The organism is Aneurinibacillus sp. REN35 (assembly GCF_041379945.2).
Lineage (GTDB): Bacteria > Bacillota > Bacilli > Aneurinibacillales > Aneurinibacillaceae > Aneurinibacillus.
The window spans coordinates 57672-169918 of record NZ_JBFTXJ020000009.1; the positions used below are offsets into that span (position 1 = coordinate 57672).

Here is a 112247-nt window from a genome sequence, read left to right on the forward strand (position 1 = left end):
GAAAACAGCCGATAAATAATGCGTCCCTATACGATATTCTCTCAAGCGATTTTTCCCCTCGGTTTTTCCAACCATCCGCCAGCCACAATACTACACCTGTCACTAAAAATTCATAGCCGACTGTGATACCTGTCCGAGAAATTCCTTCAAAGAAGTCCTCAAAGATAAGCCCTACCGCAACCGCAGGTAATGTACCGACAATAAGCAGGCCTGTAAGCTTATTGAATGGTCTTTTGATAATCTCGATAACATCGTCGCCATAAACGGCCAGCACAGCGAACAGCGTACCGATATGCAGCATCGTATCAAGGAATAAACCCGCCTCGTCCAATCCGAAAAGGTGGCGGCCTATATACAGATGCCCTGTACTGCTGACGGGAAGAAACTCGGTCAGCCCCTGAATGATGCCAAGTACAATAGCCTGAAGCTCGTTCATAGTTTTTCTCCTTTTTCTATCCACTATATGAACAAGCAACGGCAAGTATGGCTTATCAACAAATCTTGCATAAAAAAAGAAGAGCAAAGGAACTAAGTCCCCTCTCTTCTTCACATATACTACCCTACTATGAACGTGATTTATTCCCTGGCTTCTTAGCCGCTTCAAAAGCAAGCGAATCAAGGAACTCCTGATTGGTCTTCGAATCTCCCAATCTTTTAATAAACGCTTCCGTAAATTCATTACTATCATGAATGGATTTGCGCAGCGCCCAGATCTTCTCCAGATCTTCCTTCGCAAAGAGCAGTTCTTCTCTTCGCGTACCGGAACGGCGGATATCAATCGCCGGATAGACGCGGCGCTCGGCAAGCTTACGGTCTAGATGCAGCTCCATGTTGCCCGTACCTTTGAACTCTTCATAAATCACATCATCCATCCGCGACCCCGTCTCGATCAGCGCCGTAGCCAGAATGGTCAGACTGCCGCCTTCTTCCACGTTGCGCGCAGCCCCAAAGAAGCGCTTCGGACGATGGAACGCCGCAGGATCAATACCACCAGAAAGCGTCCGTCCGCTTGCCGGCACGGTAACGTTGTAGGCACGTGCCAGACGGGTAATGCTATCAAGCAGAATAATGACATCCTTTTTGTGCTCAACAAGACGCAGCGCACGCTCAAGCACTAATTCCGCTACTTTGATATGATTCTCTGGCAACTCATCAAATGTAGAGCTTACGACTTCCCCTTTCACAGAACGCTGCATATCCGTTACTTCTTCCGGTCTTTCATCAATTAAAAGAACGATTAGCTCAGCATCAGGATGATTAGTTGCAATACTGTTGGCAATCTCTTTTAACAGCATGGTTTTTCCTGCTTTTGGCGGAGCGACAATCAAGCCGCGCTGGCCAAAACCGACAGGTGCGATCAAATCAATAATACGGGAAGACACTCTGGTAGGCGATGTCTCAAGTACCATTTTTTTCTGAGGATAAAGAGGCGTAAGCGCCGGGAAGTGGAGACGCTCTGGAGAACTCTCAGGAGGCTCACCATTGACTGCATCAACGTGCAGTAGCCCGAAATACCGTTCATTTTCTTTTGGCGGCCGTACCTTACCTGACACTCTGTCTCCGGTTCGCAAGTCAAAGCGACGGATTTGTGAAGCAGAGATATAAATATCCTCCGCACTTGGCAAATAATTGACAGGGCGCAGAAAGCCGAATCCATCCGGATGCGTATCAAGCACACCCTCCATAAACATATGCCCCTGTTTCTCCGCCTGGGCTTGTAGAATCGCAAAGATTAATTCGCGTTTCTTAAATGTGCCGTAATAAGGAATCTGATATTCTTTTGCCAGCTTATACAGCTCCGTTAACTTCTTTTCTTCCAATTGTGCTAAATTCATTTCCATATGCCGTTCGAACACCACACTTTTCTTAATTAATGACCAGTCTAACCGTTTCTTCGCCCTACTAGTCTTTTACGACAAACTGAGGCTTACGCTCAAGGCGGTGCTGGCCATCAATAAAGCGGACCGTACCGGACTTGGCTCGCATAACAATGGATTGTGTAAATGCACTGGTACCTTCAAAGCGTACGCCTTTTAACAACTCACCATCCGTTACACCCGTCGCTGCAAAAATACAATCGTCACCCTTTACAAGGTCTTCCATGAGCAGTACTTGATGCGGATCAGCAAGCCCCATCTTTTTGCAGCGCTCGATTTCCGCTTCGTTATAAGGAACTAGACGACCTTGGAATTCACCACCTAGACATTTGAGTGCCACAGCGGCAATTACTCCTTCAGGCGCACCACCAATACCGAACAGGATGTCTACACCCGTATGTTCGAACGCGGTATTGATTGCACCGGCCACATCACCGTCAGAGATCAACTTAATACGTGCACCCGCTTCACGGATTTCTTCGATGATTTTCTCGTGGCGGTCACGGTCCATCACACAAGCAACCAGGTCACTGATATCTTTTCCTTTGGCCTGAGCGACCGCTCTTAGGTTATCAATAATCGGTGCGGTAATATCTACCTTGCCTGCCGCTTCCGGACCTACCGCCAGCTTGTCCATGTACATATCCGGCGCATGCAGCAGGTTTCCCCGGTCCGCTACAGCCAATACAGTTAGTGCATTCCATGTTCCTTTTGCCACGATATTGGTGCCTTCAAGCGGATCAACAGCAACATCCACCTCTGGACCTACTCCTTGACCCAGTTCTTCCCCAATATACAGCATAGGCGCTTCATCCATCTCACCTTCACCAATCACGACTGTCCCCTGCATCGGTACGGTATCAAATACAGCTCGCATCGCAGTGGTTGCGGCATCATCTGCTTCTTCCTTTTTGCCTCGTCCCATCCAACGAGCGGATGAAAGTGCTGCTGCTTCCGTTACACGAACTAATTCCATTGTTAAACTGCGTTCCATTACTCTGTCATCTCCTGTTCCGTTAGTAAACTTTCTCAATCGGTTTTTCTCGCCACATGACAGCGCCCAAACTCTTAAGCTTGTCTTCTAACTCGGCATAGCCTCGGTCAATGTGATGGACACCCGTAACTTCTGTTATGCCATCCGCCATCAATCCGGCAATCACAAGCGCGGCACCTGCGCGCAAATCCGTTGCAACGACCTTTCCCCCAATAAGCGGGGTCGGGCCTTCGATAACGGCTGAGCGCCCTTCGACCTTAATTTTTGCTCCCATGTTCAATAAATGCTCTACATGCTTAAAACGAGCATGATAAATATTGTCGGTGACAATACTTGTACCGGTAGCACACGTTAATAGAGAGGTAATAGGCTGTTGAAGGTCGGTGGGAAATCCGGGGTAAGGGAGCGTTTTAATATCGATTGCTTCATATGCATCTCCGCCCATGACATGAACGGCATCATCATCTTCATCCACCCGTACATTCATCTCTCTAAGCTTCGCTGTGAGAGATTCAAGGTGGCGGGGAATCACATTGTCAATCACCACATCTCCACGAGTTGCCGCAGCAGCAATCATATACGTACCCGCTTCAATTCGATCCGGAATGATCGAGTGCCTGCAATTACGCATCTTCTCTGTTCCTTCAATCCGAATGACATCCGTTCCTGCTCCTTTAATGCTGGCACCCATGGCATTCAGCAGCGTGGCCACATCGATAATCTCCGGTTCTTTGGCTGCATTCTCAATCACAGTTTTTCCTTTGGCCCGGCAAGCCGCCAGCATAATATTAATGGTAGCACCAACACTGACCACATCAAGGTATAATTTATTACCAATAAGTTCATTTGCTTGAATATGTAAAGAGCCATGCTCATGCGAAAGTGTGGCACCCAATGCTTCAAAACCTTTTATATGCTGGTCGATGGGTCTTGGCCCTAAATTACAGCCGCCCGGCAGACCGATAATCGCTTCCCCGAATCGTCCTAACATCGCGCCCATCAAATAATAGGAGGCTCTTAACTCTTTGATCTTACCGTTTGGCATGGGCTTGGGTTCCATGTTGGTAGAATCGATGCGCAGCGTATCGTTGTCACGTTCTACAACCGCACCTAAATCCTGCAGAATCTCACTATAAATATGGACATCGCTAATATCGGGCACATTCTCAAGTACAACTTCAGCGCCCGCAAGAATCGCAGCAGGAATTAGTGCTACTGCACTGTTTTTAGCCCCGCTAATCTGAATTCTTCCCTGCAGCTTCTGCCCGCCTTTGATAAATAGTTTCTCCACAGCTCGATTCTCCTTACTCAATGGGAAAAAGCACCTTTTCCTTATATCTTTTGAAAAGGTGCTTCTCTCCTCTATTATTTTTGCTGCGCTTCCTGCCAATCCGCAAGAAAACGTTCGATGCCTGAATCGGTCAGCGGATGCTTGACCATCTGACTGAAGATTTTATACGGGATGGTCGCAATGTCTGCGCCCATCTTTGCGCACTCTACTACATGCAGTGGATGGCGTACGCTTGCCGAGATAATTTCCGTCTCGATATCATGCACATCAAAAATCTGAGCAATATCAGAGATCAATTGAAGACCATCCTGAGAGATATCATCTAATCGTCCTAAGAACGGGGACACGTACGTTGCTCCAGCACGAGCCGCAAGCAGAGCCTGTGTTGCCGAGAACACAAGCGTTACGTTCGTTTTGATTTTTTTCTTTGTAAAGTATTTAACGGCTTTTAGACCTTCCACCGTCATCGGCACTTTAATCACGATGTTTTTGGAGAGAGAAGCGAGCTTCTCGCCTTCTTCAATCATGCCTTCCGCTTCGAGGCTGATGACTTCGGCGCTGATCGGTCCATCGATAATGTCGATGATCTCTTTTAGCGTCTCTTCAAAGTCCCGACCTTCTTTTGCGACTAGGGACGGGTTGGTCGTAACACCGGCTAAGACGCCCCACTCGTGTACTTCGCGAATTTCATTTACATTTGCTGTATCAATAAAAAATCTCATGGTCCACTCCTTCTGTCGTTATGCTGACAAAATGGTGTTACGCTTGGTTGCTGCTTCCAAACTCGCGCATCTTTCCTTTAACCGTTTCTTTAATGGTGTCACGTGCTGGTCCTAAATATTTGCGCGGATCATACAGTTCCGGTTTTTCTTCTAGCACTTTGCGAACCGTTTTGGCCGACTCGATCTGATTCTCTGTATTCACGTTGATTTTGGCTGTGCCAAGAGAAATCGCACGCTGAATATCTTTTGTCGGGATACCCGTACCCCCGTGCAGTACAAGCGGAACCCCCGTCAAATTCATAACCTCTTCCATTCTATCAAAACCCAGGTTCGGCTCGCCTTTGTACGGTCCATGTACAGAACCAAGGGCTGGAGCAAAGCAATCTACGCCAGTCTCGCGTACAAGCTTATCACACTCTTCAGGGACCGCATACATCGCTTCCGCATCCGCAACCACCAGGTCATCTTCCTGACCGCCGATCCGTCCAAGCTCTGCTTCTACAGACACACCAAGCGCATGCGCTACGTCTACCACGCGCTTCGTCAAGGCGATATTCTCTTCGAGCGGGTAATGCGAACCATCAATCATAACGGATGTGAATCCTGCATGAATAGCTTCCACGCACTTCTCAAAAGATGAGCCATGATCTAAGTGAATCGCCACCGGTACGGTAACTTTATATTCTTCCATCAGCGCTTCTACCATCGCTACAACCAATTTGAAACCGCCCATGTAACGAGCTGCACCTTCACTTACTCCAAGGATGACAGGAGATTTTTCTTCTTCCGCAGCCTGCAGAATGGCCTGCGTGAATTCAAGGTTGTTCAGGTTAAACTGACCGACTGCATACTTTCCCTCTACGGCTTTGTTTAACATGTCTGTCATCGATACTAATGGCATATGTAAGATCCTCCTTGTTTTGTGCATACTCTTACTCAAACATTGCTTATTATACCACAATGGAAGTTTAGCATGCGAGTTGCTTATTTACCGCTGTTCGCAGTTCATCAATGTCAAATGGCTTAGTAAAATGCGTCAATGCACCGAGTTCCGTCGCCTCTTTAATCATATCCAATTCACCATAGGCTGTCATCATAATGACCTTTGTATCTGGGGCGATTTTTTTAATTTCTTTTAAAATCTCAAGCCCATCCATCCCTGGGATTTTCATATCCAGAATCACAAGATCCGGCGAATCACCTACAACAATCTCTAATGCCTGCTTTCCGTTTGCTGCCTGAAAGGTTTGGTATCCTTCTTTTCCAAATACCTCAAAAAGCAAGACGCGAATCCCGTATTGGTCATCAACAATCAATACTTTCTTATCCTTCATGTTGTGTCCCCCTTCGACTCTTAACCCATACAGTATGTATTGCTTGTTCCCACATTTATATATTGTAAGATTCGCTATATACTAAAAAATTCCTGCCATTTCGCATGAGGCCTACAGAAAAAAAGGCAAGCCAATTCGGCCTGCCTTTTACACATTTTTCTTTATTTTTTAAGCTGGAGTGCAGCGCCAACAAAATCGCGGAAGAGCGGCTGTGGACGATTCGGACGGGATGCGAATTCCGGATGGAATTGGCTTGCCACAAACCAAGGATGCTCTGGAATTTCAACGATTTCTACCAGACGACCGTCAGGCGATGTGCCGCTGAACTGCATACCAGCTTCCTTCAGCGCTTCACGGTATTGGTTATTGAATTCGTAACGGTGGCGGTGACGCTCATATACGAGGTCTTCACTGTAAGAAGCGTGTGCCAGCGTGTCTTTTTCCATTTTGCACGGATATAGACCAAGACGCATCGTACCACCAAGATTTTCGATGTCCTTCTGATCCGGAAGTAAATCAATCACCGGATACTGGGTAGAAGGGTTGATTTCTGAACTGTTCGCGTCTTTGAGGCCGACAACGTGACGGGCAAATTCAATCACGGCCACCTGCATACCTAGGCAGATGCCGAGGAACGGAATCTTGTTCTCACGTGCATATTTAGTAGCAATAATTTTACCTTCTACACCGCGGTCGCCAAAGCCGCCTGGAACGAGAATACCGTCCACATGCCCTAAAAGCTCGGCTACATTATTCTCATACACTTCTTCTGCATCTACCCACTCAATACTTACATCCGCATCGTTTGCATAGCCCGCATGGTACAGTGCTTCAGCGACGCTCAAATACGCATCATGCAGCGCTACATATTTACCAACGATTGCAATGGTTGTTTTGTGGGAGAGATTTTTGATCTTGTGAAGCATTTGCTTCCATTCTGTCATGTCCGCTTCCGGGCAAGTGAGGTTCAGATGGTTGCATACATAGTCATCCATGCCCTGTGCTTTAAGTTCCAACGGCACTTCATACAGAGATTCAGCATCTGCCGCTTCAATAACGGCTTTTGGATCGATGTCGCAGAAGAGGGCGATTTTGTCTTTCATATCTTGAGACATCGGATGCTCAGTACGGCATACAATTACATTTGGCTGAATACCCAGGCTGCGCAGCTCTTTTACACTATGCTGGGTTGGCTTCGTCTTCATCTCGCCGGCAGCCGCCAGATACGGCACCAGTGTACAGTGAATGTACATCACATTATCGCGGCCTACATCACTCTTGATCTGACGGATTGCTTCAAGGAAAGGCAAACTCTCGATATCCCCTACCGTACCGCCGATTTCCGTAATGACTACATCAGCATTCGTCTCGCGGCCAGCGCGGAAAACGCGTTCTTTAATTTCGTTTGTAATATGGGGAATCACTTGCACAGTTCCACCCAAATAGTCGCCACGACGCTCTTTGGTAATAACCGATGAGTAGATTTTACCTGTCGTAACATTGCTGTTCGAGTTCAGGTTAATGTCAATGAAGCGCTCATAGTGTCCTAAATCGAGATCTGTCTCCGCCCCGTCTTGTGTAACAAACACTTCGCCATGCTGATACGGACTCATTGTACCTGGATCCACATTGATGTACGGATCAAATTTTTGAATCGTTACCTGTAAGCCACGGTTTTTCAATAAACGTCCTAGAGAAGCGGCAGTAATTCCTTTACCCAGAGAAGATACCACACCGCCGGTTACAAATATATACTTTGCCATACAAATAAACCCCTCTTTCTTTGCCCATTCAATACTTTTCCACAAAACAATTTGCTATATGAACCTAGAAAATAAAAAAAACAAAAGCGCGACCCAACCGAGTTCTCGGAGGGGCACTTTTGTTTTTGTTGATTAACAGGAATCAAAAAACTTTTAAAGCCCAAAAAGTATTTTATCTTCCCTTGTATTACATGTCAAGTTCTTCGTCTTCGTCATCGCTGTCTAATTCTTCTTCCTCTTCTTCTAGATCGGATTCGAATTCTTCTTCAGCCTCTTCTTCATCATCGAAGTCGTCATCAACTGTTTCATCTTCTTCATCGTCATCATCTACATCGTTCACATTGTCATTATCAATCTCATCATATTCTTCTTCGAGATCATCATCGAAGTCATCGTCATCATCATCAAGTGCAAATTTCGCACGGAAGCCACCTTCCGCCGATTCTTCTTGCGTCTCTACAAGATACCAGCGCTTTAAGCCCCATAGGTTATCACCGAGGCAGATGAAACGACCATCAAGATTAATCTCCGTATAAACTTGTGCGATCATATCCATCGCTTCAGATTCTGACATATCTTTCATCTGGGTCAGTTCTTTGTACAAATCACGGTAATACGCCGGTTTTTTTGATTGGTTCAACATTTGATAAGCGAGATCTACCATCGCCATTTCGTTGATTTTTTCCGCTTCCAGGTTCAAAGCATTGCTCAACCTCGGCACTTCCCTTCTTTACAGGTATTCAGCAACGAGACGCGGCTTTTGCACGCCCCGGACATACTATCCCTATTATTCAGCATTCCTTATTTTATACAATTTCAGACCTAAATTGCAAGGGCATAGTGCAAGACATAAAAAACAAGCCGCTTCACTCGCAAGAAAAGCGGCTCATTCCCTACTATAAATGTGAAGAAAAAAGCCGCCAGCGGCGATACTTTTTTACTCATTGAGAAAAAGACGAGAAAAAATGATCTCGCCTTTTTCTTTCAACCTAACGAAGTTTCCTGACCGAGCCAGCAAGGGCCGGCACATAGAAAAAAGCAGTAGAAGGTGATGCATTTTTCTTTTCCACTCCAGTGAGGCCAATTAAACAAACCAATAAAGCCCTGCCACTGTCTCCCTCTTCGAGCGGCCCAGATGTTTGGCAGGGCGGTTTGTTTATTGGATAGAGCGTACGACTTGCTTCTGCGTAGAAAAGAAAACTAGCAAGCCGTGGACTGCTTTTTTCTGTTACATATTACGGCGATACTGGCCGCCTACTTCATAAAGCGCACCTGTAATCTGACCAAGACTTGCAACTTTCACCGTTTCCATTAGTTCCGCAAAAATATTTCCATTTGCACGAGCCACTTCTTTGAGGCGCTGCAGGGCAGCGGAAGCCGCGTCTTGATTACGCTCCTGGAATGCACGCAGATTATTGATCTGCTGCACCTTCTCCTCTTCCGTAGAACGGGCGAGTTCAATCTCGTAATCATCTTCAGAAGAATTCGGATTGAGGAACGTATTCACCCCAATAATCGGCAATTCACCATTATGCTTCAGCGTCTCATAGTAGAGTGACTCCTCTTGGATCTTGCTGCGCTGATATTGTGTCTCCATCGCACCTAGCACACCACCACGATCACTGATACGCTGGAACTCGGCCAATACGGCTTCTTCTACGAGATCAGTCAGCTCTTCAATAATGAATGAACCCTGCAGTGAGTTCTCATTCTTAGCAAGACCAAGCTCTTTAGTAATAATCATCTGGATTGCCATTGCACGGCGCACAGAGTTCTCTGTAGGCGTCGTAATCGCCTCATCATACGCATTCGTATGCAGTGAGTTGCAATTGTCGTAGATGGCCATAAGCGCCTGCAGCGTCGTTCGAATATCATTAAAGTCCATCTCTTGTGCATGCAGCGAACGACCGGATGTCTGAATATGGTACTTCAGCTTCTGACTGCGCTCATTGCCGCTATATTTATTCTTAATGACAGTAGACCAAATACGGCGAGCTACGCGTCCAAGCACGGTATACTCCGGATCTAGGCCGTTGCTGAAGAAGAACGACAGATTCGGTGCAAAGTCATCGATATTCATGCCGCGGCTTAAGTAGTATTCTACATACGTAAATCCATTAGCCAGCGTGAAGGCCAATTGAGAAATCGGATTGGCTCCCGCTTCAGCAATATGGTAGCCGGAAATACTTACCGAATAATAGTTGCGGACATAGTTTTGAATAAAGTATTCTTGGATGTCCCCCATCATCTTCAAAGCAAACTCAGTCGAGAAGATGCACGTATTCTGTCCCTGATCTTCCTTCAAGATATCCGCTTGAACGGTACCACGTACATTCTTGAGGGTATATTCTCTTACCTGCTTCATCTCTTCCGCATTCGGCTCGCGTCCGTTCTCTTCCTTAAACATATCAATCTGCTGCTGGATTGCAGTATTCATATACATCGCAAGAATAATCGGTGCAGGCCCGTTAATCGTCATCGATACGGATGTGGACGGGTGGCATAGGTTGAAGCCCGCATACAGCTTCTTCATATCATCCAATGTACAAATATTAACGCCGCTCGTACCGATTTTACCGTAGATATCCGGGCGGTAATCCGGATCTTCTCCATACAGAGTTACACTGTCGAAAGCCGTGCTTAGGCGCTTCGCCGTATCGTCTTTAGACAGGTAGTGGAAGCGGCGGTTCGTGCGCTCCGGCGTACCTTCGCCCGCAAATTGACGTTTCGGATCTTCCCCATCACGTTTGAACGGGAACACGCCTGCCGTATATGGGAAGTAACCCGGAAGATTCTCGCTCATAGACCAGCGAAGAATCTCGCCAAAGTCTTCAAACTTCGGCATGGACACTTTTGGAATACGCGTACCGGAAAGTGATGTCGTGTATAACTTTGTCACGATTTCTTTGTCGCGTACTTTTGTAACGAACTCATCCTGCTGGTACGCTTCCTTGAGCGATTTCCAGTTATCGAGGATTTTCTTGCTTTCCGGATGCAGCTGCTCCTCATAATGCGCGATGAGCTTCTCCAGTTCTTGCAGCAGTTCAGACGCAATCTCCCCATCTTTACCTGCGAACTCTTCTCTTGCGCCCTTCAATTGGAATAGCTTACGCGCAACTTGTACCTGCTGCTCCGTATACTTTTTGTATTGGTGTACTGTACTTGCGATTTCCGCTAAATAATGAACGCGGTCAGATGGAATAATATATTTTTTCTTGGATTTCTGATCGCCGGTAATATCAATTGTTGTCTTCCATTCCATGCCCAGCTTCTCAGAGATTACTTTCATCAAGTTAACGAACAGAACATTCGTACCCGGATCATTGAACTGGCTTGCAATCGTACCGTATACCGGAATATCTTCATCTTTCATATCAAAAATAGCACGGCTTCGCGTCCACTGCTTCTTCACATCTCGCAGCGCATCCTCGGAACCGCGGCGCTCAAATTTATTGATGGCAATAATATCGGCATAGTCGATCATGTCAATTTTCTCAAGCTGTGTCGGCGCACCGAATTCGCTTGTCATGACATACATGGCAACATCACACACTTGTGTAATATTAGCATCGCCTTGGCCAATACCTGATGTCTCTACAATAATGAAATCATAGCCCGCTGCTTTTACAATAGTAATCGCATCCCCGATTGCTTTACTCAGCTCGCTATGCGATGTACGGGTAGCGAGTGAGCGCATATAGACGCGCGGAGAGTGAATGGAGTTCATGCGAATACGGTCGCCTAATAATGCACCACCCGTTTTTTGTTTGGATGGGTCTACAGATAGAATCGCAATTGTCTTTTCTGGATATTGTTCGAGGAAACGGCGTACCAATTCGTCTGTCAGCGAGCTTTTGCCTGCGCCGCCCGTACCGGTAATACCAAGGACAGGAACTGTTTCCACCATGGCATGGACTTTTTCCAATGTAGCTGCTACTTCTTGATCCTGCTTCTCAACATTTTCTTCCGCCAGTGTAATCATACGGCTGATCGCATTCCAACTACGGTTCTTCAACTCGCTGATCTCTTTTTCAACTTCTTTCGGGGTCGGATAATCGGTCTGCTCAATCATATAATTAATCATACCCTGCAGACCGTTCGAACGTCCGTCATCTGGTGAGAAGATTTTGCTGACCCCGTATTCATGCAGCTCACGGATTTCAGCAGGCACGATTACACCACCGCCACCGCCAAACACTTTAATATGGGAGGCTCCCTTTTCCTTTAACAGATCGACAATGTACTTGAAATACTCTACATGACCGCCCTGATAAGAGCTAATGGCAATCCCCTGTGCGTCTTCTTGAATGGCGGCATTCACTACTTCTTCTACAGAGCGGTTATGCCCAAGGTGAATGACTTCCACACCGGACGCCTGCAGAATGCGGCGCATAATATTAATGGATGCATCATGGCCGTCGAACAGACTAGCAGCAGTAACAAAGCGAACATTATGCTTCGGACGATAAATTGTCGTTTCCATCTTACATTTCCTCCTTCAAGGTCGCGATTCTGACCTTACATAATCATCATAGGCACTAACACGGGCAAAGAGCATCTCTTTCTCCTCGCCTGACTACTGGACATTATTCTCCTGTTAATTCACGTAAGATCAAGGAGGTCTGCATCTCTATATATTCTTCTAGGGTGTAGTGCTTGCGCAGACTCCAGCGGCGGAACGTCCACATCTCACCAAGTACTACAATATTGTGGGCCATCAGCTTTATAGAATGCTCGTCAATTCGCAGCGAGCCATCCAGCCTGCCCCGATCAAGAATTTCTTCAAAAAAGCTGGTAATCTCCTCTTCCTTAGCCAATACGTACTTCATCGTATCGTGTGGAAGCGACTTGATCTCCTGATAAATGAGAAGCACGCGATCCTGCATCTGGTCCATAACACGTAGGAAGCCCTCAATCGCAGCCTTCAGCATCACGGCACCATTCACTCCATTTACCAGCACTTCCTGTAATCCTTTTTCCACCCCAGCATGAATTGCATCACATACTAGATAGAGAACATCTTCTTTGGATTCGATATATTCATACAACGTACCGATACTAAACCCTGAAGCACGGGAAATTTCTCGTGTCGTCGTCTTATGAAATCCTTTAGAAACAAAAAGCTCAACGGCGGCTTCAATAATCTGCTCGCGTCGTTTTTCGATAAGTTTTGGGTCTTTTACCATTGAAGGAATTGATTTTCGCTGTTCCATCGTCTATTACTCCTTTCCTCATGCCGACTGAGCGATTGCTCAGAGTGGAGGGAAAAAGAAGAGGCCTTTCGCCTCCTCTTTCTTATATTCTATTATACGCAGGAAGAAAACGGATTCGCAACACTTTTCAGAATACTATTTCTCCTTAATTAATTGCTGAAGAAGTTGTCCTGCTACTTCATACGGATCAATATCACGGCGGGAGACTTTCTCCATCATATCGCTATATTCTTCACTGCGCAATTGTTTGACGACGAGCTGGTGTATCTCATGCTCCACAATCTCGGCAACCTCCTCCTTCAGATGCGAGGCACGTCGCTTATCCCAATCACCGCTTGCCGTAAGGAATGACTTATGGTCAAGAAACGCTTGCCATGTCTCATCAATCCCCTTGTTCTGCGGGGTAATGGTCTTAACGATCGGTGGGCGCCACGGGGCATCATGCTTCACCAGGTCCAGCATTTGTTCGACTTCCCGGAACAGCTTATCTGTACCAGCCAGATCGGCTTTATTCAGAATGAATAAGTCAGCGATCTCCATAATCCCAGCTTTAAAAGCTTGTACGGTATCACCACCGCCTGGATTCAGTACTACCGCTGTCGAATCAGCGATATTCATAATATCGAGTTCCGATTGGCCAACTCCGACCGTTTCAATAATGATGATATCCTTTCCATAAGCATCAAGCACACGCACAGCTTCTTTCGTAGCGCGTGCCAGACCGCCTAAGCTTCCACGTGTTCCCATACTGCGAATGAACACACCCTCATCAAGAAAGTGGTCCTGCATTCGAATACGGTCACCGAGGATCGCACCACCAGTAAATGGACTGGTCGGATCTACCGCTACAATCCCAACCGTCAATTCCTGCTTACGTAAATACCCAATAAGCTTATCAACAAATGAGCTCTTACCCGCACCCGGTGAGCCGGTGATGCCGACAAGGAATGCTTTTCCCGTATGTGGGAAAAGATCCTGCAGCACCTCCGTCTTCTCCGGATGATTATCTTCTATATAGGAGATCGCACGTGCAGCCGCACGACGGTCTCCTGCAAGAATCCGTTCTACCAATGTATGCAATACGTTCACATCCTTAGTCTTTCAGCAGGTAGTTCGAGATGACAAGACGCTGGATTTCGTTGGTTCCTTCGTATATTTGTGTGATTTTCGCATCACGCATGAAGCGTTCTACCGGATACTCGCGCGTATAGCCGTAGCCGCCGAATACCTGTACCGCATCAGTCGTTACTTCCATTGCGATATCACCTGCAAACAGCTTCGCCATCGCAGATGCCTTGCCGTACGATAATCCTTTATCTTCAAGTACAGCCGCTTGGTATGTGAGAAGACGGGCAGCTTCTACCTTGGTCGCCATATCCGCCAGCTTGAATGCGATGCCCTGCTGTGCAGAAATCGGCTTGCCAAACTGCTGGCGTTCCTTAGAATAGGCAATGGCATGCGTCAATGCTCCGTCCGCAATACCAACCGCCTGTGCAGCGATTCCGTTCCGGCCGCCATCAAGCGTCATCATTGCCACTTTGAAGCCTTGGCCTTCAGCACCCAGCACGTTCTCGGCGGGAACACGGCAATCTTCAAAAATGATTTCCGTTGTGGCAGACGAACGGATACCAAGCTTCTTCTCTTTTTTACCTACTTTGAAGCCAGGCATGTCGCTTGTTACGATAAATGCAGTCTGACCTTTATGCTTAAGCTCAGGCTCTGTTGCTGCAAATACGATGTAGATGTCAGCCAGTCCGCCATTCGTAATGAAGATCTTGCTTCCATTCAGAATGTAGTCGTCGCCGTCTTTTTTGGCCGTTGTCTTCATCCCTGCTGCATCCGAACCAGACCCCGGCTCAGTCAAGCAGTATGCGCCCATGCTTTTACCTTCTGCCAACGGACGGAGGAATTTCTGCTTCTGCTCCTCCGTACCAAATTTGTAAATCGGCCAGCTGGCAAGTGATGTATGCGCAGACAGCGTAACACCGACGGAGGAATCGACGCGGGACAGCTCTTCTACTGCGATTACATAGCTTAAGAAGTCAAAGCCTGCGCCACCGTATTTTTCATCCCACGGAATACCGGTCAGGCCAAGCTCAGCCATCTTGTGGAACACTTCCATATCAAAGCGTTCTTCTTCATCCCGTTCTCCAGCCTTGTCGGCCAATTCATTCTCCGCGAATTCACGCACCATTTGACGCAGCATTTTATGTTCTTCAGACAATTGGAAATCCATGTTCTCCCCACTCCTTTTATTATTTGTTTAATAGATGCTTGGAAATCACAACACGCTGAATCTGGTTGGTGCCTTCATAAATCTGGGTTACTTTGGCATCACGGAAATAGCGCTCCACCGGATATTCACGTGTATAGCCGTAGCCGCCGAATATCTGCACAGCTTCCGTCGCAACATTCATCGCTGTATCTGTCGCAAAGCGCTTCGCCATGGACGCTTCCATGCCGCATTTAATTCCTTTGTTGCGCAGTGCTGCGGCACGATATACCAGCATACGGGAGGCTTCAATCTGTGTCGCCATATCGGCCAGCTTGAATCCGATGCCCTGATTAGCAGCAATCGGCTTACCGAACTGCTGGCGTTCCTTGGCATAGGCAATGGCGTGCTCAAGCGCCCCTTCTGCAATTCCAAGGCCCTGAGAGGCGATACCGATACGTCCTACATCCAGGTTCGCCATCGCGATCGTAAAGCCCATTCCTTCTTCGCCAAGCAGATTCTCCGCTGGAACTTCTGCGTTATCAAAAATCAGCTCACACGTGCTCGAACCATGAAGGCCCATTTTCTTTTCCTTTTTGCCGACAGTAAACCCTGGTGTATCTTTTTCTACAATGAATGCGGAGATTCCTTTTGATCCTTTTGACGGATCGGTGACAGCAAACGTGATGTACGTATCGGCAGCTCCTGCATTCGTAATAAAAATTTTGGAGCCATTCAGAATGTACTTGTCACCTTTTTTTACTGCTGAGGTGCGCATGCTTCCAGCATCAGAGCCTGCGTTTGGCTCGGTTAAAGCAAATGCGCCAATGTACTCGCCTGAAGCTAACTTCGGCACGTATTTCTTTTTCTGTTCTTCATTGCCGAAATATAAAATTGGGTTTGTGCCTACTGATGTGTGTACAGACAAAATAACACCAACAGTTGGACTTACCTTAGAGATTTCATTGATTGCGAGAATATAGGAGATAAAGTCGGCTTCAGCGCCGCCCCATTTCTCTTCGATTGGAATGCCCATTAGACCGTATTCACCCATCTTGCGAACAATCTCAAGCGGGAATTCATCCGTCTCTTCCATCTTCTCTACCTGTGGGGCGATCTCTTCGCGGGCAAAGTCCCGCACCATACGACGCATCATTTCTTGTTCTTCTGTAAATTGTAAATGCATGGTTTCTCCTCCTAGCTCCTGTTGCTTTTCTCTTTACCTACTCATATACGTAGAATCCGCGACCTGATTTGCGTCCTAGCCATCCTGCTTTTACATACTTGCGCAGCAGCGGGCATGGACGATACTTCGAATCACCGAAGCCTTCATGCAGCACTTCCATAATGGATAGGCACGTATCAAGACCGATAAAGTCAGCCAGTGTTAGCGGCCCCATCGGATGATTCATACCAAGCTTCATGATTTCATCAATCGCTTCCGGTGTCGCTACGCCTTCGTATACGCAGTAGATGGCCTCATTAATCATCGGCATCAGTACGCGATTGGAGATAAAGGCTGGGAAGTCGTTAACTTCTACGCCTACTTTGTTCATCTTCTCGGATAGCTCAGCGACAATGCGGTATGTCTCATCCGATGTAGCCAATCCGCGAATAACCTCAATCAACTTCATTACCGGAACCGGATTCATGAAGTGCATACCGATGACTTTCTCCGGACGATTGGTTACCGCCGCAATCTCCGTGATCGGAAGTGAGGACGTATTGCTTGCAAGAATCGCATGCGCTGGTGCGATTTCATCTAATTGCTTAAAGATCTCTGATTTAATCGCCATGTTTTCTACAGCCGCTTCCACTACAAAGTCAATATCTTTGGCATTATTAATGTCTGTAGATGGAGTGATGCGGCTTATGATCGCTTGTTTCTCTTCTTCTGTTTTGCGTCCCTTTTCCACATCACGGGTCAGATTTTTCGTGATCACGCCAAGACCGCGCTGTACGAACTCTTCTTTTACATCGTGCAGTATAACGTCAAGACCCGCTTGCGCTGCTACCTGAGCGATGCCGCTTCCCATCTGGCCTGCGCCAATGACCATGAATTTTTTTACTTCCATTGTCTCCACTCCTTATATGTGAGATTAAAGTAAAGAAAATTATAAAGAGAGTAACAAGAAAAAGTGAGCTGCTAAGAGAGGAGCCGGATGCCTTTCTCTCTTTTCTATACACAAGCTGGCCTATGTTCTCCTTCTCTATCACATTCTCTTGTTACTTCGTCTTTGCCTGTTATTCTGCTGCTGGCACCTCTACCAAGATGGCATCGCCCTGGGCCGCTCCGGAGCAGATCGCTGCGATCCCTAAGCCGCCTCCACGACGACGCAATTCGTAAATCAATGTCATAAGAATACGCGCACCGCTTGCACCGATCGGATGACCGAATGCGATAGCGCCACCATTCACATTTACTTTCTCTGGGTCCCATCCTGCGATCTTCTCACTGGTCAATGTAACAGCTGCAAATGCCTCGTTAACTTCAAATAAATCAATCTGATCAATTGTATAGCCTGTCTTCTTGAGCAGCTTGTTAATGGCAAGGCCCGGCGTTGTCGCAATATAAGGTGCTTCCTGTCCAACTGCCGCGTGACCAAGAATCGTTGCCAGCGGCTTTGCGCCAAGCTCCTTTGCCTTCTCATCGGACATTACTACCATAGCACCTGCACCATCATTAACACCTGGTGCATTCCCTGCGGTGATGCTTCCGTCTTTTGTAAACACCGGAGGCAGCTTCTGAAGCTGTTCAAGCGTGGTCTCACGCGGTGCCTCATCCGTATCTACGATGACAGGATCGCCTTTACGCTGCGGCACGGATACTGGCACGATCTCATCGTTGAATTTGCCTGCTTTCATTGCCTCAGCCGCCCGCTGCTGGCTGCGCAGCGCCCAGTTATCCTGCGCCTCACGAGAAATCTCATACTCAGCCGCTACATTGCTGCCATGAACAGCCATATGCTGTCCGTCATACGCATCCGTTAAGCCGTCGTTGAGCATCAAATCTACGATCTTGCCATCGCCCATTCGCATGCCCCAGCGTGCATTCGGCACAATATACGGCGCATTGCTCATGCTCTCCATGCCGCCCGCTACAATAACGTCTGCATCCCCAGCACGAATGATCTGGTCTGCCAACGTTACACTGCGTAGTCCTGAAGCACATACTTTGTTAATTGTCTCTGTCTGTACTTCCCACGGCAGGCCCGCTTTGCGTGCTGCTTGTCGAGAAGGAATCTGCTTTGCACCACCCTGCAGCACCATCCCCATGATGACCTCATCCACTGCATCCGGAGCGATACCAGCGCGTTCTACCGCTTCTTTAATGACAATACCACCCAGATCTACGGCTGAAAGTGATGAGAGCTTCCCTCCAAACTTACCAAATGGTGTACGGGCTGCGCTTACGATTACTGATTTTTTCATTCTTGCGCCTCCTTAAAATTTATAATGGATACGATATACATAATCGAACGATTGCTCAGTCAGTTAATTCTCGGAAAGAGACCCGGCAGTAAAAACTGCCGGGTTACAGTTCCTTCCTCTTCCATTGTATCAATGTTCGAACAAATGCAAAAGAGTATTCTATAAAGATTTTTCTAAAATCTCAACCATATCGAGCGTTTGTACTTTATCTTCTACTTCTTTCGCTTTCGTTCCGTCCGAAAGCATGGTCAGGCAATATGGACAGGAGCTTCCGATCGTGGTCGGATTCACGGCCAAAGCCTGCTCCGTTCGTGCAATATTAACTCGCGTACCCTGGTGCTCTTCCTGCCACATCATGCCACCGCCTGCACCGCAGCACATGCTATCACAGCCTGAGCGCTCCATCTCTACAATCTCCACACCTGGAATAGCGGACAAAATGTCGCGCGGAGCACCAAAGATGTCATTATAGCGACCTAAGTAACAGGAATCATGGAATGTAACACGATCCTTCACTTCGTTCACCGGCTTGAGGCGACCTTCCTTAATCCATTGCGCCAACAGTTCAGTATGGTGGTACACTTCCACATCTTCTAGACCGAATTCTGGATATTCATTCTTGAACGTATTGTACGCATGCGGATCCATCGTTACAATTTTCTTTACTTCATACTTCTGGAAGTTGCCGATGTTCTCCATCGCCAGCTCCTGGAACAGCAGCTCATTTCCGAGGCGGCGAGCCGTATCGCCTGAGTTCTTCTCTTCATTGCCAAGAATGGCAAAGGAAATGCCTGCCTTGTTCATGACACGAACAAAGGATTGCGTGAGCTTGATGCTTCGATTATCGAACGAGCCCATGGAACCGACAAAGAACAGATACTCAAATGATTCCGCTTCTTTTACGGTCGGCACCAGATCTTCCATGCCTTCGCGCCATTTGATCCGGTCTTTCCGGTTAATGCCCCACGGGTTGCTTTGCCGCTCAATGTTGCTTAGCGCACGCTGCGCATCCGATGGCATTTGACCTTCCGTCATGACCAGATAACGACGCATATCAATAATATGACCCACATGCTCATTGGCAACCGGACACTGGTCTTCACAGTTGCGGCACGTCGTACAGGCCCACAGTTCTTCCTCGGTAATGACGTCACCAATCAGGTTTACATCATATTCGATTTTCAATGCGGAGGAGCCCTCTGTAGCCGCAGCCACTTCTTCCCCTGCCTGGCCTACCCCTGCCGCACGCGCTTGTGCAGCGAGCACATTGCCATTCGATTCTTTGAATACAGCGGCAGGCATCCATGGCGTACGACCGGTGATTGCCGCCCCTTTCTCTGTTAAATGATCGCGCATCTTTACGATCAGATCCATCGGAGAGAGCGTCTTGCCTGTGCCTGCTGCCGGACACATGCTTGTACAGCGTCCGCATTCTACACACGCATACAGGTCAATCAGTTGGTTTTGTGTAAAATTCTCAATCCGACCAACACCGAATTCTTCCGCTCCTTCTTCTTCAAGCTTCTCAAAGTCGATGGTGCTCAGCTTGCCCGGCGAACGGGTTTTATCCTTCATTAACCAGTTATACGGGGCGAACAGCAGATGCGCATGCTTGCCCTGCGGAATATAGACCAAGAAGAACAGCAGCGTAAGCAGATGCACCCACCAGAATACGTAAAACAGAACGCCTGCCGCAGTTGATCCCAGACCGGAAAGCGCAATGGCTAAACTTGAAGCAATCGGCTGTGTCGAACGGAAACCCACTTCCTCCGGATGCAGCCAGATGATCTCCAATCCTTCAGATAACAGCGTGCTGACCATCAGAATCGTAATCAGCCACACGACCAGATTGGCTTTCCAGCCGCGTTTTAAGCGCTTTAATTTTTCTACATTTCGACGATACCACGCGTAGAAAATCGCAAGTAAAATCGATACGACCACGACTTCCTGAAACAGCAAGAAGTATGGATACGCCGAACCAAACGGCAGGTGAGAACCCGGTTTCAAGCCTTTCCAGATTAAGTCGATCGCACCGAATTGAACAAGTAAAAAGCCGTAGAAAAGCACAATATGCATGACACCGCTTTTGGAATCTTTTAGTAGTTTCTTTTGTCCAAAAACGTTGACCCAGAACGCATTGAGGCTTCGGGTCGCATCGTCCTTCAAATTGGCCGCTTGTCCCAACTTGATGTACGTTATACGGCTGTAGACAAGATGCGCAAATAAATACAGCGCATAGCCAACGACCGCAAAAAACGCTATGAGGTTAATTAGCGGCAAAAAATTCATTTGTTTCTCATCTCCTTCTCCACGAAATAATCTGACTAGATTGAAAAATAGCTACCTTTATCATATCATGTAATGCCCTGGTTGTGAATGACCATTCAGTCAGATGTATCTCGCAAAAAATAAATACCACTCCTAATATTGAATATTCTATCTGTTTTTTCATTTTCCTGCTAGATGTAAAAAGTTAGATTTGCGCTTTTTACATAACTTTCTTTTATTTTGTTCTCTTTTTCGTTACAAAAACGGAAATAAAAATACCTGTCTTCTACATAAATAGGAGACAGGTAACTTATCCATTCAATAATGTGATTACATTCTTTCTGGAGCAGAAACGCCAATCAGACGCAGCGCATTGACAATTGTAGTCTGCACGGCTTTCATCAGCGCAAGACGTGCATGTGTCAATCCTTCATCGTCTGTGATTACGCGCTCCGCATTATAGAAGCTATGGAACAGCGATGCCAAATCATGCACATAGCGTACAATACGATGAGGTGCCAATACCTCTGCAGCACCCGCAATCTCCTGCGGAAACTCACCCAGATGCTTCAGCAGGTCAATTTCCTTCTCACTTTCCATGCGGCTGAAATCCGCTTTGCCCATATCAAATGCAATACCCTGCTCATCAGCCTGACGGAAAATACTGCAGATGCGCGCATGGGCATACTGTACATAGAAGACTGGATTCTCATTCGACTTCGATACCGCCAGATCCATGTCAAAATCTAAGTGCGCATCTTGGCTGCGCATTGCAAAGAAGTAGCGAGTCGCATCGGTTCCTACTTCTTCCATTAGATCACGCATCGTCACCGCTTTGCCGGTACGCTTCGACATCTTCACTTTTTCGCCACCTTGATACAGACTGACCATCTGATTAATCAGAACAACCAGTTGGTCCGCATCATGACCAAGACACTGCATCGCAGCCTTCATCCGCGGAATATATCCGTGATGGTCAGCGCCCCAAATATTAATCAATTGATTAAATCCACGGCTGAATTTATTCTCATGATATGCAATATCTGGCGTTAGATACGTATACGTACCATCCTGCTTAATTAATACACGGTCCTTGTCATCCCCGAAATCGGTAGAACGGAGCCATGTCGCACCATCCTTATCATACACATAGCCTTTCTCACGCAGCACGCCGACAATCTCCTCCACTGCGTTTGTTTCGTACAAGGATGTTTCACTGAACCATTCATCGAATTTCACACGGAAATCGGCAAGGTCCGTCTTGATTTTCTCAAGTTCCTTATCACGGCCCCAGTTACGGAAGAAGACAAAACGCTCTTGCGGCTCCATCTTGGCATATTTGTCGCCATCTTTTGCGGCCAGCTCTTTTCCGAAATCGATAATATCCTGACCATAGTAGCCATCCTCTGGCATCTCGGCATCCTGACCGAGCGCTTGGAAATAACGTGCTTCAAGAGAACGCGCCAGATTTACTATCTGATTTCCTGCATCGTTAATATAATACTCTCGCGATACGTCATAGCCCGCCATATCGAGCACATTGCACAGCGCATCCCCAAATGCAGCACCACGCGCATGACCTAAGTGCAGGCTGCCTGTTGGATTGGCGCTAACGAATTCTACCTGTACTTTTGTTCCTCTGCCTGCATCGGTACGTCCATAAGCGTCACCCGCATCGATAACCTGACCAATTACACCGGTCAGATAGCTGTTATCCATATAAAAGTTAATAAAGCCCGGGCCTGCAATCTCAACTTTAGAAATGCTGGCGGCCTGCTTGTTAAAATGAGCAACAATCTCTTCAGCAATCTGACGCGGGTTTTTACGTGCAATACGCGTTAGCTGCATTGCGACATTCGTCGCATAATCCCCATGCTGCTTATCCTTTGGCAGCTCCAGTACAAAGTCCGGGATTTGTTCCGCTTCGACAATTCCCGCTGCTATGACAGCTTGTTTAATTTGTTCAATAATTTTACCTTTGGTTTGTTCTACTACACTCACGGTAATCCTCCTCAATCTATATGGCATTATGCACGCGTAAGCCGACACTGCACTGTATATCGTCCAATGTTCTGCTCATTCAGATACAAGTCATACACCCAGACCGCCGTGCGGAGATATCCGTCCGCATCATAGCGAAGCGCAATGTCTCTTGTATCGGTATCCATCTGCATCACGCCTGCTGCACTATGATACAATCCGCCTGTTTTTACTCCGGGGCGATATGACTGTCGCATCGATACCACCCCGTTGCGAATGACGACAATTTCATCCTCTTTTACCTTGACGGTTGCGTTCGTCTCTCCAGCCTCATCCTGCTCTACATACTTTATGTACCAAGTTCCATTCATAAAATAAAGCTGTCCGGTATAGGCAATTCGATTCGTCTCCGCCGGAGCCATCGTCAGAGAGAATTCGCTAATTACTTCAATGCTGACTTCTTGTACGGGAAATGTACCCAATTGTATCACCTAATAAGCTCAATCTTTGTTATTTCTATATTCTACGAGATATGGATAAGAAGAAGCAAGATATAAGGAAAAGTGCGGTCCGTAAATAGACCGCACTCTCTCTATCATTTCCCTATTTAACCATTGTTAAAATCACTTCACGAATCATTTTGGAGGCGAGAATTTGCGTTCTTTCTGACTGGTCAAGCACTGGCGCCACTTCTACAAGGTCAAAGCCTACGACGTTAAGCTCCGACAGCAGATAAATCGATTCAATCGCTTCCGCAGAAGAAATGCCGCCCGGCTCAGCTGTCCCTGTTCCCGGTGCATAGGCTGGATCTACGGCGTCAATATCGAACGTAACATAGACAGGGCGTCCCTTTAATTCTTCGAGGCATTCTTTTAACGGCTCAATCACTTTGAATTTGCTCAAGTGCATGTGATCCCGCGCGAACTCGAATTCTTCCTTCAAGCCGGAACGGATGCCGAACTGGTATACGTTCTCCGGTTTCACATAATCAAGCGCGCGGCGAATAATGGCGGAGTGGGATAGTGCTTCCCCTTCCATCTCTTCGCGCAGATCAGTATGGGCATCAATATGCACAACAACTAAGTCCGGATATTTCTCAGCCATAACTTTAATCGGAGCCAGGCTTACAAGGTGCTCGCCACCCAGACCAATCGGGAATTTATTGTCCGCGACGATTTTGCGTACGTATTCTTCAATCGCATCCAGACTGCGCTGAGCACTGCCAAACGGAAGCGGAATATCCCCCGCATCAAAATAAGCAACTTCACTAAGTTCACGATCTGCATACGGGCTGTAGTCTTCTAGGTTAATCGACACTTCGCGAATACGGGTCGGACCGAAGCGGGAGCCAGGGCGAAAACTGGTTGTCCAATCCATCGGCATGCCATAGATGACAGCCTGTGCGTCTTCATATGTGCTCTGTGCTTCAAAGAATGCATGCCCGCTGTAAGATGGGTTAAAAAAATGCACGGCAACTCCTCCTTATTTCACCAGATCTTCTACAAACTTCGGTAGCACAAACGCTGCGTGGTGCAAGCGCGGTGTATAGTACTTTGTCTCGCGTTCTGGAATGCTTTGTACATCTACCGCTTCCGGATCGTACTTTTTCGAGCCGATTTGGAATACCCACATGCCGCTTGGATATGTTGGGATGTTCGCTATATATGCTTTCGCAATCGGGAAGATCTCTTTGATATCTTTATTTACTTTACGAATCAGGTCAGCTTTGAACCACGGGTTGTCCGTCTGTGCAACAAACATGCCGTCTTCTTTCAGGGCTTCATAGATACCTTGATAGAAACCGCGCTCAAACAACGGAGCTGCCGGGCCAACCGGTTCTGTAGAATCTACCATAATTACATCATAGAGGTTTTTGCTTTTAACAATATGCATAAAGCCATCGTCAACCTGTACATCTACACGCGGATTATCAAGTTCACAGGCGATTTCCGGAAGGTATTTCTTGGAATACTCAATAACCTTGCCGTCAATATCTACTAACGTCGCTTTTTTAACCTTCTCGTGTTTCATAATTTCACGGATGACACCGCCGTCACCGCCGCCAACAACAAGCACATTCTCCGGATTTGGATGCGTATTAAGAACCGGATGCGCTACCATTTCATGGTAGACGAACTCATCTTTTTGTGAAGTCATCACCATGCCGTCAAGGAACAACATGTTACCGAACTCTTCCGTCTCCACCATATCAAGCTTTTGGAATTCGGTCTGTTCTGTATGTAAAGTTTTATTAACTTTAATCGTAATACCAAAGTTTTCGGTTTGCTTTTCTGTGAACCAGAATCCACCCATCTTTTCCAGTCTCCTTTCGCATTTTCACAGATGTGAAAAGCGGTATATTTTGCAATGATCCTTAGCGAGAATCCTCTAAAACAAGTAAATTATATAGGACTCACTCCAAAAATCAAGCACTCATTTTTTATCTTACCCCATCTGCCTGCCACTTCCCAGAAAACTGAATTAAAAATCATCAAACTTTTACATTTTTTCTCCGTATAACCTTATGTATCCATTTCATTTTCTAAAGGAGGAAGCCGCTTGTGAAATCAATAAAGAAAAAAATGCTGGCAGCATCATTAACTGTCGCCATTAGTATCCCTTCCTTTGCATCAGCCGCCACCTTGGCGCCGGATGCGCCTGTTTCTCTACGAACACTGGGGGAAGAAGCCGGAGCCGTGGTCACATGGGATCAGACAACGCATACAGCAACATTACGATTGGATGATCTTACTGTACTCATCACAAAAGACAGCGATCACATGATCGTCAACGGGAAGAGCATTGCACTTCCAGGAAAAGCGAAAATTGTAGACGGTCGAATTATGGTTCACGCTTCTGCTCTGCATACGTATCTAGCCGATAAAAAAGAGGTAAAAGACCAGCTCAAAACAGCAACCAACTTTATCGAGGCGATGCAAAAAGAGCAATTCGACAAAGCAGTGCGCGATTTCTCCCCAGCTCTACTCAAGGTTCGAAGCGAAAAGCAAATGAAAGGCTACTGGGAAGCCCTTCCCAAAGAACTCAATGCTGGACAGCTTAAGGAAGTCGGCAAAGCGGTCTGGAAAAACAAAAACGCGGTGCATACAAGTATCGAAATCCCCCTCGTCTTTGAGAAAGCAACGGTGCCAATCAGCATCAACCTAAATAAACAAGGACAGATCAATGATTTTATGATCTCCCTCATGCCTGCCGCACCGAAAATAGCGAATGACCCTACATACAGCAAGAAAGACACCTTCACAGAAAAAGAAGTCACCGTTGGAGAAGGAACCTTTGCTCTCTCCGGTACAATCACGATGCCAAAAGGCGATGGACCCTTCCCGGCAGTAGTACTTGTCCAAGGCTCCGGAGCGCTTGATCAGGATGAAACAGCATTCGCACTTAAACCGTTCCGCGACTTGGCCCACGGGCTCGCTTCCCAAAATATCGCGGTGCTGCGCTACAATAAGCGAACCTTTGAACATCCAGCCAAGACAATGTTTGATCGTAATCATACCGTAGATAAAGAGACGACGGACGATGCTCTGCTTGCTGCTGATCTGCTTGCAAACACAGCCAATATTGATAAGAATCGAATCTATGTGATCGGCCACAGCCAAGGCGGCCTGATGCTTCCGCGCATCTTAGAAAAAGGCGCAGATAAGATAGCAGGAGGCATCTCTCTTGCCGGTCCTGCACGCACGTTGCCGGATATTATGCTTGATCAATTCGATTATCTCGCCTCTGTTGGGCAGTTGCCTAAAGATCAGCTTGAACCAATGAAAAAACAGATCGAATATTTAAAAGACCCTAGCTTCTCTGGAGAAAACCCGCCTGAAGATTTCAATTTGGGTCTGCCTATGTTCTGGGATTCAATCCGCAGCATTAAGGCAGCAGATGACGCCAAAAACCAGACCACACCGCTTCTTATCCTGCAAGGAGAGCGCGATTATCAGGTAATGGCTGATCCTGAATTCAAAACATGGAAAGAAACGTTAGCACATCGCAGCGATGTGACATACAAGCTCTATCCAAAGCTCAATCACTTCTTTACAGAGGGAGAAGGGGCAATGAGCAAACCAGATGAGTACTTTATGCCAGCCAACATCCCATCCTATGTGATCGACGACATTACGAATTGGATCACCAAGACGAAGAAATAAAATAAAAACCATTGCCTGCATGTTGTACTGCGGGCAATGGTTTCACTTTTCTGCAAAGGTAACTGATCAGTTGCCGGTTTCTAGCTTACCGCCCATCCGGCCTACGACCAGTACCACAATGACACAAAGCACTGGGATCACAAGCTCTGCAAACGTATTTCCCTGCAGCATGCCATGCACGAAAGCGTCAGAGGTAAACATCTCGCCCGCCGTCCATCCAAGCACAGCGGCCCCGAGCATAATGAACCATGAGTAGCGGTTCATTAATGACATGATAAAGGTGCTGCCCCATACGATAATCGGAATGCTGAGCACAAGGCCCGCCATCAGAAGATAAAAATTCCCTCCGGCCGCTCCGGCTACGCCAAGCACATTATCTAGTCCCATGACAAAGTCCGCCACAATGATCGTTTTTACCGCTGCCCAAAAGCTTGTTCCCTGCTTAATCTCCGTCTCTTCATCTTCTTCTCTCAGAAGCTTAATGGCAATCCACAGCAGGAGCAGACTTCCGATGACCTCGATAAACGGAATCTCCAGAAGATAGGCAGCGATTAATGTTAGAATGATCCGCAGCACAATCGCTCCTACCGTCCCGATCAGTATCGCTTTCTTCTTATGCTCCTCCGGCAGCTTGCGGCAGGCCAGCGCTATCACCACCGCATTATCTCCGCTTAGCACGAGATTAATTAAGATGATTTGTAGGAGAATAATCATCCAATCCATGTATGTTCCTCCCATTACGTTTACAGGTAGCATAACCAAAAAATAATAGATTACGCTTCTTCGTTAATAACCACGCTCTTGCCACGCATCTTCAGCACGATCGGAATCGCAAGCCACAGCATCGATAGCACGATAAAGACAAGAGACAGCGGCTTCTCCAGAAAAATTGTAAAGTCGCCGTTGGAGATCGTCAGCGCACGCCGCATGTTATTTTCAATCATTGGCCCTAATACCAAGCCAAGCACAAGCGGCGCAAGCGGAAAATCGTTTTTGGCAAAGAAATAACCAAGCACACCGCAAAGAAGCAGAAGCATAAGGTCAAAAATACTGATCTGCACCGCATAAACACCAAAGACTGAGATTGCGATAATAATCGGAATCAGATATTTGGGCGGCGTCTCAATAATCTTAGCAAAGACTTTGACCAACGGTAGATTCAAAATCAAGAGCATAAGGTTACCGATGAACATACTGGCAATCAATCCCCAGGCAACCGTCGGATGATCGCTGAACAGAAGCGGACCTGGCTGTACGTTGTACATAATCAGCGCGCCCATCAGAATCGCGGTTGTACCCGAACCAGGGATACCAAGCGTCAGAAGCGGAATCATTGCGCCGCCGGAAGCTGCATTATTAGCGGACTCCGGTGCAGCCACGCCTTCAATCGCTCCCTTTCCGAATTTATCCTTGTTTTTGCTAACCTTCTTCTCAAGAATATAGGAGAAGAAAGAGGCAAGCGTCGCTCCGGCTCCCGGGAGAATACCAATAAAAAAGCCCAGCAGCGAACCGCGTGTAATGGGGCCGGCGCTATCACGCAGATCTTCTTTTGTCGGCAGAATACGGCCGACCTTCGCTACCTCACCCTCTAAGTGTTCGCGTTCAAGAATGGTCTTAAACACTTCACCAAGTGCAAACAGCCCTACTGCAATCGTCAGAAACTCAAACCCTTGATACAATTGGGGTACATCATACGTAAAACGTGCTACACCAGAGACATTATCGATCCCCACCGTAGCAAGAAGCAATCCCAATACGGTCATAATCAGCGCTTTGGTCATCGACTTCCCGGCCAAGCCGCTGACTGCACATAGCCCAAGAATCATTAAAGAGAAATAATCGGCCGGACCAAACTTTAATGCGACAGCAGACAATGGCTGCGCAAGTAAAATCAAGCCAACAAGAGAGACAATACCTGCTACAAAAGAGCCGATAGCGGCGATGCTCAGGGCAGATCCTGCACGTCCCTTCCTTGCCATCTGATATCCGTCAAGCGTGGTCACAACCGAGGACGACTCCCCCGGTGTGTTCAATAGAATGGATGTGGTTGAACCACCGTACATCGCTCCGTAATATACACCTGCTAGAAGAATAATCGAGCTGGCTGCCGCATCTTCCGGTGCAGCTCCGCTCGTTAATGTCGCCGTTACAGGAATCAGCAGAGCCACCCCGCTCATCGGACCGATGCCCGGAAGCACGCCCACCGCTGTTCCAATTAATACACCCACAAAGGCATACACAAGGTTTTGCCACTGCATCGCAACAGCAAATCCATGTCCAAGAAATTGAAGAACGTCCATTCAATCCACCTCCTACCCGCTAGAAACCCATCCATTCCGGAAATCCAGGAAGGGAGCCTTGCAGCACATGCACAAATAAGTAATACACTCCGAATGAAAATAAGGTCGAGATTACAATCGAGAGGATCAATTTCGTTCTCTCCATCGTCTGAAATCCGATCAAAAGGAAAATAAAAGTGCCAATCACATAGCCAATCTCTTCAAGAAAATAACAATAAAGTCCAGCAGTCACAAAAATAATTAAAAATCGCTTATAATCAAGCTTTGCAGAAGAATCATCTGCCTTTGTATAATAAAATGTTTCATACAATAATCGTAAGCTCAGCAGTATAAGCACAATACCTAATACCAGCGGAAAAATATTAGACCCAACCGTACTTCCGTATGCACTTACCGCAATTTTTCTGCTCTCTAGTGCAAATAAAAGCCCCATCAGAAGAAACAACAGCCCGGCAGTCCGATCAAATGTCTTGCTCATCGTCTCCCCCCATTCTCATGAAGACAAAGGAGAAGAACGAATCTCCTCCTCTATCCCTTTCTATTTCGCCATACCAAGCGCCGTTAACATCTCTTGTACCTGCTTTTCCTGCTCGCTTAAGAATGCTGTGAAATCAGCTGCGTTTTTATATTCACCTTCCCAGCCGTTCGCCTGCATCTCTTTTTTCCACTGTTCATTTTCAGACAGGGCTTTCAGCTTTTCTTCCCAGTATGCTTTTGCATCATCCGGCATTTCCTTCGGTCCGAAGACGCCGCGCCAGATGGTGAATTCCGTATCAATGCCTTGTTCCTTAAATGTCGGCACATCCTTCAAATCACCGGACAGACGTGCAGGTGCCGCAATGCCCAACACACGAACCTTGCCTGCTTTTACATATTCACCTACGCTTGAAGCATCGGTTCCAATCGCATCCGCATTGCCGCCCAGAAGCGCAGCAATCGCTTCTCCGCCGCCGTCATACGATACATATTTTAATGTTTTCGCATCAATGCCTGATTTAAAGGCTGGAAGAACCGCAATCAGATGATCCATAGAACCCGGAGCTGATCCGCCGGCAAGCGTCATTTTTCCAGGGTCTTTCTTCAGTGCTTCAATTAGCGATTTCATATCTTTGTATGGTGAATCATTATTGACAACGATTGCACCATAATCCTTGGTTAACTGAGCCAACGGTGTCGTGTCCTTATAACCGAACGGGCTGTTTCCTTCTTTTTTCAGGTTATTAATAAGAATCGGCGGGGAGTTAACGAATAAGCGGTATGGATCTTTTTTGTCCTTTGTGGCATATTCCGCCATGAATACAGCGCCACCGCCGCCCGGCTTATTCTCTACGAGCATCGTTTGTTCTACGAGCTTCGTCTCTCCTAATACTTTCGTTATCGAACGCGCTGTCTTATCCCAGCCACCACCTGCGCCGCTTGGTGCAACCATGGTAATTTGCTTCGTCGGATAATTGGACGCGCCTCCTTCTTTCTTGCCTGCTCCAGCGCTTGTATCTGTATTGCTTCCGTTGCCACAGGCTGCCAGCATTGCTACAATCGTTAGGCTCAAGCTGGCTGTAATCATTTTTTTCCAACCTTTCATGTGTGAAGCCCCCTCTCAAGTCTTTTGTAAAACGTTTACAAAACAAAAAGGACAGATTGTTTTTCTGTCCTCACTGTAACACCTTGTATTCTGAATTTATATATTATTTAAATAAATCTGATTAAAAGTATAAGTTCTATTTTGTTCATAAAATTCATGACATACGATAGTATCTTCTCTCCGGCCTGCCGACTGTACCATACACCAAATCCGCCCTGAGTCGATCAATGGATACGAGATATTCAAGATAGCGACGGGCAGTTGAACGGCTAATGCCCACCTGTTGGCTCACCATCTCCGATGTCACGCCATCTCCCATTCCCACCATTTCATTCATTACTTTTTCTAATGTCAACCCATCGATGCCCTTTGTTAGAAACTCTTCCCTACCACCGGACTCTACTGATCGATTCTGACCGCGGAACCAAAGTGTATCAATTTGTGATTGCTCCATTTTTTCTGCTTTTGTCATCAGATACAGATCATTACGGTACTTTTCTAAGCTCTGCTTAAAACGATCAAAGACAAGCGGTTTTACGATATAATCTCGCACCCCCCCGCGCAGCGCATCTTGAATCACTTCGATTTCTTTGGCGGCGGTAATCATAATAATATCTACATCCCAATACTTTGACCGAATTTCCCGGACCAGCTCCACTCCTGTACTATCAGGAAGATATACATCAAGCAGCACCAATTGGGGGCGATATACTTCTATCCAATCCCTGGCCTCTTCCCCACTCTCCGCAAGAGCCACCACATGAAATCCTTCAATCTTCTCTGTAAACCGACGATTAATCTCTGCGATTCGTCGGTCATCCTCAATGATGAGTACATCAATTTGCCTGTCTGTCACACAGCATCCGCCCCTCTTTTGGAATAACGACCGTAAATAACGCCCCGCCCTCTTCGCCTCTCTCTACGGTACAATATCCGCCCATCTCTTCAAGCAGACCCTTGATATGAGCCAGTCCAAAACCGCGCCGTTCTCCTTTCTTGGTCGAGAAACCTTCATCGAATATATAGGGAATTGCCTTATCCGGTACGCCTGAACCGCCGTCTTCCACTTCAATGACAATATCGCTTGCAATATTCGTAAAAAAAAGCTTCACCTTTCTTCTCTCCGGCATCTCCTTCTGAACCGCTTCAAATGCATTGGTAATGAGGTTGCCGAGAATGGATACGAGATGCTGCCGGTTAAGATGGGTCGGCAGGTGATCAAGTTCACTATGCGGATCGATCTCAAATGCAATCTTAAGTTCCCTGGCTTTATTATAAAGCCCAAGGACAATCGCACCCATCCAAGGGTCCGGAAGCCGCTGCATAATAAGCTGGATAATATCCTGCTGGATTTCTGTCTGCTCGTGAATCAGTTGAATGGCTTCTTCATACGACTCCAACTGCAGGAGACCGGAAATGGTGTACAGCGTATTGCTGAACTCATGCGTCTGCGCCCGAAGTGCATCCGCATACCGCTTTACCTGAGATAATTCCTTCGTCAACTGGTCTATTTCCGACTTCCTGCGAAAACTCGCCACCGCCCCCTCAATGCGATTACTGCTGCTCAGCACAGGAACACGATTCACGATAATTTCCTGCCCATTCACATCCATCTGCCGATCGTACTGTTTCTCTCCACTTTTCATTACCTCTATCAACTTTGTATGCGGAAACAGGTCAGCGATCGAGCGTCCGACAAGCGAGGTGTCTGAAGACAGCGAGAGAATATCATAGGCCGCCTGATTAGCCAGCGTTATTCTGCCCCTTCGATCCACCATAACAATTCCTTCGCGGACCGATTCGATCATGGCACTTCTTTCGGTGAATAAGGATGCGATCTCCTCCGGTTCTAAGCCAAATATTTTATTCTTAATATGCCTCGCAAGATAAATCGCTCCCGCACCGCCGAGCAGCATAGCGAGAATCGCAATGCCCAACACCTGATCCCGGTATTCACTGACCGTTTCATTAATATCTTTAATCATGAAACCAACCGATACGACACCGATTACGACACCTTTATCATTAAATATGGGGGCTTTGCCCCGCAGCGACGGACCAAGCGACCCTGTGGCTTTCGATATCACGGCATGCCCTAATTCAAGCGCCTGCGTATTATCTCCACCAACCATCTGCTTTCCTATGCGGTCAGGCAGGGGATGTGAATATCGTATGCCTTGTCTATTCCCAACCACAATAAATTCAGCTCCGGAATTCTTCCGAACCAGTTCAGCTATCGGTTGGATTACTGTGGATGGATTCTCTGATGCAAAGGCACGGCGCAGCTCCGGGATATTAGCGACAATCTGAGCAACACTTAGTGCGCGCTGACCGACTTCCGCCTCCACCTTCTCTGAGATAATGACGTAAAAAAACAGGCCCATGCCAATAATGATAAAACTTACGATCGATAAGGCAAACATAACAATTCGAGTCTGCAGCGTAAGTGGGCGCATATGTATGTTCCCCCTTCATGTTAAGCGCTTACAAGTCATTATAAATCTTCAACCAACTGTAGGCTACATGAAAAATAAGAAGCATTCCGCCTCTCTCAATACAACCGGTACCTACGTATAGATTTTACTAGATTTCCCTATACTGATACTGCAAGATAGTAGAAGGCATAGGGAGGTCTTCACATTGGAAATCAAACGGGAGGACCAGTTCATTCGTTGGCTGCGTATCGCAGGCAAAGCGATGCGCTGGCTGCTCATTACACTGGTTATTATTACGGCATTGTCTATATTATTCGTTCTCTATCTCCGTTCCCAGCCGCTGCCCAAAACGGATATTAACGAAACAACAACGATATACGGTGCAGATAATACCGTCATCGCTGCGCTCTATAAAGGGGAGAATCGTGTCTTCCTTCCGCTTGCGCAAATCCCTGAATTTGTGCAGCAGGCATCCATCGCCATCGAGGATCGGAAGTTCTATGATCATCCCGGCTTTGATCTCAAGCGCATCGCAGGGGCTGCACTCACCGATCTGCGCCATATGGCAAAAGTGGAAGGGGCAAGCACCATAACAATGCAGCTCGCCCGCAACCTCTACTTAAGCCATGACAAGACCTGGGCGCGCAAATATAAAGAAGCGCTGCTCACGATCCAGCTTGAGCTTAATTACACAAAGCCTGAGCTGCTTGAATTGTATCTGAACCAGATTTATTACGGACATGCCGCATACGGCATTCAGGCAGCCGCCAAGACGTATTTTGATAAAAACACAGGCGATTTGACACTTGCTGAGGCCAGCATGCTTGCAGGCATTCCAAAGGGACCGCGCTTCTTCTCCCCATTCATTGATATGAAAGCGGCGAAAGAGCGGCAGCGCATTGTGCTAAATACGATGGTAGCGGAGCAATACATCACAAAGCAGCAGGCGGATGAAGCATTCGCCGCGCCTCTCAAGCTTACTTCCCTGCATAATAAGGGCAAGGCCACCGCACCGTACTTCCGCGATTACGTCGTGAAGCTGGCAAAGGACAAATACGGACTCGACGAAGAAACGATTGAACACGGCGGCCTCAAAATCTATACGACACTTGATCCGCTCATGCAGCAAAAAGCCGAAGCTTCTGTACAGAAATATCTACCGAAAGACCGGAATCTGCAGGTTGCGCTCGTCGCCATTGAACCGCAGACCGGCTATATCCGTGCGATGGTAGGCGGACGAGACTATACAAAAAGCCAGTTCAACCGGGCTACTGCCCGTCGCCAGCCCGGTTCTGCATTAAAGCCGGCGCTCTATCTCGCTGCCCTTGAAAACGGGTTTACCCCGCTTACGAAAATCAAAAGCGAGCCCACCGTATTCACACTCGGAAATGATGCGACATACATTCCTAAAAATTACGGTGACCAATATGCACATGACTACATCTCTATGGGGGAAGCCATTGCCCGCTCCGATAATATCTATGCCGTCCAAACCCACATGACCATCGGGCCAGACAAGCTGCCCACAATGGCCAAGCGCTTAGGGATTGATTCACCACTGCAGCCGCTCCCATCGCTTGCGCTCGGCAGCAACCCTGTCATGCCGATGGAAGTCGCGCGGATGTTCGCTACCATTGCTAACCAAGGTCAAAGAGCCGATGTGCTTGCAATTACTCGGATTGTGGATCGGGAAGGACGAACCCTAATCGAGAATGTACCACAGACACAGCAGGTAGTGAGTCAGGAAAATGCCTTTCTGCTGACACATATGATGGGAAAAGTATTTGAGCCGGGCGGAACCGGACAGCGGGTGCGCTCGCAGCTCCATCGTCCCGTCGCCGGAAAAACCGGAACGACTGATTTCGACGCGTGGTTGGGCGGATTTACACCACAGTTAGCTTCTGCCGTATGGGTTGGATATGATGACAATAGCAAGATCGACAGCTTCGCAGATGCGCGTCAGGCCGCTCCGATCTGGGCCGATTTCATGGAGCAATCGCTTACCGGAAAACCGGCTGCTATCTTTCCTGTACCGCCTGGGGTTGTACCGATCTATGTCGATACAGCTACAGATAAGCTGGCAAGCCAGGATTCAAAAAAGCAGGAACTGATGTACTTCATTCCGGGAACCGAACCGAAAGAGTACTATCAAGCGCCCAAGGCGCCGCCAAAGGAAGAGCCGAAGAAACAAGAATCCTTCTGGGATAAAATGAAATTCTGGAATTGAAAAAAGGGAAGCAGAGCGTGTTCCTTGACGCTCGCTTCCCTTTTTTACGTGTCCTAGTAATCGATGTGTATGGTACACCCTTACATTCTATCCTAGTCACAATGCTGCAATCAATTATTGACAAAAAATTTCACATTCCGTTCAATTTTTTATGCCAATTTTGCCTTTAATTCTTCTGGAGAATTGTTCCACATCTGCGGATTGTGACTCTCCAGCAATTCACGAAGGTTCTGTTTCTCTTTTTCGCTCATTCCTTCAAGTATAAAGCGACGTTTCATCGCATAATCCATCTTATTCACATGGTCGGCGAGAATTTTCCAACCGCGGCGAGCTTCTCTGTCAACAAGCATCTCGCAGGCCGTTACGCCCGCGTAGTATGCTCCGTTCTCCCCAATATCGTTGGCTACCCATACGAGCCAATAACGCTTGCCATTTGGTACATCTTCCTTGTTCATAGAGAACTTGATGCCTTTTTCCACAGCACTTTTCGCATGCAGCGCCCCAACATCAATTACAGCTTCTTCCTCACTCACGATAATGGACGATACATTGCCCAAATCAATCATACCCGCGCCATAGCCGCCATGTACCTGATTTTTATTGCTGATAATATTAAAGCCACCTTGCTTACCTTTAAACAAGTCCATACTAATTGAAGCCTCCTCGCTTATTGCTGAACGCGCAACCGCCGTTTGATCTCTGCTACAATCTTCGGATCACGCGTACCGTCTTCAAGAAAATCAAGCGGATAATACAGTTTGTGATCATACCGCCGCTTGCCAGATATCGATTCCACAATCACGGAGCACTTGGACAACTCCTCAAGACTGCCGTCCGGCATCAATAGATAAATCGGCGTCCGATCTCCATCTTCACCGCTTCGATAAACATCATACGGCAAATCGGAAGGAGAATCCACTCCGAGATAGTATTCAGGGGTTATGCCTACGGCACGAAATAATTCATCAATGCCCTGCTTCCATTCTGTACTGCCGACCTTCTCTCCATACTCCACATACTTAAACAGCCTGCGGTTCATAAACCGCTGCGATAAATCCCGCAGAATCTCATCCTGCTCCTTACCCCATTCGTTCATATAAAACATGACCGTCGACTCATCAAGCGCAAGGTATTGTTCAAGCGTAATTGTCTCCTCGAACAGCGGAATAAAGTGTACAGGCCGCCACGTAAATGCATACCCGTGCTGATACAAATCACGCGCGCGCTCAAAAATCTTGCGCAGAATAACTTCTGCGCTTCGTGTCACCCGATGAAAATATACCTGCCAGTACATCTGATAACGTGCTACGATATAATCTTCCACCGCATGCATGCCCGTAGACTTCACAACGATCTTATCATGATGAGGGCGCAGCACACGCAGAATACGCTCCATATCAAAAGAGCCGTAGTTCGTTCCCGTATAGTAGGTGTCACGCAGCAGGTAATCCATACGATCGGCATCAATTTGGCTTGAGATGAGGCTTGTTACCATCGGATTCTCATATGTCTTCCCGATAACCGCCGCAACCTTGCGCGGAAAGTCATCCGAAATACTCCGCAAAATCCTATTTACCTGCGTGTCGCCTTCGATAATGCGCTGCGTCCAATATTCATGGTCAGTATGGAATACCTTCTCAAAGGAGTGAGAATACGGTCCATGCCCAATATCATGAAGCAAGGCGGCACTTAAGCATAACAGCCGCTCTTCTTCAGAAAAGGAGAAGGAAATACGACGGTTAAACTGAGCAAGTAGTCTACGCATGATCTCATACACACCAAGACTATGATTAAACCGGCTATGCTCTGCCCCATGGAACGTTACGTAAGAAGTACCTAGCTGGCGTATGCGCCGCAGACGCTGGAATTCACTTGCGCCAATCAGCTCCCAGATCAATTCATCCCGCACATGAATATAGCGATGTACCGGGTCCTTAAATACCTTCTCTTCCGTTAAACGTTCCGCCATCTACATCCCTCCTGCCTACGCTTGACGTAGTCGCTTCATCAATCCTTCCATCTCTTCCGGCAGCGGTGCCTCAACACACTGCCTCTCCCCTGTCACCGGATGATCAAATGCAAGAGAGGCAGCATGCAGCGCCTGTCTGCGCATGCCCACCACCCTGCCTCCTCCATACAGTGTATCTCCCATCAGGGGATGCCCGATATGACTGAAATGCACACGAATCTGATGCGTCCTTCCGGTCTCAAGCTCTATCTCCACAAGGGCGGCGCCTCCCTCTAGCATGCCCGGTACAGTTGGAAAACACTGAAGCACCTTATAATGGGTAACCGCGATATCCCCCTCGGAATGTACGCGGCGTCTTGTTGGATGGCGCACATCTCTAGCAATCGGTTCATTGATCGTACCACTCTCGCCTACAGCTCCTGGGCAGCCCTCTACAACCGCAAGATATGTGCGGCGAATCGTATGCTCACGAAGCTGCTTATCAAGCAGTTGGTGAATGAACGAATTACCAGCAATCAACACAGCACCGCTTGTATCCTTATCAAGACGATGTACGGGCCGTACCGCACGGGGTCTCCCCTGCTCCTTCCAATAATAAGCGATTCCATGAGCAAGCGTATGATTCTGTCCTTCCTTCACCGGATGTACGGCAAGACCCGCCGGTTTATTCACGACAAGTACCGCGTCATCCTCATACAATACAGAGAGCGCCATCGCCACGGGTGTAAGCGTAGTTTCTGGTGCGTCGGCAAGTAACACCCGAATCTGATCGCCCTCTTTTATTTTTTTCTTAAGAAATGTTTTTTTGCGATTCACAAACAAACCACTCTTTCGAGTCAGACGCTGCATCATACGACCAGATATCGATAGCCGTTCCTTCAACAACGACTCTACGGTTGTTCCATGATCATCTGCCCCGGCTGTATATTCCAGCCACTTTCCATCTATCTTCCATGATGTCATGATTTCACCTGCGTCGATTCAGCGCCTGGCGAATTCTCATCTCCAGCTCGCCCGGAACGACACCCCGCTTGCGATCAACGCTAAAGCGCACATATTGTTCATCTAAATCCAGCATCTCTTCAAAAATACCGCGTAAGCTCGCAGCGCGGCGATCGACCTGCATAAGCACATCCGCACCTTCTGGATGCACATCGAATATTAACTCAATCTCATCAAGCTCGCTGCGAAACTGTCCCGTCGGCTTAAACTCAAACTCCTGCACAAACGGCACCATCCGATGAATATGCTTCTTATATTCGCACGTTCCGCTTTCATACGAGTGACGGAATCCCATGCTCTCAACTTCAGCCAACAGCTGATCGACCAACGGATCGGGCAGCACCGTCACAATATCAGTATCTTTCGGGTCTACAGCCATCTCAATATCAAGCCCCGTACTCAAGTATACTTTCTGACGCCCAAATGAGATCGGGGAATGATACGGGACACGCAGTTGAAACGGAAGCACTTTTTTCTCACCCGGCTTAATTAACAGCGTATCAGCCACTCGGTAGGAAGCCAGCACCTCTTTATGCTTTGTCTTCGTATCGTTCGTCTCTTTATAGTATTCGGTATATAGATACATATAAATCTGCGAAATAGACTGCTCTACATTTCCACCTTCAATATGTACCTCTCCACTTAGCTCACCGCCGGGATATACTCTCGATTCAGCCAAACGAGCATCCACTTTCGCGGCCCCAATTCCAAAACTGGCAAGAAATTTATTTAGCATCACGCTTCATCCTCTCTCGAATGGTATCAGTATCGGTATATACGAAATCCGTTATGGAAAAGATTCATAAGAATACTATTCTGTGTCCTGCATGTTTTCTCCTCTCTCTACCCTCTTTTGACGCCGCTGCTTCTACGTTTTACAATGGATGCATACGAGACAAATTGGAGGAATGAATATGTACCAGCACATTCTACTTGCTTATGATGGCTCCGAACACGCCAAGCGCGCAGCCGAGAAGGCAGCCATACTTGCTGCTGAAACACACGCACAGGTTACCATAGTTACCGCATATCCGAAGTCACCCTCCCACATCCTTGGTGCCAAACCGGTTACTGAGGAAGAGATGGAAACCTACTGGGAAGAAAAAGCGGTAGAGATTGCCGATTTATTTCTTACGCGCGGTATTTCTTTCAGCAAGGTTGTACGAGCAGAAGAACCAAAGAGTTTGATTCTTGATATCGCTGAGGAAATAGGAGCAGACGTCATCGTTCTCGGCTCACGCGGACTTTCTAATTATGCACGTCTTATGATCGGCGGCGTCAGTCAAGCGATCGTTCAGCATGCCGACTGTGATGTCCTGGTGGTAAAATAAGGAGGTTTCACCCTCCCTCTCTCCGTGGAAAGTATCTAGTAACAACAACACGCTACCATGAAAAAGGAGAGATCAGAAATGAGTGCAAAACTGGAAACACTAATCGAAAACTTAAACACACTGTCCGATGAACAAGAAAGAAAGCACCAGGCGATGCATCTTCTCGTAGCCGCTATTATGGAACAGCCAGCGGAACAGCCTGTGCAGCAGTAACTGCAAACAGAAAATGATCCAATATTCATCTGCGTCTTTTTATGAACATATATGCTTTTTTACTTTTACACATAGTACCGGATAGAAAGGCCAACACTCTGTCATTTCGTGTTGGTCTTTATCGTATGCAGCATACATAAAAAAACAACATCATATGGAAAGGAGGGAGCGAATGGGCGAAGCGGCACAATCCTCCCCGATCTCTCTGCTTATCGTTATCTCTGTAGCTTTTCTGGTTCCGATTCTCCTGCAGCGCCTGCGTTGGACGATGGTGCCTGTCGTCGTGGCAGAAATCCTTGCAGGTATGCTGATTGGAAAAAGCGGCCTGAATCTTGTTCAGGAAGACAGTTGGCTATCCATTCTTTCACTGTTGGGTCTTATTTTTCTTATGTTTTTAAGCGGGTTAGAGATCGATTTTGATAATTTTTCACTGAAGGGAAAAGGAGGCGCTAACCCTTTTCTTATTGCAACGATTGCTTTTTTATTCGTGTTTGGTGCCTCCTTCCTTGTCTCATTGGGTCTGACAGGAGCCGGCATTATTGATCAGACATTTTTTATGACGCTGATTATTTCAACGATTTCACTTGGTGTGGTCGTACCTGTGCTTAAAGAGCGGCGAATCATGGAGACGCCGTTTGGACAGACCATCCTGCTGATTGCGGTAATCTCTGATTTCGTTACAATGATTCTGCTTGCAGTATTCGTATCGCTGCAGTCAGAGAATTCAACACAGTCCCTGCTTTTGCTTGCGCTTTTTGCAATCGCATTCGTGCTCTATCGGATTATTCGAAGATTCCGCTGGGCGCCCATGCTTGAGAAGCTATCAACCGGGACGGTACAGATCGGGACACGCGGCGTATTCCTGCTTATCATTCTATTCGTTGCTTTAGCGGAGAATATGGGGGCAGAGAATATCATAGGCGCGTTCCTTGCTGGTGTCATTGTATCCATGCTGGCACCACGCAAAGAGTTCGTCCATCAATTAGACGCGTTTGGATATGGGTTTTTGATTCCGATTTTTTTCGTTATGGTCGGAGCCAAACTGGATTTGTGGGCGCTTGTTCAAAACCCGAAAGTATATATCTTCATTCCACTGCTGCTGGTAGCATTGTATGTCTCTAAGGTGATCCCGCTCTTGATCCTGCGTAAATGGTTCAACTGGAAAGAAACCCTTGGTGCAGGTATGTTGCTCACCTCCACCTTAAGTCTCGTCATTGCGGCTGCAGCACTGGCATTGGAGAAGAAGATGATCGATCAATCGCTCCATGATGGACTGATTCTTGTTGCCATCCTCTCCTGCTTCATCTCTCCTGTTGCCTTTAATCGGCTCGTACCGGTGAAGAAGCAGGCAGACACCGCCTCCGTAGGCATCATCGGACTGAATGTGATTACGATGCCAGTAGCATTAGAGGTGCAGAAAGCTGGATTTAATGTTGAGTTGTACACACAAAAGGAACAGATTAAGCAAAACAAAGAGATCATTGAAAGCAATCATATATTCTACAGCAAGTTCAAAACTGTAAAGCATGTACAGGACTTCTCTGTCCATACCTTAGGGCAGGAAAATTTTTTCGCACGGGATATTTTAGTTTTTACTTCAAGTGATGATGATACGAATATGCGGCTTGCTATGCATGCTAAGGAGTTGGGTGAGAAACAAATCATTGTGCGTATGGAGAATCCAGAGCGGCATCACGAAGTCCGCGAGAATGGATTCATTCTCTTCTCTACGCTTTTCTCGACCAGTACGCTGCTCAAGGCACAAATCGAAGCACCGCACGCTATCGAGCTTATTGCACGAACAGAGGATGCTATCCAGACGCTTATGATGGGCAACCGCAAATATCACGGGATTGAACTAAAGCAGCTTCCTTTCCTTGGAGATGTATTGATCCTGCGGATTTATCGCGATGATGATTCCATTATTCCACATGGAGACACACGCCTCCAGCTTGGAGATCAGCTATTGGTTACCGGATCACTCGAAGGGCTGTATTCATTAGAGACCGAGCTAGCCTAACTTTTATGATGCAGATAAGCAGGCAGCACCGCTTGATAAAGCAGATGCTGCCTGTTTTTTACTACGTATATGCTCCTTTAGACCCTTTGTCCATGGAATAATAATCCAAATATCATATTTTTGTTCAAAATAATTTCAATTTTTCGTCACATGTTGTATGATATAATTAATAATTTACTTCTCACACCACACATAGCAATGGTCGCACTTTACTAGCAACAGGTTTGGAAGCGTTTTCTTCTACATGTGTAGAAAAGGAGGAAACAATATGGATTTACTGATTATCAACCTGGTATTTGCAAGTGTGGCACCTATTTTGTTCTGGCGTTTCGGTCAAAGGGCATTAGCAATGATGCAAACACCGTTTGTCGTCGCAATGTGGGCTCTCCTTCCGGAAATGCTGCCATTAAGCGCACCGAAGGCGGACTCAACCTTCATGTGGTGGGCCTTATTCTATTTCAACATGGCATTTGGTTATCTCGCTCTAGGAATGGTAGCCTTCCGTTGGGCAAGCCGATTCTGGGGAAGAGAAGAAGAGACGGAGAAGGAAAAAGGCATGATGTAAGGCAAAAAAGCAGGCGTGTAAGCCAGTGGACGATCTCCACAGGCTTGCACGCCCTTCTTTATTTCTGTAAAAGAAACTCTAGACTTCTTCAAAATACGCCAAAGCCTGACTGAGTCGCGCAAAGGAAGGACAATCATCCAATTCAGGAGCAGAGTCAATCAATGTCATCGCCACCTCAGGGCGAATTCCGGTAATAATAACCTGAATCCCAACAAGACGCAACGCAGAAATCATCTGCATAAGCGTATGCGCAAATTCGTCCTCAATAGAAGAGATGGCGGTTAAATCTACTGCGAGCTTTTCTAGATGCAGCCCCATACAGATCGTAAGCGTACGCTCTAGCAGAATATCTTTGTGACTCGTACCAATAATTGGCTGTAGTGGAAGCGCGCCAATCGTATCCGTAACCGGAACGATATGCACCGTCATATCACGAATAATCGTCTGCAGTTCTCGCTCCTTCTCCACATAGCCGGTAATATCCCTTAGTTCCGCCATCGCACCGATGATTTGACCCTCTTCCCGAAGCAGACGGGTCTGCTGACGGAGATATTTATAGTTCTCTCCCCGCCGATACGGCATCACATCAAAAAGAAGCTCCTGCTTCTCCTCTACTGTTTGCTGCAATCCGCGCAGATGCTGGGAGGGCTGATCAAGGAATTCATCAATATTATGCCCAAGCAGCTCGTCTCTTCGAATGCCTAAGATCCGTTCACAGGCAGCATTCATAAAAGTTATATGGAGGTTCGTATCAATCATCAGAATGCCTGTATCCAACTGTTCCAATACCGTATCAACCATTCAGCGCCCTCCTCTTTGGCTCGACCTATCTCTTCAGATGCTTCCGCACCTTCTCAACGAGCTGATCTTCTGTTAGGGCAGTAAGGTAACGTCCATTCACCACTGCAAAATGCTTCTTAAAGCCAATGCCACAGTACGATTGACAACCCAGCTCCATAGTGGCTTCCTCATCAATTTCTTTTAGTCGAGGAACCAATGTTTTTATATTAATCATCTTGCATTCATCACACACTCGAAATTCATTACTCATCGCTTGTTCCCTTCCTTGCCTTATACTCCACCTTCCATCATAACACATTTCTTTCTTCTTTCGCTTCACAAAAAATGCGGCGAATGATTAATTCGCCGCATTCAGGCTGTTCTGCTTAGTCCTTGCGATAGCTAACATCTTTGCTTGGGTGCATAAATCTACCGCTTTGCGGAATATATCCTTCTTCAAGCAATTCTTGATTCTCTGGTGTATTCCATCCAATGTCATTGGTCGGATGCACCCATTGATCCCCCGCCATAATAGCAGGGTCCACATCCTTGCTCCAGCGGTTGAGCGGTGACGCAGGAGAATCATAAAAGCTATCTCCAATCACTACGCCGTACTCATTGACGAATGGTTTTTCCAATTCTTCATTCGCTTCCGCCCGCTCTGGAGCATCGATCTGATGCGGCAGCGTCGTATCGGCCGGCTCCTGACCAATTTGTTTTTTATCCTGCTCCTCCATCCATGTCGCCTCCTGCCTATCTTTCTTCCTTTACTGCTATTATTCACCCTTTTCCGCTTAGTTACTCCATCTGTTTTTTCCGGGCCAGGCACCCATTTGCCTATGCCAGGCATAGTGTAGTACTGGACGATTGATTGAGAAGTGGAGGGATGATTATGTGCGGAATCGCAGGGTGGATAGACTGGCAGACCGATCTGAGCGGACAGCGGGCCGTTCTTTCGGATATGGCGCAATCACTTATACCCCGAGGACCCGACAACGAAGGAATCTGGACATCGCCGCACGCCGCTTTCGCCCACCGCCGTCTGATTGTGGTGGACCCGGAAGGCGGGGCGCAGCCCATGACACGGTCGCGCGGTGGCGAAACCTATACGCTTGTATATAATGGAGAGTTGTACAATACTGAAGAGCTGCGCAGTGAACTGCTTGCACGTGGACACCGCTTTACAACTACATCTGATACGGAAGTGCTGCTCGTCTCCTATATTGAATGGGGTCCTGAATGTCTGGAGAGATTAAATGGCATTTATGCTTTCGCCATTTGGTCACATCATGAAGAAAGTGTGTTTCTTGCTCGTGACCGTTTAGGTGTAAAGCCGCTGTTTTATACACAGCAAGGCACAAGCTTTATTTTCGGCTCTGAGATCAAGGCTCTGCTTGCCCATCCGGCAGTGCGACCGGAATTAACCACAGAAGGCTTAGGAGAAATCTTTGGCCTTGGACCGGCACGCACACCCGGGAACGGCATCTTCAGGAATGTATTCGAGCTTCTCCCGGCTTCTTATCTGCTCCATACCCGGCATGGAATGCGGACGAAGCGGTACTGGTCACTTGAGAGTCATGAGCATACCGACGATCTGGAGACGACCATCGCTACGATTCGTCATCTGCTTGGCGATAGCATTGCACGCCAGCTTGTTGCAGATGTACCGGTATGTACCCTGCTATCAGGCGGGCTTGATTCCAGCGCTATTTCCGCATTTGCGGCCCAGGCTTTTCGTGAACGAGGCATGGGATCTTTGCACACATTTTCTGTTGACTACGTGGGCAATGACATACACTTTAAGCCGAATGAATTCCAACCAAATGCCGATGCTCCATGGGCAAAGCGCGTATCAGAACACATAGGCTCCATTCATCATACTCTTTACTTTGATACCCATCACTTACTTGATGCGCTTCCGGTTGCTTTACACGCTCGTGATCTTCCCGGTATGACCGATATTGACGGTTCATTGTATTTATTCTGCGGCGAGATCAAAAAAGAGGCGACCGTCGCTTTGTCAGGCGAATGCGCTGATGAAGTATTCGGCGGCTATCCGTGGTTTCACAGGGAAGAAGCCCTCTCTGCTACCATCTTTCCCTGGGCTCGCAATTTAAAGGAAAAAACAAAATTCTTCTCCTCTGAACTTCACGCGGAAATTGATCTGGACGCCTATGTACGCGGACGTTATCAGGAAGCGTTGGATGAAGTGCCGCGTCTGCAGGGCGAAGCGGGGCTTGATGCACGAATCCGAGAGATGTTTCATTTGAATTTGACGCGCTGGATGCCGACACTGCTTGATCGCAAGGACCGCATGAGCATGGCAGTGGGGCTTGAAGTACGTGTACCGTTCTGCGACCATCGGCTTGTAGAGTATATGTGGAATGTGCCATGGGCTATGAAAACACACGGAGAGCGCGAGAAAGGCATTCTGCGTCAAGCGCTGCATGGTGTTCTGCCTGACGATGTATTGATGCGGCGCAAGAGTCCTTATCCGAAAACCCACAATCCTTCTTATCTGAACGCAGTACGCGATCAGGCACTGGCTGTGCTCAATGACAATGCTTCGCCCATTCTCCCGTTTATCAATAAAAAGGCAGTAAAAGAATTCGCGAGCCTGGATTTGGCTTCCATCCATATGCCGTGGTTCGGACAATTGATGAATGTACCGCAGTTTTTTGCTTATCTCGTACAGATTGATACGTGGATGCGGGAATATAAGGTCGAAATTAAATAATGACACAGCAAAAAGAGGCAGCGAGCGCATCCGCACTTTCCTGCCTCTTTTTTTTTGATTATATTTTATGTAGATGAAACCTGTTTTTCTATGCTTCTAGCCTGGCATAAAAAAGCGGCAGCACCGCCCCATTGCAGTACTGCCGTTTTTTTACGACGTGAATTTGCCTTGTTTATATTCATGAACCCAACGGTAAATCATTTTACTGTTGAGCCGATATTTTCTCGCCACCAGGCTAAGGCTTTTTTCTACAAGTGCATCTTGGACTACTTCCTTCTTGAATTCCATTGAATATTTCCTTCTCATTTCTTTCATCTTCTCTCCCTTCAGCCTGAAGTGATTTAGTGTTGATAAGGAAGGCGAAGAACAGTGCTCACTGAGTTCTGAGTATTTTTTACTGATTCTTTTTCCACTTCTTTAGGAGCTAACATTCCGTTAATACTTATAAATATGAGGGCCGTAACGACTAGTGAAAGAATTTTATTTTTCACTTTCTTACCTCCTTTCAAGCTTCGAAAATATGTAATATATGATAGTACCATCATAATATATTACAATTTTTTTCGATTTCAGCTTGAATGGTCATTTAAAGGAAGTACATCCATTTTTTACGGTTTTCCTCTTCTTTTCATACATAAATATAAAAATAATTATAGGGGCGTATGGCATGAGTATTCAACGAATCGGAGAAGTTGTCAGGGAGATAAGGAAGTATTTAAACATCTCTCAAACGGAGCTAGCAAAAGGAATTTGTACCCAGGCACTCATCAGCAAAATTGAGAAAGGCGAAGTAATTCCGTCCGCCGAGATTCTTTATTATATTGCTAAACGCTTAGGTATCACGCTGGATTACTTTTTCGACCGGATCGAAAATCCCCGCTTTACCTATGTACAGGAATTTTTTTATCAAATCCGCAAGCTGATTCGAGAGAGGAATTATGAGGAGGTTTCGATACTGATTAAAGCCGAACGAAATAATCCGATCTTTCATAACAGGGAAAATCGACAGTTTATGATCTGGCATGAAGGCATCTGCGCCTATTATCTTGAGCATGATCTACACAAAAGCCTGGAGCTTCTAGACAGCGCACTTGAGCTGTCCGTAAGCATGGACAACTATACGGAAAAAGAAATCGAGATTCTCAACAGCATCGGCATTATTTATAGTGAAGAGGGTCGCTATAAAGAGGCGCTCGAGCGATTTGCGACCGCCATTGATCATATGAACAGCATTACATTCATCCAAGATTATACGATCTATCTTCGGCTGTTCTACAATTACGCCAAGGTGCTTACTCAGCTTGAGAATTATACGCGATCGCTTACATACTGCGATAAAGGGCTTCGGCTATGTCAGCAGCACGAATATCTGTACTTATTTGGAGAGCTGCATTATCAAAAAGGGGAAAACCTGCTTAAGCTTCGCAAAAAAGAACAGGCGCTTGAATTCTTTCATAAATCTTGGACGATCTTTGATCTGCAACAAAACTATGTATTTGCCGAATTTGTTCAAAAAAAATTACAGGACTTGAGGTGATACAGACATGAAGGGCTTCGGGAAACATCTCAGGTGTACGCGCTGCAGCCCGACCTGTTTCCCCTGTCGCTATTTCTCCCATGGTTCTACATGGACATGAACATTTATCATGCCATGCTCTCTTCTCATCTTCTCTTCAATTTCCTCTGTAATCCTGTGGCTCTCCACCACGTTCAGATGCGGGTCTACATGAATCACCACATCCACGAGCACAAGGTTACCATGAGCACGTGCCTTAATATCATCGAGCACCTTTACACCGGGTATTTGCTCAATGGTATCGCGTAGCTTACTCAGTTCATGTTCATCAAAACCATCCGTTAAGCTATGTGTTGCCTCTCGAAAAATCTCCCATGCCGTCCGGCAGATCATCAATCCTACAACAACGGCTGCAAGCGGGTCGAGCCAAGGAAGCCCGAATTGAGCACCAATAATCCCCATCGCAGCACCAACGCTCACCCAAGCATCCGATAGATTATCCTTAGCCGCCGCCATGACGGCCTGACTATTTACCTTGTGTGCCAAATCCCGATTGAAACGATACACACCATACATCACGGCTGCACCTGCTAAAGCGGTCCACGCCGCCAGCATATCCGGCGTTTCTACACGGAAATCAATAATTGAGCGGCTCGCGCTATACAATACCTGCAGCCCAACGACCATCATAATAAAAGAAGCAAGCAGAGAAGCAACCGTCTCCGCCCGCCAATGTCCATACGGATGATCCTCGTCGGCCGGTTTACGAGAGAGGCGTAAACCGATAAGTACAGCGACTGAGGCCATAATATCTGTCGTATTATTCAAACCGTCTGCTACAAGTGCCTTAGAGTCGGTACTATATCCAATGATTAATTTTAATGCAGAAAGCACGAGATAGGCAATAATGCTAAGCCATGCGCCTCTCTCACCCATCTTTAACTTTTCATACTGCTGTTCTTCCATATATGTAAACCCCCATGTATTTCTGTATACGTATGCTACCAGATGAAATTCGTGTGGGTCTAGAGAAACCTTTTTGCCGCTAACTAGCATTGTAGAAGCGGGAAAATTTTTTGCGTTATGGTAAAATATTTTTCCCTAAGTAAAAATTCATGTTATGGAGTTGTGAGCAAGAGTACAGTACAATTTATCTTAACCAAAAACAATTTGTGGTAACGATATACAGGGCAGAGAGGTGGGATCTTTTGTTGAAAAGCGAACAAAAGGAGCAATTGCTAGATCATATCGTGCAACGCATTTATGAAATCTATCCCGACTTAGAAGAGAAATACGGAGAGAGAGGAAAACAAAAGTGCCGGGAGGATTCTGAGCATCACTTCCATCACCTAGCCACAGCGTATGAGATGGACAATGACCAATTCTTTATCGATTATACACTCTGGTTAAATAACGTGCTGACTTCACGCGGCATGAATCCATCTCACATTATTAGCAATTACCAGATTCTACAGGATGTTCTTTGTGATATACTGCCTTATAAACAGGAGCAAGCGTACAAGCGCATGCTCGCAAACGCAATCCAGACGCTTGAGAAACTTGTGTAAGGTCTACCGCTCGGCTTATATGAATGGAGTGATCGTATGCGCCAAGAAGTACAACACTTTGCTGAATATTTACTTGAAGGAAACCAGTTGGCCGCCTACGAAATTGTGATGTCAATTTCCGAACAAAGCGACATATGCATCTACGAACAGGTGCTGACGGAAGCCATGCGCTATGTAGGTATGCTATGGGAGAATAACCGAATCAGTGTGGCCGATGAGCATCTGGCTACCAGTGTCTGTGACTTCGTACTGTCCCAATATGCCTTTTATCGAAGAAAGGCCGAGAGAAAAGAGCGAAGACCCAAAGTCATGCTGCTCTGTGTCGAAGGCGAACAGCATTACCTGGGAATTAAGATGGTCCATTCTTTATTTGAAGAATACGGTTGGGATGCCCGCTTTCTAGGTGCTAATCTCCCAATGGAAGCTGCGCTGTCTCAAGCCTCTCAATGGAAGCCAAATGTCGTATGTCTTTCCTTTACGCTTATCAATCGCCTGCAAGACATAACGAACTATGCACGGGCTTTTGAGGGCCTTGAGCACAAGACAACCGTAATGATCGGCGGCAGACTTGTGAAGCACTATGATTTGCGCCGTTATTGCTCTGATCGAACGATTCTTGTGCCGGGTTTAGGGGATTTCAGACAATGGCTGATGCAAAGAAAGGATCATTCATCCATTTATGATGTCATCTAATCCCTGTCCTTATTTTATGATCGATCAGACTCTATCCATTGTACAGACTTCAGAAGAAGCAGCAGAAGTATTCGGGTCTCCGTCTACCATACTGGATGTAATTGATGAAGAAAGCCTAAGCAAAGCGCTGCGTTTCCTTCATGTCGACGTACCTACCGCCCGTATCGAGCTGACCATGCGAACACTGAACAATCCGCTTTCATTATTTGAGGTGCACATCCGGTGGCACGGCGGAGCAGGGCATATGTTTTGCGTGCAGCAGGATCAGCGCATACAGCGGCTATCCAGCTTAATGGAACAACTGCAAGGCCGTCTGGCAGCGACCGACTTTGCATTATTGGAGAAAAAAGAAGAACTCGAACACGCTATGGAACGGATTCATCAGCTATCAGGGTCGTTCATCCGACTCACCAATCGCATCGGCCTCGTCCCGCTGTTCGGCTCACTCACCGCAGATAAAATGCAGGCAATCTGCACGCCTATTCTACAGGAGTCCTATCATATAGGAGTTGAAAAGGTGTTATTTGACTTCACGGCAGTAACCGACTTCACAAGAGAAGGAGTCGAGCAGTTGCAAGTGCTGTTTGGCACACTCAATATAATGGGACAAATTCAATCCATCGCAATCGGAATAACCCCACAGCAAGCACGATATATGAACCAGGCTGGAATTGAGCTTAATGCCAGGTTTATAGGCAGTCTACAGCAAGCCATCGAACGGTTTGTATTATAAAAGGGTATGCCGAAGCGGCATACCCTTTTATAATAGTTTCTTAGCAAGAATTCGATGACTATACACATACGAGAACCCAATCCCGATGACCGGTGCGATCGCCCAATGCCATCCCGGCACAAACGGAATGAACACGGCAGCATACAGAATCGCCGCCTGTATCAGCATGACAGTAAAGACAACGCGGACAATCGCATCGCCTCTCGCCTCCCTCGGAACCGGATAAATATGCGTCCAGAATACATAACGGTAATGCTGACGTAGCGTCGATAGCTGGGCAGCAGTAAGCGCTAGAACAATAAAGTAGGCAGCAAGCTTGCCCCATACATCATAAATCAAACTAATAACAAGCAGTCCGATTACCGTAAGCCGCAAGCACATCCACAGCAGGTCAGAACGCACAAATACCTTGCCATACAGATACACATACGTATTACGCTGCGTAAAAGCAATGCGATTCACCAGCATCGCCGCCCACGTACGGCGTCGAACTTTATTCTCCATATGCGGCACATCAACGAATTGATTCACAAACGAGTAAAATCTTCCCCTCGCCTGCTTCTCCTTCTGCACAAGATGCTCCCAGTGAAGCTGCCCTTTTGAGAGCATACGATAATAGAAGAATGCGGCAGCAAGAAAAGCAAGCGCCGCTAGCAGAACCGCAAAAGTGAAACCCTGAGTAAATAAGATCGATAGCACCGCCGTATTGGCAACAAAGCGAAGCAGCATATGCATCGCTCTTGCTTGCCGTTCGCGCAGACGCATCTCCTGCCATTTTCCAAGTACATTTACCAGCTTTAGTACGAGGATGAAGACAAGCAACAACACGAACGGTTCAGAACGCTCGCCCATACGATGCGTATACAGCGGCCACACTGCAAGCAGCAGCAGAAAGGAATACACCGCATGAAAGCTGAATGTATACACGATCGCACCATTAAAATATGGACGCATTCTGCCTTCGAGCGGCAGTAAAAATACAAGATCCGCTTCTTTTAGCAGCGTACGAATCGTACCTGCCGTAATCAGCAGTGAAAACAAAAAGATGATCAGCCATTCTACCGGGTATGTCCGCGGCAGTGATGTAAGGAGCTGTCCATAATAATACGCTGCAAGAATAAAAGCAAATACAAGAAACATAATCGTACCGCTGTTGGCGATATAGCGCATATAACCAAGCGCTTCCTTGGTGAAGGCGCCCACCCGCTCATTCCAGAGCCGACGCACATCCATTAGCGTTCCCCGTCCTTTGTCAGCTCATAAAATATATCATCAAGCGTAGCTTCGACCATGCCTGTCTGCTCTCGAATCTCCGCAAGCGTTCCTGCCGCGCGAATGCGCCCATTATGCAGCACGATGAACTTGTCGCAATACCTCTCTACCGTAGAAAGAATATGCGAACTCATCAGGATGCCTGCCCCTGTGTTTTTGACCTTCACCATTAATTCCAACAGCGAACGAATCCCTAGCGGGTCAAGACCAACAAAGGGCTCATCAATAATATAGAGCGATGGTTGTACCAGGAAGGCATTCATAATCATCATCTTCTGCCGCATCCCTTTGGACATATGCTGCGGAAACATATCCTGCTTATCCTTCATGTTGAATTCCACAAGCAGCGGGCCGATGCGTTCCTCGAATGCGGAACGATCTAGACCATACGCCATCGCCGTTAGTTCCATATGCTCCCACAGTGTCAAGTCTTCATAGACGAGAGGAGACTCCGGCACGTACGTATAAGACGATCGGTAGGCTTCTGGTGCTTCCTGCAGCGTCTGGTTATGAATACGAACAGCTCCTTCAGATGCTTGAAGAAGACCTAGAATGTGCTTGATTGTAGTGCTTTTCCCTGCACCATTGAGTCCGATCAGTCCGACCATCTCATGCGGATAAACGGTAAAAGTGACGTCATGAATGACAGGACGCTTCTTACGATAGCCGCCTGTCAGCTCTTGCACTTGCAATATTGGGTCCATAATTACTCTCCAGACACGTTTTTCTTTATATTATAGCAAACTATCCGAAGTGTAATAAAATGATGATGCAGTATGAGGGAGAAATACGGATGGAGTGAAAGCGCCGCTGGCATTGAGGGGGAAATAGCGGCATACAGGGGTACTACAGGAGAGGTAGAAAATAGAAGAAGAAAAAAGAACAAAGCACTCTTACACCATCTCAGCCTGTATCCCAATAATCGTTTATCGCTCGGCCGCATGATTCTTCCACAGCCGCTGCCACCCAAGCCATCTCCTCATATCTCTCCGCTGCAAATTCCAGCTCCTGCAGGGACATTGATTGTGAATTGTGTGTTGTGCCACAGTTTTTTTCCTGCGCAAGCCATCCTCCATCACCTGATTCGTATATCTGCGCCTCCTTGTTATAAATCCATGTCATTATGCCCTCTTTGTAATAAGTGAAAGCTTCCTGTTCGATTGTGATGTCATTCATTATTAATTCCTCCCAGTCAGTTATTGATGTTTTTAGTATAACGGACAAGCCATCGTCTGGACACAATAATCGTCCGACAATTCACACAACTTCATGCGTCGAATTTTTTCGAATGCGCGATAAAAGGAAATTTTTGTTGGAAGCGTATAGGTTTCGCGAGAAGATAGTAAGAACGAAAAGGAGATTCCTGTATGTACGCGACCCTTCACTTTATTGTGCCTTTGCTATGTTATCTGCCTGGTTTTTCTCTGACTTTTTGTCGCGTGTCAAGGACAGCGGCAGCCGTTCAGGCAGGATTGGCGTCTGTTTTTGTCGATTGGTTTTGTCGGATACTTTTTATCCGTTTGGCTTCAATTCATCGCCACATGGCTGTACTCTGCCCATATGGGTGCGATTCTGACATCGGCAAGTCCCGTGTTTATCGTGCTGTTCGCTTTTTATGTGCTTAACGAAGCTATTACAACAAAAAAGCTCTGGTCATGCATTTCGCACATTTATTTCTTCAAGTGGAATACGATAAAAACAAAGAAACCGAAGCATTAGGGGCTGACCCTTGCGCTTCGGTTTCTTTTTATCCCGCTGCTTAACTGCGGGAACGCACTTCATAAATCGCAAATTTGAGATAATCACCTTCATCAATTCCGGTCAGCTTCGGATGGTCGATGCCTGCTCCGCTCCAGTGAATAAGTCGAAGCACCTTCTTAGCATCCACCGCCGCTTCCTGAATCGTATCAGCAAACATCTCGGCACTCATATGATAAGAGCAGCTCGCTGTAACAAGATACCCTCCGTCCCGCACCAGCTTCAGACCGTTCAGGTTGATATCCTTATAGCCGCGCTGTGCGCCTTTTACAGCACCGCGTGATTTGGCAAAAGCAGGTGGGTCAAGAATGACGACATCCCAAAGCTTCTCTTCCTTCACCGCTTCACGCAAATAGTCAAACGCATTCGCTACTACAAAATCGACACGATGCAAAAAGCCGTTTAGCTGCACGTTCCGTTTTGATGTCTCTATTGCATGATCTGAAATATCAAGCGTTGTTACCTTTTTTGCTCCATGCTTGCAGGCATTCAGCGTAAAGGAGCCAGTATGGGTAAAGCAATCCAACACTTCCGCACCGTCCCAGAACGGATTCTTCACAACTTTACCACGTCGATCCACCGGGCGCAGCACTCGCTCACCGTCCATCTCGACCTCTTGCACATCGATCCCATGCGCTCTGCCCCATCCCGTCATTAAAGGCGCAATCGCTGAACGATTCTCACGCTGATCGAAGAAATAACCCGTTTTCTGACCGTTCTCGATATCGACAACCAGCTTCAGGCCATTCTCTTCTATCTCAATTTCCGTCTCCGATTCACCGTACCAGAACCCCTTCTCCTGTTCCATTCCTTCTAATTCACGCACATACACATCGTTTCGCAAATAGACGGCTTTGGGACTGAACACTTCAAGTAAAGCCGGAAGAATCCATTCTTTGCGCACTTCCATTCCAAGCGAAAGAATCTGCACAACTAGCACATCCTCGAACTTGTCCACTACAAGACCCGGCATAAAATCCGCTTCCCCATACAATACACGACAGGAACGAATGCCCGGTAAGAAGCGCTGACGGAACTCCCACGCTTGACGAATACGCGCTGTGAAGAGTTCTTGGTTCACTTCTTCTTGCGGGTCAAAAGTTAAAATGCGTACAATCATCTGTGAGTTCGGATTCATATAGCCTTTGGCAAGAAAATGACCCTGATGATTGACAACCTCGACAATCTCTCCAGGGACAACGTCGCCCTCGATGCGTTCTACTTCACTCTGAAAGATCCACGGATGTCCTTGTTCTAGGCGTTTGCGGCGATTCCGCACAAGAAAAACTTTTGTCACAATACACGTCCCCCATAATTTTAAATCGTCTGCCTCAGAAACTTATGGCATACAATAAGATAATGATAAAATAACGATAACAATCCTGAATGTCAAATGGAGATTTTCTATGCAAAAAATCAGAACACATAATCAGCTCATCCGCTTCATCTATGAACTGGTAAATCGATTCTCAAAAGATGATATCTCGGGCATGTCCGCCCAGTTGGCCTTTTATTTTCTATTGTCTATTTTCCCTTTTTTTATTTTTGCTTTTACACTCATCGGTTACCTGCCAATTTCTACGGAAAATGCGCTTGCAATCATCCAATTCATCGCGCCGGAAAAGGTGACAGAACTATTAGAGAGCAATCTTCACAGCTTCCTAAACAGCCGGAACGGATGGCTGCTTTTCTTAAGCTTAGCTGGAACGCTTTGGACTTCTTCTAGCGCCATTCATGCGATCATCGCTGCACTGAACCGTGCATATAATGTGGCCGATGAGCGATCTTACATTATGTCCCGACTGTTGGCCATTCTGTTCACCATTGGTATGGTGCTGGCTATTTTTATCACGCTGCTGCTGCCTGTCTTCGGAAAAACGATTGAAGTCTTTTTCACATCGCATATGCATATCCCGCACTATGTCATCCTGATGTGGAATCTGCTGCGCTGGGTGGTCAGCTTGCTGTTTCTCTTCAGCCTATTTGCTTTCCTTTATTATTTTGCACCCAACTGCGATGTGAACTGGAAGGTCTCTATCGTCGGTGCGTTATTTGCCGGACTCGGCTGGCTCGCCACCTCGTACGGCTTCTCTTATTACGTCAATAATTTCGCCAATTACTCGCTGACATACGGGAGTCTCGGGGGCGTCATTATTCTTATGATTTGGTTTTACCTATCAGCTATGATTCTGATTCTAGGCGGACATATCAATGCGCTGATTCAAAAATATACAAATGGAAAGCGATAAATACATCCACAGCGTACCGAAACGGGAGGGATAAGAGATGCAAAAGCCTGTACCGAAACTCGGATTCTACTTCTCATCTGGGCAAGTAGATATGGCGCATCGCAATATAAAAAGACATGCTTGGGCAAAGCTTCGCTTCGATACCCTGCGCAAACAGTGTGACGAATTCGTCGCCCATTATTCCGATGAAGAGCTATATACATGCATACTATCTATGCACAAGCAGACATTCGCCTACGGGATCTCGGGCTGTCCGCAATGCAGGAAGGCATACCCCTCCTCAGGAGAAGCGTATTACGGAATGTTCAGCCGCTTTCCTATAAAGGAGATGACCTGTCCAAGCTGCTCCTGTACGGTGCCGAATGAAGCCTTCGCAGATAACGGGCAGGGCTTCACCCGTGACGGGGTGGCCTATTATCCAATGGGCATGTGGAATTTCTACACCGCAGGCTGGCTGTTCGGCGGCGTACGCGATCATGAAGGTATGGTGACAAAACTAACGTATCTGTATATGCTGACAGGAGAGAAGGTCTATGCGCGCAAAGCGGTCGTTATTCTCGATGGATTCTCCGCTATCTTTCCCAATACAATCGGCCCCCGCGACTTTACACCCTTTGCAAGCAAAATGGAGATGGGGCGGCTGCACCTTTTGACAAGCATTGTATTCCGGATCAAAGTATTCTTAGCTCATGATTACGATTGGCTGTATGATCTAGAAGAGATGGATACCCCTTCGCCTGCGCTTACCTTACTAGGTGAAGTCGGAACGATACGGGATAATATTGAACGCATGCTGAACGATTATCTGCTGACAGAGCCCGGCGGCCCTCTCTACAACCTGTCAGGGGGGAATTTGACAGAACTCCACAATCATGAAGCGGATGGTGTGCGGGCGATGCTTGCCGTAGGCTTGATTACGAAAAAGAGAGACTATCAGAAATGGGGTATCGAAGCAACCGATGTGTTTTTGTCAAATGCGTTAGGCCGTGACGGCATGTATTTTGAAGGTTCCTACGGATATTCCATGTTTACCATTACGGTCTTCCTCGATATGGCTCTGCTCTCCATGCAGTCTTCTTCTCTCTCCAATATACCCGCCGTCCATCCATTCGCAAGTGAGCGTTTCTTCCGATTTGCTGTACAGAATCCGATGGAGATGCTGTGCCAGGGTCATCTCCCGTGCTACGGAGATTGGGGACAGGATCGGATATGCAGCGAGAAGCCGGATGCCAAGACACTGACGGACACATACCGAGCCGCTCTGCACTTCTATCAATACTCTCCCGACTCAAATATACGCGATAAGGCAGCCGATTGGCTCCGCCGTCTCTATCCACTTGTCTCATCTCGACTAGGAGAGAAAGGTATCGACCTCTTCCTCCTCCATCCGGTCTTTGCACAGCCACCCTCTTTTACGCTGCCACAGCACGCAACCATCGCAGGCCAGACTGGCATCGGCATCCTACGCGACTCGAATCAGACTACCATATTGATGCGTACAGGAGCTAACCATACGCATGCGCATGATGATGTGCTCGGTTTCACGTATTATGCGTACGGCAAGGAAGTCTCGGCCGACCTTGGCTACAGCACATACGGCTCCAACGGTCATTATGGCTGGAGTACGAAGGCAATCGCACACAATACGGTTGTGGTCAATGCAGATCAACACATGAAGAAGGGACAGTTATACAAGCCATTCTCCGGCGGTGAATTCACCTGCCTCTATGAATCTCCTGCCGTCACAGCCTATGAGGGTGCAGCACCTAACTTGTACGGAATCGACGCATACCAGCGCATGGTCGGGCTTGTGCCGCTTCCTGATGGTTCCTCCTATGCAGCTGATCTTTTTTATGTACGGGGCGCACGTACAAGTGATTATTCATTTCGCGCCTTTCATGAAAAAGCAGACTTCACAACAGAAGGAATAAAGAAAGCAACACGAACGCAACACGCATGGACACTTGCCGGATTCGATACACAGTCACACCCGTATTTTGATCAGCCTGGCAAAAGTTTTGGAGAGCGGCTTACCACAGGCGAAACCTTCGCTCCGTTATTAAAAGAGGAAAAACCGCAGTACTGGACCCCAGTGCCAAATAACGGCTATGGCTTCATCTATGATGTTCATGAGTATGAACCAGCAAGTTCTTGCATGAAAGCCCATTGGCAATCCCATGAAGGATATGCGTTAACGTGGCACGGTCTATTGGATGCAGACGATCAGATCATAACCGGGCAGTATCCGAACCTCTCCGGCACAGAACGCCACCCTCTTCTTCTCATCCGCAGTCTGCGTACAGCCAAGCAGTATGCAGCCATCATTCACACTACAAGGGAGCAAAATCACATGCGCCTGCTCTCCGTACACCGTCTCGCCAGCCGCGGCGGAGATACAACCGCCTTAGCAGCAGAGATTAGCAACGGATGGCTGGACTTCTGGGCATACAGCCCCGTAGCACAAACGATGGTCATTCACACTCGCTTCGGCGAATGGCGTCTCAATGGACGGTGCGGCTTCCTGCGTACCGACCGTTCTGGGAAAATTCTCGCTCACGCCTGCATCCATGCTTCCTCCATGACTTTTCAAGGCAGGCAGATCGACGGGGCTAAAAAAATATGGTTTCCTATTAAAGCAATTGAAAAACAAAAAAGAGCAATCCGACTTGATCCACACCTACCGCCTAACGGTGCAAGATTTATCCGAATTGCTCCTGCCAAGGATGCATCCGCCTCCCTGTATGAAATTAGAGACGTTCACAGCCGAAAAGATGCAACGACTGTTATGCTGCGCGATTCCCTCAGCCTCTCAAAAGGAATCGTTGCTTCGTGCACCAAGGATCAGCTTCACACACGATTCCCGCTCCCGCTTGGCGCTGCCTTTTGCGGCAAATTTATTATCGGCGAACAAGGTGGGTACGGAATTATTGAAGACATTCCTACACCCAAAACGATACATGCCCGCATTCTCTCTTCCTTTACAGAAGGGGAAGCATTCGACATTACCGATCTGGCCGAAGGCGGCTGGGCACAATGGCTTTAATATTGCTCTTGCCTACTTTTTCGCTGCTGCTACTGCAAGCAGCACCCACCCAATGAGGAAGCAGACACCGCCGATTGGCGTAATCGCACCCAACCAGCCGATTCCCGTTAGCGCAAGAATATACAGGCTAAACGCAAAGAAAATAATACCGGCCTGCATAAACCAACCGGAGAGTCTTAATTGCTTCATGCCCGCAATCTCCCGCTCACCGAGAATACCAATCGCAAGCAGGCCAAGACCGTGAATCATGTGATAGTGCACGCCTGTTTTGTACACTTCAAGCAGGCGTTCCGCTATTTTTCCTTCCAGACCATGAGCACCAAATGCGCCTAACGCTACTGATAAAAACAGGTTGATGCTTCCAAGAATAATAAACAATCGTGCCATAGCAATCTCCTTTGCTCCTATTTTTGACGTGTTGCCTCATTTTTCATTATAACAAACGTTCTTATGAACTTTTTGACAGACTCGGTACTTCTTTAGGAAAGAATAATGAACGGCTTATCCACACCCCGCCACATGCAAGCAGCATCAGTCCTCCCACAACAAGCAGTGAGAAGGACGCCCCTGTATGCATCACGGTGCGCGCAAACAAGCCAATCAGACTCACCCGAAGCAGCATACCCACCGCCGCAAAGAAGCTATTGACCCGCCCCATCATCTCATTGGGAACTTCATTCATCATAATCGTATTACGAGCCACACGCGATCCAGAGTTTCCCCATCCAAGCAGAATACTCATCATAAGAAAAAATCCGACTACAGGAAATACAGCAATCATGACGGTTGCTACCGTATACACACTCACAGTTAGAAGCACTGTTCGGAACTCTCCCTGCTTACGCAGCAAGAACGGAATGGTATACCCGCCAAGGATGGCTCCTGCTGCATACATCACATCAGAGAGCCCCAGCACTGTTCCATCTGCGCCAAGCGTGTCTGCAATATAAATAGGGATCAAATAATTTCCTACCATCACACCGACAAACGGCATGAAAGAACTCAGATAAAAAATGGTAAATAGCGGCTTATCCTTTATGTATATGAATCCTTCTTTTAAATTTTCCCATACGGACACTTTCGATGCATGCTTCTGATTTCCTGAAGATACATACGGAATGAATGAGATGAGCAGGAAGCCTGCCGCATACGTCATCGCATCTACTATTAGAATCAAAGAAAAATCAATGCGATCAATCAATACGCTCGTTAACCCGCCTGCCAGCATGGAGGCAGCCTGGTTCTGAATTTCCATCACACTATTAAGCTCTCGGTACTGCTCCTTAGTAAAAATCTCTTGATTGAATGCAAACTGAGCCGGATAGTGAAGCGAATAATAAAGCGAGCCTGCCGCATACATGCTTATTAGGTGCCAGGTTTCATAATTACCTGCCGCAAATCCCCACACCGCAAAAAAAACGGCCACCACAAAGCCAAATATCTCACTGAACAAAAGCACACGCTTCCGCGGCACCCGATCAATCCACACACCAAGATAAGGAGAGAGAAAAAATAACAGGAATGTCATGCAAAAAGCCACATATCCATAGATTTGACTACCGTCTTCTCGGTTTATAAGAAGCCAGGGTACCCCAATCATCGTAACACCCGACCCGATCGAAGAGAGAATGTTGGCGAGAATTAACTTCTGAAACCGTTTATCGCGGAGTACTCCTTTCATATCGCCACCTCATTACAGGATAATTTTGTAATTATTATATGTAATCATTATAAATTAATGCGGTAATAATTACAATAAACAAAGACCCGCCAGCATCTCATAGTTGTGGGAGATGACATAGCGGGTCTTTTTCCTGCTTATAGTACGCTGTATTGTTCTTCGTGTATATCTGTAATAAACATGTGGCCCGGCGCATGGGTAATCATAATCTCCGGCTTCACATGCATCGCCACCGCCTGTGGCGTAACCCCGCAGGCCCAAAAAACAGGTACTTCCCCTTCGTTAATGGTTACATGATCGCCAAAATCCGGTCGATTCACATCCTCAATGCCAATCGATGCAGGGGTTCCAATATGAACAGGCGCACCATGTACAGATGGAAAGCGACTCGTTACCTGTACAGCTCGTACGACATCCTTTTCAGGCATTGGGCGCATACTGACAACCATCGGCCCTTCAAAAGAACCGGCCTTCACGCATGGAATATTCGTCTTATACATCGGTACATTGCATCCCTCTTCAATATGTCGTACCGGAATATTATTTCTAAGCAGCGCCTGCTCAAATGTAAAGCTGCAGCCAATTAGAAATGCGACCATATCATCTTCCCAGTATAAACTAATATCTGTCACTTCGTCTGTCAGCTCTCCGTGTCGATAAATACGATATCCCGGAATATCCGTACGCAAATCAGCATCCGGAGCCACCAATTGCGGCACCCATGACCCTGCTTCTGTCACATCAAGTATCGGACATGGCTTCGGATTGCGCTGGCAGAAGAGCAAGAAGTCAAAAGCCACTTCCTTTTTTAAAATAGCCAGGTTTGCCTGTGTATAGCCCGCAGCCATTCCGGCTGTCGGCCCCTGCCATTGTCCATCTCGAATGAGCATTCGGGCTTTAGAAGGTGTAAGTATCGCTGGATTCTGTATCATGTCTTCCTCCTCTATAAGAATTCTTTATACAAACAGCTTTGGAAGCTCTTTAACCATTGTAATGCCCCCCATAATTGCCATCGCGACAACGATAATTACACCGAATACCGTCAGCCAAGCCGGATGTTTATAATCGCCCACAATTTTTGTTTTGTACGCAGCCACCAGCATTATCCCTAGAGAAAGCGGAAGAATCAGACCATTTAGTGCACCAACAAGCACCAGAACTTTGACTGGTTTACCGATCAAGACAAACACACATGTCGAAATGGCAATAAAAGATATAATAATGGCCCGGTGATACTTCTCCAGCGTCGGGCTGAATGTCCGAATGAATGAGACCGATGTATATGCAGCACCAACAACGGAAGTAATCGCTGCGGCCCACATCACGATTCCAAAAATCTTGTATCCAACATTTCCTGCCGCCAACTGAAATACGGATGCCGGAGGATTCTTCGGATCAAGCGTAAGGCCTTGCGCAACAATACCAAACGCCGCCAGAAATAGTACAATCCGCATGATGGAAGCAATACCGATGGCAGAGACGGCGCCTTTGGTTACATCAGGCAGGGCCTCTTTTCCTTTGATTCCTGCATCTAATAGACGATGGCCACCTGCGAATGTAATGTAGCCGCCAACAGTACCGCCAACTAATGTAACAATTGCCAGAATATCAATCTTCTCAGGCACGAACGTTCTGGCAACCGCTTCGCCAAGCGGCGGCTGTGAGGTGATCGCCACATATACCGTCAGCCCGATCATAACGAAGCCTGCAATCTGCGTAAAGCGATCCATCGCTTTGCCCGCTTCTTTGATAACAAAAATAAGAATCGCAATAATCCCACTAAGCAACGCGCCCATCTCTGGACTGATACCGAACAATACATTCACACCAAGCCCGGCACCCCCGACATTTCCGATGTTAAAGGCCAGACCGCCAATAACAATGAGAAAAGCGAGAATATAACCGAGGCCCGGGAACACCATATTGGCAATATCCTGCGCCCGTTTCTCCGATACGGCGATGATGCGCCAGATGTTCATCTGTGCACCGATATCTAAAATAATCGACATTAAAATTACAAAGCCGAAGCTTGCTGCCAATTGGCTTGTGAATACCGTTGTCTGTGTAAGAAAGCCCGGCCCGATTGCTGATGTGGCCATCAGGAATGCAGCGCCGAGCAAAACGCTGAGATTGCTTTTTTTGTCCATGTTGAATCTCCCTTCATGATGCCGTGCTTTATAATCGTACAGCTTTATTTTACGATTCCCCTATAGCTCGTACAGACACATCGGCCTGTGAAAGCAATTCTCGAATCGTTCTGGCAAATTCAAGCGCATGCATGCCATCACCGTGGATGCATACGGTATCTGCTTTAATATCAATGTCCTGCTTCTGCATGGTATAAACCTTCTGCTCCTTCACCATACGAACCACCTGCCGTACCGCCTCTTCTGTATTCGTAATCAATGCATCGGGCTCTCTACGTGAAGTTAGCGTACCATCGATCTGATAAGTGCGATCCGCAAATACTTCATGAGCGGTCTTAAGACCGATTCGCTCTCCTGCTTTGGCCAATTCACCGCCCGAGAGTCCGAAAAGGATCAATTCCGGATCTACTTTATAGATCGCCTCCGCAATGGCTTCAGAGAGAGCACTGTCTTTGGCCGCCATATTGTACAGCGCACCGTGCGGCTTCACATGCTGCATCCGCGCACCCGACGCTCTAACAAAACCGTATAAGGAACCAACCTGATAGATGACCATGTCATAGGCTTCTTGCGGCGTAATGTCCATATTACGTCGTCCAAATCCCTCTAGATCTGGCAAGCCGGGATGCGCGCCGATCGCAACCCCCTTCTCGAGCGCTAGATCAACTGTGCGGCGCATTACGGACGGCCCACCCGCATGAAATCCGCAGGCAATATTCGCTGATGTAACAAATGATAGAATCTCTTCGTCAGCTCCCATGCGATAAGCGCCAAAGCTCTCTCCCATGTCACAGTTAATGTCTACACGATACATAGTTGTTTCCTCCTTTATCGCCACGATGTTTATGAATATCGCAGGGCAATGCCCTTTTTAACCTGCTGAATCTGCATCTCACGTGCCACATACAGCACCTCTGCTTCTTCAAGGGATACTTCCGTAAAGCGAACGCTGTCGCCGGGCTTTACTTGAGCAATAACCGGAAGATCTGCCGAGATGATCTGAGCGATCTTCGGATAGCCGCCCGCCGTCTGACGATCTGCCAACAGGGCAATCGGCTGCCCGCCTGGCGGTACTTGAATCGTACCTGAAGCTACCGATTCCGATATCATCTCCGTCGGTTCCGATAACATAAGTACCGGCCCTGTAAAACGGTATCCCATCCGATCGGATTGCGGCGTTACTTGAAACGCTTCAGCAAATAACGCCTGTCTGCTCTCTTCCGTAAACATGTCAAACTGGGCGCCGCGCAGCACACGTACAGTTGGGTTATTGTCATATTGCGGAAATACATCCACACTAATGCTCCAGCCAGGAGCAGATGCTGCTTCTCCCCGATCGGCCAGCTTCCGCATTTTTTGTATGCTCCATTCAGAGGGCGAACCAGCCTCCAATACATCTCCTTCTTTTAAGGCCCGACCGCAGTACCCGCCAAGCCCTGCACGCAAATATGTACTGCGGCTTCCTAACACCTTCTCCACCGCATAGCCGCCTGCTATTGCCAGATACGTCCGACAGCCGAATACGCAACTACCAAAATTTAGCACGCTGCCTTTCTTCACATAGACAGGACGCCACTGCAGGATCGGCTGTCCGCTTATTTCCGGTGATATATTCGCACCGCAAATTGCAATAAGAGCATCCTCTTCAAACAAAAGCTTCGGGCCAAGCAGTGTAATCTCAAGCACCGCCTCTCCCTCTGCGTTGCCCACCAACAAATTCGCCATACGCATCGCAAATGTATCCATCGCGCCGCTTACAATTACTCCATGCTGCTGAAATCCATACCGTCCCATATCCTGTATAGTCGTCAGCAATCCGGGACGCAGTACCTTTATCCGCATCTGTCATCCTCCCCCCACTCCTCGTACTCCTGCCGGGAAATGGCCCGGAACCGGATTCGGTCACCGGCTGCAAGCAACGTTGGCGGATCACTGTCCGGAACAAACAACGATAAGGGCGTTCTTCCGATCAACTGCCATCCACCCGGTGTCTCAATCGGATAGACACCCGTCTGCTGCCCGGCAATGCCAACCGATCCAGCAGGAATTGCCAGACGGGGCGACGGTCTGCGTGGAGCAGCAATCGTCTCCGGCATGCCGCCGAGATACGGAAAGCCCGGAGCGAAACCGATCATATAGACCAGATATTCAGCGCCGCTATGGATCTGAATCACCTCTTCGGGGGTCATGCCATTATGCTCAGCTACAAATTCCAAATCCGGTCCGAATTCTTCTCCATAGCATACGGGGATTTCTACCGTACGCAAAGATGCGGTCATATCATCCCCTATTGCTGCTATTACCTGCTCCAAAGCCTCGCACACTTTCTGGAACGGCGAAATAAATTCTGTACGCTCTTTCGCCAAGCGCACACCGGTTTCTTGAAGTACACCATACGGATCATAGAACACTGTCACCGTTGTGAACGCGGGGACATATTCTATCATACCGGGAACCGGTTTTAATTCGAGCTGCATCGATAACGCTTTTACTTTGCGTTGAACGGTTTCAGAGATCTCTTTCCCGACTTCGATTATCGCAGCGGCGTCGCCAAGCGGCGATATCTTCATCCTCATCACCTATCCATTTCTGTTTTATAGCCAAGCTGACGTGAAATGTCCCTGGCTGTCTGTTTAATCTTTTCAACTAACAACGGTAGATTCTTACCCTGATAATGAGCTTCCAGCCCGGCCATGCTTATACCGGCTACCACTTGACCCCGATGATTAAAAATAGGAGCTGCCACCGCCGCCGAATAATCTTCGAGTTCAGCATAGCTAACGGAGTAGCCGTTGGCCTTTACTTCGGCAATCGATTCCCGTAAACGCGCACGATCGGTAATTGTTCCAGCAGCAATCGCTTTCAATTCCGTCTGATTCATATAGTGTTCCACTTCTTCTTCAGACATATAAGAAAGCAGAATACGCGAACAAGCTCCTGCGTACAGCGGTGTTCGACGGCCTACCCTCGTATAAAGGCGAACTGGATTGTTTGTATCGACTTTTTCAATATAAATCGCTTCGTCTCCTTCACGAACGATCAGATTCACAGCCTCCTTCATCTCGTCACGCAGCTTACACATCAAAGGAAGGGCCAGACGTCGAATATCAAGACGCTCGGATACCAACTGCCCCAGTTCAAGGAAGATAAGGCCAAGCGTGTACTTCCCTTCCTGATCCCGTGTAAGAAACTCCATTTCTTCTAGGGCTTTTACCTGTCGGTGAACCGATGTCTTTGGCATACCGGATAAATCGACCATCTCCTGAAAAGTTAGTTGATGGTGAAAATAGAATAGCTTAAGAATACTCAGTGATTTTATGACCGTTTTATTTCCGCTCACACGCTCCTCCGTTCCGAATTTCGGAACTATAATTCCGAAAACATTATTTTATCTGTTATCATAAAATTATCTGAATAAAAAAACAAGACTTTTATTCATTTTGCTACATAGGGAGTTGTTGGCAAAGAACGGAACACTTTATAATAATGGCAATACATCATGGCCATACCACCACGTAAATGAAAGGAGAGAAGTGTAATGACTGTTACTGTCCGCCCATATACGTTAAAAGACTTTGATGGATTGATTGACATACAACGCGAAGCCTTTCCTCCTCCGTTTCCCGAAGAGCTATGGTGGAGCCGCGAGCAGATTGCTTCACACATCGACAGCTTTCCTGAAGGTGCCATGGTGGCCGAGTGGAATGGAAAAATTGTTGGATCGGCCACGTCTCTTATCATTCATTATGATGGCAGCCCGCATACATGGGCGGAGGTAGCGGACGACGGCTATATCCGCGGAAGTCATAGCCCTGATGGCGATAGCTTATATGGTATCGATATATGTGTACGTCCTTCATTTCGTGGTAAAGGTATAGCAAAGGCTCTGTATGAAGCCCGTAAAAAACTTGTCATGCATCTAGGTCTGAAACGTTTTGTCGCCGGATGCCGTATTCCCGGCTTTCATCGGTATGCCCATGACATGGACGCTGACGAATATGTAAGGCGCGTGACAAACGAAGAAATCTATGATATGGTACTTTCGTTTATGATAAAGCAAGGACTTACACCGCTTCAAATTTTGGATCAATATGTAGAAGATGAGGAATCTCAAAACAAAGCCGTTCTGGTAGAGTGGGGGAATCCCATCGTTAAACTTTGACAGGATAGGAGTTGATAGAATTGACGATTTCAGCCATCTCGGTTGTACAATATGCTATCGGACCTTTGAATTCCAAGGAGGAGTTCTGGCGACAGGTAGCTCAACACATGAAGCAGGCAATCGATGACGGAAGTAAGCTGATTGTTTTTCCGGAATATCTCACCGGCACATTGCTTGCACTCTCTCCTGTCCTGAATCATCTTGAAGCCTGCCAATTCATCGATTCGTTTACGGATGAGTATATTTCAACCTTTCAAGCATTAAGCAAAGAGACAGGAATCACCATTCAAGCAGGCACCCATATCACGAAGCAGGGAGACGGCTTTGTAAATGCCGCATTCCTCTTTTTTCCTGACGGACGCTATGTACAGCAAAATAAGGTGCATCTTACCCCGGAAGAGCGTGCTCGCTGGAATCTAATTCCCGGGGACAGTTTTTCCGTGCAAGATACAGAAGTGGGGCGTGTCGGCATCCTCACTTGCTATGATATCGAATTCCCAGAAAGTGCTCGCGCTGTTGCCGACATGGGCGCAGATATCATTCTATGTCCTTCCTTCACGGACGCGGCACACGGGTATCATCGACTGCGATTCTGTTCGCAGGCACGCGCTGTCGAAAATCAAATATTCGTCGCATTAAGCGGACTGGTGGGCTATCTGCCGCATATTCCACAAATCGATTCTGGCTACTGTCAAGCGGGCATCTTCGCCCCTTGCGATTATCCGTTCCCGGCTGAGGGTACGCTAGCGCTCGGAGAAACAAACGAAAGCTTAGTTGTGACAGGTAAAATCGATATGGAGATGCTGAAGGAAAACCGCGAGCGCGGCCAAGTCTTCCCGTCTAAAGACCGTCGCCCGGAAGTATACGCTAAATACGCAGACGCGGCGACTGTCGCCAAAAGCTAATAAACTAGACATGGGGCTTCAGCCGAAACCTTGAAAAAGGAAAAGCCAAGAATGCTGTTACATCAACATTCTTGGCTTTTTATTATGTGTACATTTTACTCGTAAAGAGGTTTTTAGACAGCTCTATTTTGCTTTAGGAGACTGCCTGCCTGCGGATTCGGTAAAAGCTATAAGCAAATACGATGATGCCAAATCCAAGCAGAAGTAAGAGCGGCTGCACAACAGCATTCCACTGCACATCTCCCGCCGCAAGAGGCTTCATCGCCGCAAGAGCTATGCCCTGTGGCGTGCACAATGCGATGATCTTAGCCATGCCTACAAGCGGCAGAAACGGCCAAAAACATCCACCCGCAAATCCGGTTAACAAAGCAAGCAGCGGCGCACCGGTCTCCAATTGCCTGCTTGTTCTAAATAAGGCTGAAAAAAGCATCCCAAGACTTATTGCCGCAAACGTATAGGCCGCCAGCAGCACATACTGCAGCGGATGAAATACAAGGGAAGCACCGAATACAAAACGGGCGAGCACAGCGCATACGCCAATGAGGAATAAAGAAAGCAGCGCCAGCGCCGCAATATTGCCCGCATAGAATTTCCACAACATCCCGGGCGCTGAGATGATCCGTTTTAGCGTACCGTTATCTCGTTCTTCAAGAAGCCAGCGACTGTGCAGCATGACGAAAAGCAGGACAAATACCAGCAGCATTCCCATGCCGGTCAGCGCCGCATTCGATACATTCGTCACCCGGGTTACATTCTGCAGACCACCGCCTGTCATTTCTTTATATTCGATTGTCATTAACGGCTCCGGTTCCCACTGAGCGTCCGCATAGGCAAAGACACGCTCCCATAACGATCCGGCAGCAGGAGGAGTCAATCCATACAACTGATACAGCTGTTCTGCACGATTTGCAGCTCCGGTATTTGCAGATAGCCGCATTACTTCACTTCCAAGCATCTCACCTAGAATCCCATATGATAAGGAGCCGGGGTTCTTCAGCATCTCTACTGTCTCATCTGTATCTTCATCTATGATGGCTTCCTGTAACCCCTTCTTAATAACGAAGGCTGCCTCTACCTTATAGTTCTCTGTAAGACGGTATGCTTCATCGCGACTCACCTTATGCACACGAATCCCTTCTTTTGCAGCAAAGCGTTCTACAATCAGTTTAGAATAGTCGCTCTGATCCTCATCCGCCACCGCAACCGGAATAATCGGCTGCTTCTCAAAGCTTTGCGTCGCATGAAGAATGAAGACAAAGACGAAGGGAAACAACAGCAGTAAAAACAAAAATATCCGATCCTGCAGCATTAAACGCAGCCTAAGCATAATCACTTGTAATATCGCGTACATTTACTTCCTCCTCACAAGCGGAACGAGCGCTCCAGAGACTATTAGCAGCGCGCCGCCGATAACAAGCAGCATGCTTGCTTCCGGCCAGGCGGACAGCGAATCATCTCCGGAAAACAGCTTGAGCATCCCCTGCATCGCCCAGCGTGTAAACGTCCATTCGCTTGCTGTCTGCAGGCTGTCCGATAAAGTATGGAGCGGATAAATATTGCCGCCGATGATGGCAAGAAAAAACGTTCCCACATAGCCTAGAAGCTCCACGCCTCTTGAAAATAAACCAAGCACCGCCAGCAGGAACGCCCAGGCCGCTACGGCAAAAGCCGTAGTCGTAAAAACGAGCAAAAATGAAGTAGGCTGCCCTCCCATATAATTGCCGAACAATAGGCTCGCTCCAATTACAAGCACGGCTGTCTGCAGCCACAAAATCAGAAACATACCAAGGAATTTCCCGGCAAATACCTGCCACATGCCAAACGGAGCTGAGCGGAACCTCTCAAGCATCCCCAGCTCTTTTTCTTCAGCCAATGAGCGGCTGCCTCGAATCCCGAGAAAGCTAACAAATACGACGGCTAACGCCGCAGTAAAGTATTCCGGAAAGCGTACCTGCGGAATAGAAGTAAGGGTGATTTCTTCATAAATCTCATTGCGCCCAAGCGCCTGCAACATGAAGTCCATCACGCTTTCCTTCATGACCCGATCCAACTGCTGCGGCGTGGCACCGCCATCCCTGGCCGCATGCCAGACAGCTTTGACTCCGCTCTGTCCGGCAGACAGGTCATTCATCGCACTAATGAGCTGATTCTTCATCTGGTCTGCCTGCTCCTGCTGTGCACGGTTACCGATGAATGTGACCGGGTAATTGTCTCCGCTGTACAGACTCGCGGTGAACCCCTTCGGAATAATAATTGCACCTGCAATCTGATTATCCGCAAGCATCGTCATGGCCTGCGGCTTTTCAATTTTGTGTACGGTAATGAAGCCCTTCATATAATCTAATTCTTCGAGCTGTCGGGTAATCATTCTCGTATTGAATGTCTTGTCCTCATCCACATATGCGATGTGAAAGGCCTGGCTATAACGGCTCGTAAACAAGTGAGGAGATAATACCTGTGCAAATAGCCAGATAAAGAAAATCGGCAGCAACAAAAGCAGAGCAATTGCTGCTCGGTCACGCCGGTATAGTGTCAATTCTTTGGCAAGCAATGTTAGTAATCGCACCGTAGTAAAACCACCCTTAGCGTTTTTACCATCCATATCTTGATTCAGCCCTATATACAAGGACAGGAAGGAGTCATAAAGACCCCTTCCCTCCTTAATTCGTACACACTTACTGCATCATCCCTGCATTAGGTGGAATAATGCCCAACTGTTGGAACAGCGCCATGTTCTTCATCATGAACTGCATCCCGCCGTTTTGGATTTCTTGCTGGATCTGCATCATTTGCTGATCGGTTACTGTAGCCAGATTTACGCTGTTCTGCGCATTTAACTCCGGCAGTTTTATAGAAGCTACATTAAATTTCTCATCACTCTTTACATCGAAGGTGATTTTCTTTGGCATACTCGGATCATCTTGTGGCCCGACAAATTCAAACTTGTAATCCGCTTTGCGGGTTTTGTCTTTATCGTTATCCGTTGTGGTACCTTTCCATGTTAACGTGAGCGGCGGGAAGTTGGCATCTTGGTTATCTTTAATATTCACTTTCATGTCCTGTGTCTGTTTGCCGCTCTCTTTTGTTGTCGTAAATGCGGTATCAATTACCATATCGTTTCCGGCATTTTTATCTTTGAACGTGAATTTTACATTACCTTTGTTATTCTCGCCCTCTTCTTTGTTTACATAAGCGATGTTCACATTTCCATCGTCGCTGCCAGAACCGGTTATCACCACATCAAATACGACATGGTCCTTACCTTCTTTATCTTCGAAGCTTGCAAGTTTAACTACGCCTTTTTTTCCGGCTTTTTTGTCTTCTGTTTCAATCGTTCTGCTGAGAATGTTATCTTGTTTGTCAGCGAACACAATCATTTTCAGACCGTCTTTAAGGCCCTCTTCATCGATTGAGCGATCAGCATCTTTCTTGAAATCAGCAAATTTCTTTTTGAACTCTTCTTTTGACAGCTTCGGTAAATCCTCAGGCGCTCCGGTAGCTGACATCTCGACTAGCTTCTCATAACGCGGATAAAGGATATCCTGCAGCTTCTCATCTTTTGAAATCTTATCAACCATCTTCTTCAGCAGCTGCTTATACTCTGCTTCGGTAAATGTTACGGTAATTTGTTTGGCATCAAGCTTTACGCCCTGCTCTTCAAAAGACGCATTCTTATTTACACTCACTTGCTTATCTTGAATACTGTCTGCGTACAGCTTCGCATACTCAGCCATAACCGGCTCGAGCTCTGCGCGTGGTATTTTGAATAATTCAATGTATTCCTTTGTTGTAGGTATGCGCTCCGGAATGCCCGTTAGACCGTACTTTTGCTCCATAAGCGCTTTGTCTTTCCAGTTGAAGTAGCCGTATTTATTGTATATAACCGGAACACCGAATCCCACTTTCTCAGCATCATAGAAGAATTCAGCGCCAAGTAGATTGTTATTCTTTATATTAATATCTATTTTTCCATAGTTTTTATTGTTCTTATCATCAACTTTTGATTCCGAGACGATCTTTACGTCCTTTAACACTTCCAATATTTTTGCCATCTGTGGATCAGATGCCTGCATATCAAGTGTTACATTGCCAATTTCCATCTTTTGTTCCAGGCCGCCTTCTAAATAGGGCTTTGCATATTCATCATACGTTTTCTCATAGTCTTCCAAAACTTTGGAAAAGTTCTGCATTTCTTTCGCTTCAGTCTCAAGATAAATCGTTTTGTTGCTTTTGAATACATCAAAGAATGCATACGCTGAATACAACCCAACCGCCGCTACCAATACGACGGCTAAACCAATAATAATCGGTAATTTACTCTTTGCTACCATGTAATTGTTCCCCTCTCAAGTGATGTTGAACCTCTTGTGCTGTGCCTACGGCGAGAAGCTCTCCGCCTTGTAAAACCCCAATCCGATCACACGCCTCTATCTCTTCTAGATGGTGACTTGTGTAGAGAATGGTGCAGCCTCGTCGGCTCATCTCCTTTAGCGCCTGAATAATCTGCCGTCTAGAGCTTACATCCACACCGGCAGTCGGCTCGTCAAGAATAAGCAAGTCAGGTTGATGTAGCAGTGCCACACCCAAATTCAGCCTGCGCTTCATCCCGCCGGAATACGCATCGACACGCTCTCTGATTCTATCACGCAAGCCGATGATATCCATGACTTCATCCATGCGCAGCGCTAATTCCTTGCCCCTGACGCCATACATCTTTCCCCAGAAAGACAGATTATCAATACCGCGCAGTGAAGGGTACAGCGCCAGCTCCTGTGGAACATAGCCAATGCGTCGCTTTACTGCACTTCCGCCTTTCTGAACAGATATACCGTCAATGAGCACTTCGCCTGCGCTTGGTTTGCTAACAGAGGCAATGATTGAGAGCAGCGTCGATTTCCCTGCTCCATTCTCTCCAGCAATGCCAAACATCTCACCCTTCTCAATGTCTAGGTTGACGCTTTGTAATACGGCTTTAGACCCGTACTTTTTGCTGATCTCACGGATGGTAATAAACACGGTGGTTTCTATTTCTCTCCTCTCCTAGGCAAGATAACCAGATTATTTTAATAGCTAATAAGCGCCGCCATCAATAGACCACAAGCAATGCTTAGCCTAGAGGCAAAAAGACCCACAGATACATTGCCTTTCGGAATCTCGGATACAACGCGAAACGGCGTAATTAGCTCAAATAAATAAAATACCAACACCTGGAATACAGTTGCGATGACACCCCATATTACAAGGTCCCAAATACTTACGGCGTGATAGATGGCCGATGCCAGCACAATCGCAAGGCCGACAAGCTTACCGCCTAAGTCATGTGCGGCTGCTTCCGCAGCGCACTTCTTCTGCGGATCGTTCGTATCCGCACCCTCTTTAATTAAGGCATACTCTTTATATGGTGTCGTAAACAGAAACACCAGCATGCCAAATCCAAGCAGCGGAAGGGTAACCGCCAGATAAACTAAAAAATTCAAAATGTTATCCCACTGCATTGCCATGCACATTCCCCTCTCTTGTAATTCCTACCGGCAAATAATAGGAGAGATTACCTGTAATTCTCCCGCCAACTCTCGCTACGATTGCTGATGCCCGGTCACCGAAAAGAAACGAGCCCCACAGCAGATGCCCTTGGTATGGACCTTTGAGCGTCTCTATCATAATAGGAGAAAGCTCTGCCATCTCTTGATAAATCATAGGCTGATCCCAGTAGAAAGCTTCCTGATCCCTCTCTATTATTTGATTATGTGAATCATACAGGGTCACGCCGCCGCCCTCCCGCCCGAAAATCGGTTTTGCAACATACGGACTGTGTCCGGCGAATCGGTTCTCAAAATATGTAGGAAGCATATAGCTTTTGATGGTCGCACGCTCCTGCTCTGTAAAAAATGTATTCGATTCATAAAGGCTCCAGATAAGCCCCTGCAAAGCTTTCGTCTGGGCGATAAACGCGGTTGGAGGATTGATGACAGCAAGCTTCCCGCGAGCAATAATATTGAGCACATGAGCCCCGGTCGGATATCCATCTTCATCGGTCTCCTCTGCAAGCTTCTCTAGGGCATGCAGCCGGTACAGTACATCAATCGGGGCATGCTCTCCAGAAGACATCAACCGGCAGAGTCTATCGTCGTGCACTCTCAGATCTTTCAGCGCGGCAAACGACGCTGAAAGACCCGATTGCGCGAGCAAATATTTCGCCGTGCCTGCATCCTCTTCATGCCAATCCAACGCACTGAATACCACTTGATCTGTTGGGTATCCTTGTTCTCTGTATTTGCTTATAATCATGCGGAATGCTTCGGCAATATGACTTTCCATGCCATGATTCGGATTCTCCATGCCAAAAAATTGGCAGGCCCGCTCATTAACATAATAAGCCTCTACGATTCCTGTTGGTGTATCGCTGTTCAGCTCAAGCATCTTCCAGCCTGATGGCGTCTTTGCAAAATCAAAACGCCCGATAACTGTAGGCACCTCTTCCCACACAGCAATGCGGATTGCCCCCCAAGCCGCCTGGGGAATCCCAAGCTCAGCCAACAGCTCTGTACTTGCCCGGCGCACCACGGATACCGTACGTGCAAAAACATGGCCCAACCGCTCCGTCGCTTCCGTTAATTCCCGACGTTCCTCCACCGTAATCTGGTGTATATCAGCTACGGCGTATTCTTCTTCATACATGACATCCCAGGTAAAGACACCTTCGGCCCGAAGCGGACCATACAGTGCTTGCCGACGCTTATTGTAATCTGTAAGCTGCGCCATCTTAACTGCTGCTCCAACCCGAACTACCAATGCCGCCTTTAGATTTGGAACCACTGGAGATTCCGGTCTTCTTCTGGAACAGCTTCTGTCCGCTGCTTCCCCTTACATACGAGCCGCTATGCGCACTCCCGTCATCATCGCAGTAGCCGTCATTGTCATTGTCATAGCACTCATCGCTTGATGAGCAGCCCGCAGTCGCCGTAACAAGCGCTGTTGCCATAAATAGACTCATCACCTTTTTGGCTCGACTCTTCTTATGTACGGTCTCTCCCATCCTTCTGTCCTCCTTTCTTATGCGGTCGGCTGCGCATAATATACATAGACACCTCTGTCCTCGTCGATTTCAGTCGATGTCTTTTCCCATTCCCGGTTATATATGTACAGGAATTGACTCTGCAGGTACAGAATGGCATCATCATCATCCTTAAATGTATACGTACAGACAACAGGATAATGTATCGTATCCTCTTTAAACTCGCGCACCTCCATCATAATCCCCAGGCTTCGACGGCGCGGCGGTGCGGCGGGCTGCTCGACAACTCTCTCATCTTCTGCAATCTGTACATAGATCACATAACAGGAAGACTCTATCGCACAGGATGTCTTCTCATACACCGTACCGTCTTTTATGAAATAATCGCAGGCAAAGCGAAGTGAGATTTCATCTTTGTCAATCAAATCATAGTAGTACAGGACAGGAAAGCCGTTTGCTTCATCAAGCTTTCGATATTCAAGCCTCGCCATGATTTCCCTCCTTTTCCTTTCTTTATTTTCCTCTTTCTACGGATATTCGCAACAAAAAGTTACTGCATTTCCCTTTTTTAGTAATTAAGTCAGGAAAAAAGGGCATAGACTAAGCGCCTATTGCCCTACGAAATTTAGCCGATAATGATTTTTTCATCCGGATAATGAATGTCAGCCTTAGACTTGCCGGAAATAAATATGGAAAGAAACGGCATCATACCTATGCGACCGATATACATCAATACAGCAAGCGTAATCTTACTGACAGACGTCATCTCGCTCGGAATCCCGGTAGATAATCCGCATGTGCCGAATGCGGAACATATCTCAAAGATAATCGTCACTAGGCTAAACTTCTGTCCCTCCGCTATCATGACCACCATAATTCCGCCGACCACCAAGAAGACTGCCGTTGAGAAAAACACAAAGCTCTTCTTAATATCATCCGGCCGCAGCGACCGTCTGAATATGCGCACCTCTTCACGCCCCCGCGCAAAGGTAAAGATCGTAAGAATCATCACCGCCAGCGTCGTTGTCCGAATCCCACCGCCCACACTAGATGGGCTTGCTCCAATAAACATCAGAATGGAGGAGAACATCTGGCTTGCTTCACTTAGCTCGGCAGGATCAAGTGTCGTTAATCCGGCACTTCGTGTTGTTACCGAAAGAAAAAGTGAATAAAATAACTTCTCGTGCCACACCATGCCAGCTAAAAAGCGCGAATTCTCCATAACCCAAATGCCGATCGTACCGAGCACAAGCAAAACTGCAAAGGTGACAGTCGTAATCTTCGTATATAGTGAAAAACGAAAACGCTGATGCCCGCCGAAAAGATATTCTCTTACCTCAACAAGCACCGGAAAGCCGATTGCTCCAAGAATAATGAGCAGCATCGTCATTGCCTGCACAAAGTAATCATGTGAGTAATCAAGCAATGAATTGCCGAAAAGATCAAATCCGGCATTCGTGTATGTGGAGATCGCATGGAAAAACGCGTAATAAAGAGCCGTAGGAAGAGTATCGTAATACCCGGCAAAGTAAAAATACAAGGTAAAAACAACAGTGCCTACCGCTTCAAATAACAAAGCCATACCGAGTACAAGCTTCATCAACTGCACAAGCCCGGATAAGTTATAACGGTTCTGATCAATCATAATAAGCCTGCGCTGCGAAAGCCCAATGGGTGCACCCAATACAATCCAAATGAACGTACCCAAGGTCATAATGCCTATACCACCCAATTGAAAAGCAAAGATGAGCACAAATGAGCCAAATCGACTAAACGTATCAACAGTACTTACTGTGGTGAGACCTGTGACACTGACGGCGCTTGAGGCAGTAAACAAGGCATCAATAAACGAGAGGTTTACGCCTGGCTTCAAGCTAATCGGCAGCATTAAAAGTCCGGTAATAGCAATAATCGAGATAAAATAAGAGCTCACAATGATTTGAATGGGAGATAATCGATATAGTTTCTTTCGCAGCATATTTTCTACTCCTTATTCCGCATACATTAGGATGAATCTTACGTGTTTCGGACACGGTTGTCAAACCACTTTTCTTTCCCGTCATGAGCGCCTTATAGCCGACATACATATTTATAGAAATTCCGGTACAGTATTGTGCGCATAGGAGGCGAGAATGATCAAAGGAACCATTACTGCCAGCATCGTCTTTTTTCTCTTATTTCTTGTATATGCTTCTGTTCAGGCCCATGCTTATCAAGACACAGTACAAAAGCTCACACGGCTATCGCAGAAAAATGAAGAGCTTCAAAAAGAAAAAGAACTGCTTACAATTGAATACCAAAAAGCCCAGGAAGAACTTGAACATATTAAGAAATCAAAACCGCAAAGCCAAGCTGATCCAAAGAAAAAAATCGCTTATCTCACATTTGACGATGGTCCATCTACTAATACGGCCGCCGTACTTTCCATTCTGCAGCGCTACAAGGTAAAAGCTACGTTCTTTGTGATCGGCAACGAAACAGAAGCGGGCAAGCAGATGTACAAACGTATTGTGGCAGAGGGACATGCCATTGGCCTTCATTCCTATACACATGACTACCGGAAGATTTATGCTTCCCCTGCCGCTTTTCATAATGACTTTACCCGGATTCGCAATCTTGTTCACAGCACTACCGGTCTTACGCCTACCATCACCCGATTTCCTGGCGGCTCCAACAACCATGTCAGCCGTAAGTATGGGGGCCGCACGATCATGCAGACACTCATTCGCGAAATGAAACAAAAAGGATACCAATACTTCGATTGGAATGTAGACTCTACAGACGCTTCACGCATCTTACAGTCCCGTGAGATGATCGTTCGCTCCGTACTTCAAGGCAGTAAGAACAAACAAAAAGCCATCATACTTATGCATGACTCACAGGTTAAGACTACGACCGTCGAAGCGCTGCCCGCCATTATTGAAGGGCTTGTCAAACAGGGATTTTCATTTGATATTATAACGGCCCAATCATTCACCTATCAGTTCGCTTCTGCCTCTTAGCTACTTTCACATTGGGAGAGAGACACAAAATGTTATATACTAGTAAAAAATGAGAAAAGTGGTGAACTGTTCTATGACACGCGTCTCTCCCTATGTCCTCCTTGTTCTTGCAAATGTGCTTTGGGGTGGAAACTTTGTAATCGGACGGGCCGTTGCGGAAAGCCTACCGCCGTACACACTCTCATTCCTTCGCTGGTGTACGGCTTTTCTAGTATTCCTTCCATTCGCATGGCCAAAACTGCATAAAGAATGGCCGCTTCTCCGTGCTAGGATGCCCGTGGTCATTCTTATGGCACTTACAGGCGTCGTCGGATTCAATACGTTTCTTTATATCGCGCTACACTATACAACGTCCATTAATGCTTCGCTTGTTAATTCATCTACACCTATCGTTATTTGCATTCTTTCATTCTTGATCCTTGGCGAACGTCTGAACCGCAACCAAACCATCGGAATTATTCTATCCCTGGCCGGGGTTCTATTTATACTGTCTAAGGGTTCATTCGCGTCACTTCTTACCTTCTCCTTCAACATAGGAGACATACTTGTTATCGCAGCTTTAATCTGCTGGAGCATCTACTCTGTTCTCGTCAAAAAATACAACGGCATCCTGCCGGGCTACAGCACATTTTTATTATGCATCATTCTTGGGATTGGCATATTGTTTCCCTTCTTCGTCTATGAAAGGTTCGTCGCACAAGTACCCGCTATGTGGTCCTTCGGCTCCATAGCCACCATATTATATACCGGAGTATTTGCTTCCATCGTCGCCTTCATCTCCTGGAACTCCGCCGTAGCACAGATCGGCCCGGGCAAGGCTGGTGTATTTTTGAATCTCATTCCCGTATTCGCGGCCATATTCGCCATTGTATTTATCGGAGAGCATATCATGTGGTACCAGGCAGTCGGCGGGCTATTCGTCGTATTCGGCGTCTATATCTCTACCCGTATGGTGCATGCATCAATAGAGAAGGCCGTTCGACAGAAGCGAAACATAGGCTAATTAGGCCCTGACACTTTTTTAAAATTATAGTAATATATGTGTAGGTACTGAGCAGTGTATACAGCAAGATTGCTGCTTGATACGGTACGAAAACAATAGAAAGGAATGTTTCGTGCACGATCATGAGAAAACTACACACATACATAGTGTCTGGTTGTATCGTCTTTGCGGCTGTATTATCTTCCGGCACACAGGCGGAAGCAGCAAAAATAGCGGTACAAGCATATAAACAGCCCTATGCTTCTTCTATTAGTAAGAAGAATCTACCCATTCAACCGAAGCTAGTCTCGCCGATCTCAAAGAAAAAAATATATGATACGCTTCTCCCTCATTTTACAAAAGCGTACGTGGATACTTTTATTAAAGAGAATTTCACCGAGACTGAAAATGGCCTGATAAAAAAGTAAAACCGGTCGTTATTCGACCGGTTTTTTACGCTCTATATCAGAAAGTTTCCCTTCTTTTTTTAAACGGGCAATAATTTTAGGCAAGTATTCTTCAACGAACTTTTCGGCGTTTTCCTTTGTAACAGTAGCAGCGCGCTTACGATGATTCATATGTTGCTGTCTCCCCTTACGTTTGTATGAATTCTGCCAATGCCTATGCGACTTTTGCTGCTTTTTTTTGTAACACAATTATTTACCACACTAGATTTATAGTTAAACAACTTTTTTCCGATAAATAAAAGAGAAAAATTCTTAGAAAAGGAGTGAGGAGATTGCTCCGTAAATCACTGATCCTTCTTTTACTGTGCACCCTTGCCTTTCCATTCGCTTCCTATGCCCAGATGAAAGAAAAAAATGGAGAATTCTACTTCTATGATCCGAATTACGGATTTATTATCAAGCTCATTACACCGGATGAACGAAATGTAACAACTAATATTGTCGATCAAATCAGCTTTGAGTTGCTTTGGTATGACTATCAAAACACTTACCATCGGCGTGACCCGATTCAATATGCCAAGCGAGTCAATCCTTCTCACGTGCATGTCTATTATAAGGACCCAAAAGCGATGAGTTCTGTCGATAAAGGCATGGTGTTGCTTGATGATAATTCTTATATCTATACCATTCGGAATTACCAGACGGGAAAAGATAAAACCGGTCCGTTCCCGGTGAACATCGCTATCGAAAACCTCATCTCCCCTACAAAGGCGAAAACTAAAAATCCTGCGATCTACCATGGAGACGGGAGCAAACAACGGGTAAGCATTAACATTGATCTGATGTATTACCAAAACGATAAAGAGGGCGGGAAATTCTATACAAGCTTCAAGGCTGGAAAAAGCACGATGTTCGAAAAGCGGCTTGAACTCGACTTCCCAAAAGATACGTATATCAATGACCCAACCATAAGCACAGTTCTGCCGGAGCAGGATATTCTTATATCCGTTAATCCGCGCCCGGCCAACACGTCAGAGTATATGTTCGTCAGCCAAAGCTATACAATTACCGATAAATACGAACGCAGTATCACTCGCCCAAGTCAGGACGGAACGCTGCGCCTTATGTATGATTCCGGCATCTCAGTCGATGGGGCTCTGCACAACGTATCCATCCTTCAGCGTAAGGATGGCAAATGGATTCCGGTCGGCGGTAAAATTAACAGCAAAAGCCGCACAGTAGAGGCATCCATCGATCAATTCGGTGAATACGCTGCTGCCGTAATGTATAAGACATACAAGCTTGATATGGTCAACAACTGGTCGAAGCCGTATGTGCTGGCTCTTGCCTACAAAGGTGTCATTCAGCCTGATATGTATTTATATGATGGACGCCTACTGAAGGATTTAAATGCAAAAATCACCCGGTTTGACTTCATGATGATGCTGGCGCGGGCTAAGGGATTAAAGCCCGTCCAATATAACGGTCACTTTGTAGATGTGACGGAATCAACGTACGGTAAAGCGCTGCGCGGCTATGACGGCACAGGCTACTTGATGAGCGCCGTTAAAAACGGATTCGTTCAGGGGAAAACGTCTGGTGTACTTGGTAACGTCATGGCACCAGAAGCGCCGCTGACAAGGGAAGAAGCCGCCGTATTCGTCTCCCGCGCTATGGACTTGAAAGTTCCTACATATAGCGATATGACGAAATCTAAAGAAAAATTAAAGAAAGATTATCAGGATTATGCTTCCGTCTCTGGCTGGGCGGTTCCTCATGTCGAAGCGCTGACCAAGAAGAAGTTCATGCAGGGAAGTAACGGGCTGTTTAAACCGCACGACAAGCTGACAGTCGCTGAAGCCAGCGTGCTTGTCTATAATATGATGGATGAACTCGATCTATTCGGTAAATAAAAAAACAGAGGAGCGGCATAAGTAAGCCGTCCCTCTGTTTTTATTTATCCTGCTACTTTTTCGGTGCAATTGTCTCACGGAAGACTCCCCACATTGGCGCAGTGTTTGCACCCAGTCGCCAGATGGCAATGCCTGCAAGCTCCTCACGTTTGGCTACACCTACTTTTGCCAATACGGTCTGCGGTGTTTCATTTAGCGTCATAATGCCGAGCAGCAATTTCTCTTTCGGTACCTGTGCTTTCGCTTTTTGAGCCGCTTCCATTACTTTCGCAATCGGCTCGGGCTGACGTACACCAGAAGGGTTGTATTCATACGCCATGATTACGATGCGATCAGCCAATTGTCCAAGCGCTTTGTAGTCATATGCCTTATAAGAGCCATTTAACGGGTGCAGGCTGAGCGTCAACCGGACACCACTGCTTGACAATTCCTCATCAAGCAGCCGCACAAAGCGGGTAAACGAGCTTCTCACTTGCTCTAACTGCGCTCCGCTTTCACGAAGCCCCAGCTCTTCAAAATCAATATGAATTCCTTCAAATGAATGTTGTACAGCTTCCTGTGCAATCCGCTGTGCCGTTTGTTTTGCTAAGGCTTCATTTTGCAGCAGGGCCGTTAATGCGCCTGGTGTTCCTTTCACCGGTCGATCGGTTGCATACACCATCATCTCAGGTGAGATACTATACTCTTTCATGCCGCTCACCGCATCCTCGAAGCCCTGCGGGCGATTGTAACCAGTTACGGTATCGGCGGTCTTAAGCTCTCCCTGTTCTCCCAACGTATACCAGCCAAAAGCAACATCACTAATCAGGTCCGTATTTCCTTTTGCTTTGTTCGGGTACGCTACGCCGAACACTTCCGGCCAGCTATTTGTACCTCCCTTTACCGAACCCTGAGCATAGTAGGCAAGAACGCTCATCGCTTTTGGAGCAGAGATTATCCGTACAGTACGTATCTTCTGCTGCCAATCTACACGAGCATTCAATGCTTCTCCTGCGGCCCTAAGCGGTAAAAGCGTCCGATCCTTATAAACAATCGGGGCAAGCTCCATCGTAAACTCTTCACCATTCCGGGTAGCGGTCTTGCTTCCCACCTTCATTATTACTTTTGTTTCCTCATTTGTAAGTGTAACTGTGCGCGTTTTTTGATCCCATCCTACCTGAACATGCAGTGCATCGGCTACAGCACGGATCGGCACAAATGTGCGGTCATTTCTCATGATTGGAGGAACGTCCATTTTTACTGGTAACTCATCTACTGTAACCGATATACTTGAGCTTGCAGCCTGTACCGTAGAGATAGGAGCAAAGCCGCTACCTACTACGAATGCACAAGCTAATAAAGATACGATTCCTTTTTTCATCGCAACCTCCCGGCTAATCTTAGAGTGAGCTTTTTCTTTTTGATAGAAAAGACTCACTAAAATAGACTCACTAAAAAATGGAAGGTTGCGTTTCTATTTACTTTGCGCCTGCCAATACGTCAGCAAAAGCTTTTACATATTCCGGGAGATCCGGTGGGCGGCGGCTTGAGACGAGATGACCGTCAATTACAACCGGTTCATCCAGCCATTCGGCCCCAGCATTCTCCATATCATCACGAATGCCCGGTGTGCTGGTAACTTTTTTTCCCTGTAGTACTTTAGCTGAGATCAATACCCAACCCGCGTGACAAATCTGTCCAATCGGCTTCTTATTTTCTTCCATATGACGAACAAGGGCGAGCACATCCGGAAAACGACGCAGCTTATCCGGCGCCCAGCCACCCGGTACCAGCAGCGCATCATATTCTTTAGGATCGACCTCATCGAATGCATAATCAGACTCTGCTGGAACTCCATATTTACCCGTATATTTCTCCTTTGCTCTCTCGCCTGCCAGATGTACGATCGCCCCTTCCTCTTGCAGACGCAGAATCGGATACCACAATTCCAAGTCTTCGAATTCATGATGGACAAGACTAAGCACCTTTTTGCCTTGTAAACGCATAACAAGCACCTCCGATTTATTGTATACAAAAAAGACAGGCATCCCCGCAATCTTTCGTAAAAAAGACTGTAGAGCCTGTCTTTCTTTGCGGATAGTCTCTCCCAAATCCTAAAACATCGGGAACACATAATTTACGAGAAAATATAAGAAACCGAAGAAGATAATAATGTAGGCGGCATACTTGATGAACGTAGCACCGACCATGCTTCCGTTTTCTGTCTTGTGTACAGTACGCTTCTCTACATCAACTTTACGGTCGTCCATCTTCATCCCTTCTTTCTGTAGGTAACTATTTTGCTTACTTGTATCCATTTTTTACCCATGAATACGTATACCGAAACGCCAACTTATTCATACACCGCACCTCTCTTTACTTTCTCTATCCATATATTTTAAACTGAGTACGGAATTGATTTCCGACAACTACATCCCAAAAGGAGAACGACAATGCGACGTATCTGTGTGTTTGCAGGTTCAAATGTTGGTAGAAAACCGGAGTACGAATGCATGGCTGAAGCACTTGGACATGAACTGGCCCGGCAAGGTATCGAGCTAGTGTACGGGGGATCAAAAATCGGCTTGATGGGACGTATAGCAAATACCGTTTTACAATTTGGCGGAAAAGCAATCGGCGTCATGCCTACCGGTCTTTTTCGCGGCGAAATGGTACATACCGAACTCACAGAACTATATGAGGTAGCGGACATGCATGCGAGAAAAGCAAAGATGGGGGAGCTCTCTGACGCCTTTATCGCACTTCCCGGCGGTTACGGAACATTAGAAGAAGTATTCGAGGTTGTAAGCTGGGGACAGCTTGGCATCCATAATAAGCCGATCGGCCTTCTGAATGTGGAAGGATACTATGAACCCGTAATGCAGATGGTACGCAACGGTGTGGAAGCTGGCTTTATTCCAGATACACATGCCCAATTGCTTATTTGTGAAAGCGATCCAGCAGTACTTCTACAGCGTTTGCACGAATATCAGCCTCCAGTACAGACAAATAAATGGAGTGAACTATCAGAAGCCTGATATATAGAAGAAGCTAGCCTCAAATATGGTTAGCTTCTTTTTTGCGGATGCATTCCCACTCAATAGAACCGCATACAAGTGGTAATACAAGGAAAAAGGAGGTATAAGCCTTCTTCATCGTAGCGTGTTGGTAGTACGTCTAGATAATAGGGATATGATACAATAAGACACACTAACGGCAAATGAACAGGAGGTATATACATGAAAGTAACGATCGAGCCTGCGGCTATGGAATGGTTTCGTAAAGAAATGGATATACAAAAAGGCGATGCCATTCGCTTCTTCGTCCGTCTGGGCGGCTGTAGCACTGTACAGAGCGGATTCTCGCTTGGCATCGCCAAAGAACAGCCAAAGGAAGTCGGCGTCTCCACTGTGGAAGATGGCGTTACATTTTATATTGAAAAAGAGGATCTTTGGTATCTAGATAATACAGAACTGCTTGTTGTCTATGATACGGAACGGGATGAGATTTCCTTTCGATAATTATGGTGCTGGTGTCTCCGTTTTCACATCAAGGCGCTGAACCAGCCCTCGCTTGCCGTCAAGACGAACACGCTCCCCGTTAGCAAATCGTTTTAGAGCACCGCGCACGCACATCACAGCAGGGATACCAACTTCCCGTGCAGTGACAGCACCGTGTGACAGCGGCCCGCCGGATTCCGTAATTAACCCCTTGGCTTTATAGAACAGCGGCGTCCAGGCGGGATTCGTCGTGCGCGCCACAAGAATTGCCTGATCCGGCATTTTCGCAAAGTCTTCCGGGCCACGCACAATATACACCACTCCCTCACAGTCCCCCGGACTGCCCGGAATTCCGCGCAGCAGCGCTTCGTCTTCTCCCTCCGGACTCTCTTCCTCCATCTCCGCTTCTTGTGCCAGATCCCATACCGGCTCCTGCTCGCATGCGCGCTGGTAAGCTTCTTTGCGGATGGCGATTTTTTCACGTATATCAAGTGAAAGTTCCAATGAATGAATGGATTCCAGCTCATCTTTAACGAGGAAGAACAAATCATATGGATCGGCAAGCTGCCCAGCCTGCGAGAGCTTGGAGCCGAATATGCCAATAGCACGACGTGCCAATAAATTAACCCGTGTTGTCTGGAAATGCTCCAGATCATCAATATACGTATATGTCAGCGTGAGCCGTACCAGCTCATTTACGAAATAGCGCAGCGGCTTTGGTGAGAGAGCAAGCAGCTCCTGGGTCGCCTTCATGCTGACCATTTTGCCTACCTGTTCTTTTTTCCCGGTATTCTCCCGCTTCCTTGAAGTGGCTGCGAGATGAATGAGGTCAAGCACGACTTCCGGCGCTTCCGCCCAGGTTGGCTTATAATAATCAAAGCTAATCTCCCGATGTCCGTAATTCTCGATGAAGGATGCAAAAGCACGCTCAAATTCCGGGAAGTGTGAAAGCCGGGCAAACGCCTCTCTGCCGCCTTCCGCCAACAGCCCAATCAACCCTGGTGTCCGCTTTGCCTGCTTGGCCAGCTCATAGAGCTCCCGATTGATCTGCCCTGTTTTTGTACCGGATGCAGTAATAATCTGCTTCAGCATCGTCTGCGCTTCATACAGGTCTCCCCTTACTGCCGCAATGTACTCCAGCAGTGTTCGCGTCAAGAAACCCTGCGTCATCGAGATCGCTATATTCGGTAGAAAATACTCCTTAGCCACGCTGAAAAGTTCCTTGAAATGCTGCTGGAATTGTACAGCATCATACGCGGCAAGTGGTGCGGCACTCAGCCGGCCAATCCGAATCAGATACGCATCCAGATCCCGCATCCATGCATTCGGAAGCTCCATTACCCAGCGGAATTGTTCTTCGATAAACGTCAGCTCATCAACAAGCGAATCAACGGTACGCAGTTGGATCGGTTTGTTCATAGCCAAAAGCCGAACGGCATTCTGATTGCCATACACATAGCAATTACGCAGTGCGAACCATGGACGCGTAGGCAGGTGTACATTCATCAGGTTAAGAGAATGCTCCAGCGAGGCGTTAAACGCATCCTCCACATATGACCACGTAAGCGGCGTCAGCGGATCAGGAAAGCGCTCTGCTGATTCATCGCGGGTAAATCGCGGAGGAATCGTTGTCTGCGGACGTGCCTGCAGAATGTAGAGCTTGCCTTCGGCATAGGCCCATTCCACGTCCTGCGGTGTCTGGAATTCCCGTTCAATCTTCTTGGTCATCTCCGCAATTGCGAGAATCTGCTCATCGGATAAGCAAGGGATTGCCCGGTACTCGGCCGGCAGCGGACGCGTCTCGACACCGTGTTCAACCGGTACGACATAATACTCCTTCTCACTTACACGGCGCTCAACGATCTCTCGCTTAGCCATGTTGACCACCCACGAATCCGTTACCGCCTCCCCTCCAACCACCGATTCACCAATGCCATAATTACCTTCAATAAGCACACAATCAAGGTTGCCGCCAACAGGGTCAACGGAAAAAGCTACCCCTGCTGTTTCAGCGGCAATCATGCGCTGGATGACAACCGCCATCGAAGCACCTTCCTGTGTAAAACCCTGATAGCGTCGATAAAGCACTGCATGCTTCTGCCAAAGAGAAGCAAAACACTCACGCACTTTCTCAGCTATTTGATCTGTCGACACATTCAAAAATGTCTCATGCTGCCCGGCAAAGGCCGCCCCCGCCAAATCCTCGTATGTAGAAGATGAACGCACCGCATACCGGCTCCCTGAAGGCAATTTCGCAAGCTGCTTTTGCACCTCCTGCACAAAGGAATCCGGGAGGGGTATTGCCCGAACCCTTTCTGTCATCTCCTGACACTGGCAGGCTAGGTCCGCTTCATTCTCATAGGAGAATACTGGAGGTGCCGGGTAATGGTCCCGATAAAAAGAAGCACCAATCACTGCTCCTTCAGGTACATTGAAGCCATATGAAGTCAACTGTTTGAGATGATGCCCTTTGCCCCCGTCTTCCTCAATACTTAGTAGTTGGTCAAATCCGGTAATGTACGTCATTCTTTCCCACCCCTTCGATTTTGTTTTTATATACCAACTTTGCAAGCTGATAGGCCAACACGCTGAAAAACGCTCCGACGATCAAATCAATGAAGTAGTGATAGCGCAAATACAATGTAGACAGCACAATGAATAGGAACGGAAGCAAATATATATAGAATACGCGGCGGTGATACGCATAATAAAACATCAGCAGGAACAGACCTACGCCCACATGCAGGCTTGGGAATACATCATACTTTGCCGAACCAGCCTTCACCACGGCTGCATTCCATGCAGTAAAGACATATCCGCTCAACTCGCTCGTATACTGTGATGCAAAGTGAACAAACGGGCCTTCTCCCGGTAGCAGCGTATACCCCGTAATACCGATGCCATATAGTGTAAACAGCCCGGCGCAAAAAAGACTCAACTTATCCAGCGAAGCCCAGAAACCGTATCCGATAAACGTAGCAAATAAAGCAACAAGAAAGGAAAAGTACCCTATACTCATAACCTCTGTCAGCGGCTGACTATACCAGCTCTGCATCCATATGCTTGCGTCTCCGCCTATCAGCATACGGTCGATCTCCGCAAGTACACCGTCCGCCGGAGACATACCCCAGATTGGAATGATTTCCTTAATGCTTGAAAAAGCAAAATTCATCATCAGGATATTCCACACGAGGCGAATGCGGTTGATTATCGGGGATAAGGAACACTGACCGTAATAGATCAAAGCCCAATATACACCGAGGACAAGTATATAGAGTACGAACCATTTCCCTACATAGCCAACCCATGCAAGCCGAATCATGACCTGTAGAAAAAGCAGGCTCATGAAATATTCATGCAGTAAAATCTTTTGAAAATAAAAAGGGGCAAGGTGATTCATCCGTATCTTCATGTCTTAAACCTCTCACAAAATGAAAGAATCGTCCGGCGTTGTGTACTTGACCGATTGCGCGCCCGTACACCCGCCCGACGCCAAGCGTCCCATGCTCCGATCCCGGCAGCCGTTATCGCCGCATATACTCCCATCAACAGACCAGCAGTAGGGAGTGAAAAGAGCAGCAACGACAAAAGGATATAGCATACAAGCTGCAGCAAAAAAAGAGGTGTACCAACAAGTATTCGCCAAAGAGCGATAACATTCGTATCATCGGCCATTTTTTTCGCTGCCACATATCCGCCCACAAGGGGAAGTCCGTTCAATATACAAAAAAGAAGCACGAGCAAAGTAAGCAGGCAATACGACAAAGCAAAGGACCATGTCCCATACTGTCCAAAAAGCGGCACACCCTGATAGCGAGCAGGGACTTCGGATTGATGTATCTGAAGAAACTCCTCACTCTGCGCGGTAGACATCTTGCGCGCTGCCCACATCCGGCAGAGGGCGAGGTGCGACAACCGCGTGACGCCGTGATACCGCAGCAAGGATGCAAAAGCTTCCCCTATTCGCTGCTCCTCTACGTCAGCAAAATTCTCACTGATATCGGCAAGACTTTCGCGAATCGTCTCCGTCAGCTTCGTTATATTCCGTGCCGACGCTTTTGTCAGTCGAATGGGGGTACCTATATGTATTTCCGCCGCACTACGGAAGCGCCACCCTTCCTCATAATGCAAACCAAGCGGAACAATCGACAGCGCTTCCCCTTCTTCCGCCTCCTCTAGCAGTGTATGACACATAAAAGCGGCGCCTTTTTTAATCGGAAGCAGCTTAGGTCCCAGTTCGCTGGTTCCTTCAGGAAAAATCAGCACCGGAACACCATGCCGCATCGCAGCTACTGCCTCCTGCATACGGTCGCGGTTCCACGCCTTCTGCTCCGGTTCCTCCGCCTTGCGGTAGACTTCGATTTGCCCGCCAAAAAACAGGCGCAAAAACCAGGAACCCGTCAAATTCCGGCCAACAATCGCGCGGCAGGCAGGAAGCGCTGTAAGCAGTACATATCCGTCAATCGCTCCGTTTCGATGGTTGCTTACAAATAACGTCATCCCCTGCTTCGGAAGATGATCGGTACCATACACACGGATCTTACGAAAATAAATACGTGCAAGCCATGTTCGAATTGCATGTAACCATAGTACAGCCAGTCCATATCCCTCCCTTCCCAACAGCCGTTTACATTTTACTGTACGTAATTCTCCCTCATAATGATTCCAATATATCACAAAATAATGAAAAATAATCCTATTCAGCTATCGCCTTTCCTTTACACACACAAAACAAAAAAGCGCAGAAAGAAGATGATCTCCCTTCTGCGCTGCGCTCTTTTGTATTCTTATGCGGATAGCTTGTGACCCGAAATTTTGTTAACCATAATGGCAATCGCACCATCACCTGTTACGTTGCAAGCTGTACCAAAGCTATCTTGAGCCAGATACAACGCGATCATCAGCGCAGTAAGCGTCGGATCGAAATGAAGCATCGACTCAAGCAATCCTAGCGCTGCCATAACGGCTCCACCCGGTACGCCCGGTGCAGCTACCATCGTGATACCAAGCATCAGAATAAACGGGAACAGCGCTCCAAATGATGTACCCATTCCATTGAGCATCATGACTGCCATTGCACAGCTGACCAGTGTAATCGTGCTGCCGGATAGATGAATCGTCGCACACAATGGAACCACGAATTCAGCCGATCCTTCTTTTACGCCATTTTTCTTCGTCTGACGCAGCGTTACAGGAATGGTAGCTGCTGAAGATTGCGTACCAATCGCTGTGAAATAGGCCGGCATCATATTTTTTAGCAGTCTAAACGGGTTGCCCCCTGCAACTGCTCCACTTAATCCATATTGAATCAGAAGGATCACGATATGGAGTACAATAATCATCACAAATACTTTAGCAAATACGGACATGATGGTAGCAACTTGTCCCGCATATGTCATATTGGCAAAAATACCAAGGATATGCACAGGAAGCAGTGGGATGATGATATTCGTAATAAGCTTTTCCACGATTTGCTGAAAATCATCCATCACTTTCTTCAGTGTATCCCCTTTGATTGCGGCGATTCCAAGACCGATTGTAAAGGCCAGCAGCAAAGCCGTCATAACCCCCATCACAGGAGGCATATCTACTTTGAACAATGGCGAAACCAGTGCCTCTTCCGGGTTTTTCGCGCTCATATTCATACTGCCGACTTCTAGAATGTTCGGCAGAATCGCTGAGCTTGTGAAATACGCAAGAAGACCCGCAATAATCGTAGAAGCATAGGCGATAACAGTAGTAATTGCCAACAGCTTCCCTGCGCCTTTCCCAAGTTCACCGATGCCCGGTGCTACAAAGCCAATAATAATCAATGGAATAACAAAGCCGAGAAAGTTACCAAAAATCCCATTAAATGTTGACGTAATCTCGATAACCCACTTCGGACTGAAAGCCCCGATAACGATCCCTAAAGCAATCGCCAAAATCAACCGAGGCAGCAAGCCTAACTTTTTCATTTCTTTCTCCCTTCTATCTTGTTTGCGAATTATATTTATGTGTTTATATAGGACAGACATAAGTATATATTACAAGGACAAAATTGAATAGTCTTTTTGATATATACATAATTTTATTTATATTTAAACTAAAGGACAAGGTAGATTAGAAAATAAGCTAAAAAAGAAAAACTAAAAATTGACGTTTTCCTTTATTTCCTTTATTATTAAAGTAATAGAATAATCTCCAAAGGGGAGTAGCTGTACAGCAAAGTCGTCATTCCGAGACCCATGTCTCCGGCTTTGTTGGCAACGTATAATGTTGTTAGCAAGACCTTTGCCGCTTTCGGTAAGGGTCTTTTTGATTTGTTTGGACCTTTATCCGATTGGGTAAAGGTCCTTTTCTTTGGTGAGAATACAAACTATAAAGGAGCTGATGATGCATGGAGTTTTTTACGGCTGAATTTTTTTCTGCGCTGCTCGCCATCCTTGTCATTGACCTCGTACTGGCGGGAGACAATGCGATCGTTATCGGTATGGCTGCACGCCGCCTGCCAAAGGAACAGCAAAAGAAAGTCATTATCTGGGGGACTGTGGGAGCGATTTTGATTCGAATTTTTGCCACCCTGGTCGTTGTCTGGCTGCTAAATATCCCTGGTCTGCTTCTTGTAGGTGGTCTGCTGCTTATCTGGATCTCATATAAGCTTCTCGCCGATGAAAAAGGACACGATAACATCAAAGCTGAAGACAGTCTCTGGGGGGCCATCCGCACAATTATCATTGCGGATGCCGCTATGGGGCTTGATAATGTACTCGCAGTAGCCGGTGCGGCACATGGCAATTTCCTGTTAGTCATCATTGGCCTTTTGATCAGCGTACCTATTGTCGTCTGGGGAAGCACGCTGATTATCGGTTGGATCGAACGCTTCCCAGTTCTGATTTATGTAGGCGCTGGCGTGTTGGCGTGGACCGCTGCGAAGATGATTGTAGACGAACCGTTTATCGCAGGTTATTTCGCCGACAACCCTGTGCTGAAGTGGGGCTTCATCATCGTGCTGATCGCAGGCGTGTTATTTGCTGGCAAACGATCCAAGCAGCCAAAAACAGCCAATAACTCTTGATGATATTCAATCGTTTTCATTGCTTTTTTCCTCTGCGTTTCCTATGATACAAACACATAGGCGGAACAGGTCCGTTCGCAACGCAAGGAAAGGAGAATTCGGATGGCAAAAAAAGAACAGGAACTCAAGCTTCTTCTAACAAAGGAAATGTATAACAAGCTGCTTTTGCATACCGACAAGACAAAGCCCGTGCTGCGCCAGACCAACTATTACTTCGATATGCCTGATTTCTATATGGGCAAAAACGGAGTCATGCTGCGGGTGCGGGAGGAAAATGAGGCATGGATTCTATGTGCCAAAATAAAACTAACAAGCAATTCTGCGGCTGTTTCTTCTATTGAACTGGAGCAGGAAATTACACCGGAGATGTTCGAAGCCGGACGAAAGAATCCGGAGGTACTTGTACGCTTGCTTCCCCATGAAGGACAGGAGGCGATCCGGCAGCTTCTCCTCCCTTCCGATCTAATTGTACGAGGCACGCTTCAAAACGAGCGGCGGAAGCTTCATTTGATTGACGGATACACATGTGAGCTAGACCGTACGCTCCTTCCCGGAGATCGGGAAGAATATGAGCTTGAGATTGAAGGAATGGAGGACAACGAGGCATGCCAATATGTACTGAAGGAACTTTCTTCTTTAGGCTATGCTTTCTCCATTAATCAGAAAAGTAAATATCAGCGGCTTCAGGAAGCGATGGACAACCTCTCTTCCTAATCATCCACGTACAGAACCCGGTGCACAAGCGCCGGGTTCTTTCCTGTTTTACCTCTGATAAGATCAGACGGCTTTATAGGAACAAGGACAGGCAAAATTTCTACAACATCAGTCATAAATGAAAAAAAGAATGGGCAAACTTTCGATACATTTTTTTATCTTATGACCTATATTTAGACAAATATGTTCACTCCATTATACAAATATTATATATTTAACGGCATTAACTATTGCTCCCTAAATTTTCATCTTGGTTATGTGAGGTGACGACTTTGGAAGAAAAAGAATTTGCGGCCTATTATGATCGGATTCATCGTGCACTCCATATCTTTCATAGACGCATAGCAAAAGACATCGCAGCAGAAGTAGAGACGTGTTTAACCACACCACAATTTATTTTTATGTCGTTGCTAGCGGAACGGGGCCATACAGTAGGCGAGCTGGCCGAATTCGGCGGCGTCAAGCCAAGCGCTGTAACGGCTATGGTTGATCGGATGGTTCGATACGATATGGTAATACGTGAGCGCGATCCGAATGATCGTCGCGTTGTCATCCTGCACTTATCCAAGAAAGGGGAAGCATCTTTTTATCATGCAAAACAAAGAAGAATGGACATTGCAAGCCGGTACTTTTCACATCTCACCTCAAGCGAACGTACCGCCTTTCTTCAGGTCTATGAGAAGCTGGCCGCTATCACCGATACAGAGACGTATCTAGAATGACATCACAACAAAGGAGGCTTCCGCAGCATGAATTCCATCACCAAGTTCTCTCTTAGGAACCCGTCCGCCATATTCATTCTAGCGCTGCTTGTCGCATTTGGCGGCGCCTACTCCGCTTCCGGTCTCAAGCAGGAAATTATGCCTGACGTTACCATTCCCGTCGTTGCCGTTATCACGCCATTTCCCGGCGCTTCCACATCCGATATTACAGAGCAGATTACCGAACCGACGGAAAAAGCCGTCAAAAGCGTAAATAAAGTTAAAAACGTTACATCCACTTCGACAGAAAACATATCCGCCGTCATTGCTGAGTTCCCTTTCTCCGTCGACATGGAGGAAGCAAAACGACAGGTCGAAGAAGCCGTGCGCGAAGTAAAGCGCCCTGAAGGCGCTATCGACCCACAGATCAAGCGGATTAGCTTCGGCTCTTTTCCCATTATGAAGGTATCCATCTCAAACAAGAATCTAACGGACGATCAGATTGAGAAGACGGTCAAGGACACAGTTATGCCTTCCCTTACTAACGTGTCAGGTGTCGGACAGATCAACATCTCAACCCAAAAAGATCGCGCCATCTATATTCGGCTGCTGCCGGACAAGCTTAAAGAACATAATCTGACGCTACAGCAAGTACAGCAGCAGATTCAAGCAAACAATATTGCCATGCCGATTACATCGCTCACGATCGGCGATAAGGTAGAACCCATACGTGTATCCGGCAAGCTGTACACCTTAGAGGACTTAAAAAACATAAAAATCGCCATCGCTCCTAATCAACAGGCCGCCATGCAGGAGGCCTTTCAGCAAATAGGTGAAAACATGGGGCAAATCGGCCAATCAGTCGGACAGCTTGGGCAGGGCATGGCAGGCATGAATCAAGCGTTCAACGCGCAGATGAAGCTGCTCAATGCAATCGGACAGACACAATCCAAAATATTTGAAGGGAAGCTTGCTCTCCAACAAACACAGTTGGCATTAGCAAACCCACTCGCCTCTGCAGAAGAAAAGAAGAAGGCGGGAGCCGCCGCACGACAACTGACGACACAGATACAAACAGGCGAGGCTGCATTACAGCAGATGCAGAGTCAGCTTAAACAAATACAAGCACAGATGGATAAAATGCAGGCGCAAAGCCCTGCTCCAAAAGCAAACGAGGGAGGTGTGAAACAGCAGACGGAACAAAAAATTAAACTCATTCCGCTTAGCGAGCTTGCGGAAATCAAACAGGGAACAGGTAAAGTGAGCGCAATCAGCCGCACCAACGGCACGTCCGGTGTCGCACTTGATATCTTGAAGAATCAGGATTCCAATACAGTTGATGTCACAAATGATGTGAAAGCGAAGCTTACCGAATTAAAAGCCAAGCTTCCGAAAGGGTCTGACATTACTGTTACATATGAACAAGCAACACAGGTCAAGGAATCGATTGATGGGATGCTGCGGGAAGGAATGCTCGGCGCACTTTTTGCCTCTCTGGTCATTCTGTTGTTTCTGCGCAATTTTCGCTCCACGCTGATCGCCATCGTATCGATTCCATTGTCCATTCTTATCGCCATGCTGTTCTTACGTCAATTTAACATTACGTTGAATGTGATGACACTTGGCGGCCTAGCCATTGCGGTCGGCCGTGTTGTCGATGACTCGATTGTTGTCATTGAAAACATCTATCGCAATATGCAGGAGCATGCGGAACGAACAGGTGAACTGATTCGAATGGCGACCAAGGAAGTCAGCTCAGCCATCACCTCTTCTACCTTAACGACTGTTGCGGTGTTCCTTCCGTTAGGATTTGTAGAAGGGATTATCGGGAAGATTTTTCTCCCATTCGCTTTAACCGTCGTATTCTCTCTGCTCGCATCGCTCCTTGTAGCGGTAACGGTTGTCCCGGCACTGGCTAGATTCTTGCTGCTTAGGCAGAAAAATATTGGACAGAAAGAGCAGGAGGCCGGGCGTGGAATTCTCGCTTATCAAAAAGTATTGGATTGGTCTTTAGATCACAAGTTCATGATCTTGCTTATCTCCACCGCCATGCTGGCAGCAAGTCTTAGTATCGCAAGCTCGATCGGTACCGGCTTCCTCCCTGCTTCTAAAGAAAAATTCATTAATATAGCTGTCGAATATCCAATCGGCATGAGCATTGCCGTCACGGATAAGAAAGCACGGGAAATCGAGCAGCTTCTCGCCAAAGACCCGTCCGTTATGTTCTATCAGACATCCGTTGGTACGGCACGAGGCTCACTGAATGAAGGCGGTAATGTCGGCGGCTCTAGTGAGGGCAAGATCTTTATTCGACTGAAAGAAGAAGCAGACGTAGATACAACGCTTGCGGCTATGAAACAAAAAGTACAGCCGCTTGCCTCACATAACGCAAAGATTACCGTGACACAATTTAATCCGAATGGTGGAGGACAAGATAACACGCTACAGGTCGTTGTGAACGGTAATAATATGGAAGATATCCGCAAGGGAACGGAAATGATTTCGAAGAACATCCAGACTGTGCGAGGCCTTGCTGCTATTACGAATAACTTAAGCGCCACCAAGCCGGAAATCGAGATTACCGTCGATCAGGCAAAGGCCGCAAAGAATGGTCTATCCGGTGCTCAGATTATGGGTTCTGTCCGTGAAATGCTGGCAGACCAGAAAGTCGGCGCTCTTACAGTCGACAATGAAACGCTTGATATTCAGCTTGGCACAAAACTGGATCAAATCAACAGCTATAAAGAAATCGCCGCTATGAAAATTACGGCTCCAACCGGCAAAAATATTACGCTTGCTGACGTGGCGGATGTAAGACAAGTAGCAGGACCGGTAAGCATACTGCATCGCAACGGAGATGATTATGCGACCGTAGACGCTTCAATTACAGATAAAGATGTAGGATTGGTATCGCGAGCGGTACAGACAAAAATTGATACGCTTACGCTGCCACCTGGTGTAACCGCAAGCATTGGAGGCTCTATTGAACAGATGAGCGAAGGCTTTAAACAACTGGGTGTAGCAATTGGTGTTGCGATTATCGCAGTCTACCTTGTGATGGTCATTGCCTTCGGTGAATTGCTCGCCCCACTTGCCATCCTCTTCTCGCTGCCGCTCGCTATCATCGGCGGTATCGTTGGTTTGTATATAGCGGACATCGCATTGGACATCCCGGCAATGATCGGTGCACTTATGCTGATTGGTATTGTCGTTACCAATGCGATCGTACTGGTGGATCGTGTGCAGCAACAGCGCAATAAAGGCCGTACCATCCGTGAAGCATTGATAGACGCCGGAACAATACGGATGCGCCCCATTCTTATGACGGCTATTGCTACAATCTGCGCCCTGCTTCCGTTGGCGCTTGGATTCTCCGGCAGCTCACTAATCTCCCAATCACTTGCAGTTGTTGTGATCGGTGGACTTACTACTTCGACGCTGCTAACGCTTGTTGTTGTACCCGTAGCATACGAATTGCTGCACTGGAAGACACATCATAAAGAGCAGCGGACAAAAGCAGAAATAACGCTTGAATAATTTTTATACATGCCATAAAAAAGAGCAGACGCGTATGCAGCCGTCTGCTCTTTTCTTTTATTTCCCAGGAAAGTCAGCTTATTTGCCGCTTAATGCTTTTACAAGCTCTCTTCCCATCGCTTCAGAAGACATCGGGTCACGGCTGAGCACAATTTGTTCATCCGCCCATACAGCAAAAGACTCCTCTTCTAAATTGGGGATGTAGTTAGCAATACCGCTTAATTCCTGCTCTAGACTAAAGGGAAGATACTCCTTCACTTCTTCCGGTTCATGCACGTCTGGATATCCCGTTACATCCTTACCTGATAAAATGCTTTTACCATCCGGTCGATGCGTCCAGATGAGTGCGGCCGGTCCGTGGCATTCGGCACCAACAATGCCGTTGTTATCATACACGGCATTAACAATCCGGCGAACCTCTTCATTATTAGCCAGATCAAACATCGCTCCATGCCCGCCTACAATAACGACAGCTGCATAACTTCGCGGGTCTACTTCTGCAAGCTTAAGCGTGTGATCCACCCTTCCTGATTCATATAGCTTCTTATACTTCCCGTCTGGGTCCCATTCCGCAGACAGGCTCACCTTGTCTACGGTAGGCTTACCGCCTTTTGGAGAAGCGATATCTGCCTTATGACCCGCTTCTTCTACTGCAAGCATTGGCGCAAATAATTCTTCAGCCCACCAGCCGGTCTCATAATCCGAATTTTTATATCCACTTGAAAGAATGAACAACACATTCGCCATTGTTTCCCTCCTCATCAACAAGCACTCTATTTATCTTTCCACTCTTTTGTAGCGAAAAAACAAAAGGCTAGATGATCATCCTAGCTTATATAATACAGAAGGGATACGCTGGCATACTTTTTTATATTTTACCGAACTGTTATATACGCTTGTTTAGGGTGATTCACTTGATCCGGGTATTTAAGACGCAGGCGATTCTCACGTAGAAGCTTAGCTAAATAGTTGTTGCGCAAACCATCAGGTGTTCGCTCCAGCATATCAGCGAGCTCCTTCAGCCGCAGCGGACGATAAGCGCATAACTGGACAATTATATCCTCCATCACATACGGACTAAGCCGTTTCCGCTTGCGAGCCAGTTCAGCAACTCCCCATAGATCCTCTTCATTTATAACTTGGTTCTGCAACTCTTCCTCTATCGCAGCTTCCTCATTCATCTCAAAGAAAGACGTGCTTCCGTTATTACCGGACTCCAATTCATTATTAGAGGAGTTGTCCTTATTATTAAAGGAGTAAAAGCTTTTATTATCGGACTTTAACTCTTTATTAGAGGAGTAAATCTCCTTATTCAAGGAGTTTAATTCCTTGTTAATGGAGTTATAGTCACTATTAGAGGAGTGTTTATTTTTATTTACGGAGTTGTCGTTTTTATTGTAGGAGTTGTCCTTTGTTCGGATTTCGGGCAGGTTTTCCTGCTCTTCGTCTGGAATCATTCGTAAAATAAATGTCGTACGTGCAGGGCTCTCCTGCTGCAAAAATTGTGGAATTGTCCACTCTCGATCAAGCCATATTTGTCGAATCGCGGAAAGCCCTGATCCTGCCCGCTCCCCAAGTCCAAGCAGCAGAAACATTCTGCATAGATTAGGATTCCGTAAATCACTGACACCGCCATCAAGCGCCTGGGCCGCCGGTATACGCAGCAGACCCGGGTTCGAAAAGGTAACGTCCGACTTTTCACGCTCTACGACAATTCCGCGTTCTCCTTGATAATCGGCATGCACAATCGCGTTTACAAACGCTTCCCGTAAGGCAGTATGTACACCCGTCTCATCATGGCGCATGGTTCCTTGTAGCTGAAAGGGTACCGATAAGCCTGTAGTGAGACGCGGCATCACCATAAAATAGAAGTCATGCAGATTGCCAGACCATGTGCCATCCTGCGATGTGAGGCGATCTGACCACCGCTCGTCTCCAAAGGTGTGCGCATCGTCTCTATATTCGAGAAAATAATAGGGCAGCACTTCAGTAATGACCCTCTCCTCGCTAAACATGAGAAGACCCGCCAGCGTTAGCCCTTCCTTGCCACTGTCACGAAGCTTCCCCCAGGCACCGATCTTATATAGAAATTCCTTTGTTTCCAAACCGTTCCACGGATGATTCGGCTTTACTGCCATGAAGCGATTCCGATAGCTTTTTACCGAGTCAAAATGCAGCTCATTGACCCCATAATGCTCCAGAATCCGGCCGTCTCCTACGCCGAACGACATATCTTCGGAAAAGTGAATGTCCTCTTTTCTATGCACTGCCAATCTCCCTTTTCACATAGGCTGCACGTAAATAATATCCCATTCGTGTGCATACCACCGTATATTCTTTGTTCTATTCTATCATTGATGGCAAGCTGAGCTACCTATTCAACCATATAAATTGTGATTTCTCTGTTATCCTATCTAGCCATGCATCTCTTATATTATTTATATATAAATAATATACACCTTTTGCGCAAACGCTGTTTTCCTCCGTCTGTTATAGCGCCAGTAGCCCACCAAAACGATAACAGTATATCCTGCTCCCTTTTCTTACGCTCACAGACGCTCTTCTTCCATTAAAATAATTGGAAATTACACAGCCTATGCATACATGTTTTTATGCATAAATAAGCATCGGGATACAGCTTCCTATCCCTTCTCTCTCCTTATTCTTCTAGACAGTCAACAGGTAAAATAAATTCTGTTACAATGGAAGAAGCAAACAAAGTGTGATACAGAAGGAACAATGAGCGTACCCCTGAAGAATTCGGGTCGACGGGTACGGTATGAACGGTGTTTGGCTCGCAGTAATAGGAGGAATAAGGATGGCACAAAAAACAAATGCCGCACGCCAGCTAGATCAAAAGAAAATATCGTACGAGCTGCGCGAATATGTGGTGGACGAATCAGACTTATCAGCAGGCACGGTGGCAGGCAAAATCGACTTTCCACTTGAGCAGCTCTATAAAACCCTCGTCGCACGCGGCGATAAGACAGGTGTACTGCTGGCTTGTATCCCGGGTGATAAGGAACTCGATCTAAAGGCTCTCGCTTCTGTAAGCGGCAATAAAAAAGTGGAGACGGTTCCATTGAAGGACGTGCAGCCCCTAACCGGATATATCCGCGGCGGTGTCTCGCCACTCGGTCTAAAAAAACGCTTTTCTATTTTTCTTGATGAAGAGGCCTTGCGCTATGACACCATCTCGATTAGTGCAGGCATTCGCGGCTGTCAGATCTTATTGAACCCACACGATTTGAAAGCGGTCATTCAGGCATCTTGCGGCAGCATCTCCAAAATAAAATAAAATAAAATAAAATGCAGCCAACACAAACAGCGGAACAGATAAAAGATCATATTCCGCTGATTTTTTATCTTATTGTTCAATGTCCAATACAGTAAGACGCTTTGTATCCAGATCCACTATGCGGATCAAATGGTTATTTGTATCTGCAATATATAAGCGATTTTTTATCACCAACACATCATTCGGTTCATTCAGCGGCAATAGATCGCACGCCTCCTCCTCTATGGTGCATACACCCTTAGCAGACCCCCATACAAGCGTCTCCATGCACTTCTCGTTCAGATGAGCGATGCGAATGGCGTGATTGTATGTATCGGCTACATACACCTTGCCTTCATGATAGGTTACACCAAGCGGATGCTGAAGCTCGGCGATAGAAAAAGAACCGTCCTGCATCCCGAAGGCGAATAATCCACTCCCAATCAGCGTATGTACATATCCATCAGTGAGGCTAGCTTTGCGCAGCGCGGATGCTTCACTATCTGCAAAATACAACTGCTTTTTGTCTGTCGCTATGCCGCTTGGCTGTGCAAGATGCGCTTTGTGGGCTGTATCATCCCATATATTTTCTCTGCCGCTTCCGGCAAACACGTCGATGATCCCGGTTGAGACATCCAACCGCCACAACTGATGTGAACCGGCCATCGCGATGTAGAGGTGCTTCCCATCAAGCACGACATCCCATGGTGAATTAAGGCGGGTGGCAAGAGCGAATCCTCCCGTCTCCCCATACCACCCCTGCTCTCCGGTTCCCGCAATGGTATATACACGCTCTTCTCTTAGATCTACTTCACGAATCAGATGATTATCCGTATCGCATATATATAGCTTTTCCGCATGGTAAGCCATCCCCTGCGGCCGATAGAATGATGCCTCTGCAAATCCCCCATCCTCTTTTCCTGCTATACCGGAACCGATCACACGAGTCACACGCGCCTGATACTCCCCGGTAAGCTCAAGCTCTACGATTCGGTGATGATTCGAATCACTTACGAATAACCGGTCATGGTCTGAATCATAGGCAAGCTTACCAGGAAAGGATAACAACGACTCCGCATACGAAGGCCGCATCATCCCGATTCGCTTCTCAGCTAGCATTCCTTTGCGTCTGCCTTCATCGAGCGCCTGCTTGATGCACTCATCAAGCGCTTCTCGCTTTCCTTCTCCTGACATCATGTTACTAATACGACCATCAGGCCCAATTACAACAAAGGATGGCCAGGCCTTAATCGTATACAACTGCCATATCCGCTGTTCTTGATCAATAACAACCGGATGATCGACTCCATAGCGCTGTATCGCACTCTTGATATTATTTATATTCTTCTCATTGTCGAACTTAGCAGAATGTACGCCGATGACAAGCACCGGCTCCGCCTGGTACTTCTCTTCTAACCAGGCAAGATCAGGCAGGACATGAAGACAATTAATACAGCAGTATGTCCAGAAATCCAGCACCACTACATGTCCTCTCAACATGGAAAGCGACAGCGGATAATCCGTATTCAGCCATGATGTATCTTCAGGAAACTCGGGCGCTCTCATGTTGCATTCCTCCTCTTATTTCAGAGAATCTGTTTGTTTATCTTCTAGCCACGCTACGTTCTTCAGCAAGTCTCGCATATCTGTAATACATACGTTAGGGAACACCTGCTTTTTCTTCATCTCGTTATGATTTCCTTTGTACGCGGCGAAAGCAACCCTACCATCCTGTGCGGCCTTCCCATCGATCCAGGAATCCCCCACCATCATCCAACGCTCTACCGGGACATCCGGGTAATGTGTCAGAATATAATCAATGCCTGAAGGAGATGGCTTCAGTGCTGTCATCTGCTCCCGTCCGACAATATGATCGAAGTAATGATCAATCCCCGTCTCCCGAAGTGCTTCCTGTGCCGCCACGCAGGCATTGTTCGTCAATACAACAAGATGGCAATCTCCACATAATCTCTCCAGCACTTCAGTAACATACGGCTCTAGATGGGCTCCATGCATGCCGCGCTTCTCAAATTCCGCCACCGTCTCCCATATGCGTCTCTCTGTCTCCTGCTCCATCTTTCCGGACTGACGTCCCATCTCAATCAACTGGGAAGCGGTGTGATTTTGCCAATCCAAATCAGATTCACACAATCCATCTTTGGCCAATAATTCATATATGGCTTCTTTCATCCCCATAAAGTCGATATTGGATTGCAGCAATGTATTATCCATATCAAAGATCATCCCGTATTTATATCTTTCTTCCTTCATTTTTCCACCTCATTTTTTGTAGTAATAAAATCAGAAAATAATATCCTTTATTTGTAACTAAATTTTCAGATAAATATGTTGCAAAAATCTTAGATTTTTCTTAGAATTAATTTTGCAATAAAATATTATAAGGGGGTTCCCATTTATGGAACAACGAGAACAATGGGGAACAAGGGCAGGCTTTATCCTCGCAGCTGTCGGTTCAGCAGTCGGACTGGGTAATATCTGGCGCTTTCCCTATGTCGCCTATGAAAATGGTGGCGGTGCCTTCCTTATTCCCTACTTCTTTGCACTACTTACAGCCGGAATCCCAATCCTTATCCTTGAATTCGGTCTCGGAAAACGTGGTGGCGGGTCCGCTCCACTAACATTCTACCGCTTATCGAAAAAATGGGAATGGCTCGGCTGGTGGCAAGTAATGATTTGCCTTGTAATCAGTCTCTACTATGGTGCCATTATCGCCTGGGCGATGAGCTATATCAAGTTTAGTGCTACACAGGCATGGGGTGACGATACACAAGCATTTCTATTCGGCGATTACCTCAAGCTTACCGAAAATGTATGGGATATAGGCGGCATGCAGCTTCAAGTACTGCTTCCGCTCACACTTGTCTGGGCGATCGTCTTTATTACATTATATGCCGGCATCAAAAAGGGAATTGAAACAGCCGGTAAATTCATGCTGCCGCTGCTGCTTGTTCTGTTTGCCATTATCGCCATCCGCAGTATAACACTGCCAGGCGCATCGGTCGGCTTAAATCACTTCTTTACACCGGATTGGTCTAAAGTATGGGATTATAAGACATGGCTTGCTGCCTACGGACAAATCTTCTTCAGCTTAAGCGTCGCTTTTGCCATCATGATCACATATTCAAGCTATCTTCCGAAGAAATCCGATGTCAACAATAACGCATTTATTACCGCTTTTAGCAACAGCGGATTTGAGTTATTCGCAGGTATTACCGTTTTCAGCGCGATTGGATTTATGGCGGTACAGAGCAACGTTCCCGTAAGCGAAGTGGCCGCGGGTGGTGTAGGACTGGCCTTTATTGTCTTTCCTAAAATCATCAGTACTCTGCCGGCAATGAACGGGATCTTCGGTATATTGTTCTTCGGTTCGCTGATGCTGGCCGGACTGACATCCCTTATCTCTATTGTAGAGGTTATCGTGGCTGCTTTCATGAACAAATTCTCATTGCAGCGCAGAAATGCGGCTGTGATTGTCTGCATAATCGGCTATTTAGGAAGCCTAATCTTTGCAACGGGGTCAGGCCTGCATTTCCTTGATATCTTCGATCACTTCATCAATAACTACGGTGTTGCGCTTGCCGGCCTGGCCGAAGTCATTCTATTGGGCTGGTTCTATAAAAAGCTTACCGCATTGCGTGAAGAAAACAACCGGGTATCAGACTTTGCTATTGGCGGTTGGTGGGAGATTATGATTCGCTTCGTAACGCCAGCTGTGCTTTTGTTTATTGCTTACAAAAACATCGTGGATGAATTTGCGAAGCCATACGGTGATTATCCATGGGGGGTCATTGCTCCGCTCGGCCTTGGTGTGAGCGTAGGAGCGCTTCTGCTTGGATTACTCTTCACTGTCATGAAATGGCACCGCGTTCCATCGCCACACTATGAGGAAGACAATCAAAAATAAAGAAGGTGAAGCAATATGACAGGAACTGCTATTGCTATGTTCGCATTCGGCGCCATTCTTCTCTGGGGTGGTCTTGCCGTATGCCTAAGCATTGCCATTAGAAAAAAATCGAAATTCCACTAAGCAAGAGAAAAGAGCGCAGATCATGGCGCTCTTTTTTTATACAAATTTGAACACTTTATGACAGCACCATCTTCTGTGATAAGTATCACATGATTTTATTCCCGGCCGCTGTATAGTTGCACCATACGGTTCATCCGGTACGAAGGGATGAAACAAACTAATGGGGGAGGCAGATGTATGTTCTGCTATCAATGTGAACAAACGCCAAGCGGAGGATGTAAAGTTATTGGGGTATGTGGGAAGAACGAAGACATTGCCAGCTTGCAGGATACGATCATTTTTGGCCTAAAAGGTATTGCAGCGTATGCGACACACGCGCGTCAGCTCGGTTATTCCGATCCATTCGTGGATGCGACAACGCAGGAGGCACTGTATCTGACACTCACCAATTCCAACTTCAATATGCAGGAGCATATCGATATGGCTATGAAGGTAGGTCAGTCAACCGTTCGCATTATGGATCTACTGGATCGTGCGCATACAGAGCGTCTCGGCATTCCAGAGCCGATTCGCGTATCACAGAATAAAATTGAGGGCAAATGCATTGTCGTGACCGGCCACAACCTGTTTGCGCTCGAGCAGCTGCTGATGCAGACTGAAGGCAAAGGTATTAATATCTATACCCACTCTGAGATGCTGCCGGCGCACGGGTATCCGCAGTTAAAAAAATACCCTCATCTCAAAGGCAATATTGGCAAAGCGTGGTTTGATCAACGTCGGTTATTTGAAGAGTTCCCTGGGGCGATTCTTGCCACAACCAACTGTGTCATGCCAATCAAAGGCACGTATGCAGACCGTTTCTTCTCTTATGAGGTAGCCGGCTTAGAGGGCGTAACCAAGATCATTGGTGAAGACTTCTCGCCGCTCATTAAGAGAGCATTAGAGCTTCCTGAGGCTAATATTGAATCAGAGCAGACCTTGCTGACAGGCTTTCATCATGAGAGCGTCTTAGGTATTGCACCTGAGATTATTGACGCGGTCAAAGCCGGTAAGATCAAACGCTTTTTCGTTATCGCAGGCTGTGACGCACCGGGCAAGGGCGGCGAATATTATCGCGAACTCGCTACCTCACTGCCTCCTGAAGCAGTCATTTTGACAACATCTTGCGGTAAGTTCCGCTTCAATGATGTAGAGTATGGCACAGTACCGGGTACGAACATTCCGCGCTATATCGACCTTGGACAGTGCAATAACTCCGGTTCTACGGTAAAGATTGCGATGGCGCTTGCCGACGCATTCGGCTGTGAAGTGAACGAACTTCCTGTCAGCATCGTGTTATCTTGGTTCGAGCAAAAAGCGGTCGCCATTCTGCTTGGCCTATTCAGCCTCGGCATTCAGGATATTCGCATCGGTCCAAAGCCGCCAGAGTTTATCACACCAGGCGTTCTGAATGTGCTGCAAGAGGCATTTGGACTGAAGTTAATCGGCAGCGCGCAAGAAGACATGGAGACGATGCTCGCCCTGTCCGCCAACTAATTCTCTTTTTGTTAAAAACGAAGTGCCAAACGCTTTCCTCACCCCTGAGTATCCAGCGTTTGATCCACTTCGTTTTTTTTATGCATAAAAAAAGACGAGGAATCATCTCCCCGTCTCTTCTAGGTCCGTTAACCGCATGATGTATCTTCTCCCACTTTAATTACCAGTAGGCTTGTATCCTCAATGGCTTCCAACTCATGATCTTCCCTTGGATTCATATGCAGCACAATATCCTTGGTTAACTCCACGCTCTCGTCGCCGACGCCAAATCGCACCCGTCCGGATACGACATGGATAATGGCATCACTGGGCGTATGGTGCCGCCCTACTCTCTGCCCCGCTCTGAGCTGCAGGTTAATTACCGCTCCTCTAGAAAACTTCAATACATCAACTTTTCCAACGGCACGACTTTCTAACAAGTTTTTTAACACTGCTGTTTTCATGCATATCCCTCCAGCTGTTAACGCTGTTTATTATCTTGCTATCTACAGCATACAGCCCCGGATCTATACAGTCAGTGATAACGATCACGTATCCGAAAGAGAATTACTCTTTCTCAAAGACAAGACTTGTGTTCATCCGGTCATGCCCAAGCTTTGTCTCCGGAAAAATCCGGCGGGCAGTCTCAATATATTCTTCAGGAGTATGCAACGAAGGACTGTAATGTGTCAGCCATAACTCCTTGACATCACCAGCTTTGGCGAGTGCCGCCGCCTCTTCAAATAGCATATGGCGGTGCTCCTCCGCTTTCGGCAGACTTTCTATATCTCCGTACATCCCCTCTCCGATAAACAGATCGGCTCCCTGAATGAAATCAATCAATCCTTCTATCGGTCGCGTATCTGTGCAGTAGGCTACTTTTAAGCCCTTACGCGGCTCACCAAGCACCATATCTGGGGTAAAGGTACTTCCATCATGCACAATGGTCTCACCCTTCTGTAAACGACTCCAGTACGGCACAGGAATACCCAGCTCAGAAGCGCGTGCCGGATTAAACTTCCTGCCCCGCTCAATTTCCACTGTATAGCTCACACATGGAACCGTATGATACACAGGAAGCGTACGCACGACAAATTCTCCGACATCGTGTACTGTATCTTCCTGCTCAGACAGCTCAACCAGTTCCAGCTCATAGGGAAGATACGGGGCAATCACGGTCATTCCCCGTACCACTTCGACAAGCCCGGGCGGACCCATAAGCAAAAGCGGCTCCTCCCGTCCGGCATTAGCAATGGCGAACAATAAACCAGGCAGCCCCGCTACGTGATCGGCATGGTAGTGGGTAAAGCAGATCGCATCAATGGACTTAAAGCCCCACCCCAACATTTTCATCGTTACCTGCGTTCCTTCTCCGCAGTCAATCAATATCATCTTGCCGTTATATGACGCAAGCATGGCAGTAAGCCAGCGTTTTGGAAGCGGCATGGTTCCCCCGCATCCCAACAAAGCAATATCAAGCATGGTTTATTTTCCTCCAAAAAATAAAAAAACTTCACTACTTCCGCGAGATAAACGGATTGTCCTTTATGTAGAATCGCCACGGATATAATGCCGCTTCTTCTGCATAATCAATATTGACACGCGTCGTTTCCACGATATCGACCTCTTCTGCCGCATCTGACGGCTCCGTAATAAACAGCGCATCGCCGCACAGATCGAAGCCATTATGAGCACGGGTAATGCCCAATGCCTGACACAGCTTTCCCGGCCCGTTCGTAAGGCTGATTTTCTCTCTGGACGTAAGCGATTGACTCCTTCCAAAACGCGCCTGCGCCATAAGGGGTATCCCCTGTACAGGCTCAAGCGCACGGATCAGTACAGCTTCGGGCCTCTCTGCTTCATTCGTTACGGTGTTCACACAATTATACATTCCATAGATTAGATACACATAGGCATAGCCGGGTGGGCCGTACATGACTTCATTACGTGGTGTACGCCGCCCATTGTACGTATGGGCTCCCTTATCTTCTGGCCCAATATATGCTTCCACCTCGACAATTCGTCCTTCACGCGCTATCCCGTCTACGATATGAACAAGATGCTTGCCCAGCAATTCACGAGCTACAATTAGCGTATCACGATTATAGAAGTCTCTTGGCAGCTTATGCAATGTTGCGCTCACCCCATTATCCGAGCCGGCTCGCCTGATCCAGCTTGCCGCCCGTATCCTGTTCGATATGAACCAATGCTTGTTCAACCTGACGTCGCTTCTCGCTGCTTTCCCGCTGAATATGCAGCGTCTGCTCAATAACGGTCAACAATTCCTCCTGTGTATCTCTAAATGCCTCTACTTCCGCTGCGGCATTTCCTTGTTCTCTATCCGTTTGTCTGACTGCGTTCTTCAGCGCCTTGGTGTTCTCCCTAAGCACAGCGCCGGATTCTCTTGTCATCTGACGCTGTAGTGATAAAGCTCCTTGCTGGCGAAGCAGCGACAATAGAATGACCATCTGGCTTTTCCAAAGCGGGATGGTTGTAAGGATGGAGGAACGAATCTTCTCCATTAGCATCTCGTGATTCTCCTGAATCATGCGAATTTGTGGAGCCGTTTGAAAAGCAATGGATTGACTGATAAGCAGATCCTGTACCTTCTTCTCCAAACGGTCAGCAAACCGCTCCAAATCCATCAACTCCTGCATCTGCATTGACTCACCTGATTGCTCAGCCTTCTCACGCATAGCAGGCAGCATAACTTCTCGTACTTCCTTTAGCTTCTCTCTGGCAGCTACCAGATACAGACTGAGCTCGTGGAAGTATTCCCGGTTTCTTGCATACAATACATCAAGCATTGTCGTATCACGCAGCATCTGATGACGAAGGCGTTCTAGCGTATCAGCCATCCGCTCCATCTCATGATTCGTTTTTTGACAGCGAGCAAGCATTTTCTGTTTGGCTTTTGTAGAAGAGATACTGAATAAACGGGCCAGAATCCCTCGCGGCGGTGTAAGAATATCATCCGGTCGAATCTCCCGGACTTTATCGAGCAAGGAATGTAGAATGCTTCCAATCTGCTCTTCAGCCTGATGAGCCCTCATCTGATTCAGCATGCTATCAGCTAAGCGGGCCATCTTATCTTGGATATCTGCACCGTACTGTACAAGCGAGTGCGGCTGAGCAGGGGAGATACGACGAGCGAGTTCTCTTACGCGCTGCTGCTGCTCAGCGGAAAGCGAAAGCGCCGCATCTTGACTATGTTCCTCTGAATAATTCATCAATCTCTCCCCTTCCTACCGCGTATTTCTTTACCGCTTGATCTCTTCGTGCTGCTCCTCTTTCATCCGCTCCTCCGCTGTGGGCATTGTGATAGTATGCTGCGATCTTGTCCCGAGCGATTTCTTCATCGTCTCAATCTCCACATCTAAATTAAGTACATCATCAGATAGTACCTGCATCAATTCCTCTTCCAACGCGACGATAATATCATCAAGCATGGCCTCTGTTTTTTTGAGCGCCATCGTCATTTCCGTATTGCGAACCGGCTGCGAGATCAGAAATGTATACTTTTCCATAATAGTAATAGTGGAGTCTAAATAACTGGAGAAGAAATTGCGGGCAGAACGGAAGCGGTACGGCTGTTCTTCAACAATCGTGAGAATGCGCCGCGATACTTTATACAGATGCGATGTCTTTTGCCAGATGGTAATCGAACGAATTCGAAACTGTAATCGACGAATATTTTTTAGTTTTTTACGGGCTTCTCGTATATTCTGTCGAATATACGCCCGGTCCTGCTTGTCCAATTCAACATCGAAGGTATAGGACGGCATATCAGACCCGGAGGCATAATGACGTCCCGTAATCCACATAGACAAAACAAACACAGCCACGCTTGCAAAAAAAGCAGGCGCGAATTCCTTATCGAACAGCAAGAAAAATAAAAACAGGCTTCCAAACGAGATCATACCGGAGACGAACATGCGCCACACGGTTGTTATTAATTTTCTCATCGAGCTTCACCCCGTTATTTCCTTTGGCATACTTTTATCTTACCATTATCTATACGATGAATTCATCTCCCATGTTTCACTAATTATTTACCCGTATTCTTGGGTGGTGCACTATAAATAAAAAAATAAAGCAAGGCCGGATGATCGACGCTTGCTTTATAACTATGGCAGGCAGCTTACATGAGTAATTCATAATATTTTCTTATATCAGCTTCTAACTCATCCATTACTATAAAACGGGCCTTGCGCACAATTTCCTTCCCCTCTGCAAATAAAAGCACGACTGGGGCAGTAAATACCGAGAACCTTCCCGCCAGCTCAGGAATATCATCAATACGTGCGGCAGCACTTGTAATGCGAGGAAATTCCTTGAGCATCGCTTCGACTTTTGGAAGCACTGCATGACATACGCTGCAAGATTCCTGTGAGATGTATAAACAGCTCATCATAGTTGTAGATAGAAAAGTATCGATTTCTTCAAGCGTTGTCAATTGCTGCATATCTACTCCATCCTTCTACGCTTGTGTCGTTTGCTGGCTCACTATCCGCTTCATGGCATTAATATAGCCCGTATGTATTCCTTCATGATAAATGGCCATGTTCATCAACTCACCCGCAGTCTCCATCACAAGACCTGATCCCAAAGTAAATGGTTTTGGGAGAGCTGCATCTATTTGATTTGCTTCACATGCTTTGAAGCGATTCTCCTGGTCTTTGAGACGATCAATAATTTCTGCAAGGGACGGAGGCGTATCTGTCCAATCCCCTGGCTTTGTACCATTAGCAAAAAAAGTATCGTAATGATCCGGTACTTGATTGGAACCTGTAGGTGCCATAAATAAGAATTTTTCTGCTATAAGCAAAATATGACCAGCATGCCAGTGAATTGTATTATTGAAACCTTCAGGCTTCCTGCTAGCTTCCTCTGGCGTCAATTTTTCCAATGTGCTTACCAAACGATTGCGTGCGATCAAAAACTGCTTCATAACAAGTTCATTCTTCATGTTTCCCTCTCCTTTCATGGTGTATTCAATTATTATTTTAGCACCCTTTCCAATTTGGTGGACGCTTTTCTAAAAATGCGCAGATCCCTTCCGCAGCATCAGCCGCTGTAGCATTAAGACTCATCACTTCTGCAGCGTAAGAATAAGCAAGAGATTGCGGCATATCTAACTGTTTGTAGAATGCTTGTTTGCCAATGCCCACAGTGAACGGGCTCGCCTGTGCGATCTTCATTGCCATCATCTTAACCTCTTCTTCTAACTGCTCTTCCGGTACAGCTTTATTAATTAGTCCGGCCATCACCGCTTCTTCAGCTGACAGTGCATCTCCTGTAAGCAGCATCTCCATCGCTTTTTTTCTTCCTACAGCGCGGGAAAGCGCTACCATTGGTGTGGAGCAGAATAAACCGATCTTAACTCCAGGTGTTGCGAAGCGAGTTGTCTCTGTCGCCACTGCCAGATCACATGTAGCAACCAATTGACAGCCGGCTGCGGTAGCGATGCCGTGGACTTGAGCAATGACGGGTTGTGGAATCGATTGTATAGTTTCCATTACTTTAGAGCATACATCAAATAGATGGCGGTAAAAACCAGCCTCCTGCTGAACCATCTCACCTAGATCATGTCCTGCACAAAAAGCCGGACCGCTTCCTTTCAAAATAACAACGGAAATTTCTTTTGTTTTCCCAATACTTTCAAAGCAATGAAGCAGTTCTTGTAAATGTTCAAGCGAGAGAGCATTACGCTTATTGGGACGATTCATTGTTACGTGGGCTATAGAAGAACTAATTTCACATGTAATATGTTGATATTGTGCTGTCAGTATGTCTGTCATCATTTTCTCCTCCTTATTAAGCTCAAACAATTTGATTAAATAATTAAAATTTTTAACATTTTCATCATACCAGTTCTTTTTTTAAAATGATAGGTTATAATTGGAAGCGCATAAAAAGTGTTTGCATGAACTACGAAAAAATGTAAAGATAGTAAAGCAATTATTAATCCATCAAGGGAATGAGTACAACATGGCCAGAGAATCTTATACCAAAGTTTATATGACAGAGGAAGAACGGAAAAAGCTGGAGCAATTCGCGGAGGCATTGGGCTGGACGTTTTCGGAATTCGAAATGCTTTTGACAAAGGAAGTTGAGCGCAAAAATAACGGAAAACCATTACGTCTTTGTTCCACCTCACTCAGTTAAACAAAAAAAGCAATCTTCGTCTTAGGCAAGACAGATTGCTTTTTTTGTTCTCTAAAAATGATAACGATATGTGAAAAGGACCCCAAATATTTGGAGTCCTTTATTACGCACACTATAAAATGGGCCTAGGCTGACTCGAACAGCCGACCTCACGCTTATCAGGCGTGCGCTCTAACCAACTGAGCTATAGGCCCATGGCGGAGAAGGAGGGATTCGAACCCTCGCACGGTTTAACCCGTCTACTCCCTTAGCAGGGGAGCCCCTTACAGCCTCTTGGGTACTTCTCCATTGTTTATATAAATGGGGCGATCGATGGGAATCGAACCCACGAGTGTCGGAGCCACAATCCGATGCG

Annotated in this window: 106 protein-coding genes, 2 tRNA genes and 2 pseudogenes (1 of these 110 only partly in view); 30 read left to right on the plus strand and 80 right to left on the minus strand. The window is 46.9% G+C overall.

The annotated features are described in order from the left end of the window. The 21 genes from AB3351_RS16315 to speE all read right to left on the minus strand — a co-directional run. Positions 1-436 carry the 5' portion of an undecaprenyl-diphosphate phosphatase gene (locus AB3351_RS16315; protein WP_371148215.1) on the minus strand. 350 nt of this gene lie to the left of the window's left edge, so only the first 436 of its 786 coding nucleotides appear in the window; its start codon is at positions 434-436; its stop codon lies off the left edge, out of view. A 127-nt stretch (positions 437-563) separates the two neighbouring features. After that, complete coding sequence (rho, locus tag AB3351_RS16320; RefSeq protein WP_371148216.1) at positions 564-1841, minus strand: transcription termination factor Rho; 1278 nt, start codon at positions 1839-1841, stop codon at positions 564-566. Positions 1842-1902: 61 nt separating this feature from the next. Continuing rightward, positions 1903-2871: a class II fructose-bisphosphatase gene (glpX, locus tag AB3351_RS16325; protein ID WP_371148217.1), complete on the minus strand. Its 969-nt coding sequence runs from the start codon at positions 2869-2871 to the stop codon at positions 1903-1905. A gap of 22 nt (positions 2872-2893) precedes the next feature. Then, positions 2894-4162 (minus strand): UDP-N-acetylglucosamine 1-carboxyvinyltransferase, encoded by a 1269-nt coding sequence (locus AB3351_RS16330; protein WP_371148218.1) that lies wholly within the window; start codon positions 4160-4162, stop codon positions 2894-2896. Between the two features lie 74 nt (positions 4163-4236). Further along, positions 4237-4884, minus strand: coding sequence for a fructose-6-phosphate aldolase (gene fsa, locus AB3351_RS16335; protein ID WP_371148219.1), 648 nt, complete (start codon positions 4882-4884; stop codon positions 4237-4239). A gap of 37 nt (positions 4885-4921) precedes the next feature. Then, positions 4922-5785, minus strand: coding sequence for a class II fructose-1,6-bisphosphate aldolase (gene fba, locus AB3351_RS16340; protein WP_371148220.1), 864 nt, complete (start codon positions 5783-5785; stop codon positions 4922-4924). A 67-nt stretch (positions 5786-5852) separates the two neighbouring features. Then, entirely contained in the window at positions 5853-6218 is a 366-nt protein-coding gene (locus tag AB3351_RS16345) for a response regulator (RefSeq protein ID WP_206248471.1), read from the minus strand. A 161-nt stretch (positions 6219-6379) separates the two neighbouring features. Continuing rightward, on the minus strand, positions 6380-7981 hold the full coding sequence (locus tag AB3351_RS16350; RefSeq protein WP_371148221.1) for a CTP synthase: 1602 nt from the start codon (positions 7979-7981) through the stop codon (positions 6380-6382). A gap of 187 nt (positions 7982-8168) precedes the next feature. Continuing rightward, on the minus strand, positions 8169-8693 hold the full coding sequence (rpoE, locus tag AB3351_RS16355; protein WP_371148222.1) for a DNA-directed RNA polymerase subunit delta: 525 nt from the start codon (positions 8691-8693) through the stop codon (positions 8169-8171). Between the two features lie 516 nt (positions 8694-9209). Further along, positions 9210-12464 carry a fused isobutyryl-CoA mutase/GTPase IcmF gene (icmF, locus tag AB3351_RS16360; RefSeq protein ID WP_371148223.1) on the minus strand — a complete coding sequence of 1085 codons (3255 nt, stop codon included), beginning with the start codon at positions 12462-12464 and terminating at the stop codon, positions 9210-9212. 103 nt (positions 12465-12567) lie between these two features. Next, positions 12568-13194: a TetR/AcrR family transcriptional regulator gene (locus tag AB3351_RS16365; protein WP_371148224.1), complete on the minus strand. Its 627-nt coding sequence runs from the start codon at positions 13192-13194 to the stop codon at positions 12568-12570. A gap of 135 nt (positions 13195-13329) precedes the next feature. Next, positions 13330-14274: a methylmalonyl Co-A mutase-associated GTPase MeaB gene (meaB, locus tag AB3351_RS16370; protein WP_371148225.1), complete on the minus strand. Its 945-nt coding sequence runs from the start codon at positions 14272-14274 to the stop codon at positions 13330-13332. Between the two features lie 13 nt (positions 14275-14287). Continuing rightward, positions 14288-15430 (minus strand): acyl-CoA dehydrogenase, encoded by a 1143-nt coding sequence (locus AB3351_RS16375; protein ID WP_371148226.1) that lies wholly within the window; start codon positions 15428-15430, stop codon positions 14288-14290. A 19-nt stretch (positions 15431-15449) separates the two neighbouring features. After that, entirely contained in the window at positions 15450-16592 is a 1143-nt protein-coding gene (locus tag AB3351_RS16380) for an acyl-CoA dehydrogenase (RefSeq protein ID WP_371148227.1), read from the minus strand. A gap of 37 nt (positions 16593-16629) precedes the next feature. Beyond that, a complete protein-coding gene (locus tag AB3351_RS16385) occupies positions 16630-17481 on the minus strand; it encodes a 3-hydroxybutyryl-CoA dehydrogenase (RefSeq protein WP_371148228.1) in 852 nt (283 codons plus the stop codon). Between the two features lie 169 nt (positions 17482-17650). Next, positions 17651-18838, minus strand: a complete 1188-nt coding sequence (locus AB3351_RS16390) for an acetyl-CoA C-acetyltransferase (RefSeq protein ID WP_371148229.1) — start codon at positions 18836-18838, stop codon at positions 17651-17653. A gap of 159 nt (positions 18839-18997) precedes the next feature. Further along, positions 18998-21127 carry a (Fe-S)-binding protein gene (locus AB3351_RS16395; protein ID WP_371148230.1) on the minus strand — a complete coding sequence of 710 codons (2130 nt, stop codon included), beginning with the start codon at positions 21125-21127 and terminating at the stop codon, positions 18998-19000. A gap of 309 nt (positions 21128-21436) precedes the next feature. Beyond that, complete coding sequence (argS, locus tag AB3351_RS16400; RefSeq protein WP_371148231.1) at positions 21437-23134, minus strand: arginine--tRNA ligase; 1698 nt, start codon at positions 23132-23134, stop codon at positions 21437-21439. Then, positions 23134-23568 carry a YwiB family protein gene (locus AB3351_RS16405; RefSeq protein WP_371148232.1) on the minus strand — a complete coding sequence of 145 codons (435 nt, stop codon included), beginning with the start codon at positions 23566-23568 and terminating at the stop codon, positions 23134-23136. The genes argS and AB3351_RS16405 overlap by 1 nt, the downstream gene beginning before the upstream one ends. A 121-nt stretch (positions 23569-23689) precedes the next feature. Next, positions 23690-24556 (minus strand): agmatinase, encoded by an 867-nt coding sequence (gene speB / locus AB3351_RS16410; RefSeq protein WP_371148233.1) that lies wholly within the window; start codon positions 24554-24556, stop codon positions 23690-23692. Between the two features lie 12 nt (positions 24557-24568). Next, complete coding sequence (gene speE, locus AB3351_RS16415; protein ID WP_371148234.1) at positions 24569-25399, minus strand: polyamine aminopropyltransferase; 831 nt, start codon at positions 25397-25399, stop codon at positions 24569-24571. 248 nt (positions 25400-25647) lie between these two features. Here speE and AB3351_RS16420 point away from each other — a divergent pair, with 248 nt between their 5' ends. Further along, positions 25648-27249, plus strand: coding sequence for an alpha/beta fold hydrolase (locus AB3351_RS16420; RefSeq protein ID WP_371148235.1), 1602 nt, complete (start codon positions 25648-25650; stop codon positions 27247-27249). Between the two features lie 66 nt (positions 27250-27315). On the opposite strand, the gene AB3351_RS16425 is transcribed toward AB3351_RS16420, so the two are convergent. The 6 genes from AB3351_RS16425 to AB3351_RS16450 form a co-directional block, all read right to left on the minus strand. Beyond that, positions 27316-27972, minus strand: coding sequence for a TerC family protein (locus AB3351_RS16425; protein WP_371148236.1), 657 nt, complete (start codon positions 27970-27972; stop codon positions 27316-27318). Positions 27973-28022: 50 nt separating this feature from the next. Next, entirely contained in the window at positions 28023-29549 is a 1527-nt protein-coding gene (locus AB3351_RS16430; RefSeq protein WP_371148237.1) for a tripartite tricarboxylate transporter permease, read from the minus strand. A 19-nt stretch (positions 29550-29568) separates the two neighbouring features. Then, entirely contained in the window at positions 29569-30027 is a 459-nt protein-coding gene (locus AB3351_RS16435) for a tripartite tricarboxylate transporter TctB family protein (protein WP_371148238.1), read from the minus strand. A gap of 60 nt (positions 30028-30087) precedes the next feature. After that, positions 30088-31131 (minus strand): tripartite tricarboxylate transporter substrate binding protein, encoded by a 1044-nt coding sequence (locus AB3351_RS16440; protein ID WP_371148239.1) that lies wholly within the window; start codon positions 31129-31131, stop codon positions 30088-30090. A 154-nt stretch (positions 31132-31285) separates the two neighbouring features. Next, positions 31286-31987: a response regulator gene (locus AB3351_RS16445; protein WP_371148240.1), complete on the minus strand. Its 702-nt coding sequence runs from the start codon at positions 31985-31987 to the stop codon at positions 31286-31288. Beyond that, positions 31968-33593 carry an ATP-binding protein gene (locus tag AB3351_RS16450; RefSeq protein ID WP_371148320.1) on the minus strand — a complete coding sequence of 542 codons (1626 nt, stop codon included), beginning with the start codon at positions 33591-33593 and terminating at the stop codon, positions 31968-31970. The genes AB3351_RS16445 and AB3351_RS16450 overlap by 20 nt, the downstream gene beginning before the upstream one ends. A gap of 178 nt (positions 33594-33771) precedes the next feature. On the opposite strand from AB3351_RS16450, the gene AB3351_RS16455 reads away from it, so the two are divergent. Next, the gene (locus AB3351_RS16455) at positions 33772-35793 is read left to right on the plus strand and encodes a transglycosylase domain-containing protein (RefSeq protein ID WP_371148241.1); all 2022 of its coding nucleotides are present in this window, start codon (positions 33772-33774) and stop codon (positions 35791-35793) included. A gap of 149 nt (positions 35794-35942) precedes the next feature. Here AB3351_RS16455 and AB3351_RS16460 read toward each other — a convergent pair whose 3' ends face one another. From AB3351_RS16460 to AB3351_RS16475, 4 genes are read right to left on the minus strand one after another with little or no spacing between them, the layout of a single operon-like run. After that, the gene (locus AB3351_RS16460) at positions 35943-36440 is read right to left on the minus strand and encodes a YwhD family protein (protein WP_371148242.1); all 498 of its coding nucleotides are present in this window, start codon (positions 36438-36440) and stop codon (positions 35943-35945) included. Between the two features lie 20 nt (positions 36441-36460). Continuing rightward, positions 36461-37762 (minus strand): HD domain-containing protein, encoded by a 1302-nt coding sequence (locus AB3351_RS16465; RefSeq protein WP_371148243.1) that lies wholly within the window; start codon positions 37760-37762, stop codon positions 36461-36463. Between the two features lie 15 nt (positions 37763-37777). After that, entirely contained in the window at positions 37778-38725 is a 948-nt protein-coding gene (locus tag AB3351_RS16470; protein ID WP_371148244.1) for an RluA family pseudouridine synthase, read from the minus strand. Positions 38726-38729: 4 nt separating this feature from the next. Then, the gene (locus AB3351_RS16475; RefSeq protein ID WP_371148245.1) at positions 38730-39500 is read right to left on the minus strand and encodes a sporulation protein; all 771 of its coding nucleotides are present in this window, start codon (positions 39498-39500) and stop codon (positions 38730-38732) included. Positions 39501-39678: 178 nt separating this feature from the next. Between AB3351_RS16475 and AB3351_RS16480 the strand changes: the two genes are divergently transcribed. From AB3351_RS16480 to AB3351_RS16495, 4 genes are all read left to right on the plus strand, one after another. After that, complete coding sequence (locus AB3351_RS16480; protein WP_371148246.1) at positions 39679-40095, plus strand: universal stress protein; 417 nt, start codon at positions 39679-39681, stop codon at positions 40093-40095. A gap of 78 nt (positions 40096-40173) precedes the next feature. Continuing rightward, complete coding sequence (locus AB3351_RS16485; protein WP_371148247.1) at positions 40174-40308, plus strand: hypothetical protein; 135 nt, start codon at positions 40174-40176, stop codon at positions 40306-40308. A gap of 172 nt (positions 40309-40480) precedes the next feature. Next, the gene (locus AB3351_RS16490) at positions 40481-42328 is read left to right on the plus strand and encodes a cation:proton antiporter domain-containing protein (protein WP_371148248.1); all 1848 of its coding nucleotides are present in this window, start codon (positions 40481-40483) and stop codon (positions 42326-42328) included. A 268-nt stretch (positions 42329-42596) separates the two neighbouring features. After that, entirely contained in the window at positions 42597-42893 is a 297-nt protein-coding gene (locus AB3351_RS16495) for a hypothetical protein (RefSeq protein ID WP_371148249.1), read from the plus strand. Between the two features lie 78 nt (positions 42894-42971). Here the strand turns inward: AB3351_RS16495 and AB3351_RS16500 are convergent, their stop codons facing one another. The 3 genes from AB3351_RS16500 to AB3351_RS16510 form a co-directional block, all read right to left on the minus strand. Continuing rightward, positions 42972-43694 carry a PAS domain-containing protein gene (locus AB3351_RS16500; protein ID WP_371148250.1) on the minus strand — a complete coding sequence of 241 codons (723 nt, stop codon included), beginning with the start codon at positions 43692-43694 and terminating at the stop codon, positions 42972-42974. Between the two features lie 25 nt (positions 43695-43719). Further along, on the minus strand, positions 43720-43944 hold the full coding sequence (locus AB3351_RS16505) for a YuzB family protein (protein ID WP_371148251.1): 225 nt from the start codon (positions 43942-43944) through the stop codon (positions 43720-43722). A 115-nt stretch (positions 43945-44059) separates the two neighbouring features. Further along, positions 44060-44410 carry a DUF3905 domain-containing protein gene (locus tag AB3351_RS16510; protein ID WP_371148252.1) on the minus strand — a complete coding sequence of 117 codons (351 nt, stop codon included), beginning with the start codon at positions 44408-44410 and terminating at the stop codon, positions 44060-44062. Positions 44411-44565: 155 nt separating this feature from the next. Here AB3351_RS16510 and asnB point away from each other — a divergent pair, with 155 nt between their 5' ends. Further along, a complete protein-coding gene (asnB, locus tag AB3351_RS16515) occupies positions 44566-46410 on the plus strand; it encodes an asparagine synthase (glutamine-hydrolyzing) (protein WP_371148253.1) in 1845 nt (614 codons plus the stop codon). A 150-nt stretch (positions 46411-46560) separates the two neighbouring features. Here the strand turns inward: asnB and AB3351_RS16520 are convergent, their stop codons facing one another. Both AB3351_RS16520 and AB3351_RS16525 read right to left on the minus strand, forming a co-directional pair. After that, entirely contained in the window at positions 46561-46725 is a 165-nt protein-coding gene (locus tag AB3351_RS16520) for a transposase (RefSeq protein WP_371148254.1), read from the minus strand. A 26-nt stretch (positions 46726-46751) separates the two neighbouring features. After that, on the minus strand, positions 46752-46901 hold the full coding sequence (locus AB3351_RS16525) for a hypothetical protein (protein WP_371148255.1): 150 nt from the start codon (positions 46899-46901) through the stop codon (positions 46752-46754). A 176-nt stretch (positions 46902-47077) separates the two neighbouring features. Here AB3351_RS16525 and AB3351_RS16530 point away from each other — a divergent pair, with 176 nt between their 5' ends. Next, positions 47078-47947 (plus strand): helix-turn-helix domain-containing protein, encoded by an 870-nt coding sequence (locus tag AB3351_RS16530; RefSeq protein WP_371148256.1) that lies wholly within the window; start codon positions 47078-47080, stop codon positions 47945-47947. Positions 47948-48016: 69 nt separating this feature from the next. On the opposite strand, the gene AB3351_RS16535 is transcribed toward AB3351_RS16530, so the two are convergent. Continuing rightward, complete coding sequence (locus tag AB3351_RS16535; RefSeq protein ID WP_371148257.1) at positions 48017-48892, minus strand: cation diffusion facilitator family transporter; 876 nt, start codon at positions 48890-48892, stop codon at positions 48017-48019. A gap of 245 nt (positions 48893-49137) precedes the next feature. Here AB3351_RS16535 and AB3351_RS16540 point away from each other — a divergent pair, with 245 nt between their 5' ends. The 3 genes from AB3351_RS16540 to AB3351_RS16550 are packed head-to-tail and all read left to right on the plus strand — an operon-like array spanning position 49138 to position 50920. Then, the gene (locus AB3351_RS16540) at positions 49138-49494 is read left to right on the plus strand and encodes a globin family protein (protein ID WP_371148258.1); all 357 of its coding nucleotides are present in this window, start codon (positions 49138-49140) and stop codon (positions 49492-49494) included. Positions 49495-49530: 36 nt separating this feature from the next. Beyond that, entirely contained in the window at positions 49531-50187 is a 657-nt protein-coding gene (locus tag AB3351_RS16545) for a cobalamin B12-binding domain-containing protein (protein ID WP_371148259.1), read from the plus strand. Then, the gene (locus AB3351_RS16550; protein WP_371148260.1) at positions 50174-50920 is read left to right on the plus strand and encodes an STAS domain-containing protein; all 747 of its coding nucleotides are present in this window, start codon (positions 50174-50176) and stop codon (positions 50918-50920) included. The genes AB3351_RS16545 and AB3351_RS16550 overlap by 14 nt, the downstream gene beginning before the upstream one ends. A gap of 27 nt (positions 50921-50947) precedes the next feature. Here AB3351_RS16550 and AB3351_RS16555 read toward each other — a convergent pair. The 3 genes and pseudogenes from AB3351_RS16555 to AB3351_RS16565 form a co-directional block, all read right to left on the minus strand. Next, positions 50948-52129 (minus strand): annotated as a pseudogene (locus AB3351_RS16555) (ABC transporter permease); the annotation flags it as partial. A gap of 23 nt (positions 52130-52152) precedes the next feature. Beyond that, entirely contained in the window at positions 52153-52896 is a 744-nt protein-coding gene (locus tag AB3351_RS16560) for an ABC transporter ATP-binding protein (protein ID WP_371148261.1), read from the minus strand. 199 nt (positions 52897-53095) lie between these two features. Then, on the minus strand, positions 53096-53368 hold the full coding sequence (locus tag AB3351_RS16565) for a hypothetical protein (protein ID WP_371148262.1): 273 nt from the start codon (positions 53366-53368) through the stop codon (positions 53096-53098). Positions 53369-53635: 267 nt separating this feature from the next. Here AB3351_RS16565 and AB3351_RS16570 point away from each other — a divergent pair. After that, positions 53636-53911: pseudogene (locus AB3351_RS16570) on the plus strand (EamA family transporter); the annotation flags it as partial. A 40-nt stretch (positions 53912-53951) separates the two neighbouring features. Here AB3351_RS16570 and AB3351_RS16575 read toward each other — a convergent pair. Further along, positions 53952-55247 (minus strand): class I SAM-dependent rRNA methyltransferase, encoded by a 1296-nt coding sequence (locus tag AB3351_RS16575; RefSeq protein WP_371148263.1) that lies wholly within the window; start codon positions 55245-55247, stop codon positions 53952-53954. A gap of 109 nt (positions 55248-55356) precedes the next feature. Between AB3351_RS16575 and AB3351_RS16580 the strand changes: the two genes are divergently transcribed. Then, positions 55357-56199 (plus strand): YihY/virulence factor BrkB family protein, encoded by an 843-nt coding sequence (locus tag AB3351_RS16580; RefSeq protein WP_371148264.1) that lies wholly within the window; start codon positions 55357-55359, stop codon positions 56197-56199. Between the two features lie 1156 nt (positions 56200-57355). Continuing rightward, on the plus strand, positions 57356-59242 hold the full coding sequence (locus tag AB3351_RS16585) for a heparinase II/III domain-containing protein (protein ID WP_371148321.1): 1887 nt from the start codon (positions 57356-57358) through the stop codon (positions 59240-59242). A gap of 12 nt (positions 59243-59254) precedes the next feature. Here the strand turns inward: AB3351_RS16585 and AB3351_RS16590 are convergent, their stop codons facing one another. The 8 genes from AB3351_RS16590 to AB3351_RS16625 all read right to left on the minus strand — a co-directional run bounded on the left by AB3351_RS16590 (position 59255) and on the right by AB3351_RS16625 (position 66410). Then, positions 59255-59629, minus strand: a complete 375-nt coding sequence (locus AB3351_RS16590; RefSeq protein ID WP_371148265.1) for a DUF423 domain-containing protein — start codon at positions 59627-59629, stop codon at positions 59255-59257. Positions 59630-59690: 61 nt separating this feature from the next. Continuing rightward, entirely contained in the window at positions 59691-60923 is a 1233-nt protein-coding gene (locus tag AB3351_RS16595) for an MFS transporter (RefSeq protein WP_371148266.1), read from the minus strand. A 137-nt stretch (positions 60924-61060) separates the two neighbouring features. Next, entirely contained in the window at positions 61061-61855 is a 795-nt protein-coding gene (locus tag AB3351_RS16600) for a putative hydro-lyase (RefSeq protein ID WP_371148267.1), read from the minus strand. A gap of 24 nt (positions 61856-61879) precedes the next feature. After that, entirely contained in the window at positions 61880-63070 is a 1191-nt protein-coding gene (locus AB3351_RS16605; RefSeq protein WP_371148268.1) for an NRAMP family divalent metal transporter, read from the minus strand. Positions 63071-63119: 49 nt separating this feature from the next. Next, positions 63120-63884 carry a LamB/YcsF family protein gene (locus AB3351_RS16610; protein ID WP_371148269.1) on the minus strand — a complete coding sequence of 255 codons (765 nt, stop codon included), beginning with the start codon at positions 63882-63884 and terminating at the stop codon, positions 63120-63122. A gap of 29 nt (positions 63885-63913) precedes the next feature. Further along, complete coding sequence (locus AB3351_RS16615; RefSeq protein ID WP_371148270.1) at positions 63914-64912, minus strand: 5-oxoprolinase subunit C family protein; 999 nt, start codon at positions 64910-64912, stop codon at positions 63914-63916. Beyond that, positions 64903-65646 carry a 5-oxoprolinase subunit PxpB gene (pxpB, locus tag AB3351_RS16620; protein ID WP_371148271.1) on the minus strand — a complete coding sequence of 248 codons (744 nt, stop codon included), beginning with the start codon at positions 65644-65646 and terminating at the stop codon, positions 64903-64905. The genes AB3351_RS16615 and pxpB overlap by 10 nt, the downstream gene beginning before the upstream one ends. Further along, positions 65646-66410 (minus strand): IclR family transcriptional regulator, encoded by a 765-nt coding sequence (locus AB3351_RS16625; protein WP_371148272.1) that lies wholly within the window; start codon positions 66408-66410, stop codon positions 65646-65648. The genes pxpB and AB3351_RS16625 overlap by 1 nt, the downstream gene beginning before the upstream one ends. A gap of 198 nt (positions 66411-66608) precedes the next feature. Here AB3351_RS16625 and AB3351_RS16630 point away from each other — a divergent pair, with 198 nt between their 5' ends. Both AB3351_RS16630 and AB3351_RS16635 read left to right on the plus strand, forming a co-directional pair. Further along, on the plus strand, positions 66609-67232 hold the full coding sequence (locus AB3351_RS16630) for a GNAT family N-acetyltransferase (protein ID WP_371148273.1): 624 nt from the start codon (positions 66609-66611) through the stop codon (positions 67230-67232). Positions 67233-67252: 20 nt separating this feature from the next. Further along, a complete protein-coding gene (locus AB3351_RS16635) occupies positions 67253-68137 on the plus strand; it encodes a carbon-nitrogen hydrolase family protein (RefSeq protein WP_371148274.1) in 885 nt (294 codons plus the stop codon). Between the two features lie 133 nt (positions 68138-68270). Here AB3351_RS16635 and AB3351_RS16640 read toward each other — a convergent pair whose 3' ends face one another. From AB3351_RS16640 to AB3351_RS16680, 9 genes are all read right to left on the minus strand, one after another. After that, positions 68271-69488, minus strand: coding sequence for an ABC transporter permease (locus tag AB3351_RS16640; protein ID WP_371148275.1), 1218 nt, complete (start codon positions 69486-69488; stop codon positions 68271-68273). Then, a complete protein-coding gene (locus AB3351_RS16645; protein ID WP_371148276.1) occupies positions 69489-70703 on the minus strand; it encodes an ABC transporter permease in 1215 nt (404 codons plus the stop codon). It abuts the gene before it with no gap. A 109-nt stretch (positions 70704-70812) separates the two neighbouring features. Beyond that, entirely contained in the window at positions 70813-72468 is a 1656-nt protein-coding gene (locus tag AB3351_RS16650; RefSeq protein ID WP_371148277.1) for a hypothetical protein, read from the minus strand. Then, positions 72452-73153: an ABC transporter ATP-binding protein gene (locus AB3351_RS16655; protein ID WP_371148278.1), complete on the minus strand. Its 702-nt coding sequence runs from the start codon at positions 73151-73153 to the stop codon at positions 72452-72454. The genes AB3351_RS16650 and AB3351_RS16655 overlap by 17 nt, the downstream gene beginning before the upstream one ends. 47 nt (positions 73154-73200) lie before the next feature. After that, on the minus strand, positions 73201-73638 hold the full coding sequence (locus AB3351_RS16660) for a DUF350 domain-containing protein (RefSeq protein WP_371148279.1): 438 nt from the start codon (positions 73636-73638) through the stop codon (positions 73201-73203). Beyond that, positions 73619-74899 (minus strand): glutathionylspermidine synthase family protein, encoded by a 1281-nt coding sequence (locus AB3351_RS16665; protein ID WP_371148280.1) that lies wholly within the window; start codon positions 74897-74899, stop codon positions 73619-73621. The genes AB3351_RS16660 and AB3351_RS16665 overlap by 20 nt, the downstream gene beginning before the upstream one ends. 1 nt (position 74900) lies before the next feature. Then, on the minus strand, positions 74901-75173 hold the full coding sequence (locus AB3351_RS16670; protein WP_371148281.1) for a hypothetical protein: 273 nt from the start codon (positions 75171-75173) through the stop codon (positions 74901-74903). 17 nt (positions 75174-75190) lie between these two features. Then, positions 75191-75643: a hypothetical protein gene (locus AB3351_RS16675; protein WP_371148282.1), complete on the minus strand. Its 453-nt coding sequence runs from the start codon at positions 75641-75643 to the stop codon at positions 75191-75193. Positions 75644-75777: 134 nt separating this feature from the next. Beyond that, complete coding sequence (locus tag AB3351_RS16680) at positions 75778-77130, minus strand: TrkH family potassium uptake protein (RefSeq protein ID WP_371148283.1); 1353 nt, start codon at positions 77128-77130, stop codon at positions 75778-75780. A 154-nt stretch (positions 77131-77284) separates the two neighbouring features. On the opposite strand from AB3351_RS16680, the gene AB3351_RS16685 reads away from it, so the two are divergent. The 3 genes from AB3351_RS16685 (at position 77285) to AB3351_RS16695 (ending at position 79564) form a co-directional block, all read left to right on the plus strand. After that, a complete protein-coding gene (locus AB3351_RS16685; protein ID WP_371148284.1) occupies positions 77285-78154 on the plus strand; it encodes a polysaccharide deacetylase family protein in 870 nt (289 codons plus the stop codon). A 73-nt stretch (positions 78155-78227) separates the two neighbouring features. Next, complete coding sequence (locus AB3351_RS16690; RefSeq protein ID WP_371148285.1) at positions 78228-79157, plus strand: DMT family transporter; 930 nt, start codon at positions 78228-78230, stop codon at positions 79155-79157. Positions 79158-79279: 122 nt separating this feature from the next. Beyond that, entirely contained in the window at positions 79280-79564 is a 285-nt protein-coding gene (locus AB3351_RS16695; protein WP_371148286.1) for a hypothetical protein, read from the plus strand. A 9-nt stretch (positions 79565-79573) separates the two neighbouring features. Here AB3351_RS16695 and AB3351_RS16700 read toward each other — a convergent pair whose 3' ends face one another. Further along, positions 79574-79714 carry a hypothetical protein gene (locus AB3351_RS16700; protein WP_371148287.1) on the minus strand — a complete coding sequence of 47 codons (141 nt, stop codon included), beginning with the start codon at positions 79712-79714 and terminating at the stop codon, positions 79574-79576. Between the two features lie 161 nt (positions 79715-79875). Here AB3351_RS16700 and AB3351_RS16705 point away from each other — a divergent pair, with 161 nt between their 5' ends. Further along, positions 79876-81456: an S-layer homology domain-containing protein gene (locus tag AB3351_RS16705; protein ID WP_371148288.1), complete on the plus strand. Its 1581-nt coding sequence runs from the start codon at positions 79876-79878 to the stop codon at positions 81454-81456. 52 nt (positions 81457-81508) lie between these two features. On the opposite strand, the gene AB3351_RS16710 is transcribed toward AB3351_RS16705, so the two are convergent. From AB3351_RS16710 to AB3351_RS16720, 3 genes are all read right to left on the minus strand, one after another. Then, positions 81509-82816 (minus strand): stalk domain-containing protein, encoded by a 1308-nt coding sequence (locus AB3351_RS16710; RefSeq protein ID WP_371148289.1) that lies wholly within the window; start codon positions 82814-82816, stop codon positions 81509-81511. Positions 82817-82913: 97 nt separating this feature from the next. Further along, the gene (locus AB3351_RS16715) at positions 82914-83441 is read right to left on the minus strand and encodes a type 1 glutamine amidotransferase domain-containing protein (RefSeq protein ID WP_371148290.1); all 528 of its coding nucleotides are present in this window, start codon (positions 83439-83441) and stop codon (positions 82914-82916) included. 108 nt (positions 83442-83549) lie between these two features. Continuing rightward, a complete protein-coding gene (locus AB3351_RS16720) occupies positions 83550-83705 on the minus strand; it encodes a hypothetical protein (RefSeq protein ID WP_371148291.1) in 156 nt (51 codons plus the stop codon). 183 nt (positions 83706-83888) lie between these two features. Here AB3351_RS16720 and AB3351_RS16725 point away from each other — a divergent pair, with 183 nt between their 5' ends. Together AB3351_RS16725 and AB3351_RS16730 are read left to right on the plus strand one after the other, a co-directional pair. Continuing rightward, positions 83889-84473 (plus strand): LOG family protein, encoded by a 585-nt coding sequence (locus AB3351_RS16725; RefSeq protein WP_371148292.1) that lies wholly within the window; start codon positions 83889-83891, stop codon positions 84471-84473. 201 nt (positions 84474-84674) lie between these two features. Further along, positions 84675-84956, plus strand: a complete 282-nt coding sequence (locus AB3351_RS16730; protein WP_371148293.1) for a HesB/YadR/YfhF family protein — start codon at positions 84675-84677, stop codon at positions 84954-84956. Here the strand turns inward: AB3351_RS16730 and AB3351_RS16735 are convergent, their stop codons facing one another. From AB3351_RS16735 to AB3351_RS16750, 4 genes are all read right to left on the minus strand, one after another. After that, positions 84957-87461 (minus strand): PEP/pyruvate-binding domain-containing protein, encoded by a 2505-nt coding sequence (locus AB3351_RS16735; RefSeq protein ID WP_371148294.1) that lies wholly within the window; start codon positions 87459-87461, stop codon positions 84957-84959. Beyond that, positions 87439-88347: a phosphatase PAP2 family protein gene (locus AB3351_RS16740; protein ID WP_371148295.1), complete on the minus strand. Its 909-nt coding sequence runs from the start codon at positions 88345-88347 to the stop codon at positions 87439-87441. Before AB3351_RS16740 ends, AB3351_RS16735 begins: the two co-directional genes overlap by 23 nt. Then, on the minus strand, positions 88344-89555 hold the full coding sequence (locus tag AB3351_RS16745; RefSeq protein ID WP_371148296.1) for a 1-acyl-sn-glycerol-3-phosphate acyltransferase: 1212 nt from the start codon (positions 89553-89555) through the stop codon (positions 88344-88346). Before AB3351_RS16745 ends, AB3351_RS16740 begins: the two co-directional genes overlap by 4 nt. Before the next feature lie 167 nt (positions 89556-89722). Beyond that, the gene (locus tag AB3351_RS16750; RefSeq protein WP_371148297.1) at positions 89723-90892 is read right to left on the minus strand and encodes a dicarboxylate/amino acid:cation symporter; all 1170 of its coding nucleotides are present in this window, start codon (positions 90890-90892) and stop codon (positions 89723-89725) included. 422 nt (positions 90893-91314) lie between these two features. Here AB3351_RS16750 and AB3351_RS16755 point away from each other — a divergent pair, with 422 nt between their 5' ends. The 4 genes from AB3351_RS16755 to AB3351_RS16770 all read left to right on the plus strand — a co-directional run bounded on the left by AB3351_RS16755 (position 91315) and on the right by AB3351_RS16770 (position 96944). Next, positions 91315-91992, plus strand: coding sequence for a TerC family protein (locus tag AB3351_RS16755; RefSeq protein ID WP_371148298.1), 678 nt, complete (start codon positions 91315-91317; stop codon positions 91990-91992). A gap of 102 nt (positions 91993-92094) precedes the next feature. Next, positions 92095-92706, plus strand: coding sequence for a CYTH domain-containing protein (locus AB3351_RS16760; protein WP_371148299.1), 612 nt, complete (start codon positions 92095-92097; stop codon positions 92704-92706). A gap of 272 nt (positions 92707-92978) precedes the next feature. Further along, a complete protein-coding gene (locus AB3351_RS16765) occupies positions 92979-93428 on the plus strand; it encodes a MarR family winged helix-turn-helix transcriptional regulator (protein ID WP_371148300.1) in 450 nt (149 codons plus the stop codon). Between the two features lie 27 nt (positions 93429-93455). After that, positions 93456-96944: an efflux RND transporter permease subunit gene (locus tag AB3351_RS16770; RefSeq protein WP_371148301.1), complete on the plus strand. Its 3489-nt coding sequence runs from the start codon at positions 93456-93458 to the stop codon at positions 96942-96944. Positions 96945-97022: 78 nt separating this feature from the next. On the opposite strand, the gene AB3351_RS16775 is transcribed toward AB3351_RS16770, so the two are convergent. Both AB3351_RS16775 and AB3351_RS16780 read right to left on the minus strand, forming a co-directional pair. Continuing rightward, the gene (locus AB3351_RS16775) at positions 97023-97691 is read right to left on the minus strand and encodes a type 1 glutamine amidotransferase domain-containing protein (RefSeq protein WP_371148302.1); all 669 of its coding nucleotides are present in this window, start codon (positions 97689-97691) and stop codon (positions 97023-97025) included. 128 nt (positions 97692-97819) lie between these two features. Continuing rightward, positions 97820-99175 carry an ATP-binding protein gene (locus tag AB3351_RS16780; protein WP_371148322.1) on the minus strand — a complete coding sequence of 452 codons (1356 nt, stop codon included), beginning with the start codon at positions 99173-99175 and terminating at the stop codon, positions 97820-97822. Between the two features lie 587 nt (positions 99176-99762). On the opposite strand from AB3351_RS16780, the gene ybaK reads away from it, so the two are divergent. Beyond that, entirely contained in the window at positions 99763-100242 is a 480-nt protein-coding gene (gene ybaK / locus AB3351_RS16785; RefSeq protein WP_371148303.1) for a Cys-tRNA(Pro) deacylase, read from the plus strand. A gap of 69 nt (positions 100243-100311) precedes the next feature. On the opposite strand, the gene AB3351_RS16790 is transcribed toward ybaK, so the two are convergent. Together AB3351_RS16790 and AB3351_RS16795 are read right to left on the minus strand one after the other, a co-directional pair. After that, on the minus strand, positions 100312-101787 hold the full coding sequence (locus AB3351_RS16790; protein WP_371148304.1) for a thioredoxin-like domain-containing protein: 1476 nt from the start codon (positions 101785-101787) through the stop codon (positions 100312-100314). A 15-nt stretch (positions 101788-101802) separates the two neighbouring features. Continuing rightward, the gene (locus AB3351_RS16795; protein ID WP_371148305.1) at positions 101803-102492 is read right to left on the minus strand and encodes an HAD family hydrolase; all 690 of its coding nucleotides are present in this window, start codon (positions 102490-102492) and stop codon (positions 101803-101805) included. Positions 102493-102637: 145 nt separating this feature from the next. On the opposite strand from AB3351_RS16795, the gene AB3351_RS16800 reads away from it, so the two are divergent. The 3 genes from AB3351_RS16800 to hcp all read left to right on the plus strand — a co-directional run bounded on the left by AB3351_RS16800 (position 102638) and on the right by hcp (position 105745). Beyond that, positions 102638-104146, plus strand: coding sequence for a sodium-dependent transporter (locus AB3351_RS16800; RefSeq protein ID WP_371148306.1), 1509 nt, complete (start codon positions 102638-102640; stop codon positions 104144-104146). A gap of 15 nt (positions 104147-104161) precedes the next feature. Continuing rightward, positions 104162-104269 carry a MetS family NSS transporter small subunit gene (locus tag AB3351_RS16805; RefSeq protein WP_371148307.1) on the plus strand — a complete coding sequence of 36 codons (108 nt, stop codon included), beginning with the start codon at positions 104162-104164 and terminating at the stop codon, positions 104267-104269. 177 nt (positions 104270-104446) lie between these two features. Continuing rightward, complete coding sequence (gene hcp / locus AB3351_RS16810; RefSeq protein WP_371148308.1) at positions 104447-105745, plus strand: hydroxylamine reductase; 1299 nt, start codon at positions 104447-104449, stop codon at positions 105743-105745. Between the two features lie 128 nt (positions 105746-105873). Here hcp and AB3351_RS16815 read toward each other — a convergent pair whose 3' ends face one another. The 10 genes from AB3351_RS16815 to AB3351_RS16860 form a co-directional block, all read right to left on the minus strand. Next, positions 105874-106188: a cupin domain-containing protein gene (locus AB3351_RS16815; RefSeq protein ID WP_371148309.1), complete on the minus strand. Its 315-nt coding sequence runs from the start codon at positions 106186-106188 to the stop codon at positions 105874-105876. A gap of 103 nt (positions 106189-106291) precedes the next feature. Then, the gene (locus AB3351_RS16820) at positions 106292-107206 is read right to left on the minus strand and encodes a ribonuclease Z (protein WP_371148310.1); all 915 of its coding nucleotides are present in this window, start codon (positions 107204-107206) and stop codon (positions 106292-106294) included. A 34-nt stretch (positions 107207-107240) separates the two neighbouring features. Continuing rightward, entirely contained in the window at positions 107241-107867 is a 627-nt protein-coding gene (locus AB3351_RS16825; RefSeq protein ID WP_371148311.1) for a DNA-3-methyladenine glycosylase, read from the minus strand. A gap of 4 nt (positions 107868-107871) precedes the next feature. After that, entirely contained in the window at positions 107872-108954 is a 1083-nt protein-coding gene (locus AB3351_RS16830; RefSeq protein ID WP_371148312.1) for a toxic anion resistance protein, read from the minus strand. Positions 108955-108984: 30 nt separating this feature from the next. Then, entirely contained in the window at positions 108985-109689 is a 705-nt protein-coding gene (locus tag AB3351_RS16835) for a 5-bromo-4-chloroindolyl phosphate hydrolysis family protein (RefSeq protein ID WP_371148313.1), read from the minus strand. A 176-nt stretch (positions 109690-109865) separates the two neighbouring features. Beyond that, a complete protein-coding gene (locus AB3351_RS16840; RefSeq protein WP_371148314.1) occupies positions 109866-110189 on the minus strand; it encodes a thioredoxin family protein in 324 nt (107 codons plus the stop codon). Between the two features lie 15 nt (positions 110190-110204). Then, positions 110205-110693, minus strand: a complete 489-nt coding sequence (locus tag AB3351_RS16845) for a DinB family protein (RefSeq protein ID WP_371148315.1) — start codon at positions 110691-110693, stop codon at positions 110205-110207. 37 nt (positions 110694-110730) lie between these two features. Then, complete coding sequence (locus tag AB3351_RS16850; protein ID WP_371148316.1) at positions 110731-111528, minus strand: enoyl-CoA hydratase; 798 nt, start codon at positions 111526-111528, stop codon at positions 110731-110733. Between the two features lie 484 nt (positions 111529-112012). Beyond that, positions 112013-112086 (minus strand) — tRNA-Ile (locus AB3351_RS16855). 1 nt (position 112087) lies between these two features. Then, positions 112088-112179, minus strand: a tRNA-Ser gene (locus AB3351_RS16860). Between the last annotated feature and the right edge of the window lie 68 nt (positions 112180-112247).

What these genes read in the sequence shown, in the direction of transcription:
- AB3351_RS16510 (WP_371148252.1), bottom strand. Translation starts at nt 44,410, where the DNA reads ATGGAGGAGCAGGATAAAAAACAAATTGGTCAGGAGCCGGCCGATACG.
- AB3351_RS16735 (WP_371148294.1), bottom strand. Translation starts at nt 87,461, where the DNA reads ATGACGTACATTACCGGATTTGACCAACTACTAAGTATTGAGGAAGAC.
- AB3351_RS16610 (WP_371148269.1), bottom strand. Translation starts at nt 63,884, where the DNA reads ATGTATCGTGTAGACATTAACTGTGACATGGGAGAGAGCTTTGGCGCT.
- AB3351_RS16495 (WP_371148249.1), top strand. Translation starts at nt 42,597, where the DNA reads ATGGATTTACTGATTATCAACCTGGTATTTGCAAGTGTGGCACCTATT.
- AB3351_RS16850 (WP_371148316.1), bottom strand. Translation starts at nt 111,528, where the DNA reads ATGATGACAGACATACTGACAGCACAATATCAACATATTACATGTGAA.
- AB3351_RS16435 (WP_371148238.1), bottom strand. Translation starts at nt 30,027, where the DNA reads ATGAGCAAGACATTTGATCGGACTGCCGGGCTGTTGTTTCTTCTGATG.
- AB3351_RS16820 (WP_371148310.1), bottom strand. Translation starts at nt 107,206, where the DNA reads ATGCTTGATATTGCTTTGTTGGGATGCGGGGGAACCATGCCGCTTCCA.
- AB3351_RS16395 (WP_371148230.1), bottom strand. Translation starts at nt 21,127, where the DNA reads ATGAATTTTTTGCCGCTAATTAACCTCATAGCGTTTTTTGCGGTCGTT.
- AB3351_RS16710 (WP_371148289.1), bottom strand. Translation starts at nt 82,816, where the DNA reads ATGAAAAAAGGAATCGTATCTTTATTAGCTTGTGCATTCGTAGTAGGT.
- AB3351_RS16585 (WP_371148321.1), top strand. Translation starts at nt 57,356, where the DNA reads ATGCTGTGCCAGGGTCATCTCCCGTGCTACGGAGATTGGGGACAGGAT.
- AB3351_RS16750 (WP_371148297.1), bottom strand. Translation starts at nt 90,892, where the DNA reads ATGAAAAAGTTAGGCTTGCTGCCTCGGTTGATTTTGGCGATTGCTTTA.
- AB3351_RS16615 (WP_371148270.1), bottom strand. Translation starts at nt 64,912, where the DNA reads ATGCGGATAAAGGTACTGCGTCCCGGATTGCTGACGACTATACAGGAT.
- AB3351_RS16840 (WP_371148314.1), bottom strand. Translation starts at nt 110,189, where the DNA reads ATGCAGCAATTGACAACGCTTGAAGAAATCGATACTTTTCTATCTACA.
- pxpB (WP_371148271.1), bottom strand. Translation starts at nt 65,646, where the DNA reads ATGAGGATGAAGATATCGCCGCTTGGCGACGCCGCTGCGATAATCGAA.
- AB3351_RS16630 (WP_371148273.1), top strand. Translation starts at nt 66,609, where the DNA reads ATGACTGTTACTGTCCGCCCATATACGTTAAAAGACTTTGATGGATTG.
- rho (WP_371148216.1), bottom strand. Translation starts at nt 1,841, where the DNA reads ATGGAAATGAATTTAGCACAATTGGAAGAAAAGAAGTTAACGGAGCTG.
- AB3351_RS16670 (WP_371148281.1), bottom strand. Translation starts at nt 75,173, where the DNA reads ATGGGAGAGACCGTACATAAGAAGAGTCGAGCCAAAAAGGTGATGAGT.
- AB3351_RS16770 (WP_371148301.1), top strand. Translation starts at nt 93,456, where the DNA reads ATGAATTCCATCACCAAGTTCTCTCTTAGGAACCCGTCCGCCATATTC.
- AB3351_RS16500 (WP_371148250.1), bottom strand. Translation starts at nt 43,694, where the DNA reads ATGGTTGATACGGTATTGGAACAGTTGGATACAGGCATTCTGATGATT.
- hcp (WP_371148308.1), top strand. Translation starts at nt 104,447, where the DNA reads ATGTTCTGCTATCAATGTGAACAAACGCCAAGCGGAGGATGTAAAGTT.
- AB3351_RS16375 (WP_371148226.1), bottom strand. Translation starts at nt 15,430, where the DNA reads ATGGATTTCCAATTGTCTGAAGAACATAAAATGCTGCGTCAAATGGTG.
- AB3351_RS16560 (WP_371148261.1), bottom strand. Translation starts at nt 52,896, where the DNA reads ATGGACCCAATATTGCAAGTGCAAGAGCTGACAGGCGGCTATCGTAAG.
- AB3351_RS16605 (WP_371148268.1), bottom strand. Translation starts at nt 63,070, where the DNA reads ATGGACAAAAAAAGCAATCTCAGCGTTTTGCTCGGCGCTGCATTCCTG.
- AB3351_RS16695 (WP_371148286.1), top strand. Translation starts at nt 79,280, where the DNA reads ATGAGAAAACTACACACATACATAGTGTCTGGTTGTATCGTCTTTGCG.
- AB3351_RS16800 (WP_371148306.1), top strand. Translation starts at nt 102,638, where the DNA reads ATGGAACAACGAGAACAATGGGGAACAAGGGCAGGCTTTATCCTCGCA.
- glpX (WP_371148217.1), bottom strand. Translation starts at nt 2,871, where the DNA reads ATGGAACGCAGTTTAACAATGGAATTAGTTCGTGTAACGGAAGCAGCA.
- argS (WP_371148231.1), bottom strand. Translation starts at nt 23,134, where the DNA reads ATGCCATATAGATTGAGGAGGATTACCGTGAGTGTAGTAGAACAAACC.
- AB3351_RS16650 (WP_371148277.1), bottom strand. Translation starts at nt 72,468, where the DNA reads ATGGTAGCAAAGAGTAAATTACCGATTATTATTGGTTTAGCCGTCGTA.
- AB3351_RS16760 (WP_371148299.1), top strand. Translation starts at nt 92,095, where the DNA reads ATGGCAAAAAAAGAACAGGAACTCAAGCTTCTTCTAACAAAGGAAATG.
- ybaK (WP_371148303.1), top strand. Translation starts at nt 99,763, where the DNA reads ATGGCACAAAAAACAAATGCCGCACGCCAGCTAGATCAAAAGAAAATA.
- AB3351_RS16530 (WP_371148256.1), top strand. Translation starts at nt 47,078, where the DNA reads ATGAGTATTCAACGAATCGGAGAAGTTGTCAGGGAGATAAGGAAGTAT.
- AB3351_RS16485 (WP_371148247.1), top strand. Translation starts at nt 40,174, where the DNA reads ATGAGTGCAAAACTGGAAACACTAATCGAAAACTTAAACACACTGTCC.
- icmF (WP_371148223.1), bottom strand. Translation starts at nt 12,464, where the DNA reads ATGGAAACGACAATTTATCGTCCGAAGCATAATGTTCGCTTTGTTACT.
- AB3351_RS16350 (WP_371148221.1), bottom strand. Translation starts at nt 7,981, where the DNA reads ATGGCAAAGTATATATTTGTAACCGGCGGTGTGGTATCTTCTCTGGGT.
- AB3351_RS16505 (WP_371148251.1), bottom strand. Translation starts at nt 43,944, where the DNA reads ATGAGTAATGAATTTCGAGTGTGTGATGAATGCAAGATGATTAATATA.
- AB3351_RS16480 (WP_371148246.1), top strand. Translation starts at nt 39,679, where the DNA reads ATGTACCAGCACATTCTACTTGCTTATGATGGCTCCGAACACGCCAAG.
- AB3351_RS16545 (WP_371148259.1), top strand. Translation starts at nt 49,531, where the DNA reads ATGCGCCAAGAAGTACAACACTTTGCTGAATATTTACTTGAAGGAAAC.
- AB3351_RS16590 (WP_371148265.1), bottom strand. Translation starts at nt 59,629, where the DNA reads ATGGCACGATTGTTTATTATTCTTGGAAGCATCAACCTGTTTTTATCA.
- AB3351_RS16725 (WP_371148292.1), top strand. Translation starts at nt 83,889, where the DNA reads ATGCGACGTATCTGTGTGTTTGCAGGTTCAAATGTTGGTAGAAAACCG.
- AB3351_RS16535 (WP_371148257.1), bottom strand. Translation starts at nt 48,892, where the DNA reads ATGGAAGAACAGCAGTATGAAAAGTTAAAGATGGGTGAGAGAGGCGCA.
- fba (WP_371148220.1), bottom strand. Translation starts at nt 5,785, where the DNA reads ATGCCATTAGTATCGATGACAGACATGTTAAACAAAGCCGTAGAGGGA.
- AB3351_RS16675 (WP_371148282.1), bottom strand. Translation starts at nt 75,643, where the DNA reads ATGGCGAGGCTTGAATATCGAAAGCTTGATGAAGCAAACGGCTTTCCT.
- AB3351_RS16595 (WP_371148266.1), bottom strand. Translation starts at nt 60,923, where the DNA reads ATGAAAGGAGTACTCCGCGATAAACGGTTTCAGAAGTTAATTCTCGCC.
- AB3351_RS16830 (WP_371148312.1), bottom strand. Translation starts at nt 108,954, where the DNA reads ATGAATTATTCAGAGGAACATAGTCAAGATGCGGCGCTTTCGCTTTCC.
- AB3351_RS16790 (WP_371148304.1), bottom strand. Translation starts at nt 101,787, where the DNA reads ATGAGAGCGCCCGAGTTTCCTGAAGATACATCATGGCTGAATACGGAT.
- AB3351_RS16755 (WP_371148298.1), top strand. Translation starts at nt 91,315, where the DNA reads ATGGAGTTTTTTACGGCTGAATTTTTTTCTGCGCTGCTCGCCATCCTT.
- AB3351_RS16730 (WP_371148293.1), top strand. Translation starts at nt 84,675, where the DNA reads ATGAAAGTAACGATCGAGCCTGCGGCTATGGAATGGTTTCGTAAAGAA.
- AB3351_RS16660 (WP_371148279.1), bottom strand. Translation starts at nt 73,638, where the DNA reads ATGGCAATGCAGTGGGATAACATTTTGAATTTTTTAGTTTATCTGGCG.
- AB3351_RS16680 (WP_371148283.1), bottom strand. Translation starts at nt 77,130, where the DNA reads ATGCTGCGAAAGAAACTATATCGATTATCTCCCATTCAAATCATTGTG.
- AB3351_RS16550 (WP_371148260.1), top strand. Translation starts at nt 50,174, where the DNA reads ATGATGTCATCTAATCCCTGTCCTTATTTTATGATCGATCAGACTCTA.
- asnB (WP_371148253.1), top strand. Translation starts at nt 44,566, where the DNA reads ATGTGCGGAATCGCAGGGTGGATAGACTGGCAGACCGATCTGAGCGGA.
- AB3351_RS16365 (WP_371148224.1), bottom strand. Translation starts at nt 13,194, where the DNA reads ATGGAACAGCGAAAATCAATTCCTTCAATGGTAAAAGACCCAAAACTT.
- AB3351_RS16805 (WP_371148307.1), top strand. Translation starts at nt 104,162, where the DNA reads ATGACAGGAACTGCTATTGCTATGTTCGCATTCGGCGCCATTCTTCTC.
- AB3351_RS16475 (WP_371148245.1), bottom strand. Translation starts at nt 39,500, where the DNA reads ATGCTAAATAAATTTCTTGCCAGTTTTGGAATTGGGGCCGCGAAAGTG.
- AB3351_RS16440 (WP_371148239.1), bottom strand. Translation starts at nt 31,131, where the DNA reads ATGAAAGGTTGGAAAAAAATGATTACAGCCAGCTTGAGCCTAACGATT.
- AB3351_RS16665 (WP_371148280.1), bottom strand. Translation starts at nt 74,899, where the DNA reads ATGGCGCAGCTTACAGATTACAATAAGCGTCGGCAAGCACTGTATGGT.
- AB3351_RS16470 (WP_371148244.1), bottom strand. Translation starts at nt 38,725, where the DNA reads ATGACATCATGGAAGATAGATGGAAAGTGGCTGGAATATACAGCCGGG.
- AB3351_RS16520 (WP_371148254.1), bottom strand. Translation starts at nt 46,725, where the DNA reads ATGAAAGAAATGAGAAGGAAATATTCAATGGAATTCAAGAAGGAAGTA.
- AB3351_RS16835 (WP_371148313.1), bottom strand. Translation starts at nt 109,689, where the DNA reads ATGAGAAAATTAATAACAACCGTGTGGCGCATGTTCGTCTCCGGTATG.
- AB3351_RS16565 (WP_371148262.1), bottom strand. Translation starts at nt 53,368, where the DNA reads ATGAATGACATCACAATCGAACAGGAAGCTTTCACTTATTACAAAGAG.
- AB3351_RS16795 (WP_371148305.1), bottom strand. Translation starts at nt 102,492, where the DNA reads ATGAAGGAAGAAAGATATAAATACGGGATGATCTTTGATATGGATAAT.
- AB3351_RS16490 (WP_371148248.1), top strand. Translation starts at nt 40,481, where the DNA reads ATGGGCGAAGCGGCACAATCCTCCCCGATCTCTCTGCTTATCGTTATC.
- AB3351_RS16815 (WP_371148309.1), bottom strand. Translation starts at nt 106,188, where the DNA reads ATGAAAACAGCAGTGTTAAAAAACTTGTTAGAAAGTCGTGCCGTTGGA.
- AB3351_RS16775 (WP_371148302.1), bottom strand. Translation starts at nt 97,691, where the DNA reads ATGGCGAATGTGTTGTTCATTCTTTCAAGTGGATATAAAAATTCGGAT.
- fsa (WP_371148219.1), bottom strand. Translation starts at nt 4,884, where the DNA reads ATGAGATTTTTTATTGATACAGCAAATGTAAATGAAATTCGCGAAGTA.
- AB3351_RS16780 (WP_371148322.1), bottom strand. Translation starts at nt 99,175, where the DNA reads ATGTCGTTCGGCGTAGGAGACGGCCGGATTCTGGAGCATTATGGGGTC.
- AB3351_RS16345 (WP_206248471.1), bottom strand. Translation starts at nt 6,218, where the DNA reads ATGAAGGATAAGAAAGTATTGATTGTTGATGACCAATACGGGATTCGC.
- AB3351_RS16430 (WP_371148237.1), bottom strand. Translation starts at nt 29,549, where the DNA reads ATGGACGTTCTTCAATTTCTTGGACATGGATTTGCTGTTGCGATGCAG.
- AB3351_RS16380 (WP_371148227.1), bottom strand. Translation starts at nt 16,592, where the DNA reads ATGCATTTACAATTTACAGAAGAACAAGAAATGATGCGTCGTATGGTG.
- AB3351_RS16740 (WP_371148295.1), bottom strand. Translation starts at nt 88,347, where the DNA reads ATGAAGATACGGATGAATCACCTTGCCCCTTTTTATTTTCAAAAGATT.
- AB3351_RS16640 (WP_371148275.1), bottom strand. Translation starts at nt 69,488, where the DNA reads ATGTACGCGATATTACAAGTGATTATGCTTAGGCTGCGTTTAATGCTG.
- AB3351_RS16845 (WP_371148315.1), bottom strand. Translation starts at nt 110,693, where the DNA reads ATGAAGAATGAACTTGTTATGAAGCAGTTTTTGATCGCACGCAATCGT.
- AB3351_RS16580 (WP_371148264.1), top strand. Translation starts at nt 55,357, where the DNA reads ATGCAAAAAATCAGAACACATAATCAGCTCATCCGCTTCATCTATGAA.
- AB3351_RS16425 (WP_371148236.1), bottom strand. Translation starts at nt 27,972, where the DNA reads ATGGATTGGATGATTATTCTCCTACAAATCATCTTAATTAATCTCGTG.
- AB3351_RS16715 (WP_371148290.1), bottom strand. Translation starts at nt 83,441, where the DNA reads ATGCGTTTACAAGGCAAAAAGGTGCTTAGTCTTGTCCATCATGAATTC.
- AB3351_RS16600 (WP_371148267.1), bottom strand. Translation starts at nt 61,855, where the DNA reads ATGATACAGAATCCAGCGATACTTACACCTTCTAAAGCCCGAATGCTC.
- AB3351_RS16720 (WP_371148291.1), bottom strand. Translation starts at nt 83,705, where the DNA reads ATGGACGACCGTAAAGTTGATGTAGAGAAGCGTACTGTACACAAGACA.
- speE (WP_371148234.1), bottom strand. Translation starts at nt 25,399, where the DNA reads ATGGGTGGATTCTGGTTCACAGAAAAGCAAACCGAAAACTTTGGTATT.
- AB3351_RS16690 (WP_371148285.1), top strand. Translation starts at nt 78,228, where the DNA reads ATGACACGCGTCTCTCCCTATGTCCTCCTTGTTCTTGCAAATGTGCTT.
- AB3351_RS16685 (WP_371148284.1), top strand. Translation starts at nt 77,285, where the DNA reads ATGATCAAAGGAACCATTACTGCCAGCATCGTCTTTTTTCTCTTATTT.
- AB3351_RS16700 (WP_371148287.1), bottom strand. Translation starts at nt 79,714, where the DNA reads ATGAATCATCGTAAGCGCGCTGCTACTGTTACAAAGGAAAACGCCGAA.
- AB3351_RS16385 (WP_371148228.1), bottom strand. Translation starts at nt 17,481, where the DNA reads ATGGAAGTAAAAAAATTCATGGTCATTGGCGCAGGCCAGATGGGAAGC.
- AB3351_RS16460 (WP_371148242.1), bottom strand. Translation starts at nt 36,440, where the DNA reads ATGGACTTGTTTAAAGGTAAGCAAGGTGGCTTTAATATTATCAGCAAT.
- AB3351_RS16390 (WP_371148229.1), bottom strand. Translation starts at nt 18,838, where the DNA reads ATGAAAAAATCAGTAATCGTAAGCGCAGCCCGTACACCATTTGGTAAG.
- AB3351_RS16465 (WP_371148243.1), bottom strand. Translation starts at nt 37,762, where the DNA reads ATGGCGGAACGTTTAACGGAAGAGAAGGTATTTAAGGACCCGGTACAT.